The 112,717-nt window shown below is 62.7% G+C and carries 104 protein-coding genes, 2 tRNA genes and 1 pseudogene (2 of these 107 running past the window's edge); 57 read left to right on the forward strand and 50 right to left on the reverse strand.

Annotation, left to right across the window (positions count from 1 at the left end; translation table 11 throughout):
• Positions 1-1,101, forward strand: the 3' portion of a protein-coding gene (flhB, locus tag BTO32_RS01320; RefSeq protein WP_076722638.1) for a flagellar biosynthesis protein FlhB. The gene continues 36 nt to the left of window position 1, outside the view; the window shows 1,101 of its 1,137 coding nt (coding positions 37-1,137); the start codon falls outside the window, past its left edge; its stop codon occupies positions 1,099-1,101.
• A gap of 62 nt (positions 1,102-1,163) precedes the next feature.
• Here flhB and BTO32_RS01325 read toward each other — a convergent pair whose 3' ends face one another.
• Positions 1,164-2,420 carry a uracil-xanthine permease family protein gene (locus tag BTO32_RS01325; protein ID WP_076722639.1) on the reverse strand — a complete coding sequence of 419 codons (1,257 nt, stop codon included), beginning with the start codon at positions 2,418-2,420 and terminating at the stop codon, positions 1,164-1,166.
• A gap of 2 nt (positions 2,421-2,422) precedes the next feature.
• Positions 2,423-3,061: a uracil phosphoribosyltransferase gene (gene upp / locus BTO32_RS01330; RefSeq protein ID WP_076722640.1), complete on the reverse strand. Its 639-nt coding sequence runs from the start codon at positions 3,059-3,061 to the stop codon at positions 2,423-2,425.
• A gap of 244 nt (positions 3,062-3,305) precedes the next feature.
• Between upp and flhA the strand changes: the two genes are divergently transcribed.
• The 16 genes from flhA (at position 3,306) to BTO32_RS01410 (ending at position 20,963) form a co-directional block, all read left to right on the forward strand.
• Positions 3,306-5,486, forward strand: a complete 2,181-nt coding sequence (gene flhA, locus BTO32_RS01335) for a flagellar biosynthesis protein FlhA (protein WP_076722641.1) — start codon at positions 3,306-3,308, stop codon at positions 5,484-5,486.
• 59 nt (positions 5,487-5,545) lie between these two features.
• Positions 5,546-6,829, forward strand: a complete 1,284-nt coding sequence (gene flhF / locus BTO32_RS01340) for a flagellar biosynthesis GTPase FlhF (protein WP_076722642.1) — start codon at positions 5,546-5,548, stop codon at positions 6,827-6,829.
• Between the two features lie 100 nt (positions 6,830-6,929).
• Positions 6,930-7,736 carry a MinD/ParA family protein gene (locus BTO32_RS01345; protein ID WP_076722643.1) on the forward strand — a complete coding sequence of 269 codons (807 nt, stop codon included), beginning with the start codon at positions 6,930-6,932 and terminating at the stop codon, positions 7,734-7,736.
• Between the two features lie 38 nt (positions 7,737-7,774).
• Entirely contained in the window at positions 7,775-8,518 is a 744-nt protein-coding gene (locus tag BTO32_RS01350) for an RNA polymerase sigma factor FliA (protein WP_076722644.1), read from the forward strand.
• A 153-nt stretch (positions 8,519-8,671) separates the two neighbouring features.
• Positions 8,672-9,055, forward strand: a complete 384-nt coding sequence (cheY, locus tag BTO32_RS01355; protein WP_076722645.1) for a chemotaxis response regulator CheY — start codon at positions 8,672-8,674, stop codon at positions 9,053-9,055.
• Positions 9,056-9,075: 20 nt separating this feature from the next.
• On the forward strand, positions 9,076-9,861 hold the full coding sequence (locus BTO32_RS01360; protein WP_076722646.1) for a protein phosphatase CheZ: 786 nt from the start codon (positions 9,076-9,078) through the stop codon (positions 9,859-9,861).
• 16 nt (positions 9,862-9,877) lie between these two features.
• Positions 9,878-12,013, forward strand: coding sequence for a chemotaxis protein CheA (locus BTO32_RS01365; protein ID WP_076722647.1), 2,136 nt, complete (start codon positions 9,878-9,880; stop codon positions 12,011-12,013).
• Positions 12,014-12,048: 35 nt separating this feature from the next.
• Positions 12,049-13,203, forward strand: coding sequence for a protein-glutamate methylesterase/protein-glutamine glutaminase (locus BTO32_RS01370; protein ID WP_076722648.1), 1,155 nt, complete (start codon positions 12,049-12,051; stop codon positions 13,201-13,203).
• Entirely contained in the window at positions 13,203-13,943 is a 741-nt protein-coding gene (locus tag BTO32_RS01375; protein ID WP_076722649.1) for a flagellar motor protein, read from the forward strand. The genes BTO32_RS01370 and BTO32_RS01375 overlap by 1 nt, the downstream gene beginning before the upstream one ends.
• Before the next feature lie 19 nt (positions 13,944-13,962).
• On the forward strand, positions 13,963-14,745 hold the full coding sequence (motD, locus tag BTO32_RS01380; RefSeq protein ID WP_076722650.1) for a flagellar motor protein MotD: 783 nt from the start codon (positions 13,963-13,965) through the stop codon (positions 14,743-14,745).
• Positions 14,746-14,945: 200 nt separating this feature from the next.
• The gene (locus BTO32_RS01385) at positions 14,946-15,743 is read left to right on the forward strand and encodes a ParA family protein (protein WP_076722651.1); all 798 of its coding nucleotides are present in this window, start codon (positions 14,946-14,948) and stop codon (positions 15,741-15,743) included.
• The gene (locus BTO32_RS01390) at positions 15,736-16,485 is read left to right on the forward strand and encodes a chemotaxis protein CheW (RefSeq protein WP_076722652.1); all 750 of its coding nucleotides are present in this window, start codon (positions 15,736-15,738) and stop codon (positions 16,483-16,485) included. The genes BTO32_RS01385 and BTO32_RS01390 overlap by 8 nt, the downstream gene beginning before the upstream one ends.
• A 135-nt stretch (positions 16,486-16,620) precedes the next feature.
• Positions 16,621-17,109 (forward strand): chemotaxis protein CheW, encoded by a 489-nt coding sequence (locus tag BTO32_RS01395; protein ID WP_076722653.1) that lies wholly within the window; start codon positions 16,621-16,623, stop codon positions 17,107-17,109.
• A 65-nt stretch (positions 17,110-17,174) separates the two neighbouring features.
• The gene (locus BTO32_RS01400; RefSeq protein ID WP_076722973.1) at positions 17,175-17,567 is read left to right on the forward strand and encodes a DUF2802 domain-containing protein; all 393 of its coding nucleotides are present in this window, start codon (positions 17,175-17,177) and stop codon (positions 17,565-17,567) included.
• 25 nt (positions 17,568-17,592) lie between these two features.
• Positions 17,593-19,857, forward strand: a complete 2,265-nt coding sequence (locus tag BTO32_RS01405) for an ATPase, T2SS/T4P/T4SS family (protein WP_076722654.1) — start codon at positions 17,593-17,595, stop codon at positions 19,855-19,857.
• Positions 19,854-20,963, forward strand: coding sequence for an ATP-binding protein (locus BTO32_RS01410; RefSeq protein ID WP_076722655.1), 1,110 nt, complete (start codon positions 19,854-19,856; stop codon positions 20,961-20,963). Before BTO32_RS01405 ends, BTO32_RS01410 begins: the two co-directional genes overlap by 4 nt.
• Here the strand turns inward: BTO32_RS01410 and BTO32_RS01415 are convergent.
• Together BTO32_RS01415 and fliK are read right to left on the reverse strand one after the other, a co-directional pair.
• Entirely contained in the window at positions 20,949-21,266 is a 318-nt protein-coding gene (locus BTO32_RS01415) for an EscU/YscU/HrcU family type III secretion system export apparatus switch protein (protein WP_076722656.1), read from the reverse strand. The two genes, BTO32_RS01410 and BTO32_RS01415, sit on opposite strands and share 15 nt — an antisense overlap.
• Entirely contained in the window at positions 21,263-22,597 is a 1,335-nt protein-coding gene (gene fliK / locus BTO32_RS01420; RefSeq protein WP_084206737.1) for a flagellar hook-length control protein FliK, read from the reverse strand. Before fliK ends, BTO32_RS01415 begins: the two co-directional genes overlap by 4 nt.
• A 134-nt stretch (positions 22,598-22,731) precedes the next feature.
• Here fliK and ccmA point away from each other — a divergent pair, with 134 nt between their 5' ends.
• The 9 genes from ccmA to ccmI are packed head-to-tail and all read left to right on the forward strand — an operon-like array spanning position 22,732 to position 29,936.
• Positions 22,732-23,370, forward strand: a complete 639-nt coding sequence (gene ccmA, locus BTO32_RS01425) for a cytochrome c biogenesis heme-transporting ATPase CcmA (RefSeq protein WP_076722657.1) — start codon at positions 22,732-22,734, stop codon at positions 23,368-23,370.
• 46 nt (positions 23,371-23,416) lie between these two features.
• The gene (ccmB, locus tag BTO32_RS01430; protein WP_245820250.1) at positions 23,417-24,079 is read left to right on the forward strand and encodes a heme exporter protein CcmB; all 663 of its coding nucleotides are present in this window, start codon (positions 23,417-23,419) and stop codon (positions 24,077-24,079) included.
• A gap of 37 nt (positions 24,080-24,116) precedes the next feature.
• Positions 24,117-24,860, forward strand: a complete 744-nt coding sequence (locus BTO32_RS01435; protein ID WP_076722659.1) for a heme ABC transporter permease — start codon at positions 24,117-24,119, stop codon at positions 24,858-24,860.
• Positions 24,861-24,863: 3 nt separating this feature from the next.
• A complete protein-coding gene (gene ccmD / locus BTO32_RS01440) occupies positions 24,864-25,097 on the forward strand; it encodes a heme exporter protein CcmD (protein WP_076722660.1) in 234 nt (77 codons plus the stop codon).
• 14 nt (positions 25,098-25,111) lie between these two features.
• Positions 25,112-25,585: a cytochrome c maturation protein CcmE gene (gene ccmE, locus BTO32_RS01445; RefSeq protein ID WP_076722661.1), complete on the forward strand. Its 474-nt coding sequence runs from the start codon at positions 25,112-25,114 to the stop codon at positions 25,583-25,585.
• A gap of 27 nt (positions 25,586-25,612) precedes the next feature.
• Positions 25,613-27,604: a heme lyase CcmF/NrfE family subunit gene (locus BTO32_RS01450; protein WP_076722662.1), complete on the forward strand. Its 1,992-nt coding sequence runs from the start codon at positions 25,613-25,615 to the stop codon at positions 27,602-27,604.
• Positions 27,601-28,137, forward strand: coding sequence for a DsbE family thiol:disulfide interchange protein (locus tag BTO32_RS01455; protein WP_076722663.1), 537 nt, complete (start codon positions 27,601-27,603; stop codon positions 28,135-28,137). Before BTO32_RS01450 ends, BTO32_RS01455 begins: the two co-directional genes overlap by 4 nt.
• Positions 28,137-28,634, forward strand: a complete 498-nt coding sequence (locus BTO32_RS01460; protein ID WP_076722664.1) for a cytochrome c-type biogenesis protein — start codon at positions 28,137-28,139, stop codon at positions 28,632-28,634. The genes BTO32_RS01455 and BTO32_RS01460 overlap by 1 nt, the downstream gene beginning before the upstream one ends.
• 39 nt (positions 28,635-28,673) lie before the next feature.
• Positions 28,674-29,936: a c-type cytochrome biogenesis protein CcmI gene (gene ccmI, locus BTO32_RS01465; RefSeq protein ID WP_076722665.1), complete on the forward strand. Its 1,263-nt coding sequence runs from the start codon at positions 28,674-28,676 to the stop codon at positions 29,934-29,936.
• Positions 29,937-29,956: 20 nt separating this feature from the next.
• On the opposite strand, the gene BTO32_RS01470 is transcribed toward ccmI, so the two are convergent.
• From BTO32_RS01470 to BTO32_RS01495, 6 genes are read right to left on the reverse strand one after another with little or no spacing between them, the layout of a single operon-like run.
• Entirely contained in the window at positions 29,957-31,696 is a 1,740-nt protein-coding gene (locus BTO32_RS01470) for a BatD family protein (RefSeq protein ID WP_076722666.1), read from the reverse strand.
• On the reverse strand, positions 31,690-33,495 hold the full coding sequence (locus tag BTO32_RS01475) for a VWA domain-containing protein (protein WP_076722667.1): 1,806 nt from the start codon (positions 33,493-33,495) through the stop codon (positions 31,690-31,692). Before BTO32_RS01475 ends, BTO32_RS01470 begins: the two co-directional genes overlap by 7 nt.
• Positions 33,488-34,516, reverse strand: coding sequence for a vWA domain-containing protein (locus tag BTO32_RS01480; RefSeq protein ID WP_084206738.1), 1,029 nt, complete (start codon positions 34,514-34,516; stop codon positions 33,488-33,490). Before BTO32_RS01480 ends, BTO32_RS01475 begins: the two co-directional genes overlap by 8 nt.
• Positions 34,510-34,980, reverse strand: coding sequence for a DUF4381 domain-containing protein (locus BTO32_RS01485; RefSeq protein ID WP_076722668.1), 471 nt, complete (start codon positions 34,978-34,980; stop codon positions 34,510-34,512). The genes BTO32_RS01480 and BTO32_RS01485 overlap by 7 nt, the downstream gene beginning before the upstream one ends.
• A complete protein-coding gene (locus BTO32_RS01490; RefSeq protein WP_076722976.1) occupies positions 34,977-35,918 on the reverse strand; it encodes a DUF58 domain-containing protein in 942 nt (313 codons plus the stop codon). Before BTO32_RS01490 ends, BTO32_RS01485 begins: the two co-directional genes overlap by 4 nt.
• Before the next feature lie 33 nt (positions 35,919-35,951).
• Positions 35,952-36,914 carry an AAA family ATPase gene (locus BTO32_RS01495; RefSeq protein ID WP_076722669.1) on the reverse strand — a complete coding sequence of 321 codons (963 nt, stop codon included), beginning with the start codon at positions 36,912-36,914 and terminating at the stop codon, positions 35,952-35,954.
• A 164-nt stretch (positions 36,915-37,078) separates the two neighbouring features.
• On the opposite strand from BTO32_RS01495, the gene BTO32_RS01500 reads away from it, so the two are divergent.
• The 4 genes from BTO32_RS01500 (at position 37,079) to BTO32_RS01515 (ending at position 45,063) form a co-directional block, all read left to right on the forward strand.
• Positions 37,079-41,950 carry an NAD-glutamate dehydrogenase gene (locus tag BTO32_RS01500; protein WP_076722670.1) on the forward strand — a complete coding sequence of 1,624 codons (4,872 nt, stop codon included), beginning with the start codon at positions 37,079-37,081 and terminating at the stop codon, positions 41,948-41,950.
• Positions 41,951-42,016: 66 nt separating this feature from the next.
• Positions 42,017-42,697, forward strand: coding sequence for a carbonate dehydratase (gene can, locus BTO32_RS01505; protein WP_076722671.1), 681 nt, complete (start codon positions 42,017-42,019; stop codon positions 42,695-42,697).
• A 63-nt stretch (positions 42,698-42,760) separates the two neighbouring features.
• Positions 42,761-43,804 carry a methyltransferase gene (locus tag BTO32_RS01510; protein WP_076722672.1) on the forward strand — a complete coding sequence of 348 codons (1,044 nt, stop codon included), beginning with the start codon at positions 42,761-42,763 and terminating at the stop codon, positions 43,802-43,804.
• Between the two features lie 113 nt (positions 43,805-43,917).
• On the forward strand, positions 43,918-45,063 hold the full coding sequence (locus BTO32_RS01515) for a class I SAM-dependent methyltransferase (protein WP_076722673.1): 1,146 nt from the start codon (positions 43,918-43,920) through the stop codon (positions 45,061-45,063).
• On the opposite strand, the gene BTO32_RS01520 is transcribed toward BTO32_RS01515, so the two are convergent.
• Positions 45,012-45,656 carry a riboflavin synthase subunit alpha gene (locus BTO32_RS01520; RefSeq protein WP_076722674.1) on the reverse strand — a complete coding sequence of 215 codons (645 nt, stop codon included), beginning with the start codon at positions 45,654-45,656 and terminating at the stop codon, positions 45,012-45,014. The genes BTO32_RS01515 and BTO32_RS01520 overlap by 52 nt on opposite strands.
• Positions 45,657-45,828: 172 nt before the next feature.
• On the opposite strand from BTO32_RS01520, the gene BTO32_RS01525 reads away from it, so the two are divergent.
• From BTO32_RS01525 to BTO32_RS01545, 5 genes are read left to right on the forward strand one after another with little or no spacing between them, the layout of a single operon-like run.
• On the forward strand, positions 45,829-46,707 hold the full coding sequence (locus BTO32_RS01525; protein ID WP_076722675.1) for a hypothetical protein: 879 nt from the start codon (positions 45,829-45,831) through the stop codon (positions 46,705-46,707).
• A 60-nt stretch (positions 46,708-46,767) separates the two neighbouring features.
• A complete protein-coding gene (locus tag BTO32_RS01530; protein ID WP_076722676.1) occupies positions 46,768-47,445 on the forward strand; it encodes a TetR/AcrR family transcriptional regulator in 678 nt (225 codons plus the stop codon).
• Between the two features lie 60 nt (positions 47,446-47,505).
• On the forward strand, positions 47,506-48,042 hold the full coding sequence (locus tag BTO32_RS01535) for a L,D-transpeptidase (protein ID WP_076722677.1): 537 nt from the start codon (positions 47,506-47,508) through the stop codon (positions 48,040-48,042).
• Positions 48,035-49,216, forward strand: a complete 1,182-nt coding sequence (locus BTO32_RS01540) for a mechanosensitive ion channel family protein (protein WP_084206739.1) — start codon at positions 48,035-48,037, stop codon at positions 49,214-49,216. Before BTO32_RS01535 ends, BTO32_RS01540 begins: the two co-directional genes overlap by 8 nt.
• Before the next feature lies 1 nt (position 49,217).
• Positions 49,218-50,003 carry an S-methyl-5'-thioinosine phosphorylase gene (locus BTO32_RS01545; protein ID WP_076722678.1) on the forward strand — a complete coding sequence of 262 codons (786 nt, stop codon included), beginning with the start codon at positions 49,218-49,220 and terminating at the stop codon, positions 50,001-50,003.
• Here the strand turns inward: BTO32_RS01545 and BTO32_RS01550 are convergent.
• Positions 49,978-50,721: a CsiV family protein gene (locus tag BTO32_RS01550; RefSeq protein ID WP_245820232.1), complete on the reverse strand. Its 744-nt coding sequence runs from the start codon at positions 50,719-50,721 to the stop codon at positions 49,978-49,980. The two genes, BTO32_RS01545 and BTO32_RS01550, sit on opposite strands and share 26 nt — an antisense overlap.
• A gap of 30 nt (positions 50,722-50,751) precedes the next feature.
• Complete coding sequence (mfd, locus tag BTO32_RS01555) at positions 50,752-54,270, reverse strand: transcription-repair coupling factor (RefSeq protein WP_076722680.1); 3,519 nt, start codon at positions 54,268-54,270, stop codon at positions 50,752-50,754.
• 183 nt (positions 54,271-54,453) lie between these two features.
• Between mfd and BTO32_RS01560 the strand changes: the two genes are divergently transcribed.
• The 10 genes from BTO32_RS01560 to sthA all read left to right on the forward strand — a co-directional run bounded on the left by BTO32_RS01560 (position 54,454) and on the right by sthA (position 64,926).
• The gene (locus BTO32_RS01560; RefSeq protein WP_076722681.1) at positions 54,454-55,923 is read left to right on the forward strand and encodes a glyceraldehyde-3-phosphate dehydrogenase; all 1,470 of its coding nucleotides are present in this window, start codon (positions 54,454-54,456) and stop codon (positions 55,921-55,923) included.
• A gap of 333 nt (positions 55,924-56,256) precedes the next feature.
• Positions 56,257-57,603: a Na(+)-translocating NADH-quinone reductase subunit A gene (locus BTO32_RS01565; RefSeq protein WP_076722682.1), complete on the forward strand. Its 1,347-nt coding sequence runs from the start codon at positions 56,257-56,259 to the stop codon at positions 57,601-57,603.
• 4 nt (positions 57,604-57,607) lie between these two features.
• A complete protein-coding gene (locus BTO32_RS01570; protein WP_076722683.1) occupies positions 57,608-58,816 on the forward strand; it encodes an NADH:ubiquinone reductase (Na(+)-transporting) subunit B in 1,209 nt (402 codons plus the stop codon).
• Positions 58,809-59,612: a Na(+)-translocating NADH-quinone reductase subunit C gene (locus tag BTO32_RS01575; protein WP_076722684.1), complete on the forward strand. Its 804-nt coding sequence runs from the start codon at positions 58,809-58,811 to the stop codon at positions 59,610-59,612. Before BTO32_RS01570 ends, BTO32_RS01575 begins: the two co-directional genes overlap by 8 nt.
• 2 nt (positions 59,613-59,614) lie before the next feature.
• Complete coding sequence (locus BTO32_RS01580) at positions 59,615-60,280, forward strand: NADH:ubiquinone reductase (Na(+)-transporting) subunit D (protein WP_076722685.1); 666 nt, start codon at positions 59,615-59,617, stop codon at positions 60,278-60,280.
• Entirely contained in the window at positions 60,280-60,888 is a 609-nt protein-coding gene (gene nqrE, locus BTO32_RS01585) for an NADH:ubiquinone reductase (Na(+)-transporting) subunit E (protein ID WP_076722686.1), read from the forward strand. Before BTO32_RS01580 ends, nqrE begins: the two co-directional genes overlap by 1 nt.
• Before the next feature lie 37 nt (positions 60,889-60,925).
• Positions 60,926-62,152, forward strand: a complete 1,227-nt coding sequence (nqrF, locus tag BTO32_RS01590) for an NADH:ubiquinone reductase (Na(+)-transporting) subunit F (RefSeq protein ID WP_076722687.1) — start codon at positions 60,926-60,928, stop codon at positions 62,150-62,152.
• 9 nt (positions 62,153-62,161) lie between these two features.
• On the forward strand, positions 62,162-63,211 hold the full coding sequence (locus BTO32_RS01595) for an FAD:protein FMN transferase (RefSeq protein WP_076722688.1): 1,050 nt from the start codon (positions 62,162-62,164) through the stop codon (positions 63,209-63,211).
• A 12-nt stretch (positions 63,212-63,223) separates the two neighbouring features.
• Positions 63,224-63,472, forward strand: coding sequence for a (Na+)-NQR maturation NqrM (gene nqrM, locus BTO32_RS01600; RefSeq protein WP_076722689.1), 249 nt, complete (start codon positions 63,224-63,226; stop codon positions 63,470-63,472).
• Positions 63,473-63,534: 62 nt separating this feature from the next.
• A complete protein-coding gene (sthA, locus tag BTO32_RS01605) occupies positions 63,535-64,926 on the forward strand; it encodes a Si-specific NAD(P)(+) transhydrogenase (RefSeq protein ID WP_076722690.1) in 1,392 nt (463 codons plus the stop codon).
• A gap of 18 nt (positions 64,927-64,944) precedes the next feature.
• Here sthA and BTO32_RS01610 read toward each other — a convergent pair whose 3' ends face one another.
• The 5 genes from BTO32_RS01610 to dusA all read right to left on the reverse strand — a co-directional run bounded on the left by BTO32_RS01610 (position 64,945) and on the right by dusA (position 69,516).
• Positions 64,945-65,742, reverse strand: coding sequence for a glycerophosphodiester phosphodiesterase (locus BTO32_RS01610; RefSeq protein ID WP_076722691.1), 798 nt, complete (start codon positions 65,740-65,742; stop codon positions 64,945-64,947).
• The gene (locus BTO32_RS01615; protein WP_076722692.1) at positions 65,739-66,866 is read right to left on the reverse strand and encodes a 3-deoxy-7-phosphoheptulonate synthase; all 1,128 of its coding nucleotides are present in this window, start codon (positions 66,864-66,866) and stop codon (positions 65,739-65,741) included. The genes BTO32_RS01610 and BTO32_RS01615 overlap by 4 nt, the downstream gene beginning before the upstream one ends.
• A 19-nt stretch (positions 66,867-66,885) precedes the next feature.
• The gene (locus tag BTO32_RS01620) at positions 66,886-67,335 is read right to left on the reverse strand and encodes a tellurite resistance TerB family protein (RefSeq protein ID WP_076722693.1); all 450 of its coding nucleotides are present in this window, start codon (positions 67,333-67,335) and stop codon (positions 66,886-66,888) included.
• Positions 67,336-67,369: 34 nt separating this feature from the next.
• Entirely contained in the window at positions 67,370-68,338 is a 969-nt protein-coding gene (gene tal / locus BTO32_RS01625) for a transaldolase (protein ID WP_076722694.1), read from the reverse strand.
• 119 nt (positions 68,339-68,457) lie between these two features.
• Positions 68,458-69,516, reverse strand: a complete 1,059-nt coding sequence (dusA, locus tag BTO32_RS01630) for a tRNA dihydrouridine(20/20a) synthase DusA (RefSeq protein ID WP_076722695.1) — start codon at positions 69,514-69,516, stop codon at positions 68,458-68,460.
• Positions 69,517-69,974: 458 nt separating this feature from the next.
• Here dusA and BTO32_RS01635 point away from each other — a divergent pair.
• A pseudogene (locus BTO32_RS01635) lies at positions 69,975-70,689 on the forward strand (IS110 family transposase).
• 28 nt (positions 70,690-70,717) lie between these two features.
• On the opposite strand, the gene BTO32_RS01640 reads toward BTO32_RS01635, so the two are convergent.
• The 21 genes from BTO32_RS01640 to BTO32_RS01735 form a co-directional block, all read right to left on the reverse strand.
• Entirely contained in the window at positions 70,718-71,374 is a 657-nt protein-coding gene (locus BTO32_RS01640; protein WP_029655006.1) for a YkgJ family cysteine cluster protein, read from the reverse strand.
• A 108-nt stretch (positions 71,375-71,482) separates the two neighbouring features.
• Positions 71,483-72,097, reverse strand: a complete 615-nt coding sequence (locus BTO32_RS01645; RefSeq protein ID WP_139338998.1) for a leucine-rich repeat domain-containing protein — start codon at positions 72,095-72,097, stop codon at positions 71,483-71,485.
• A 469-nt stretch (positions 72,098-72,566) separates the two neighbouring features.
• On the reverse strand, positions 72,567-72,914 hold the full coding sequence (locus BTO32_RS01650) for a DUF3024 domain-containing protein (RefSeq protein ID WP_076722697.1): 348 nt from the start codon (positions 72,912-72,914) through the stop codon (positions 72,567-72,569).
• 98 nt (positions 72,915-73,012) lie between these two features.
• The gene (locus tag BTO32_RS01655; protein WP_076722698.1) at positions 73,013-73,570 is read right to left on the reverse strand and encodes a hypothetical protein; all 558 of its coding nucleotides are present in this window, start codon (positions 73,568-73,570) and stop codon (positions 73,013-73,015) included.
• Between the two features lie 121 nt (positions 73,571-73,691).
• Positions 73,692-74,048 carry a hypothetical protein gene (locus BTO32_RS17635; RefSeq protein WP_076722699.1) on the reverse strand — a complete coding sequence of 119 codons (357 nt, stop codon included), beginning with the start codon at positions 74,046-74,048 and terminating at the stop codon, positions 73,692-73,694.
• Positions 74,049-74,182: 134 nt separating this feature from the next.
• On the reverse strand, positions 74,183-74,632 hold the full coding sequence (locus tag BTO32_RS01665) for a DUF3592 domain-containing protein (RefSeq protein WP_076722700.1): 450 nt from the start codon (positions 74,630-74,632) through the stop codon (positions 74,183-74,185).
• 118 nt (positions 74,633-74,750) lie between these two features.
• Positions 74,751-75,161 carry a hypothetical protein gene (locus BTO32_RS01670; protein ID WP_076722701.1) on the reverse strand — a complete coding sequence of 137 codons (411 nt, stop codon included), beginning with the start codon at positions 75,159-75,161 and terminating at the stop codon, positions 74,751-74,753.
• A gap of 86 nt (positions 75,162-75,247) precedes the next feature.
• Positions 75,248-75,919 carry a hypothetical protein gene (locus tag BTO32_RS01675; RefSeq protein ID WP_076722702.1) on the reverse strand — a complete coding sequence of 224 codons (672 nt, stop codon included), beginning with the start codon at positions 75,917-75,919 and terminating at the stop codon, positions 75,248-75,250.
• Positions 75,920-76,056: 137 nt separating this feature from the next.
• Positions 76,057-76,407, reverse strand: coding sequence for a hypothetical protein (locus BTO32_RS01680; RefSeq protein ID WP_076722703.1), 351 nt, complete (start codon positions 76,405-76,407; stop codon positions 76,057-76,059).
• Between the two features lie 89 nt (positions 76,408-76,496).
• The gene (locus BTO32_RS01685) at positions 76,497-76,877 is read right to left on the reverse strand and encodes a hypothetical protein (protein ID WP_076722704.1); all 381 of its coding nucleotides are present in this window, start codon (positions 76,875-76,877) and stop codon (positions 76,497-76,499) included.
• 554 nt (positions 76,878-77,431) lie between these two features.
• The gene (locus tag BTO32_RS17645; RefSeq protein ID WP_139338999.1) at positions 77,432-78,001 is read right to left on the reverse strand and encodes a hypothetical protein; all 570 of its coding nucleotides are present in this window, start codon (positions 77,999-78,001) and stop codon (positions 77,432-77,434) included.
• A complete protein-coding gene (locus BTO32_RS01690; protein ID WP_076722705.1) occupies positions 77,988-78,281 on the reverse strand; it encodes a hypothetical protein in 294 nt (97 codons plus the stop codon). Before BTO32_RS01690 ends, BTO32_RS17645 begins: the two co-directional genes overlap by 14 nt.
• Before the next feature lie 79 nt (positions 78,282-78,360).
• Positions 78,361-78,588 carry a hypothetical protein gene (locus BTO32_RS01695; RefSeq protein WP_023008831.1) on the reverse strand — a complete coding sequence of 76 codons (228 nt, stop codon included), beginning with the start codon at positions 78,586-78,588 and terminating at the stop codon, positions 78,361-78,363.
• A 93-nt stretch (positions 78,589-78,681) separates the two neighbouring features.
• Positions 78,682-79,026, reverse strand: coding sequence for a hypothetical protein (locus BTO32_RS01700; protein ID WP_076722706.1), 345 nt, complete (start codon positions 79,024-79,026; stop codon positions 78,682-78,684).
• Positions 79,027-79,112: 86 nt separating this feature from the next.
• Entirely contained in the window at positions 79,113-79,979 is an 867-nt protein-coding gene (locus BTO32_RS01705) for a hypothetical protein (protein ID WP_076722707.1), read from the reverse strand.
• A gap of 113 nt (positions 79,980-80,092) precedes the next feature.
• Entirely contained in the window at positions 80,093-81,250 is a 1,158-nt protein-coding gene (locus BTO32_RS01710) for a hypothetical protein (RefSeq protein WP_076722708.1), read from the reverse strand.
• Positions 81,251-81,578: 328 nt separating this feature from the next.
• Entirely contained in the window at positions 81,579-82,868 is a 1,290-nt protein-coding gene (locus tag BTO32_RS01715; RefSeq protein WP_076722709.1) for a sensor histidine kinase, read from the reverse strand.
• On the reverse strand, positions 82,861-83,556 hold the full coding sequence (locus tag BTO32_RS01720) for a response regulator transcription factor (protein ID WP_076722710.1): 696 nt from the start codon (positions 83,554-83,556) through the stop codon (positions 82,861-82,863). Before BTO32_RS01720 ends, BTO32_RS01715 begins: the two co-directional genes overlap by 8 nt.
• On the reverse strand, positions 83,550-86,720 hold the full coding sequence (locus tag BTO32_RS01725) for an efflux RND transporter permease subunit (protein ID WP_076722711.1): 3,171 nt from the start codon (positions 86,718-86,720) through the stop codon (positions 83,550-83,552). The genes BTO32_RS01720 and BTO32_RS01725 overlap by 7 nt, the downstream gene beginning before the upstream one ends.
• A complete protein-coding gene (locus BTO32_RS01730; RefSeq protein WP_076722712.1) occupies positions 86,713-87,879 on the reverse strand; it encodes an efflux RND transporter periplasmic adaptor subunit in 1,167 nt (388 codons plus the stop codon). The genes BTO32_RS01725 and BTO32_RS01730 overlap by 8 nt, the downstream gene beginning before the upstream one ends.
• On the reverse strand, positions 87,876-89,249 hold the full coding sequence (locus tag BTO32_RS01735; RefSeq protein ID WP_076722713.1) for an efflux transporter outer membrane subunit: 1,374 nt from the start codon (positions 89,247-89,249) through the stop codon (positions 87,876-87,878). The genes BTO32_RS01730 and BTO32_RS01735 overlap by 4 nt, the downstream gene beginning before the upstream one ends.
• Before the next feature lie 180 nt (positions 89,250-89,429).
• Here BTO32_RS01735 and BTO32_RS01740 point away from each other — a divergent pair, with 180 nt between their 5' ends.
• Both BTO32_RS01740 and BTO32_RS01745 read left to right on the forward strand, forming a co-directional pair.
• Positions 89,430-90,200: an SDR family oxidoreductase gene (locus tag BTO32_RS01740; protein ID WP_217696993.1), complete on the forward strand. Its 771-nt coding sequence runs from the start codon at positions 89,430-89,432 to the stop codon at positions 90,198-90,200.
• Between the two features lie 104 nt (positions 90,201-90,304).
• Complete coding sequence (locus BTO32_RS01745) at positions 90,305-91,219, forward strand: AEC family transporter (protein ID WP_076722715.1); 915 nt, start codon at positions 90,305-90,307, stop codon at positions 91,217-91,219.
• Here the strand turns inward: BTO32_RS01745 and BTO32_RS01750 are convergent.
• Positions 91,196-92,218 carry a zinc ABC transporter substrate-binding protein gene (locus BTO32_RS01750; RefSeq protein ID WP_076722716.1) on the reverse strand — a complete coding sequence of 341 codons (1,023 nt, stop codon included), beginning with the start codon at positions 92,216-92,218 and terminating at the stop codon, positions 91,196-91,198. The two genes, BTO32_RS01745 and BTO32_RS01750, sit on opposite strands and share 24 nt — an antisense overlap.
• 147 nt (positions 92,219-92,365) lie before the next feature.
• Between BTO32_RS01750 and gltX the strand changes: the two genes are divergently transcribed.
• The 3 genes from gltX to BTO32_RS01765 all read left to right on the forward strand — a co-directional run bounded on the left by gltX (position 92,366) and on the right by BTO32_RS01765 (position 94,123).
• Positions 92,366-93,847 carry a glutamate--tRNA ligase gene (gene gltX, locus BTO32_RS01755; RefSeq protein WP_076722717.1) on the forward strand — a complete coding sequence of 494 codons (1,482 nt, stop codon included), beginning with the start codon at positions 92,366-92,368 and terminating at the stop codon, positions 93,845-93,847.
• Positions 93,848-93,964: 117 nt separating this feature from the next.
• Positions 93,965-94,040 (forward strand) — tRNA-Ala (locus BTO32_RS01760).
• 7 nt (positions 94,041-94,047) lie between these two features.
• Positions 94,048-94,123, forward strand: a tRNA-Glu gene (locus BTO32_RS01765).
• 119 nt (positions 94,124-94,242) lie between these two features.
• Here the strand turns inward: BTO32_RS01765 and BTO32_RS01770 are convergent.
• Positions 94,243-95,094, reverse strand: coding sequence for a 6-pyruvoyl trahydropterin synthase family protein (locus BTO32_RS01770; protein ID WP_076722718.1), 852 nt, complete (start codon positions 95,092-95,094; stop codon positions 94,243-94,245).
• Positions 95,095-95,231: 137 nt separating this feature from the next.
• On the opposite strand from BTO32_RS01770, the gene BTO32_RS01775 reads away from it, so the two are divergent.
• Positions 95,232-95,840, forward strand: a complete 609-nt coding sequence (locus tag BTO32_RS01775; RefSeq protein WP_076722719.1) for a nucleotidyltransferase family protein — start codon at positions 95,232-95,234, stop codon at positions 95,838-95,840.
• Here the strand turns inward: BTO32_RS01775 and BTO32_RS01780 are convergent.
• The 3 genes from BTO32_RS01780 to BTO32_RS01790 form a co-directional block, all read right to left on the reverse strand.
• On the reverse strand, positions 95,830-96,903 hold the full coding sequence (locus BTO32_RS01780; RefSeq protein WP_076722720.1) for a response regulator: 1,074 nt from the start codon (positions 96,901-96,903) through the stop codon (positions 95,830-95,832). The genes BTO32_RS01775 and BTO32_RS01780 overlap by 11 nt on opposite strands.
• Before the next feature lie 51 nt (positions 96,904-96,954).
• Positions 96,955-98,181 (reverse strand): PEGA domain-containing protein, encoded by a 1,227-nt coding sequence (locus BTO32_RS01785; RefSeq protein WP_076722721.1) that lies wholly within the window; start codon positions 98,179-98,181, stop codon positions 96,955-96,957.
• 116 nt (positions 98,182-98,297) lie between these two features.
• The gene (locus BTO32_RS01790; RefSeq protein WP_076722722.1) at positions 98,298-98,759 is read right to left on the reverse strand and encodes a hypothetical protein; all 462 of its coding nucleotides are present in this window, start codon (positions 98,757-98,759) and stop codon (positions 98,298-98,300) included.
• 100 nt (positions 98,760-98,859) lie between these two features.
• Here BTO32_RS01790 and BTO32_RS01795 point away from each other — a divergent pair, with 100 nt between their 5' ends.
• Positions 98,860-101,784, forward strand: a complete 2,925-nt coding sequence (locus tag BTO32_RS01795; RefSeq protein WP_076722723.1) for an insulinase family protein — start codon at positions 98,860-98,862, stop codon at positions 101,782-101,784.
• Positions 101,785-101,820: 36 nt separating this feature from the next.
• Here BTO32_RS01795 and ppsR read toward each other — a convergent pair whose 3' ends face one another.
• Positions 101,821-102,636, reverse strand: coding sequence for a posphoenolpyruvate synthetase regulatory kinase/phosphorylase PpsR (gene ppsR, locus BTO32_RS01800; RefSeq protein WP_076722724.1), 816 nt, complete (start codon positions 102,634-102,636; stop codon positions 101,821-101,823).
• Positions 102,637-102,813: 177 nt separating this feature from the next.
• Between ppsR and ppsA the strand changes: the two genes are divergently transcribed.
• Both ppsA and rraA read left to right on the forward strand, forming a co-directional pair.
• Positions 102,814-105,186: a phosphoenolpyruvate synthase gene (gene ppsA, locus BTO32_RS01805; RefSeq protein ID WP_076722725.1), complete on the forward strand. Its 2,373-nt coding sequence runs from the start codon at positions 102,814-102,816 to the stop codon at positions 105,184-105,186.
• Positions 105,187-105,218: 32 nt separating this feature from the next.
• A complete protein-coding gene (rraA, locus tag BTO32_RS01810) occupies positions 105,219-105,698 on the forward strand; it encodes a ribonuclease E activity regulator RraA (protein ID WP_076722726.1) in 480 nt (159 codons plus the stop codon).
• Between the two features lie 60 nt (positions 105,699-105,758).
• Here rraA and BTO32_RS01815 read toward each other — a convergent pair whose 3' ends face one another.
• The 3 genes from BTO32_RS01815 to BTO32_RS01825 form a co-directional block, all read right to left on the reverse strand.
• A complete protein-coding gene (locus tag BTO32_RS01815) occupies positions 105,759-106,049 on the reverse strand; it encodes a PilZ domain-containing protein (RefSeq protein WP_076722727.1) in 291 nt (96 codons plus the stop codon).
• Positions 106,050-106,052: 3 nt separating this feature from the next.
• Entirely contained in the window at positions 106,053-106,721 is a 669-nt protein-coding gene (locus tag BTO32_RS01820; RefSeq protein WP_076722728.1) for a TIGR04211 family SH3 domain-containing protein, read from the reverse strand.
• A gap of 119 nt (positions 106,722-106,840) precedes the next feature.
• On the reverse strand, positions 106,841-107,140 hold the full coding sequence (locus BTO32_RS01825; protein ID WP_076722729.1) for a YciI family protein: 300 nt from the start codon (positions 107,138-107,140) through the stop codon (positions 106,841-106,843).
• A 119-nt stretch (positions 107,141-107,259) separates the two neighbouring features.
• Between BTO32_RS01825 and BTO32_RS01830 the strand changes: the two genes are divergently transcribed.
• On the forward strand, positions 107,260-108,126 hold the full coding sequence (locus BTO32_RS01830) for a PHP domain-containing protein (RefSeq protein WP_076722730.1): 867 nt from the start codon (positions 107,260-107,262) through the stop codon (positions 108,124-108,126).
• 7 nt (positions 108,127-108,133) lie between these two features.
• Here BTO32_RS01830 and BTO32_RS01835 read toward each other — a convergent pair whose 3' ends face one another.
• Entirely contained in the window at positions 108,134-108,676 is a 543-nt protein-coding gene (locus tag BTO32_RS01835; protein ID WP_076722731.1) for a YecA/YgfB family protein, read from the reverse strand.
• Between the two features lie 2 nt (positions 108,677-108,678).
• Complete coding sequence (rne, locus tag BTO32_RS01840) at positions 108,679-111,816, reverse strand: ribonuclease E (protein ID WP_076722732.1); 3,138 nt, start codon at positions 111,814-111,816, stop codon at positions 108,679-108,681.
• Positions 111,817-112,424: 608 nt separating this feature from the next.
• On the opposite strand from rne, the gene rluC reads away from it, so the two are divergent.
• Positions 112,425-112,717, forward strand: the start of a protein-coding gene (gene rluC, locus BTO32_RS01845; protein WP_076722733.1) for a 23S rRNA pseudouridine(955/2504/2580) synthase RluC. 772 nt of this gene lie beyond the right edge of the window; the window shows 293 of its 1,065 coding nt (coding positions 1-293); its start codon is at positions 112,425-112,427; its stop codon lies off the right edge, out of view.

Here is a 112,717-nt window from a genome sequence, read left to right on the forward strand (position 1 = left end):
GAAGAGGCCACCCCCCGACGCCTGGAGAAGGCTCGGGAGGAAGGACAGACCGCCCGTTCCCGGGAGCTGGCCACCATGGCGGTGCTGCTGGCGGGCGCCGGCGGCCTGCTGATGTTTGGCAGCCACCTGGGGGCGGCGCTGGAGGCCATCATGCGCGACAGCTTCACACTGGAGCGCTCCGCCATCTTTGACACGCGGCACATGAGTCTCCAGTTACTGGCCTCGGCCCGGGAGGCCGCTCTGGCTCTGGCGCCGATTCTGCTTCTGCTGCTGGTGGCGGCGATCGCCGGCTCCGTCGCCCTCGGCGGATTGCTGTTCAGCGGCAAGGCCATCGAGCCGAAATTCAGCCGCCTGGATCCGATCAAGGGGCTGGGGCGGATGTTTTCGCTGCGCTCCCTGATCGAACTGGCCAAGGCCATCGCCAAAGTGGGCCTGGTGATGGCCGTGGCCCTGCTGATTCTGGACCTGCGCACCGAGGATCTGCTCAGTATCGCCGAGGAGCCGGTGTTGCCGGCGATGGCCCATGTCCTGTGGACCCTGGGCTGGAGTTTCTTTTTCCTGTCTGCTGCCACGGTGGTCATCGCCGCCATCGACGTGCCTTTCCAGATATACGATCACCGCAAGAAGCTGCGCATGACCAAGCAGGAGGTCAAGGACGAGTACAAGGACACCGAGGGCAAGCCCGAGGTCAAGGGCCGGATTCGCCAGTTGCAACGGGAAATGGCCCAGCGGCGGATGATGCAGGATGTTCCCACGGCGGACGTGGTCATCACCAACCCGACCCACTACGCCGTGGCCCTGAAATACGACCAGAAGACCATGGCGGCCCCGGTCGTGGTGGCCAAGGGTGCGGACGAAGTGGCTTTCAAGATCATGGAGATCGCCCGCGAGCACAAGGTGGAGATTCTGCGCACGCCGCCACTGACGCGGGCGGTTTACCACAACACCGAGCTGGGCGACGAGATTCCCGACGGCCTGTACATGGCCATTGCCCAGGTCCTGGCCTATGTGTTCCAGCTGCGCCAGTTCCGCAGGGGGCGGGCACCCAAGCCGGGTATGCCGGACTTCCCGATTCCGCCGGAGATGCGGCGTGACGTGTGATCGCGAGGGGCGGGGGAGGCTTCCCGCTCGCCCGGTCGGGCGGCGGGAAGCGGAGGGAGCGCTCAGTCCGTGGCCGGTTCGTTGACGCGCTTGCCCCAGGCTTCCTTGCTGCCGGGCAGAACCAGGTTCAGAACCACGGCAACCACCGCGCACAGGGCAATGCCTTCCAGCTGACCCAGCACCAGGTTGCCGATGCCGAACACCAGGGTGACACCGACGATGACGAGGTTACGGGACTGGGACAGGTCCACCTGGTTGCGGATCAGGGTATTCAGACCCACCACCGCGATGGAGCCGAACAGCAGGCACAGGATGCCGCCCATGACCGGTGCCGGAATGGTCTGCAGGGCTGCGCCGAACTTGCCGACAAAGGCCAGCACGATGGCCACGATGGCCGCCCACCACATGATCCTCGGGTTGAAATTGCGAGTCAGCATGACCGCGCCGGTCACCTCGGAGTAGGTGGTGTTGGGCGGTCCGCCCAGCATGGAGGCGGCGCTGGTGGCCAGGCCGTCGCCCAGAAGGGTGCGGTGCAGGCCCGGTTTTTCCAGGTAGTTCTTGCGGGTGACGTTGCCGATGGCGAGGATGTCGCCGATGTGCTCGATGGCCGGCGCGATGGCCACCGGCAGCATGAACAGCACGGCGCTCCAGCTGAATTCCGGCGTGACGAAGTTCGGTACCGCGAACCAGGGGGCCTCGGCGATCGGCGAGGTGTCGACAATGCCGAGAACGGCAGACAGGGCGTAGCCCACCAGCACCCCGAACATGATCGGAATCATGCGGAAGATGCCCTTGGCCCAGACCGCCACCACAATGGTGACCAGCAACGAGGTCATGGCCACCCAGATGGCGGTGTCGTAGGGCACCAGCACGGCGGAGCCGTCACCGGTCCGTCCGGAGGCCATGTGCACGGCGATGGGGGCCAGGCCAAGGCCGATGGTCATGATCACCGGCGCGATCACCACCGGTGGCAGCAGCCGGGAGATGAAACCGGTGCCACGCAGCTTGATGGCGGCGCTGAGCGCGACATACAGCAGCCCCGCGGCCATCAGTCCGCCCAGGGTTTCCTCCAGGCCGAATCGGGTCTTGGCGGCCAGTATGGGGGCGATGAAGGCAAAGGACGAGGCCAGGAAGATCGGAATCTGACCACCGGTCACCAGATGGAAAATCAGGGTGCCGATGCCGGCGGTGAACAGGGCAACGTTCGGGTCCAGGCCGGTGATCAGCGGCATCAACACCAGCGCGCCGAAGGCCACCAGCAGCATCTGCGAACCGGCGAGGGCCTGCTTCCAGACCGGGTCTTGAGCGTGGTCCTGCATGGTCAAACGTCCTTCTGCTTGGTGCCGAAGATCTTGTCGCCGGCATCCCCCAGACCCGGCAGGATGTAGCCTTTCTCGTTCAGGCGCTCGTCAATGGACGCGGTGTAGATGGACACATCGGGATGCTTCTCCAGCACCCGCTGGATGCCCTCGGGCGCCGCCACCAGGACCAGCGCCCGGATTTCAGTGCTGCCGGCGCGCTTGAGCAGGTCGATGGTGGAAATCATCGAGCCGCCGGTGGCCAGCATCGGGTCCACGATCAGCGCCATGCGCTGATCCAGCTCGCCCACCAGTTTTTCCAGGTAGGTGTTGGCTTCGAGGGTTTCCTCGTCACGGATCTGGCCCACCACGCTGACCCGGGCTACCGGAATCAGGCTCAGCACGCCGTCCAGCATGCCCAGGCCGGCCCGGAGGATGGGAACGATGGTCACCTTCTTGCCCTGAATCTGCTCCACCGTGACCGGGCCCGCCCAGCCCTCGATGGTTTTCTCTTGCAGGTTGAAATCCTTGGTGGCTTCGTAGGTCAGCAGCGCGCCAACTTCCTGTGCCAGCTCACGAAAGTTCTTGGTGCTGATATCGGCCCGACGCATCAGGCCAAGTTTGTGGCGGATCAGGGGGTGTCGTACCTCGTGGATTGGCATGGGGTCACCTGTGTGTCTGGGGTTAGGATTTTGGAATACGGATACGGCGTTGCGGCGGTTCGCGCGCAAATGGCGCAAGGATACCGTATCTCGGCGGACGCGTCAGGCGTTTGTCCGGGAAAAACCGCGCCCCTGGGTAAGGAGTGGTACGGATCTTGCCACAACTCCCCCAGACGACGCGCGAGTGTCGGAATTTCGTCCCCCGAACGCCAGCAGGCGCAGCCAGTCGGAGTCGTAACCCGTGATGGACAGAGCTTTGGTCCTCAACAACGTCAAATCCCTGACGCGTGGCAACCTGGGCATTCCCCTGTTGCTGATGGGACTGCTGGGCATGATGATTCTGCCCGTGCCCGCGTTCCTGCTGGACGTGTTCTTTACCTTCAACATCACCCTGTCCATCGTGATCCTGCTGGTGTGCGTATACGCCATGCGACCGATGGAGTTCGCCGCCTTCCCGACGGTGCTGCTGGTGGCCACGCTGCTGCGCCTGGCGCTGAACGTCGCCTCGACCCGGATCGTCCTGCTCAATGGCCACGAGGGTGGCGATGCCGCCGGCAAGGTCATCGAGTCGTTCGGCGCGGTACTGATCGGTGGCAACTACGCCGTTGGCCTGGTGGTGTTCGCGATTCTGATGATCATCAACTTCCTGGTGGTCACCAAGGGGGCCGGCCGGGTATCCGAGGTCAGCGCCCGCTTTACCCTCGATGCCATGCCCGGCAAGCAGATGGCGATTGACGCCGATCTCAACGCCGGCCTGATCAACCAGGAAGAAGCCAAACAGCGTCGCGGCGAGATCGCCCAGGAGGCCGACTTCTACGGGTCCATGGACGGTGCCTCGAAATTCGTCAAGGGCGACGCGGTGGCGGGTCTGCTGATTCTGGTGATCAACATTGTCGGCGGTGTCGCCATCGGCATGTTGCAGCACGACCTGGATTTCGGTTTGGCGATGCAGCGCTACGCCTTGCTCACCATCGGCGACGGCCTGGTGGCTCAGATTCCGTCGCTGCTGTTGTCCACCTCGGCCGCGATCATGGTGACCCGGGCGACCTCCAGCCAGGACATGGGGCATCAGATCATCCAGCAGATGTTCAGCGCTCCCAAGGCCCTGGCCATCGCCGCCGCCATCCTGGTGCTGCTTGGTCTGATCCCGGGCATGCCCCATCTGGCGTTCCTGGGCCTGGGCGCCATCGCCGGAGCCGCTGCCTGGTACATCTGGCGGCGGGAACGACAGACGGTGGAAGAGGAGGGGAGTTTTCCCGGTCGCGGCGGTCGCGGTGCCGGGGTGGCCCGGGGGCCGGGACGCGACCTGCCCGGTGGCGCCGGTGGCACCGAGGCGCCCCAGCCGCTGCCGGGTCCGGCGGAAACCAAGGAGTTGGGCTGGGATGATGTCGCCACCGTGGACATCGTCGGTCTGGAGGTGGGCTATCGCCTGATTCCCCTGGTGGACAAGTCCCAGGGCGGTCAGTTGCTGAGCCGGATCAAGGGCGTGCGCAAGAAGCTGTCCCAGGATCTGGGCTTCCTGATGCCCTCCGTGCACATTCGGGACAACCTGGACCTGATGCCGAACGTGTACCGTATCACGCTGATGGGCGTGACCATCGCCGAGGCTGAGATTCACCCGGACCGGGAATTGGCCATCGATCCGGGCCAGGTGTTCGGCAAGATCGAGGGCATTGAGGGCAAGGACCCGGCGTTTGGCCTGGACGCCTGCTGGATCGAGCCGGACCGGAAGGATCAGGCCCAGTCCCTGGGCTACACGGTGGTGGATGCCAGCACCGTGGTGGCGACCCACCTCAATCAGATCCTGCAGAAGCACGCTCATGAGCTGATCGGCCACGAAGAGGCCCAGAAGTGGCTGGATCAACTGGAAAAAATTTCGCCCAAGCTGGCGGAGGAGTTGGTGCCGACGACGGTGTCGATCAGCGTCCTGCTGAAGGTGCTGCAGAACCTGCTGCGGGAAGAAGTGCCGATCCGCGATATGCGTTCGATCGCCGAGGCCATCGTCAATGTTCACCCCCGGAGTCAGGACCCGAAAGTGCTGACCGCGGCCGCCCGGCTCGCGCTGAAGCGGATGATCGTGCAGAGCCTGTGTGGCAACGATCCGGAAATACCGGTCATTACCCTGGATCCGGAGTTGGAACAGATCTTGCTGAAGTCCGTTCAGCAGAGTCAACAATCCGGCGCTCAGGACGACATCGGCATGGTGCTGGAGCCGAACATGGTGGAGAAGCTGCAGCGCTCACTGCAGGACAGCGTGCAGCGTCAGGAAATGCTCGGCAAGCCGGCGATCCTGCTGGTGTCGGCGCCGCTGCGCCCGGTGCTGGCCCGGTTCGCCAGTTACGGTGTCGAGCGGCTGCATGTGCTGTCCTATCAGGAGATTCCGGACAACAAACAGGTCACCATCGTGGCGTCCGTGGGGCAATAACTTGCCGCCGGACATCAGGGCGACGGGCGCGGGGCCCGTCGCGGGGAGGATGAATCAGCATGAAAGTGAAACGGTTTTTCGCCCGGACCATGGCCGAGGCGCTGAAGCAGGTCAGCCAGGACATGGGGCCGGATGCCGTGATCCTGTCCAACCGCCGGGTGGACGGCGGCGTCGAAATCGTGACGGCCCTGGACTACGACGAGAACATGGCGCGGCAGCGGCTGGGAGAAAAAGCCGACGAAGCGACCAGCGGCGCGCGCCTTGCGGAACTGCAGGCGGAGCAGCACCGGCGCCTGGAGGACGAACTCCAGCGTTCCCGCGAGCGCATCCGGGAGATCCGCGAACAACGGAGCCAACCGGCCGAGACCATGGCGCTGGACGATCTCGGCCTGGCCCGTGCCATGGCCGACGAACCGGCGCCGGTGGCCTCGGCTCCGGCCGGTGACTACTCCCGGGAGCTGGCGCGGATGCGCGAGGAAATCAGCTCCCTGCGTGAACTGGTGCGCGGCCAGCAGCCGGACGCCGCCCCACGGCCGGGGCTGGGCGCGGTTCAACAGCGTCTGGCGGAGCGGCTGCAGGAGTTCGGGCTGGGTGCCGAGCTGGCGGCGACACTGTCACGCCGGCACAAGGCCGGACGCCTGGAGGACGGTTGGAAGCAGGCGCTGAAAATGCTGGCTGCCGGTGTCCGGACATCCCGTCAGGAGTGGCTGGACCAGGGGGGCGTCTACGCGCTGGTCGGGCCTACCGGTTCTGGCAAGACCACCACCATCGGCAAACTGGCGGCGCGCTACGTGCTGCGCCATGGTCCGGATGCCCTGGCGCTGGTGACCACCGACCGCTATCGCGTGGCCGCCCACGAGCAGCTGTTCGTGTTTGGGCGTATCCTGAACGTGCCGGTCCGGGTGGTGGACGAAAGCCACAGCCTGGACGATATACTGGACGAACTGTCCGACCGCCACTTGGTGCTGATCGACACCGCCGGTCTGACGCCCTCCGACCGCGGCTGTCAGGAACAGCTGGCGGAACTGGCCCGCAGCCGGCACGGCGTGCGCACGCACTTGGTGGTGTCCGCGACCAGCCAGCCGCGTATCATGAAATCTGTCTGGCATTGCTATAAGATGGCAAGCCTCGCGGGGTGCGTCGTGACCAAGGTCGACGAGGCCCTGACCCTGGGCGAATCCCTGGGGTTCGTGATGGAAACGGGGTTGCCCGTGGCCTATTACACCAACGGTCAGAAAATACCCGAGGACCTGCACCACGCGGAACCGGCTCCCCTGGTGCGTCTGGCCGTCGAGCGTCTGAAACGGCTTCAGCCGCAGCGGACGGTGGCGGAAGGGGCATAAGCCCCTGGCCATGGGCCGGTGGTGTTGTGCCTGCGTGAGTCTGGCGTCGTATCAATAACAAGGGCCCGTGGCAGAAACTGGGCAAGAGACTGGAAAGAGTATGAGCAAAGCGCATCCGGTTCAGGTCATCGCCGTTTCCGGTGGCAAGGGTGGGGTCGGCAAGAGCAACATCTCCGTGAACCTGGGGATTGCCCTGGCCCAGAAAGGGCGCCGGGTTGTTCTGCTGGACGCGGATCTCGGGCTGGCCAACATCGACGTCCTGCTTGGCATCACCGCCAACCGCAATCTGCAGGATGTGCTGGCCGGCGAGTGCGACATCCGGGATGTCCTGGTGGAGGGGCCCGGCGGCATCAAGATTGTGCCGGCGTCCTCCGGCACCCAGAGAATGACGCAGCTCAGTCCGATGGAGCACGCCGGACTGATCAATGCGTTCAGTGAACTTGGCGACCAGATCGACGTGCTCATCGTCGACACCGCCGCCGGTATCTCCGAATCCGTCGTCAGCTTCCTCCGGGCGTCCCAGGAACTGCTGCTGGTGGTGTGCGACGAGCCCACCTCAATCACCGATGCCTACGCCCTGATCAAACTTATGAACCGCGACTACGGCGTGACCCGCTTTCGCATCCTCGCCAACCAGGTACGCAGCGAGCAGGAAGGGCGGCACCTTTATGAGAAACTGACGCGCGTCACCGAGCGCTTTCTGGATGTGGCACTACAATACGTGGGTATGGTGCCGTACGATGAGGCGGTTAAAAAGGCGGTGCAGCGGCAGCGGGCGGTACTGGACGCCTATCCGCGTGCCAAGGCCTCGCTGGCCATCAAGGCGATTGCGGACAAGGTCGACAGCTGGCCGTTACCGTCCACGCCCCGTGGTCACCTGGAGTTCTTTGTGGAGCGGCTCGTCTAGGCCAGAGTCGGGAACCAGCCAACGACAACACCGGACGCATGACATTGGCGAAGCACCTGGGAATGTATCACCAAGCCGGAGCCTCGGGCCCGTCACGGCTGGTTGAGGAACACGCGCCGCTGGTCAAGAAAATCGCTCTCCACCTCATGGCCCGTCTGCCGGCCTCGGTTCAGTTGGAAGACCTGATGCAGGCCGGCATGATCGGCCTGCTGGAGGCCGCGCAACGCTACAGCTCCACCAAGGGCGCCACCTTCGAAACCTACGCCGGCATCCGTATTCGCGGCGCGATGGTCGATGAAATCCGCAAGGGCGACTGGGTGCCCCGTTCCGTGCACCGCAACTCGCGCCGGATCGCCCAGGCCATCAAGGCAGTGGAGGATCGGGAAGGGCGGGAGGCCCAGGACTGGGAAGTGGCCGAGGAACTGGGCATGGCGCTGCCGGACTACCACTCGGCCCTGTCCGACGCCAGCAGCGGCCGACTTTTTAGCCTGGATGAGCTCAAAGAATCCGGCGAGCTGCCGATAGAGGAATCAGAGAGCAGCGACAATCCATTGGACGGGTTGTCTTCGGAGGCATTTCGCCGCAGCCTGGCGCAGGCCATCGACGCGCTGCCGGAACGTGAAAAGCTGGTATTGAGCCTTTACTACCAGGAAGAATTGAACCTGAAGGAAATCGGGGCCGTGCTCGGGGTCAGTGAAAGCCGGGTCAGCCAGATCCACAGCCAGGCGGCGCTCCGGTTGCGGGGGCGTCTGACGGACTGGCGGGATGCGGAGGATGCCTGAATCCGTCGCTGCCCATTTTCAGTGTGTAGCTTTTGGTAACCGGCGCTTTACAACCGGTCCAAACGCCTGACAATAGACGGCAAAAGCCAAGGCTTGCCAGAGTTTCGGTGCTCAGGCCAAATGTATTCCGGGTGTTAGTTACTGGAGGTCCCATTGGACAAGAACATGAAAATCCTCATTGTGGACGACTTTTCCACAATGCGACGGATCATCAAGAACCTGCTGCGCGATCTCGGCTTCAGCAACACCGACGAAGCGGATGACGGGAATACCGCGTTACCGATGCTCAAGAGCGGGAAGTACGACTTCCTGATCACCGACTGGAACATGCCGGGCATGTCGGGATTTGACCTGCTCAAGGCCGTTCGCGCCGATGAGAACCTGAAAAACCTGCCGGTGTTGATGGTGACAGCGGAGGCCAAGCGGGACCAGATCGTCGCGGCGGCGCAGGCCGGGGTCAACGGCTATGTGGTCAAGCCCTTCACGGCCGCGGTCCTCAAGGAAAAGATCGAGAAAATCTTCGAACGCATTCAGTAACCAGAGGTCGGATGGCTCTCATGAGCGATAGCAAGAAGAACCATCAGGGGCTCGATCCGGACGTGACCGAAAAGCTCCAGCGCCAGGCGGCGGAACTGGCCGAAAGCGTCAACGCCGGCGACTATGGCCGGGCCATGTCCCTGATCAACGACCTGAGTGAGGTCAAGGATCAGAGCCTGTACCGGGAGGTGGGGCGCCTGACCCGCAGCTTGCACGAGGCCATCCGCAACTTCCAGATCGATCCCCGCAACGCCGAGCAGAAAGAAGCCCTCTCCAAGATGACCGACGCCTCCGACCGGCTGGAGTACGTCGTGCAGATGACCGCCCAGGCCGCCAACCGGACCATGGACCTGGTTGAGGAAAGCATGCCGATGGCGCATGCCATGCGGGACGAGGCGGCGGCGCTGCGACAGGAGTGGCAGCGACTGCGTCGTCGGGAGATGCAGCCGGACGAGTTCCGGGACCTGTACGCCCGCATCGATACCTTCTTCTCCAAGCTGACCGGCGACGCCGACACCCTGTATGGCAATCTGTCGGAAATCTTGCTGGCCCAGGACTTCCAGGACTTGACCGGCCAGGTGATTCAGAAGGTCACCACGCTGGTCAAGGAAGTGGAGGAACACCTGCTGAGCTTGGTGGTCATGGCCAGTCATGTCGACCAGCTGACCGGCACGGTGCATCAGCTCGACGACAAGTCGGTGTCGGCGGAGGAAGGTGTGGGCCCGCAAATCCGCACGGAAGAGCGTGACGATGTTGTGTCCGGGCAGGACGATGTCGATGACCTGCTGTCCAGTCTCGGTTTCTGAGCAAAGAGGGTAATCCATGGCGTTAGATGCCGACGAAGAGATCCTCCAGGACTTCCTGGTTGAGGCTGGAGAAATTCTCGAAAAGCTGTCCGAGCAGCTGGTGGACCTGGAGCAGCATCCGGACGACAGTGACCTGCTCAACGCCATCTTTCGCGGCTTCCACACCGTCAAGGGCGGTGCCGGATTCCTGCAGCTGGAAGCGCTTGTCAACTGCTGCCATGCCGCCGAGAACGTGTTCGACACCCTGCGCAACCACAAGCGGCAGGTGGACGCCGAGTTGATGGACGTGGTGCTGGAGGCCCTCGATCAAGTCAACGCTATGTTCGAGCAGGTACGTAACCACGAGGAACCCACGCCGGCTCCGGACCATTTGATCGTCGCGTTGGACGCGCTGGCCCAGCCGGCGGAAGCCGGCGCGGCACCAACCGCCGCGCCGCCCGCCAGCCCCGCTCCGGAGGTGCCGGCCGCAGTGCCAGTGCCGGAAAGCCAGGACGGTGGCGACATCACCGACGATGAATTCGAGCAGCTGCTGGATGCCCTGACCGAGGGTGAGGCGGGCGCAGCCGGGGCCGACAACGGCTCGCCGCCGGAGGCGTCCGACACCGCGGCCGGCGGCGATGAAATCACCGATGACGAATTCGAGGCGCTGCTGGACCAGCTGCATGGCAAAGGGCGTTTCTCCGGCGACGTGGTCACCAAGACCGGCGGCGGTGCGCCCGCTTCCGGTTCCGTCGGGGAGGGTTCCGGAACCCCGCCCGCCGGGGGTGACGACCTCATTACCGACGACGAGTTCGAAAAACTGCTGGATGAGCTGCACGGCAAGGGCGGCAGTCCCTCCGGGATCGCTTCCGGGCCGGCGTCACCCTCCGGAGCGGTTTCGCCCAAGCAGGAGCCTCCGGCGAAACCCGCCGCCACGCCCAGAGTGGAAAAAACGGAACCGGCCAAGGCCAGTACCCGGCCAGCGGCGCCGACGCGGGAGTCGGCCCCGGTGGCCGAGACTACGGTCCGGGTCGATACCAAGCGCCTGGATGACATCATGAATATGGTGGGCGAGCTGGTGCTGGTTCGTAACCGCTTGCAGCGCCTGGGCGCCGACAGCGACGATGAACAGATGCACAAAGCCGTCGCCAACCTCGACGTGGTGACCACCGACCTGCAGGCGGCGGTCATGCAGACCCGGATGCAGCCGATCAAGAAGGTCTTCGGCCGTTTCCCCCGAGTGGTGCGCGACCTGGCCCGCAACCTTAACAAGGAAGTCAACCTGGTCATGCACGGTGAGGACACCGATCTGGACAAAAACCTGGTCGAGGCCCTGTCCGATCCGCTGGTGCACTTGGTGCGGAACTCGGTGGACCACGGCATCGAGCCGCCGGATGTCCGGGAGAAGGCGGGCAAGCCGCGGATGGGCACGGTGACCCTGTCGGCGGAGCAGGAAGGGGACCACATCCTGCTGGCCATCGAGGATGACGGCGCCGGCATGGACCCGAACCGGCTGCGTCAGAAAGCGGTGGAAAAGGGGCTGTACGACCAGGATGCCGCCGACCGCCTGACCGATCAGGAGTGTTTCAATCTGATCTTCGCCGCCGGCTTTTCCACCAAGGAACAGATTTCCGACGTGTCCGGCCGGGGTGTGGGCATGGACGTGGTGAAAACCAAGATCGGCCAGCTGAACGGTCAGATCAGCATCGTCTCCGAGCAAGGCAAGGGCACCAAGATCCTGATCAAGGTGCCGTTGACCCTGGCGATCATGCCGACGCTGATGATCATGCTGGGCGACCAGTCCTTCGCGCTGCCGCTGGTCAACGTGGTGGAGATTTTCCACCTCGACCTCACCAAGACCAACATTGTCGACGGCCGCGAATGCATTGTCGTGCGCGACAAGGTTTTCCCGCTGTTCCACATCAAACGCTGGCTGGTGAAGGGCGCTGCTGCCCAGGATACCCCGGACAACGCCCATGTGGTGATCGTCGCCATGGGAACCAAGCAGGTCGGTTTTGTGGTGGACCAGCTGGTCGGGCAGGAAGAAGTGGTCATCAAGCCGCTCGGCCGCGCGCTTCAGGGCACGCCGGGCATGGCCGGCGCCACCATTACCGGTGACGGCCGTATCGCACTGATCATTGATGTCCCCAGCCTGCTGCAGCACTACGGCTGACCGGTACCGGTGGGGATCGCGCTAGGAGAGCAAGGATGACCGTTTCCGTCCTGATCGTGGACGATTCAGGGTTCTTCCGCAAACGGCTGACCGAAATACTGACCGGCTCCGGGCAGATCCGGGTGGCCGGGGTGGCGTCCAATGGGCGTGAGGGCGTGGAAATGGCCGAACGGCTGCGCCCGGATGTGATCACCATGGATTATGAAATGCCGGTGATGGATGGCATCACCGCCGTTCGCGAAATCATGCGCCGGCAGCCCACACCGGTGCTGATGTTTTCCTCGCTGACCTATGAGGGTGCCCGCGTCACCCTGGACGCCCTGGAAGCCGGTGCGGTGGATTTCCTGCCCAAGAATTTCGAGGAGATCGCCCGGGATTCCAGCCAGCTCCAGACCATTCTGATCCAGCGGGTACTGGATGTTGCCCGCAGCCGGCCCGGTGCCCGGGCCACGGCGCCCGCACCGTCGTCGGAGCGCGGCCGCACGGTACCGGCCAGGCCTGCGCCCCCCCGTGCCGCCTCGGCCTCGCTCCGGAGCCGGCAACCGGCGGCGCCGGATTCCCGGCCGGAAACTGTGGCCCGGGAGGGGGAGCCCCGCCGCCGGGGCCACGGCCCGGCCAAACACTACAGCGTCGTCGCCATCGGCACCTCCACCGGTGGCCCGGTGGCTCTGCAGAAGGTGCTGTCCGCCCTGCCGGCCACCTTCCCTGCGCCGATTGTGCTGGTGCAGCACATGCCGGCCAGCTTCACGCCGGCGTTTGCGGAACGGCTGAACAAACTGTGCCAGATCCAGGTCCGGCAGGCGGAGGATGGCGACCTGCTTCGTCCGGGGCTGGCGTTGCTGGCGCCGGGAGGCAAGCAGATGCTGGTGGAGAACCGGGGCGGCCAAGCCCGTATCCGCATTCTGCCCGGGGATGAGCGTCTCAACTACAAGCCCTGTGTCGACGTGACCTTTGGCTCGCTGGCGCGGAGCTTCCCCGGCAAGACTCTGGGCGTGATCCTGACCGGCATGGGCGCAGACGGCAAGGAAGGCTGTCGGATGATGAAGCAGACGGGGTCCGACGTCTGGTCCCAGGACGAGAAGTCATCGGTGATCTACGGCATGCCCATGGCGGTGGCCAAGGCCGGTCTCAGTGACGAGGTGTTGTCGCTGGATGAGATCGGCCCGCGTCTGGTGGAAGGGGTCTGCTAGTGGATATCCTCAGCCTGCTGGGCATCGTCCTGGCATTCGCGGCCATTCTTGGCGGCAACCTGCTCGAGGGCGGCGCCCTGGGGTCGCTGTTCAACGGCCCCGCAGCGGTGATCGTGATCGGCGGAACCCTGGCAGCCACGATCCTCCAGACCTCCTGGCCGGTGCTCAAACGGGCATGCTCCCAGGCCCGGTGGGTGTTCCTGCCACCGTATGTCAGTCTCGAGGATGGCATTGGCAAGGTGGTGGACTGGAGCGTCAAGGCGCGTAAGCAGGGACTGCTGGGCCTGGAAGGGCTGGCGGACCGGGAACAGGAGCCGTTTGCCCGCAAGGGCCTGCAACTGCTGGTGGACGGCGCCGAGCCGGAAACCCTGCGCAATGTGTTGGAAGTGGACTTGCAAAACCGGGAGCAACGGGACCTCGAGTCTGCCAAGGTGTTCGAATCCATGGGCGGGTATGCGCCGACCATCGGCATCATTGGTGCCGTGATGGGTCTGATCCAGGTGATGACCAATCTGGAAGATCCCCAGTCCCTGGGGGGAGGCATCGCCACCGCGTTTGTGGCCACCATCTACGGCGTGGCCCTGGCGAACCTGCTGTTCTTTCCGGTGGCCAACAAGTTGCGGGGCATCGTCCGCGAGCGCACCCGCTACGAGGACATGATGATCGATGGCCTGATCGCCATCGCGGAAGGGGAAAACCCAAAATCCATCGAGCTGCGGCTGCGGGGATTCCTGCAGTAACTCACCACGGGCCTTTCCTATGCGGCGTCGCAGGCAATCCCACGAAGACTTGCATAACCGGGAACGGTGGCTGATTTCCTACGCGGACTTCATTACCCTGCTGTTCGCTTTCTTCGTGGTCATGTACTCGGTTTCGTCCATCAATGAAGGCAAGTATAAGGTTCTGTCGGAGACCATGAGCGGGGTGTTCAACGCGCCCCAGCGCTCGTTCCAGCCGGTGGAGGTGGGCGACCAGCCGCGCCGCGCCGACAGTGCTCCGGCGGATCAGGTGATTCCGCCGCCGGTGGCCGAGGCCCCCCGCCATCCCGACATGGACGAGCAGGGGCGGGTGGAGGCGTTGCGGGCGATGTCGGACAGGCTGGCGCTGGAATTCGATGCGTTGATCCATCAGGGCGTGGTGTCCCTGGAAACCTCCGACCAGTGGCTGGAGCTCAATCTGCCGGACAGCCTGCTGTTCAGCAGCGGTGACGCCGAGCCCCACTACGATGCCTTCGAAGTGGTGGCAAAGATCGCCCGCGTGCTCCGGGGGCACGACAACGCCATCAAGGTGGAAGGGTTCACCGACAATCAGCCCATCAAAACGCCCCGATTCCCCTCGAACTGGGAACTGTCGGCGGCCCGTGCCGCGGCTCTGGTCCGGATGCTGGTCCGCGAGGGTATCGAGCCGGAGCGGATGGCGGCGGTGGGCTATGGCCAGTACCAGCCGGTCGCGCGCAACGACACCGAAGAGGGGCGACGGCGTAACCGGCGTGTGGTCCTGCTGATTTCCCGGGATGCCAGCATCCGGGGTACCATGCGTTGAGCTGGGCCCGTTCCCTGGGGTCTGTCAACGGCGGCTGGCATGAATTCTGTATCTGTTCCCCGTTCTGATCGAGTTGTGGCAAATCCTTGCCGGAACCTTGTGTTGTCCGCTGTTCAAGTTGCATGGGTGGCGGCCGATAATACCCTTGAACGACGAGACCGGGAGCGGGGCCGTTCCGGAGCGAATGTGGAGGCACGTACGTGCGAATCTGGGCAGTAGCCAATCAGAAGGGTGGGGTCGGCAAGACCACCACCGTGGTCACCCTGGGCGGACTCCTGGCCGAGCGGGGCAAACGCGTACTGGTGGTGGATCTGGACCCCCACGGCTCCCTGACAAGCTGGTTTGGCCTGGATCCGGATACCGTCCAGCGCAGTGTTTTCGGCCTGTTCCAGAATCAGGGACGGGTACCGGAGGGCCTGCCGGCGAGCTTGGTCACCGAGACCGGCTGTCCGGGGCTGTCGCTGATGCCCGCCAGCACCGCACTGGCAACGCTGGAGCGCCGGCTGGTGGGCGCCGAGGGCATGGGGCTGATCATTTCTCGGGCGTTGGCCCAGCTCTGGGACGACTTCGATTATGTGATTCTGGACAACACCCCGTCCTTGGGGGTGCTGATGGTTAACGCCCTGGCCGCGGCCCAGCACTTGGTGATTCCGGTGCAGACGGAGTTTCTTGCCATCAAGGGGCTTGAACGAATGCTGCATACCTTGCAGATGATCATGCGGTCCCAGAAGAACGCCCTGCCGTACACCATTGTGCCGACGCTGTTTGACCGCAGGACCCAGGCTTCCGTCAAGAGCCTCAACCTGCTGCGCAAGACATACGGCGACAGCCTCTGGCGCTTTGCCATCCCGGTCGACACCAAGTTCCGGGATGCCAGCCAGGCGGGGGTGGTGCCGTCGGCCCTGGATACCCAGACCCACGGCGTGCGGGCCTATACGCATCTGCTCAACGATTTGCTGGCGCACTCCGAAATCCCGAGGGAGCGGCGTCATGGTTGACGACGGAAAATTGACAGCGTTGGTGGACCCGGCCGAAGCCATCGCCAGTTATCTGGATGAACTGCTCCACAGCGCCACCGATGCCGCCCGGCAGGAAGACACCCGGAGCGAGCCGGATCCGGTGACGCCGGTGGCGGAGGAGCCTGCGCCACCGGTATCGGCCCCGGTAGTGGCTCCGGCGCCTGTGGCGGCTCCTGAACCGGTGCTCGAGGCTGCCCCTGCGCCACCGGCTCCGGAGACGCTGTCGGACGCCGGGACTCCGGCCCCGCCGACCCGGCCGGACTGGTCACAGCAGCCGTTCGAGTGCCTGCTGTTTACCGTGGCCGGGTTGCAGCTGGCGGTTCCCCTGGTACTGCTCGGCGCCATCCATCGCATCGAGGAAGAGATCCGGGCCATTCCCGGCAGCCCGCGTTGGTACATGGGGATCCGGCCGGACACGGAGCACAACCTACGGGTGGTGGACACCGCTGAATGGATCATGGCGGGTCGGGTGCCGGCCAATGCCCGGGACAACTACCGGTTTGTCATCCGCCTGGATGACAGTGACTGGGGACTGGCTTGCGACGAGGTCGCCCAGTCCTTCACGCTGCGCCCGGAGCAGGTGCGCTGGCGTTCCGCCCGCAGCAAGCGGCCCTGGCTCGCGGGCACGGTGATCGATCACATGTGCGCGCTGATTGACGTGCGCACCATGGCGGACCTGCTCGCCAGGGCGGAACGGGAGCACCACCTGGATCTGGAGTGACGGTAGCGAACCGTTACCGACTGAAACCGTGCAGGTCTGGCACGGTTTGTGCCCTACATATAGCATGTGGGCACTGATGATGTTTTTTTGACGATCAGGTTGCCCGCCGGGCAGCCACAGAGGAGACAGAGCGCTATGGCATCCCCGAGCGGACAGCAGAATCAGGCCCAGGATGATCAGGTACTGCAGTACGTGACGTTCAAACTGGATGACGAGACCTATGGCATCAACGTCATGCAGATTCAGGAAGTCCTGCGTTACACCGAGATTGCCCCGGTACCGGGTGCCCCGGACTACGTCCTTGGCATCATCAACCTGCGGGGCAACGTGGTCACGGTCATCGACACCCGCCGCCGGTTTGGCCTGGCGGACGCGGAAGTGACCGACGCCACCCGTATCGTGGTGATGGAGTCCGCGAACCAGGTGATGGGTATCCTGGTGGACTCCGTGGCCGAGGTTGTGTACCTGAAAAGCAGCGAAATCGAGACGGCACCCAACGTGGGGAACGAGGAAAGCGCCAAGTTCATCCAGGGTGTCTGCAACAAGAACGGCGAACTCATCATTCTGGTTGAGTTCGACAAGATGCTGACCGAAGACGAGTGGGCGGAAATCGCAGCACTGTAGGCCCAGGGTAGGGCAGACAGGCGACGGACGCCCCGGGAACCAACATCACAGGGGAGATGTCCGTCATGACTCCAGAGCTTTCCGCCATACTTCCGTGGTTGTGCACCGTGGCCGCCATCGTGCTTCTGGTGATCCAGGGCATCGTTCAGGGGCGTCGGATCCGGGCCCTGCGCACGTCCCTCAAGGAACGCTGTGACGCCCTCGGGCGGGAGGTGCATGCCACCACCAGCGGCAGCCTGGGGGTGGGCCAGCGCTTGGTGCAGTGCGAGCGGCAGCTGCATGAGCTGAAAACCGTCATTGAGGAAATGCGCCAGAACGATCCGCTGCGGGTTTCCTACGATGAAGCGGCCCGCTTGGTTGATCTGGGCGCAGATATCGACGATCTTATGAACACGTGCGGAATTTCCCGTCCCGAGGCGGAACTGGTGTCAGCATTACGAAAACGCCAGGTCGCCTGACCTGTCGTTCTAACGGAAGTGCTGGATGAAAAGAGTATACCCGAGGGCCCAGGCGGCCCTCCGTGCTGTCTCCCGCCATGAATTCGTCGCCGGCTCCGATCTTGCCCCCTCCATCACCGGCCACTCCATCCCCCGCGAGGAAACCGTCCGGCATCTGCTGTCCCTGATGCCGGAAATCGAACCCGACCAACGCCTGGTTCATGTCGGCGGTGGTTCGGGCTATCTAACCGCCGTGCTGGCCGAGCTGGCGCATACCGTGGTGTATGTTGAGCGCAACCCCGTGGTGGCCGAGGCGGCGAAGGCCCGCTTTGCCCGACTGGGCATGCACAACATCGAGGTCATGACGGTGGATGCGGAGGCCGGGTTGCCGGCCCTCGAGGGCGACCTGGTGTTGTGTACCACCTTCCTGAAGAACCTTAAGGGGCTGTTGCCGGCCCTGCGGGACCGGGGCCGGCTGGTGTGCCTGGAAGGCCGTGCCGGGCCGGTTCCCAGCCTGGCCATGTTCGAGAACCGCGGCGGGACGCTGGCGCGCAGCCAGACTCTGGGGTGGGTGGATTTCAACCGCAACGCCGAGCAGATCCTGATCGACCTGGGGCTGGTGGACGACACTCTGCTGTCGGCGGCCCGGGCGGAAGCCGCCCAGACCAATGCCCGGGTGCTGGACGTGGTCCGGAAGCGGCTCAACCTGGAGGAGGTCGGGTTGTACCAGGACCTGGCCAGGCAGCGCGGCATGGTGTTCCGGGAGGCGGACGAGGTCCTGACCGGCCTGCAGCCGGGTCTGTTCCGGCGTTTTTCGAGAACCTTCCTGGACTTGTCCCGGCTGATTCCGATCACCGAGGTAAACGGGCGGATCACCGTGATTACCGACGACCCCGATGCCCGCACCGACCAGCTGGAGCGGCTGACACCCAATTCCACCATTGAGTGCGTGCTGGTGACGCCGACGGATTTTCGGCGCATTTGGTCGGCGCTGGACCTGACCGCTCAGGGCAAGCAGTTTGTCGAGGACCACGCGGACCCGGTGACCGCGCCGGCCGCCCAGGCGAGTCTGGGCGACAAATCCGATTCCCGGCAGGTGGCGCCGTATCTGGTGTCCGTGTACGAGGCCATTCTGCTGGATGCGGTCAGCGAGAAAGCCAGTGATATTCATATCGAGCAGTACGGTGAGCGGGTCCGGGTTCGGCTGCGGGTTGATGGCGAACTGCACGACCTGTCCCGCTACCAGTTGACGCCCCGTGAGCTGCGGGGGGTGATCAACGTCATCAAACTGCGGGCGGAACTGAACATCGCCGAGCATCGCCTGCCCCAAGGCGGCCGATCCCAACTGAAACTGGGGGACGCGCTCTACGACCTGCGGATACAGACTCAGCCCTCGCTGCACGGCGAACACGTGGTGATCCGCCTGCTGCCCCAGACCGGCCGGGCCATGACCATCGCCGAGCTGGGCATGTCGAAGGCCATTGGCGCCCGTTACCAGCGGCTGCTGGACAACCCCGCGGGTTTGGTTCTGGTGGTGGGCCCTACCGGCTCCGGCAAGTCCACCACGCTCTATGCCGGCCTGCAGACCCTGGCGGACGACGGCCGTCGCAAGGTCATCACCGTCGAAGACCCCATCGAGTACTCCATCGACAACATTCAGCAGACTCGGGTCCGGGCAGACATCGGGTTTGGGTTCGCTGATGCCATGCGGGCCTTCGTCCGCGAAGATCCGGATGTCATCCTGGTGGGTGAGATCCGGGACCAGGAAACCGCGCTGGAGGCAATCCGGGCCTCCCAGACCGGCCATGTGGTGTTGTCGACCCTGCACTGCAACGATGCCGTGGATTCCCTCCAGCGGTTGTATGACCTGGGGGTTCACCCCAACTCCATCGCCGGCGAGCTGCTGGCGGTGATCGCCCAGCGCCTGGCCAAGCGCATCTGCCTGCACTGCCGGCAGCCGGCGGAACCGGAGCCGGGTATCCTCGCCGAGCTGTTTCCGGACGGCGCGCCCGCCAATTTTCGCTGCTACGAGGGGCAGGGGTGCGAGCATTGCAACGGCCGTGGCACCCAGGGCCGGGTGGCGATCGTGGAGTACATGGAGGTGAACTCCGACATCCGCAACGCCATTTCCAGCCAGCCGCCGATCGGGGAGTTGCGCTGGCGCGCCCTGGACGCGGGCCTGGTGACCATGCGCGACAGCGCGCTGGACCACGTCATTGAAGGGGTGATTCCCCTGTCCGAACTGCCCCGTATCCTGCCGAGGGAGCGCATGGCGCCGGAAGTCCGTGGTGGACGCAGGAGGTCCGAATGAGCCCGAAACAAGCAAAGATGTCGGTGGCCGGGGTCCAGCGGGCACCGGCCGAGGTGGCCTATGCCCACGAGTTGGCGGCGCTGGCCGATCTGGACATGGGGCCGGTGCCGCCGGGATGGCGGCTGTCCCCCCGGGCGGTGGAAACCTTCGTCATGGGTGACGACGCCCTGGGCATCGAGCGCAAGTTCGTGGCCGACCGGGCCATGGTGGTCCGGATCATCATTTCCCTGTGCACCAGCCGGGGCTGTCTGCTGGTGGGGGAACCCGGCACCGCCAAGTCCTGGTTGTCGGAACTGCTGGCCGCCGCGATTTCCGGTGTCTCCACGCTGACGCTTCAGGGCGGCGCGGTCGGTAGCGTGGACCAGTTGCTGTACGGCTGGAACGAGGCCATTCTCAAGCGCCAGGGCCCCTGTCGCGAAGCACTGATGCCCAGCCCGTTGCTGCGCGGCATGATGGAAGGCCGGCTGGTGCGGTTCGAGGAAATCGCTCGCTGCCCCCAGGCATTGCAGGACGCGCTGTTATCGGTGCTGTCGGATCGGGTGGTGGTGATACCGGAGCTGGCCGGGGACGAGGGGGTGATCCTGGCCCGCCACGGCTTCAACGTCATCGCCACGTCCAACAGTATCGACGAGGGGGTGCACGCCATGAGTGCGGCGCTCAAGCGGCGCATGGATTTCGAGGAGATCCGGCCGATCCGCCAGGTTGACGATGAAATCGACGTAGTGCTGAGGGAAGTGCGGCGAGCCAATGCGGCGGCCGGGGTGACCGTGGCGCCGGATCCGGCGGTGATTGAGGTACTGGTGACCCTGTTTCACGAGCTGCGTAATGGCCAGACATTGGACGGCCGCAGCACCGATCGCCTCGCCGGTTCGGCGCTGTCGACGGCCGAAGCGGTGGCGGTCGCCCATGCCGCCAGCCTGAATGCCTGGTACTACGGTGGCGGCGCCATGACCGTGGAGCACCTGATGCATCATGTGATCGGCTCGGCCCTCAAGGACCAGCCGGAGGATCGCCGGCGCCTGCGCCATTATTTCGAGACCGCAGTGGCCCAGCGTACCGGGGAACACTGGCGGCAGGTCTGGGCGTTGCGGTCACTGATTGTCTGAGGCGCCCGGGTTGGGGGCGCGGACATCGTCGGGGGTACGGCCCTGGATGTGAAAGGCGAACGCCAGAATCTCGGCGATGACCCGGTACAGGGTTTCCGGCACTTCCTCGTTCAGGGCCAATTGCGCCAGTACCCCGGCCAGCTCCGCGTTCTCGTACAGGGGCACATGGTGTGCCCGGGCCAGGCGGATGATCTCCTCCGCCAGTTCCCGGGTCCCGGAGGCGGCAATGGTCGGGGCACGTTTGCCATCGTATTTCAGGGCCACCGCGGCGGCTGGCCGGGTGCGGTTCGGACCGTCGTTCATGCGCGGGTATCCACCAATCTGTGTTCAATACGGGTTTCCGGATGACGCGGGCGACCCTGTCGGGTCTCGAGTTCAGCCACCTCCAGACCCAGGTCGGCCAGGCTGCGCCTCAGCAGGGGGAGCTCCCGGTTGACCTGACGCAGGGTTGAGGGCTTTTCCGCCCACACCCGTGCACTCACCGAACCGGTACGCAGGGCCACCTCGAACTGCAGGGCACCGGCCCGATCCAGCTCCATCGCCAGGGTAACCCGCCACTCACCGGCACTGACCCGCTGCCGGCGCCGCCTTTCCCCCTGTTCACCCTCATATTCCAGCCTCAGCTGCGCCACCCTGGGTTCCTGCTGGGCATTCAGCCATGGCAGCTCCAGCAGCAGGGTCAGGGCGGGGCCGCCGCCGGTTTCTGCGCCGGCACGGGTCGCCAGTACCTGGCTGTGCAGCTGGTTGCTGGTGATGCGGTTGAGCATGCCGGCCAGCAGGCGCAGGGCCTGGCCGACCGTCAGGGGCTCGGTGTCGGGGCGGGCGGACGACAGGGCGGCGTTCTGGGGAAAGCTCAGGGGCGCCTGCAACAGCTCCGGACTGGTCATCGGGGTGAGGCGGTTGAACGTGTCCGGCGGCTGGCCCTGTTCGGTCAGCAGGGCGGTCGCCACCTGGGCCAGGGCCAGTTTCAGGTCTGTGGGGGGCGGTGTTCCGGAGCGGAGCAGGCGGGATTCGGCGAACAGTCCGCTGTCCTGCAGCCATTGCCGGATCTGGGCCACGACGTCATCGTTCCGCCCGGCGCCGGGGTGCACCTCGCCGGCCCGGGGCAGGGCGGCCAACACCTGCGCCAGCGCAGTCCGGGCTGCTTCGGGTAGGGGCTGCATGGACTGGGCCGAGGGCAGCTGGCCGGGGACGGCCTGGGCCTTGAGTCCCTGGCTCAGAGACCGGGCCAGCAGGGCCAGGCCCTCGCCCAGATTGTGCTGCCATGGCAACCGCTGGATCAGAGCCCGGGCCAGGGTGGGGCCGGCCGTGTCCGCCAGTTTGCCCAGCAGCTGCAGCTCGTTGCCGCTGCGCAGTACCCGGATCCAGTCACCCGGGGTCAGTTCGGTCTGGCCGACGGCGGCCTGCACCCGCAGCGTTTGACCACGGATATCCAGCCGCAGTTCCGCCGGCGCCTGGCCCTGGCGCGACACCTCGGCCACGCGTGCCAGGACCGTCTCGCGATGGCCGATCCGCAGCTGGTCCAGAATCCGGGCGCCGTCGACCTCGGCCGTGCGACGGGCTTCCGCCGGACGGGAGGTGACACCGGGCAGCGGAGGCACGCCGGTGTTGCCGGGAGGCTTCGTCGTTGTCATGGCCCAAATTGACCCCAAGCAAGAGTAATCCGGAAATGCTTTCGTTATAATACGCGCCGCCGGCGACTTCCGCCGTTTTCGTCATGAATACACCCGGTGCCGCGCGACGCGCACCGCCTGGATTCGGGGCCCTGATGTCTGAGCCGTTACTACAGGCCGTCCATTTGCAGTGTGAACGCGACAGGCGGGTTCTGTTCCGCGATCTTTCGTTTTCCATACTGCCCGGTACGGTGACGCGTGTCGAGGGGCCCAACGGCTCGGGCAAGACCACGCTGCTGCGTATCCTGGCGGGGCTGAACGATGCTTGGAGCGGCGAGCTCTACTGGTGTGGCGAGCCTCGGGACCGGCAACGGGAAAGCTTCCTAAGGAACACCTTGTATCTGGGGCACCGCCCCGGCATCAAACCGCTGCTGACGCCGCTGGAAAACCTGCGCGCCCTGACCGCCGGTCGCCGGCCGTTGCCGGACCGGGTACTGCGTCAGGCGCTGGAGGGTACCGGTCTGGCGGCTTTTCAGGATGTTCCCTGCCGCAATCTGTCGGCGGGCCAGCAGCGTCGTGTGGCCCTGGCACGGTTGCTGATCGCCGACGAACCGCTGTGGCTGCTGGACGAGGTATTCACCGCCATCGACGTGCACGGGGTCGACGCGCTCGAGGCGCTGCTGCTGCAGCGGGCAGCCGAGGGCGGGGCGGTGGTGGTGACCACGCACCATGATCTGCGGCTGCCGGGCATGCACCGGATTCCGCTGGGGCAGGAGGAGGCGGGTGATGACTGAGCACCGCCGGCGACTGGCCAGCTCGGACGTGGGCCTGCTGGCCGCCATGAAGGCCGTTTTCCTGAGGGATCTGCGGGTGGCGTTCCGGCAGCGGCAGGATTTGGTCAATCCCCTGCTGTTTTTCGTGATGGTCGTGACGCTGTTCCCGCTCGGGGTGAGCCCGGAAGTGTCATTCCTACGGGAGGCCGGAGCCGGTATCCTGTGGGTGGCGGCCCTGCTGTCGGTGCTTTTGTCTCTGGACCACCTGTTCCGGCACGACTATGACGACGGCACCCTGGAACAGCTGGTGCTCCAGCCGCAGCCTCTGTTCCTGCTGGTGCTGGCCAAGACGCTGGCGCACTGGATGCTTACCGGACTGCCGCTGGTGCTGCTGGCACCGGTGCTGGGGGTGATGGTGCACCAGCCGGGGAACTCCATTGCGGTTTTGTGTCTAACGCTGCTGATCGGCACGCCGGCACTGAGTCTGATCGGCGCCATCGGTGCGGCCCTGACCCTGGGACTGCGGTCCGCCGGGGTGTTGCTGTCGCTGCTGATCATCCCGCTGTACATTCCGGTTCTGATCTTCGGCACCGGGACGGTGGCCGCGGCTGCGGAAGGGGCGCCGGTCGGTGGCCACCTGGCATTGATGGCGGCGTTCCTGGTGCTGGCGCTGACGCTGGCACCGTTCGCGGCGGCCTCGGCGTTGCGGATCAGCCTGTCAAACAGCTAGCGAGAGAAACAGAGTTCGAACGAACGGGTACCAATCGATGTGGCAATTTTTTCACAAGCTGGGGTCGCCGAAATGGTTTTACGGCATCGCGACCCGCCTGATGCCTTGGCTGCTGGCCGCCGGCGCGCTGCTGCTGTTGTCGGGCGTGGTGTGGGGGCTGGCATTCGCGCCCAAGGATTACCTTCAGGGTAACAGCTATCGCATCATCTACATTCACGTGCCGGCGGCGTTTCTGGCCCAGTCCGCGTACATCATGATGGCTGTCGCCGCGGTGGTCACCCTGGTCTGGCGCATGAAGCTGGCGGATGTGTTCGTGAAGGCGGTGGCGCCGGTGGGGCTCTGGCTGACCTTTCTGGCCCTGTTCACCGGCGCAGTCTGGGGCAAGCCCACCTGGGGCACCTGGTGGGTCTGGGACGCGCGTCTGACCTCCATGCTGATCCTGCTGTTCCTGTACGGCGGCGTCATCGCCCTCGGCCGCGCCATCAGCGACGAAAAATCGGCGGCCCGGGCGACTGCGGTGCTGGTTCTGGTCGGTGTGGTGAACATCCCGATCATCAAGTACTCGGTGGAATGGTGGAATACCCTGCACCAGCCCGCCACCTTCAAGCTGACGGAAAAGCCGTCGATGCCGCCGGAGATGTGGGTGCCGCTGCTGCTTTCGGTTCTGGGTCTGTACCTGATCTTCGGCTGGCTGGCCTGCATCCGCATGCAGTCCGAGATCCTGATCCGGGAGTCCCGGACCCGCTGGGTTCGTGAATTGGTGATGGCGGGGAGGAACTAATTCATGGCATTCGAGTCACTGTCTGCATTCATTGCCATGGAAGGCCACGGTCCCTATGTGTGGACCTGTTACGCCGTCTTCTTCCTGTGTCTGGTGGCGCTGATGCTCCAGTCGCTGCGCCGGCGCCGGGCGCTTCTGGACGAGTATCGCCGCGCCCTGGCGCAGCGGGACCGGGCCGCGCGGGACAACGCGCGGACGGCGGCCACCTTTACCCGAGTTGACGTACCCCAAGATTGAACAGCAGGTAACCCATGCATCCGATCCGTAAGAAACGGCTGACCATCGTTCTGGTTCTGCTCGTCGGCATCAGCCTGGCGGTGGGCCTGATCACCTACGCGCTGCGCCAGAACATCAACCTGTTTTACGACCCGACCCAGATCGCTTCGGGCGAGGCGCCCCTGGATGCCCGCATCCGGGCCGGTGGCATGGTCGAGGAGGGCTCGGTCATCCGTGACCCGAACAGCCTCAAGGTGGAATTCCGGATTACCGACTTCAACCGGTCGGTGCCGGTAGAGTACACCGGCATCCTGCCGGACCTGTTCGCGGAAGGGCAGGGGGTGGTCGCCATGGGACGGCTGACGCCGGAAGGCCGCTTCGTCGCGGACCAGGTGCTGGCCAAGCACGACGAGAACTACATGCCGCCGGAAGTGGCGGAGGCGCTGGAGAAATCCTCCGGCGGGCAGCACAAGGCCGGCGGCATGGCGTCGCCCGTCGTCACCCAATAAATTCCGTAGCCTTGACAGGGGATACTGATGTTTCCGGAACTCGGACAGATCGCACTGATCATCGCGCTGTTGCTGGCAGTGCTCCTTTCCGTCGTACCCCTGGTCGGTTCGCTGACCGGGCGGGATAACCTGCAGGCATTTGCCCGGCCCCTGGCCTCGGGCCTGTTCGTGTTCATCGGCTTGGCGTTCGCGCTGCTGACCCATGCTTTCCTGACCGATGACTTCTCGGTAGCCTACGTCGCCAACAACAGCAACAGCCTGTTGCCCTGGTACTTCAAGTTCAGCGCCGTCTGGGGCGGACACGAGGGGTCGCTGTTGCTGTGGATTCTGATGCTGTCGACCTGGACCCTGGCGGTGGCCATTTTCAGCCGGCGCCTGCCGTCGGTGATGATCTCCCAGGTGCTGTCGGTTCTGGGCATGGTGGCGGTGGGCTTTCTGCTGTTCATCATCGTCACCTCCAACCCCTTTGACCGCCTGCTGCCGAACGTGCCGGTCGATGGCGCCGATCTCAACCCGCTGCTGCAGGACGTGGGTCTGATCATGCATCCGCCGATGCTGTACATGGGCTATGTCGGCTTTTCCGTGGCCTTCGCCTTTGCCATCGCGGCACTGATCAACGGTCGCCTGGATGCCGCCTGGGCGCGCTGGTCCCGGCCCTGGACCACCGTGGCCTGGGCCTTCCTGTCCGTTGGCATTGCCCTGGGGAGCTGGTGGGCCTACTACGAGCTGGGCTGGGGCGGCTGGTGGTTCTGGGACCCGGTGGAAAACGCGTCCCTGATGCCCTGGCTGTCTGGCACCGCGCTGATGCACTCGCTGGCGGTGACGGAAAAACGCGGCGTGTTCAAGAGCTGGACGGTGCTGCTGGCCATTGTCACCTTTGCCCTGAGCCTGCTGGGAACATTCCTGGTTCGCTCCGGTGTGCTGACGTCGGTGCACGCGTTCGCCTCCGATCCGGAGCGGGGAACGTTCCTGCTGATGCTGCTGGCGGTGACGGTGTTTGCGAGCCTTGCCCTGTATGCCTTCCGGGCTCCGGTGGTGCATGTTCGTTCCCGGTATGGCGCCCTGTCGCGGGAGGTCTTCCTCCTGCTCAACAACATTTTGCTGGTGGCGGCGACGCTGCTGGTGGCGATTGGCACCCTGTACCCGCTGGTCCTGGACTATCTGGAACTGGGCAAACTGTCCATCGGCGAACCCTTCTTCAACCTGACCTTCAGCCCGCTGGCGGTGGCGACCGGTCTGCTGCTGGGGGCCGGCATCTTCTCCCGCTGGAAAAAGACCGACGGCGGCTGGCTCGGGCGCACGCTGCTCTGGCCCCTGGCCATCAGCGTCGTGGTGAGTGCCGCGGTCATGGTCGGTTACGGTGGCTTCCGGCCCTGGGCCTTTGCCGGTGTGTTCACCGCGTCCTGGGTGGCGGTGGCCACCGGCTGGGACCTGTGGCTCAAGTCCGCGTCCCGGCAGGGTCGGGTGGCGGGCTTGCGGCGCCTGTCCCGCAGTTACTGGGGCATGGTGCTGGGGCACCTGGGCCTGGCGATGACCATCGCCGGCGCCACTGTGGTGTCCAACTATGGTATCGAGCGTGACGTGCGCATGATGCCGGGGGATGTCGCCAGCGTCGGGGACTACCAGTTCGTATTCACCGACATCGGCGAGCGCCAAGGCCCGAATTTCACCGCCCAGTATGCCGGTTTCGATGTGCTGCTGGACGGTGACAAAATCGCCGAGCTGCACCCGGAGAAACGTCAGTACCGGGTCGGCATGAGCGTGATGACCGAGGCAGACATCGACGCCGGTCTGTTCCGGGACCTCTTCGTGGCGATCGGCGAACGCCTGTCCGAGGACGCCTGGGCGATCCGTCTCCAGTACAAGCCGCTGGTGCGCTGGTTGTGGCTTGGCGCCCTGGTGATGGCCATCGGCGGCTTCCTGGCCATCGCCGATCGCCGCTACCGGATTCGCGAGACCGCCCGGGAGCCCCGGCCGGTGGCGGATGCGCCCAAGGGCGGTGCGGAGGTGTTGTCATGAAGCGCCTGCTGCTGTTCCTGCCGCTGCTGGTGGCCGCCATCCTTGGCGTGGTGCTGTTCGCCGGCATTGGTCGTGATCCGACCCGCCTGGAGTCGGCCCTGATCGGCAAGCCGGTACCGGAGTTCAAGCTGGAGGACCTGCACGATCCCGGGCGTCAGTGGGACCGCAGCCTGTTTCTGGGGCAGGTGTCCTTGCTCAATGTCTGGGGCACCTGGTGCCCGTCCTGCCGGGATGAACACCCCGACCTGATGCGCCTGGCCCGCGAGCACGGTGTACGCATCATCGGCATGAACTACAAGGATCAGCGGGTGGACGCCCTGGACTGGCTGCGTCGGCTGGGGGATCCCTACCAGGTGAGCCTGTATGACCCGAAAGGCACCCTGGGGTTTGATCTGGGCGTGTACGGCGCGCCGGAAACCTTCGTCATCGACGCCAACGGCATCGTTCGCTACCGCCATGTCGGCGAGATCAACGAAAAGGTCTGGCAGGACATCCTGCGGCCGGTGGTTGAACAGGCCCGGGGGAACGGCTGATGGTGCGGAAACTGAGACTGCTGCTGCTCGTACTGCTGGTTGGTGCGGTTCCGGCCTGGGCGGACGTGGCCGATGTCTACGACTTCGACAGCCGGGCCCAGGAGGTCCGGTTCCAGAATCTGCTGGCGGAACTGCGTTGTCCCAAGTGCCAGAACCAGAACATCGCCGACTCCCATGCGCCGATCTCGCAGGACATGCGGGATGAAGTGTACCGGATGATGAAGGCGGGTGCTTCCGACGAGGAGATCGTCGATGCCCTGGTCGCCCGTTTCGGTGAGTTTGTCCGCTACAAGCCGAAGCTGGACAGCCGTACCTTCCTGCTGTGGTTCACCCCCGCGATCGCGGTGTTTGGCGGCCTGTTGGTGGTCGCCGGCGTGGTCATCCGCTCACGGCGCCGGGATCGTTCGGAACCGCCGTTGAGCCCGGAGGAACGGGCCCGTGCCGAGCGGATCCTGGCCGGTGCCGACAGCGGCGGACCGGCACCGCGTGAAGACTGATTCCATTTCATCCATGTTCAAGCCTGCGACACCGTTTCCATGACTAACACCTTCTGGATAGCCGCCACCGGCCTGATTCTCCTGGCCCTTGCGTTCATTCTCTACCCCGTCCTGTTCCATCGCCCGGAGGCCCGGGCCCGGGCCGACCTGCGGAACCAGAATCTGCTGGCCTACCGTACCCGGATGAAGGAGCTGGAGCAGGAACGTGACGCCGGCATTCTGGACGAGGAGAACTATCAGCTGCTGAAGGAGGAGCTCGCCGGCGCCCTGCTGGACGACGTCGCCGAGACCGACGAGCCGGCGGCGCGGCCTCCTCGGGCTCCCGGTCGCCGCAGTGCCATGGCGGTGGCCCTGGTGTCCATTCTGCTGCTGCCCGCGGGCGTTTTCCTGCTGTATCAGAAGTGGGGGGCCATGGATCGGGTCGAGCAGTTCCTGACCATGCAGGAAATGCAACGCTCCGGCGCCGCCCGGGAGGCACGCATGGCGGAGCTGGTGGAGGAACTGAGGGCCAAGCTCGAAGCCAGTCCGGACAATCCCGAGGGTTGGGCGATGCTGGGGCAGAGTTACATGCGCCTTGAGCGGTACACCGACGCGGCCTGGGCTTTCCGGCAGCTGGCCGACAGCGTGGCGGGAGACGACAACGCCCGGGCCGTGGCCCTGGGGCTGGCGGCCCAGGCGCTGTTCTTCGACAGCCGTGGCGACATGACCGAGGACGTGACCCGTACCATCGAACAGGCGCGCGCCCTGAACCCGGACGAGGTGAACTCGTTGGGTTTGCTGGGGATCCACGCCTTCGGCCGAGAGGACTACCGGGAGGCGATCCGGTACTGGCAGCGGATCGTGGAGGTGGCACCCGACCATCCGCAGATCGCGTCAATCCGCGGGGGCATCGAGGAAGCCTATCGACGCCTGGGCGAGACGCCCCCTGCGGAACCCGCCGCCGGTCCCGGGGTTACGGTACAACTGTCCCTCGCCGACGGCCTCGCCGGCCAGATACCGCCGGACACCACCCTGTTCGTGTTCGCGCGTGAAGCCGGCAATCCGTCCGGTCCCCCCCTGGCGGTGGCCCGCCTGAGCGCAGGTGACCTGCCGGCCACGGTGCGTCTGGACGACCGCATGGCAATGTCGCCGCAGCTGGCCATCTCCAAAGTCCGTCAGGTGATGGTCACCGCGCGCCTGAGCCGTTCCGGCGAGGTCACCGCCAGTGCCGGCGACTGGCAGGGCCAGCTGGCGGCGCCGGTGGCCGTCAGTGACGACGGCGACCCGGTGTCCCTGGTGATCGACCGTCAGCTGACCAACTGATACGGACGCCCGGCACCCGCTCACGGCGACAGATTGTCCGGGTAGAGCGGGGGCAGGGCGGTGTCGTTGCCGTTGGTCGGTGCCGGTCGCTGGCGCCGTGCCCGTTCCAGGGCGGCCAGCAGCGCCCGGTGGTCGTAGGCGTGGCCGTCAGGTTGGGCTCCGAAGCGGGCCTGTTCCAGGCGCGCCAGTTCCGCGGCCAAGCTGTGGTCGCCGAGGAAGGCCGCGACATCGTCAACGGTCCGGAAACGCTGGCCCGGATAGCGTGCGCGCATCCAGCGCAGCAACAGTCGCGGCGTGTCCGGCGAGGCCGCCCTCGCGGCCAGAATGAGTTGATCGTACCGGGCCCGTTCGGAACCGTCGGCATCCCGCTCACCCCGGCTTTCGGCCGGCGCTCCCCGTCCCCGCTGCCACCACCATCCAGCGACACTCAGGCCCCAGCCGGCGGCCAGGATCAGGCTAACCCAGAACCAGGGATTGCGGTCGGCTCCAGGTGCATCGGTGACCGCCGGGCCGGTCGCCGGTTCGGCGGCGGGCTCCGGTTTCGGGGGGCTGGCCTGGGGCGTGGCGGGGGCCGGCTCCGGGCTGCTGGCGGAGCCGATCACCGACAGCGTGCGTGCATCCAGCACCGCCACTTTCTCGCTGTCGGTGTCGGTGTCCCACCAGGGAATCCGGATTTCCGGCAGGGTCATGTCGCCGGCCTGGACGGGCACCAGAGCGATGGTCTGGCGCAGGCGGCCCTGCAACCCATCCTGGCCGACCTCGGTGTCCCGCTCTGGCTGGTCGGGGTAGGCACGCAGGCCCGGGGGTACCTGGTCCGGCAACGGCGGCAGGGTTTCCGCCGGCAGTCCGTCGGCCCGAAGCACCAGGGTGCGGGTCAGGTTGTCCCCGGCATGCACCTGGGGAGTGGCCGGCAGCCCGCTTTCCTCCAGGGTCAGGTTGCGGGCCGGCAGCCAGGTGTCACCGGAAAAGCTGTCCGGCACCGGCTTGACCGGTATGGGGAAAAACTCCTCGCTGTCCCGGAGGAAACGCAAGGCCCCTTCGGGCGTGCGTGCCTGGCCCTCGAAGCGAATGGGGGGCAGCTCCAGTTCGCCGGGCTTCTGCGGGAACACGGCATAGCGCCGTTCCACCACCCGATAGCGAATGCCGTCCCGGTACCGGGTGTATTCCCGCTGCTTGCCCAGCGCCTCGACCACCGCATCGGGGTGCTCCGGCTCCGAGAGCTCACCGCGAATCAGGTTTCCCGTGAAGAACAGTTTGACGGTGAGCACCAGCTGTTCCTGGACGTACACCTCGGCTTTGTCCGCCGACAGTTCAATGAAACTGTCCCTCGGCCGGGCGCCCTGGTCTGCCGGCGCCCCCGGCACCACCTCGATATCGATGGCCTTGGACGTGGTGCCCTTGAAGGTCAGGGGCGGAATGGTCAGGGTGCCGGTGCGGGTGGGGGCCAGCTGGTAGGTCCAGGTGATTTCCCCCACCATGTCGCCGTTGATGGTCTGGATGCTGTAACGCTGGTTGCGGGCGAGGATCTCGAAGTCCGGTTCGACCTTTTCAATGTCGGGGGAGGGCAAGTCCGAAAGGTTGAAATCGAACAGATTGCCCAGGTTGATGTCGATTTTCATGCGGCCCTTGACGGTGAGGGTCAGCACTTCCCCTTCGTACAGCCGGGTCCGGTCCGGCTCGACGCGCAGTTCGTCGGCCTGGACGGCAGAGGCCAGCACCAGCCACAGGAGGGCCAGGAGGGTGACGGTCCGTTTTACCATGGTGTATCGCCTTCGTCCGGAGGTGTCTGACGTTCCTGATACTGTTGCAGAAATTTGCGGCGCAGCAGACCGCCCGGGTTGTCCGGAATCCGGCGCAGCCACTGTTCCTGCGCCTGACTCAGAGGTACGGTCGACAGCTCGTCCGGTGCCTCGGCTCCGTCCTCCCGGCCCTCGCCGGGTTGCTGCTCATGGCCGGTGTCCGGTTCGGGGGGCGGCGGGGGCTCTGCCGTTTCCTGGGAGGGCTGGGGGGCCTGCCCGGCGTTGTCACGGGACGGCTCTGGGGCGCCGTTGGGGGGCGTATGGCCCGGAGTGGGGCCGGCGTTGCGGTCCGATTGGCTGTCCTGCCCCTGACGGTCGGGCGAGGACTGGCCGTGTTCTCGATCATCGCCCGGGTTCGGCGTTTGCCCCTGGCCTTGGCCCTGCTGCGACGGCTGGCGGCGTTGGCGCAGCAACTGTTCCACCAGCGCCCGGTTGTACCGGGCGTCCTCCATTTCGGGGTCCTGCGCCAGCGCCGAGTCGTAGGCCTTGATGGCGTCCTCGAGCCGGCCGGCCTGGGCCAGGGCATTGCCCCGGTTGTAGTCGGCATCCGGCCCCTGAAGGGTACCGAACAGCTGTGCCGCCTGATCGTAGCGGCCGGCCCGGTACAGCGCGGTGGCTTTCCATTCCGGCTGCGTCAGTTCCCGGGCGGCCTGTGCTGGGTCCTGCTCGATCAGCGCCGGCGCACGCTGGTCGTCCCGAAGCCAGAGGCTGTCCCAGCTGGCGGCCTGGGCCGGCTGGGGCGCCAGGGGAAGCATCAGCATCAGGGCGCCGGCGAGCATGCCCCGGCGCCACCCCAGCAACAGCAGGGGCGCGGCCAGCCACAGCAGCCAGTAGCCGTCGTCCTGCCAACGCGCCACCGTCAGATCGTTGGCGTCTTGCCAGTTGTTGCCGTCGGCGGCGCGCAGGGCCAGGGCCTGGATGTCGCCATCGTCCAGGGTGAGGGCATGGCTGTGGCCGCCGTTGTCGCGGGCCAGCCTGGCCAGCCCGGGGGCATCGGCCCGGGTCATGACGATGTTGCCGTTGTCCCGGATGAAGCCCCGCTTGGCGAGGGGAATGGGGCCGCCCTGTTCGGTCCCGACCACCAGGGTGTCCAGGGGGTAGCGCCCGTCCTGCAGCTGGTCGTGAATGGCGGCGCGGTACCGCTCGTTGACCCCGTCGCTGATGAGCAGAATTCGGCCCGGCCCCGGGGCTCCCTGGGCGAGCAGGGCCCTGGCCTGAGCCACCGCGAGGTCGGCCCGGTTGCCCTGGGCCGGCATGATCACCGGGTCGAGCACGGCGAGCATAGCTTCGATGGTGCGGGCGTCGTCGGTCAGTGGGGTCACCACGTGGCTGTCGGCGGCGTAGACCACCAAGGCGTTGAGGCTGCCCGCCCGGGCATCCAGGATGTCCCGGATTTTGCGCTTGGCCTGGGTCAGACGGTCCGGTTCCACGTCTGTCGCCAGCATCGACAGGGACAGGTCGAGCACGATCACCAGGCTGTCGCCCGGGTGTTTCAGGGGCGTGGGGGCCTCGCGCCAGGCGGGGCCGGCCAGGGCCAGACTGAGGCTGATCCAGGCGATGGCCGGAAGCACCCGCCGGGCGACCGGGTGCCGGCTGGCCGGGTCGTCCCGGCTCCGTACCAGGGGGGTGAGCAGGTGCTGGGGAATCCAGCGGGACCAGCCGCTGTCGCCGATGCCGCCGTGCCGCAGGGCCCACAGCAGCAGCGGGAGCAGGAACAGCAACAACAGCCAGGCCGGGCGCAGGAAGTGGAGATCAGTCATCGCGGGCCTCCTCCTGCCGGTGGCCGGCGCTTGGCATGCGCCGGAGTTCGAGGCGGCGCAGCAGCAGCCCGAGCGCGCCGGCCAGGGCCGCCAGACCCGCCGGCCAGTGGAACAGCTCGGTGACCGGCCGGAAGTACTTGCCCTCCAGTTCGATGGTCTCCAGCTGGTCGATGCTGTCATAGATCTGTTCCAGCTCCGGCAGGCTGCGGGCGCGGAAATACTGGCCGCCGGTGCTTTCTGCCATGCGCGTGAGCAGGGCTTCGTCGAGATCCCGGGACGGGTTGACCCGGCGGGAACCGAGCAGACCACGCTGGAGCATGCTTTCGGCGCCGATGCCGATGGTATAGAGCCGGACGCCGGCGGCCTTGGCGATTTCGATGGCTTTGTCCGGACGGATCTCGCCAGCGGTGTTGGCGCCGTCGGTGAGGAGGATGGCCACCCGCTGGCCCTGGGGCCGCTCCCGCAAGCGCTTCACTGCCAGGCCGACGGCGTCGCCGATGGCGGTGGCGCGTCCGGCCATGCCGAGGCCGGCTTCCTGAAGCAGGGTCCGGACCGTTTCCAGGTCGAACGTCAGCGGTGCCTGGACGTAGGGTTCGGTGCCAAACAGGATCAGCCCCAGGCGATCGCCCTGGCGCCGGGAGATGAAGTCGTTCAGGACGTACTTGACCGCCTGCAGGCGGTTGATGGCACGGCCCTGGATGATCATGTCCCGTTCATCCATGGAGGGAGAAATGTCCACCACCAGCATCAGGTCGCGGCCGGTGACCGGCAACTGCACTTCCTCGCCCACGTGCTGGGGCCGGGCCAGGGCCAGCACCAGTAACAGCCAGAGCAGGTACAGCAGCCCCTGCTGCCAGCGTGGGCTGGCGGAGCCCCGGGGGGACACGCCGGGCAGACCGGACAGCCAGTGACCGGTCGGGAGGTGGGGCGCTGGCACCGGCGGCCGGGCGGGACGCAGTCGCTGCAGTACCGGTGGCAGCAGCGCCAGCACCAGCAGCCAGGGGTAGGCGAACGTCAGCACCGCTGACCTCCCAGCCACAGGCGGGCGAAGTCGAGGGCTTGGGCCGGGTCGGTATCGGTGCTGGGGCGCCAGGTGGCCCGCACCAGTCCTGCCACCACTGGCCGGGCGGCGATGCGGTCGCGGGGGGCGGTGGCCAGTAGGAAATCGATCCAGGCCTCGCCGCTCAAGGACTCGGGGTGCTGTTCCGGGTGACAGGTCCGGGCCACCCGTTTGAGCAGGGCGTTCAGCTCGGCGAACCAGGCCGGGGAGGCCTCGGCCCGGTCCTGCAGCTGTGCCAGCAGCCGTTCGGCGTCGCGGCGCCAACGGTTGCGGCGACGGCGTCGGCGCCACCAGAGCACCAGGGCGGCCAGCAGGGCCAGGGTCATGGCCGCCAACAGCCACCAGCCCGGCGCCGGTGGCCAGAAACCCCCGCTGGCCGGCAGGTGGATGTCCTTCAGTTGGCTCAGGGGATCGTCCGGTGTCATCCGATCCGTCCTCCCGGTCCAAGCAGCGGGCGCAGGGCACCGGCGGGCTCGTCGCCGGTGGCCAGGTTGGCATGGGCCACGCCGGAGGTGCGGAAGCAACTGGCCAGCCGGGCTTCGTGGGCCTCCACCTTGGCCTGCCAGGCCCGCTGGAAGCTTGGATTGCCGGCGTCAAACCAGAGTGGCCCTGTCGCGGTGGCCACCGCGTAGCGCCCCCGCTCCGGCAACCGCCGCTCCAGCGGATCTTGAATCCTCAGCGCCGTGACCGGGTTGTGGCGGGCCAACGAGCCCAGCAGGCGCGGGGTGTCTTCGGTCAGGCCGAGGAAGTCGCTGAGGATAACGATGCGGTTGCCGGTATGGGCCACCCGGCGGGCTTCGATCAGGGCCTGATTCAAGCCGGCTGTGTCCGCGGGTGTGTCGGGGTCGGGTGGGTCGTCGGGGGTGTACTGCCGGTCGGCCAGGGCGTCAAGCAGACGCAGTACGGCGTTCTTGCGCCGGGCCGGGCGCAGTACCGACAACCGTTGGCCATTGAATACGATGCCGCCGACCTGATCTCCGGCCCAGAATGCCAGCCAAGCCAGGATGGCGGCGGCCTGGGCACAGCGGACCTGTTTGTAGGCTCCGGTGCTGGCGAAAAACAGGGTCGGTCCCAGGTCGCAGAGCAGCAGCACCGGACGCTCCCGTTCCTCATCGTAGAGTTTGGTGTGGGGGGCCTGGCGGCGGGCGGTTACTCGCCAGTCGATGCTGCGGATGTCATCCCCCGGCTGGTATTGCCGGACCTCGGAGAACACCATGCCCCGGCCTTTCTGGGGGGATTTTCGCAATCCGGCCTGGCGGCTGCGGGCGGAGCGGGCGGTGGGCAGTTGCAGGGCGCGGGCGTCCGCCTGCAGCCGGATCAGGTCCGGCAGCGGGGCGTGGATTGCGGAGTGGCTGGCGGTCATCTCGCTGGTGGTAACCTCCCGGAGCATGGGGAATCAGGCGGTGACGGGCACAAGGTCCAGAAGCCGGCTGATCAGGGCGTCCGGCGTTATACCCTCGGCTTCCGCTTCGAAGGTCAGCAGGAGCCGGTGCCGGAGCACGTCGTAGGCCATGGCCCTGACGTCCTCGGGGCTGACGTAGTCACGGCCATCGAGCCAGGCATGGGCCCGGGCGCAACGGTCCAGGGCAATGGTGCCGCGGGGACTGGCGCCGAAGGCGATCCAGCGGGCCAGTTCGGGGTCCAGGATGGCGGCGTCCCGGGTCGCCAGAACCAGAGCCAGGAGGTACTGTTCCACCGGCTCCGCCATGTACAGGTCCGCGACTTCGGCCCGGGCCTGGAACACCGTCTCTGCGCGAATTCTCAAGTCGGCTTTCGGCAGTCCCTGACGGTAATCGTTACGGGCCAGGTGTAGGATGGCCTTCTCCGCTTCGGCCGAGGGGTAGTCGATCAGCACATGCATCAGGAAGCGATCGAGCTGGGCCTCGGGCAGAGGGTAGGTGCCTTCCTGTTCAATCGGGTTCTGGGTCGCCATGACCATGAACAAACGATCCAGCGGGAAGGTTTTCATGCCCACGCTGACCTGGCGTTCCGCCATGGCTTCCAGCAGCGCCGACTGCACTTTCGCCGGAGCGCGGTTGATTTCATCGGCCAGCACGAGGTTATGAAAAATGGGCCCTTTCTGGAACTCGAAGTGTCCGGTCTCGGCCCGGTAAATCTCGCTGCCGGTGACATCGGACGGCAACAGGTCAGGCGTGAACTGGATGCGGTGAAAGTCGCCCTCGCGATGGTCGGCCAGGGCCTTGATGGCTGTGGTCTTGGCCAGCCCGGGGGCGCCTTCCACCAGCAGGTGCCCATCGGCCAGCAGGGCGATCAGCAACCGATCCACCAGCGTTTCCTGACCGATAATCCGTTTGGCTAACTGAGTCCTTAACTCACCGAACGTATGCTGTAGTGACATTGGGCGTGGCCGCTCCCTGTTGATCCGATGTCCCGTCGGGGAAACGTATTGTTCATAAGTAGTTGCCGCAGTTTTCGCATGTAAACGGCAAAAATCAAGCGTTTGGCTATGCTTATGTGACGATGCGTCGATTACGTTTATTTCACACTGACCAGAGGTAGTTCATGAACGCGCTGACTGTGGCCAGCAAGGAACAGTTCTTCCAGCAGCTCGCGGATGCATTTGCCGAAAAAATCGCCAAAACCGAGGCAAAGAAAATCAGTGAGTTCGCGAAACAGCATTACGCCCACATTCCCCTCGAAGAGTTGGTGAGTCGACGATTCTCGGATACCTATGGCGCCATCCTGGCGGCCTGGCAATTCCTGCAGAAGCGCACCGCGGACGAGACGCCGGTTTCCGTGTTCAACCCGGACCTGGAAAGTGACGGCTGGCAGTCCACCCACACCGTGATCTTCATCCTGCATCCGAACATGCCGTTCCTGATCGATTCCCTGCGGATCGCGATCAACCAGCGGGAAATCGGCACCCACTCCATCCAGCATTCGATCCTGCGGGTGGAACGGGATCCGAACGGCAAGCTCAAGCGGCTTTTTTCGACCAAGAAAAGCAGCTCCAGTTCCCAGTTCGAGGCTTTCATCGTGCTGGAGATCGATCGCCACAGTGATCCCGAGGACCTGAAAGCGCTGGAGCAGGCTCTGCAGAACGTGCTGCACGAGGTTCGGATTGCCGTGTCCGACTTTCCCCGGGTCACCGGCAAGGTCAACGAGTGCATCGCCGAGCTGGACACCACCACCGCCGGCATCAGCGAGGAGGATAAGGACGAGGCCAGGGCCTTCCTGAAGTGGCTGGTGGAAGATCATTTCACCTTCCTGGGGTATGACGAATACGACTTCGCCCCCGACAAGGACGGCTTGGTGGTGCGCCGGGTACCGAATTCCGAGCTGGGTATCCTGAGGGTCAATAACGAGCGGCCGGAAAAGGTCCGCCTGAGCGAGCTGCCGCGGACCCGCCAGGAGATGACCCGGGGCAACGATATCTTCATCTTTGCCAAGTCGGCGCAGCGTTCCCGCGTGCACCGGCCAGCCTACCCGGACTACATTGCGGTCAAGAAATTCAATGACCAGGGCGAGGTGATCGGCGAACGCCGGTTCCTGGGCCTGTACACCGCCCGGGTTTACAACGAACGGCCGGACGAGATCCCGTTGTTGCGCCGCAAGTTCGAGACGGTGATGCAGCGCTCCGGTTTCCTGCGCGATGACTACGCCGGCAAGGAGCTGGAACAGATCCTCACCCTGTACCCCAGGGACGAGCTGTTCCAGATCGAAACCGACGAGCTGCTGCGGGTAGCCAAGAGCATTCTCTACATTCAGGAGCGCCGCCGCATCGAGCTGTTCATGCGCGAGGACGTGTATGGTCAGTTTGTCACCTGCTTGGCATTCTTCCCCCGTGACATCTACAACACCGAGCTGCGCCTGAAGGTGGAACGGGTACTGCTGGAGTATCTGGGGGCCGAGGATATCGAGTTCGTCACCCACTTCTCCGAGTCGGTCTTGGCCCGGGTCCAGTTCACCATCCGGGTACCGCAGGTGGAGAACCGGCAGCTGCCGATCGCCGAGATTCGCGAGAAGGTCATCGAGCTGGCGCAGTCCTGGCGCGACGGCCTCTACGACGCGCTCAGCGAGTGCTATGGCGAGGAACGGGGCAATGAGTTCTACCGGCTGTGGGCGGGCGGTTTCCCCGCCAGCTATACCGACATGTTCTCACCGCGCCGGGCAGCGATCGACCTGGATCACATCGCCTCGGCCGCTGACAACGACGACCTGGCGATGAGCTTCTACCGGGCGTTGGAAGAAGACGAGAGCACCTTGCACTTCAAGCTGTTCTATCCGGACGAGCCGCTGCCGCTGTCCGACGTCATGCCGATTTTCGACAACCTCGGCTTCCGGGTACTGGGCGAGCACCCGTTCGAGGTGCTGGATCGCCATGGCAAGTCCGTGTGGATACACGATTTCACCCTGCAGGCCCATTCTGGTGACGTGGTGGACATCCACCGCATCCGGCCGATCTTCGAGGACCTGTTCCGCAAGGTCTGGTACGGCGAGGCGGAGAACGACGCCTTCAACCGCCTGCTGCTCTCCTCCTACATGAGCTGGCGGGAAATTGCGTTGCTCCGGGCTTATGCGCGCTATATGCGCCAGATCCGTTTCTCCAACAGCCAGACCTTTATTTCCAACACCTTGGTCAACCATGTGCACCTGACCCGGCTGCTGCTGGACTTCTTCGACACCCGGTTCAATCCGGACCGGCACCAGAGTCACGCCAAGAGCGAGGCGGCCCAGCAGAAGCTGCTGCTGGAGTTCAACGCCGGCCTGGACGAGGTGGACAACCTCAGCGAGGACCGGGTTCTGCGCCTGTACATGGAGCTGATGCAGGCGACCCTGCGCACCAACTACTACCAGCTGGACGCCGAGGGCCAGCCCAAGCCTTACATCAGCGTCAAGTTCGATCCTTCCCGGATTCCAGACATGCCGCTGCCGCTGCCGATGTTCGAGATTTTCGTTTACTCACCCCGGGTGGAAGGGGTGCATCTGCGGGGTGGCAAGGTGGCCCGGGGTGGCCTGCGCTGGTCCGACCGCTTTGAGGACTACCGCACCGAAATCCTGGGGCTGGTGAAGGCGCAGCAGGTCAAGAACGCGGTGATCGTGCCGGTGGGCGCCAAGGGTGGCTTTGTGGCCAAGCAGCTGCCCGACCCGTCCGACCGCGAGGCCTTCCAGGCCGAGGGCATCGAGGCCTACAAAACCTTCATCCGGGGCCTGCTGGACGTGACCGATAACCTGGTGGATGCCGGTATCCAGCCGCCCCAGTGGGTGGTGCGCTACGACGAAGATGATCACTACCTGGTGGTTGCGGCGGACAAGGGCACGGCCACCTTCTCCGACATCGCCAACGGCATCGCCGAGGAATACGGTTTCTGGATGGGCGATGCCTTCGCCTCCGGGGGCAGCAACGGTTACGACCACAAGAAGATGGGCATCACCGCCCGGGGCGCCTGGGTGTCCGTGGAGCGCCACTTCCGGGAGATGGGTATCAATCCGGCGGTGGATGAATTCACCGCCATCGGCATTGGCGATATGAGCGGCGACGTGTTCGGTAACGGCATGCTCTGTTCCGAGAAGACCAAGCTGGTGGCCGCCTTCAATCACATGCACATCTTCGTCGATCCGGATCCGGATCCCGAGGTGAGCTACCGGGAGCGTAAGCGGCTGTTCGAGCTGCCGCGATCCGCGTGGACGGACTACAACCCGAAACTGATTTCCAAGGGGGGCGGGGTGTTCAGCCGCAGCGCCAAGTCCATCCCGGTCAGCCCCGAGATGAAGAAGCTGCTGGACATCAAGGCCGATCGCGTACCACCGAACATGCTGATCAGCCATATCCTCCGAGCCCGGGTCGACCTGCTCTGGGTGGGGGGGATTGGAACCTACGTCAAGGCCAGCACCGAGTCCCACGGTGACGTTGGCGACAAGGCTAACGACGGCCTGCGCATCAATGGCCGGGAATTGCGCTGCAAGGTGGTGGCCGAGGGCGGCAACCTGGGGCTCACCCAGCTGGGCCGCATCGAGTATGCCCTCAAGGGGGGGCGGCTGAACACCGACTTCATCGACAACTCCGGTGGTGTGGACTGCTCCGACCATGAAGTCAACATGAAGATCCTGCTCAACCGGGCCGTGGCGCTGGGGGATCTGACCGCCAAGCAGCGCAACCTGATGCTGGAGGAAATGACCGACGACGTGGCGGCACTGGTGCTGAAAAACAACTATCGCCAGACCCAGGCGATCAGCATCGCCAGTGAGGATACCGCCTCGCGCCTGGAGGAATACCGGCGCCTGATGAATACCCTCGAAAGCCAGGGCAAGCTGAACCGGGCCCTGGAATTCCTGCCGGATGACGAGACCCTGTCCGAGCGCAAGCTGGCGAACAAGGGCCTGACCCGGCCGGAACTGTCGGTACTGATCTCCTACGTCAAGGCGGATCTGAAGCAGACCCTCATCGACAGTAAGTTGCCGGACGAGCCGCTGCTGGCCGGTGAGATGTACAAGGTGTTCCCGCGGGCCCTGACCCAGAAGTTCAGTAAGGAGCTGGGCGAGCACCAGCTGCGCCGCGAGATCATCGCGACCCAGATCGCCAACGACATGGTGAATCACATGGGGATCACCTTCGTCGAACGCATGAGCCAGTCCACCGGCGCCGACGCAGCGTCCATCGCCCTGGCCTGGATCATCGCCCGGGACGTATTCCGGATCGACAACTGGTGGGACCGGATCGAAGCCCTGGACTTCCACGTGTCGGCCAAGCTGCAGATGGAGCTGATGCAGGACCTGATGCGCCTGATGCGCCGGACCGTGCGCTGGTTGCTGCGCAACCGCCGCGCCGAGCTGAACATTCAGGGGCACATGGAACGCTTTGCCGACAGCGTCTGGGCCATCACCGCCGGCCTGCCCGACTATCTGGGCGACCAGGCGCGGCAAACCTGGGAAGCCCGGCATCAGGAGCTGGTGGACGCCGGCCTGCCGAACGAACTGGCGTCGGTGCTGGCCGGAACCAATTACCTGTACTCCTCGCTGGGTATCATCGAGGCCCGGGAAGCCACCGGCATGCCGCTCAAGACAGTGGCCAACCTGTACTTCGAGCTGGGTGACCGCCTGGATCTGAGCTGGTTCGCCGACGCCATTGCCCAGCTGCAGCCTGGGTCCCACTGGCAGGCATTGGCTCGGGAGAGTTTCCGGGAGGACCTGGACTGGCAGCAGCGGGCTCTGACCACCGGCGTGTTGCGGCTGGCGGAATCGCCGGAGGACGTGCCCCGGTGCGTGGAAAACTGGTTGCAGGGCCACGAGGCCATGATCAACCGCTGGAACGCCATGCTGGCGGAACTCAAGGGCGCGCGCGAGCCGGAGTATGCCATGTTCTCGGTGGCGCTGCGGGAGCTGCTGGACCTGGCCCAGAGCACCCAGCACCAGAGTGCGCCCGAGACCAGCTAGGTATTGCGTTGCGGCCCGGGTTCACGTTCAATGCGTGGCTCGAGTCTACTACGGGAGAGAAAATTCATGGGGCAGCTGGACCACCTTCTGGACAAGAACCGGGCCTGGGCCAACGGCATCAAGTCGGTCGACCCCAAGTTCTTCGACCGCCTGTCCAACCAGCAGGCGCCGGAGTACCTCTGGATCGGCTGTGCTGACAGCCGGGTTCCGGCCAACCAGATAGTCGACCTGCTGCCCGGTGAGTTGTTCGTCCACCGCAACGTGGCGAACGTGGTGGTGCACACGGACTTCAACTGTCTGTCGGTCCTCCAGTTCGCCATTGAGGTGCTCAAGGTCAAGCACGTTATGGTGGTGGGGCATTATGGCTGCGGCGGTGTCCGGGCGGCGTTGCAGAACCAGGGGTTTGGCTTGATCAGCCACTGGTTGCGCCACGTTCAGGATGTCCGTGACCGTTACCAGGACGTGCTGGACGCCATTCCCAACGAGCAGGACCGGGTGGACCGGCTGTGCGAGCTGAATGTGATCGAGCAGGTCAGCCATGTCTGCCAGAACAACATCGTCCAGGAGGCTTGGCGCCGTGGCCAGCCGCTGACCGTGCATGGTTTCGTGTACGATGTCGCGGACGGCCTGCTCCGGGACATGGGCCTGTCGATTTCCAGCAAGGAAGAAAAGGAGCAGATCCGGCGCAACGCCGTGGACGAGCTCGTATTGCGGCCGGTGCGCTCCGGACGCCAGAAAGTTGTTTGACCCCGGAGCCGGTGCCTGAGCGCCGGCTCGTTCCATCCGTTTGACCCGTCGGTTTTTTCTGCCATGTCCGTACTTCCCAATTCCCACGAGGTGTTGTTGCGCCACGTCGGTCGCCTGCGTGGCCAGGTGGCGTTGCTGGGTGTCCAGGATCCGGCCCTGCTGTCCAGGCTGGCGGTCACCGGGCTGGCCATGACCGAGCACGCCGGCGTCCATCGGAGCCTTTCCGGCGCCGCCGGCTGGCGCGCTGCCTTTGGCTACGACGACCCGACCTTGCAGGCAGCCCGTTACGACAGCCTGGTGGTGTTTTTGCCCAAGGCCCGTGCTGAGCTGGAGCTGCGCCTGGCCCTGGCCTTCTGGCTGGCCAGGGCCGGCGCCGAGGTCCTGCTGGTGGGGGAGAAGAAAGAGGGCATCGCCGGTGCCGTCAAACACTTCCGGGCCCGGGCACCGTCTGCGGTCAAGGTCGACAGTGCCCGCCACTGCCAGGTATGGAGTGCGCAGGTGGCCGTGCCCCTTGCGGCCTTTGACCTGGCCGACTGGCTGAGCTGGACGCCGCTGGCGTACCGGGGCGTGTCGCTGAACATCGCCGGATTGCCGGGGGTGTTCAGCCTGGGTGAACTGGATGACGGCACGGCGCTGCTGCTGGACTCGTTTGCCGAGCGGCCCCTGGTGGCGCCCCGGGTGCTGGACTTCGCCTGTGGTGCCGGGGTGATCGGTGCCTGGTTGCAGGCCTCGGCCCGGGCCGAGGGCCGGGAGGTTCCGGTGGATGGCGTCGATGTCCAGGCCCAGGCGGTTCGCTGTGCCCGGGAAACCTACGCCCGCAACGGCGGTCAGGGCACCATCCTGGCGTCCGACGGCCTGTCCGGGGTGTCGGGGCGCTGGCCGGCCGTGGTCAGCAACCCCCCCTTCCATTCTGGTGTGAAAACCGATACCTCCATGACCGAACGTTTCCTGGCCCAGGTGTCCGAGCACCTGCAACCGGGCGGCGAACTGCGGCTGGTGGCCAACAGTTTCCTGCCCTATGAGACCCTGATGGCCCGCCATGTAGGGCCGGTGGAGCGGCTGGCCGGGGACCGCCGGTTTACGGTTTACCGGGCTGTCCGGACATAAAAAAAGCCCCTGGGGTACGGGGCAAGGGGTAATGGGCGTGAACACCCCATACTCTAGGGTGAATTTCTAGAGTAATCAGCCTAAAAATCGTCAGTTTCCAGATGGAATCTCGAATGATCGAAACGAGCAACGATAGCCTGCCAACCCCCGAGGGGGTGCTGGCTCTGGTCCGGCCTGGTGGGGCGCGGGGGCTGAGGGCCTGGGATGCCGCCGATGCGTTGTTGCTGGACACCGCCCATGATTATCTTCGGGAGCAGCCGGATGCGCGGGTGCTGGTGGTGGACGATGCTTTCGGAGCCTTGGGGCTGGGCTTGGCCCGCGCCCGCCCGGACCTGGTGGCCGACAACGCCACCCTGGCGTCGGCCCTGCGCGCGAATCGGGCCCGCAATCCCGGATGCCCGCCGGTGGCCGCACCGAGTGACTGGCGGGCGCCGCCTTCGGGGCCATACGACTTGGTGCTGCTGAGGATTCCCCGGCAGGCGGACTACCTGGGCTGGCTGCTGCGCTGGCTCAACGGTGTGCTGGCGGCACAGGGCCGGTTGCTGGCCGGTGGTATGATCAAGCACCTGCCCGACCGCAGCGTGGCGCTGTTCGCCGAAGCGGTCCGGACTGACACGGTGCTGCCGGCGCGCAAGAAGGCCAGGGTGGTGGTTTGTCGCCGGGGCGAGGCTCGTCTGGCGGACTGGCCGGATACCTGGAAAGGCTATCGGCTCGACGACGGCCTGACGTTCGAGGGATTGCCGGCGGTATTTTCCCGTGACCGGCTGGACCAGGGTACCCGTCGGTTGTTGCCCTGGGTGGCCCGGGCGGTGGCCGCGCTGCCCCCGCAGGCGCGGATGCTGGATCTGGCCTGTGGCAATGGCATTCTGGGGATTTCCGCGTTGGTCCGGCGTCCGGACCTGATGGCGACCTTTGTGGATGTATCCAGCCAGGCCCTGATGAGTGCTGGCCATAACCTGGCCCGGGCCTGCCCCGGGGTTGATGCCGCTTTCCTGCACCAGGACGGCTTGGCGGGGTCGGAAGGGCCGTTCGAGCTGATCCTGCTCAACCCGCCGTTCCATGACGGCGGCGCGGTGGGGGACCACATCGCCTTGCGGCTGCTCCGCCAGGCGGCGCAACGGCTGGCGCCCGGGGGCCGCCTGCTGTTGGTGGGCAACCGGCACCTGGGCTATCACCGGAGCCTGCGCCGGTGGTTCAGCCGGGTCCGTCAGCTGGACGCGGACCCCAAATTCGTGGTGTTCGAGGCTGGGCGGTCGTAGCCGAGGCGGGCCAGGGTATCGACGATGGCCTGGGTCTGGCTGTCGATCTCAATATTGACCCGGTCGCCCACCTGGGCCTCGCCGAAGGTGGTCGCCCTCAAGGTTTCCGGAATCAGGTGCACGTTGAAGCGGTTGTCGCGTACCTCGCCAATGGTCAGGCTGGCGCCGTTGACCGCCACGAAGCCCTTCGGAAAGAGGTAGCGACTCCAGCCCTCCGGCAGTTCGAACCAGACCGTGACGTTGTTTTCCGGCCGTTCGATCGCCACCACGGTGGCGGTGGTGTGGATGTGACCGGACAGCAGGTGGCCGCCGATCTCGTCACCGATACGGGCGGCCCGCTCGAAGTTCACCCGGTCTCCGGGCGCCAGCTGGCCGAGGATGGTCCGGTTCAGGGTTTCCTGCATGGCATCGAAATACAGGGTGGCGCCTTCCTGCCGGGTCACCGTCAGGCAGGTCCCGTTGATAGCGACGGAGGCGCCGATGGCAACGTCCCGGGTCTGGTGCTCGGGAAGCCGGATCGCCAGTGTATTGAGCCCCGGACGAACGGTGACCGCCTCCACGGTCGCGATCCCTTGGACAATGCCTGTAAACATAACCTGACCTCACTGCGGGTGAATCCTGGCGCCTTGCCGGAAAGACCGAAGGATAGCGGTCCGGCCCCGGGCTTGCCAAGTGTCCGGCGGCCGGGCTCAAGGATTGGGCATGTTCGCCGATACCCGAAACAGATACATTGATAGACTCCATGCGCAATAGGTTGAGAGCCTGATGGCGGAACACACTTCATCGTCCCAGGATCGGGACGCCAGCCGTGAGCCGGTGCTGCGTCCGGGGCGTGCCGCTGATCCTCTGCCGCAACCCCGGGACGGGGAGGCGGCGGCTCCGGTGACCGTCGCCGATGACGGCGCACCCGGGACGACCGCGGATGCGGCGTCCGCCGACTCCCCGGCGGAGCACGAGGCGGAAGGACACGGGCACGAAGGGGACGCAGGCCAGGTCGCCCAGGCCAGCGCCGCCGCCCGGCAGCGGCGCCTGCGCTTGCTGCTGCGTCAGTGCGACCGGGTGCTGCTGATGGACTTCAACCTGCTCGCCATGAACGACTGGCCGGACAACTTTACCCTGGCCGCCGCCCGCCGTCGTCGCGATCTCTGGCTGACCGGGGCGTTGGCGGCGGCGGCGGTGTTCCTGAGCGGCCTGACCGGGTTTGTGCCGGCCTGGCTCGCCGGTGGGGGCTTCGGGGCCTTCGTGATCATCCTGCTGCTGGGACTGCCGGCCATCCGTCGGGTCTACACCTCCCGTCCGTCCTATCTCGATCTGCTGCTCCGGCGCCATCGGCTGCTGGCCGATGCCCGCCGTCACGCCGCTCACCTGGAAGGCAAGGAGGGGCTGGTCTGGCAATGTGTGGGCATGGCGGAGTACAACCCGGCGCTGAAAAACCCGCGGTTCAGCGGGCTGGTGCGGTTATCCGAGCAGCGAGCGCTGCCGCGCAGCCTGACCCGCCGGGAGCATGTGCGCTTGTACCTGATCTTCCTGCTGGAGGCGGAGAAAGCCTATGCCAAGGTGCAACAGGCATTTTTCGAGGGTAATCAGCAGGCCATCGATCGGGGTTGGGAGCAGGTGGCGGCGGAGCCGGAGCCCCGCGCTTGACATCATCGTGCTTCAAACGTATGTTTCAAACAGACGTTTGCTAGAGGCGGTGACAACAACATGGCGCAATCTGATACCGTTGACCGGATCCTGGACGCAGCCGAAGAGCTGTTTGCCGAACGCGGCTTTTCCGAAACTTCCCTCCGAATGATTACCAGCAAGGCTAAAGTAAATCTGGCGGCCGTCAATTACCATTTTGGCTCAAAGAACGCGCTGATCCATGCGGTGTTCGCCCGTTTCCTGACGCCATTTTCCGCGACCCTGGAAAAGGCCTTCGATGAACTCGAGGAGCGTTGCGGTGACCAGCCGCCGACTCTGAACCAGACCCTGTGGGCCCTGACGGAAAGCGCCGTACGCATGCCCCAGCGCAACGAAAAGGGGATCTCCATTTTCATGCGTCTGTTGGGGTTGGCCTACACCCAGTCCCAGGGTCACCTGCGCAAGTTCCTGGAGCAGGAATACAGCGAGCCGTTCAGCCGCTTCATGCGGCTGCTTAAGGCGGCTACACCGCAACTGTCCGCTGTGGACCGTTACTGGCGCATCCAGTTCATGCTGGGGGCCACCGCCTTCACCATGTCCAGCTCCGACGCCCTGCGGGACATCCTGCAGAACAAGACCGGGGTGGAAACCTCGGTGCAGGAGATCGCCGCCCGCTTGGTGCCCTTCCTGGCGGCGGGCATGCAGGCCGAGGACACCCTGCTGGTATCGCCGGCGGGCAGCAAGGTCCCGGTTGCCTGAGCCCGCCGCCCTCGGTTAGGCTTCCGGTCTGGATTCACCCGGACACGGAGCCCGGCCATCTTGAGCCTACCGACGTCACCCGCTGTTGATCATCTGCGCATTTCCATCGCCGACCAGACCCTTCTCGTGATGGCGGACGGGGAGCGGGTGCTTGCCCGCTACCCGGTGTCCACGGCACGCAACGGGGTGGGGGAGCGTGACGGCAGCGGCTGCACGCCCAGGGGGCGCCACTATATCCGCGCCATGATCGGCGCCGGCATGCCCGAGGGTGCGGTGTTTCGCGCCCGGCGTCCCACGGGAGAGGTGTTCTCCAGCGTGCTGGCACGCCAATACCCGGAACGAGACTGGATTCTCAGCCGGATTCTGTGGCTGTGTGGCTTGGAGTCGGGGAAAAACCGGGGGCGCGGGGTCGATACTTTCCGCCGCTTCATATACATTCACGGCACGCCGGAGAGCGAGCCCATGGGCGTGCCCAAGTCCCATGGCTGCATTCGCATGCGCAACCGGGATGTGATCGAACTGTTCGAGCGGGTCCGTCCCGGTTTGCCGGTCGTGATTTCTGAGTCATCCATAACGGTCGGGAAAGTCGATGATTGACACACTGCTGGCGACCTTCAACCGGTGGGTCGAGGGGTTCGGCCTGATGTCCCAGGGCTGGCGCGTGGGGGTGATCGTGTTCATCCTGGTGTTCGGTACCGCCACCGTCGCCTATATCGCCAGCCACGTCATCCGGTTGCTGGAAGCCCGTTTCGAGAAGACCCGCAATCTCTGGGACGATGCCTTGCTGCACGCCGCCCGCCGGCCGGTGGTGGCGTTTGTCTGGCTGCAGGGGGTGTACTGGGCCGCGGAGGTGGCGCATCACTATTCCGGCGCGGAGATCTTCAAGGTCAACGAGACGGCGCTGGAGCTCGGTTTCATCTGGGTGCTGGTGTGGGCTCTGCTGCGCCTGATCAAGCAAGCGGAAAAGATCCTGTCGTCGCCGCTGAAGATGCAGAAACCGATGGACTACACCACCGTCAACGCGGTGAGCAAGTTGTCCAAGGCCGTGGTGATCATCACGGCGGTTCTGATCGCCATGCAAAGCCTCGGTTACAGTATTTCGGGCGTGCTCGCCTTCGGCGGCGTCGGCGGCATCGCGGTGGGGTTTGCGGCCAAGGATCTGCTGGCCAACTTCTTCGGCGGCATGATCGTGCACCTGGACCGGCCGTTCAAGGTGGGGGACTGGATCCGCTCCCCGGACCGCACCATCGAGGGTACGGTGGAGCACATCGGTTGGCGGGTCACCACCATCCGGACCTTCGACCAGCGCCCCCTCTATGTGCCCAATGCGGCCTTCACCACCATTGCCGTCGAGAACCCCTCGCGCATGACCAACCGGCGAATCTACGAAACCATCGGCGTGCGATACGCGGACGTGAAGCAGATGCCCGAGATCGTGGCGGATATCCGTGCCATGCTGGAGCATCACGAGGAGATCGACACCCGGCGGACGCTGATCGTGAACTTCGTGGCGTTCAACGCGTCGTCGCTGGACATCATGGTATACACCTTCACCAAGACCACGGACTGGGTACGCTTTCATGAAATCAAACAGGATGTCCTGCTGAAGATCAGCGACATCATCGAACAGCACGGTGCTGAGGTGGCCTTCCCGACGCGGACCCTGCACCTGCCCGACGGCGTCCGCCTGGTGGCCGGGACAGGGCAGACTGCCGATGTCGGCGATCCCGGCGGCAAGGACACCCGACCCGAACATTCCGAGGAAACGTAAGATGGCGGCATCATCCATTCAGCCGGTCGGTATCATTGGCGGTACCGGCCTGACCACCCTGGCCGGACTGCGGATCGAGGGGGAGTCGGCGGTCACCACCGAGTGGGGCGAACCCTCCGCGCCTCTGGTCCGGGGTACCCTGGACCGTCAGCCGGTGATTTTTCTGGCCCGTCACGGCAACCCCCACCGGATTCCGCCGCACCAGGTAAACTATCGGGCCAATCTGATGGCCCTGTACCAGGCCGGGGTGCGAACGGTGGTGGGCGTCAATGCCGTGGGCGGCATTCACCCGGACATGGGGCCGGCCCATGTGGTGATTCCGGACCAGATCATCGATTACACCTGGGGGCGGGCCTGCACCTTCTTTGAGGGGGAACTGGATTCGGTGACCCACATTGATTTCACCTATCCCTACGACCGCGAGGCCCGTGAGCTGCTGATCGAAGCGGCCCGGGCGGAATCGATTGGATTCTCGGGTTTTGGCGTCTACGGCGCGACCCAGGGGCCGCGGCTGGAGACGGCGGCGGAAATTCGCCGGATGGAGCGGGACGGTTGTGATCTGGTGGGCATGACCGGTATGCCGGAGGCCGTGCTCGCGGCTGAACTGGGAATGCGTTATGCCTGCCTGGGACTGGTGGTGAACTGGGCGGCCGGCAAGACCGACCACATCATCACCATGGACGAGATCGAGGCGGCCATCGAGCAGGGGATGTCCGGCGTCAAGCGGGTTCTGGCGCGCTCGGTGGCCTCCCTGGGGGCGCTCAGTCCTCTGCCCCGACCCGCTTGAAGAACACCAGCACGCCGATGGTGGGGGAATCCAGCAGGTGGATTTCCTCGCTCCGCATCCGGCGGGTTTCCCGAATCCAGGTGACCAGTTCCAGCGGCGTACGGGCGGGTGCGGCCTGCTCGCCCGGCAGCATCGGATCCTCGCCGGTGGCCATCGGCGTTTCTTCCGGCCCGGCCACCGGCATGGGTGTGGATACCGGGGCGGCCCGCCAGTGGTTGAGTTCGGCGGAAACATGCAGGTAGCGCTGGCGGCGGATGGTGAGGGTGCCTTCGATTTCCCGCTGTCCGGCGCCGGCGATCCAGTCGCCCAGAGCAACCCTGAGGGGCGGGCCTTCATAGTCCGGAGGGAACGACTGATACCAGCCCGCCGTCATCAGGACCCGGTAGCGTCCGCTCCGTTCCAGACGCTGGGCTGCCGTCTTCAGGTACAGATCCTGTTCCGGAGCCAGGTTCAGCGTGGTGGTGACCTCTCCCTGTTCGGATACCGCCCAGAGGGTATCTCCCGGAGGCGTGGTGGGCGCGATCTCCCGGCCTGCCATCCGTTCATCAAGGGTCTCCGGGTCGACAATGCGTTCGAAAATGACAAATTCCGCCCGGTAGTAGTCATCGGGCACGGCTTGCGCCGACTGGGCCGAGGCGTTCCCCGCCGGGAACACAAGGGCCACCAGGACAAGGGCACAGGTGGCCAGGGCGCGCAGGCTGTGAGCGGTTGGTTGCAACGGAGAGTCTCCCTGGGTCATGTTCCAATCTCAGGCACCGGCGTTCGCAGGTGCCGGCGACAGTTCGTCAAGCATGCGTGAAATGCCGTCGAGTTTACCACTGGCGGAACTGTCCTTCAGCCGGAAACGGAAACTGTTGGCGCCTTCGAGTCGGTACTGATCGGGCGCGGATTGCACTTTTTTAACCAGGATCAGCGGATCCACCGGCGTCGAGCCGCCGAACTCGAAACGGGTCCATTCCTTGCCAGCGTCCACTTTGACGATGCCCAGCGCTTCGGCCTTGAGCCGGAGCTCGGTCTGACGGATCAGATTCCTGGCGGGTTCGGGCAGCAGACCGAAGCGATCGATCATTTCCACCTGAAGTTCTTTTAATGCTTCGGCATCGCTGACGCTGGCGATGCGCTTGTACAGCATCAGGCGGTTGTGCACATCCGGCAGGTAGTCCTCGGGGATCAGCGCGGGGATCCGCAGGTTCATTTCGGTGCCGTGACTCAGGGGCAGGTCGGCGTTGGGGGTGCGGCCCTCACGGATCGCCTTCACCGCCTCGTCCAGCAGCTGCATGTAGAGGGTGAAACCGATACTTTCGATCTGCCCGCTCTGCTCTTCGCCCAGCAGTTCGCCGGCACCGCGGATTTCCAAGTCGTGGGTGGCCAGCATGAAGCCGGCGCCGAGATCCTGGGCTTCCGCGATGGCGTCCAGCCGCTTCCGGGCGTCGGCGCTGAGGCTGCGTGGCGGGGGCGTCAGCAGGTAGGCATAGGCTTGGTGATGGGAACGTCCAACGCGGCCCCGCAGCTGGTGCAGCTGGGCCAGGCCGAACTTGTCCGCCCGCTCAATGATGATGGTGTTGGCGCTGGGGATGTCGATGCCGGTCTCGATGATGGTGGTGCACACCAGCACATTGAAGCGCTTGTGGTAAAAGTCCGACATGATCTGCTCCAGCTGGCGTTCGCGCATCTGGCCATGGGCGACCCCGACGCGCGCCTCCGGAATCAACCGGCGCAGGTCCTCGGCGGCCTTCTCGATGGTGGCCACGTCGTTGTGTAGGTAGTACACCTGGCCGCCGCGCAGGATCTCCCTCAGGATGGCTTCTTTGATCATGGCCTCGTCGCGCTGGCGCACGAAGGTTTTTACCGACAGGCGCCGGGCCGGCGGGGTGGCAATGATGGACAGGTCCCTCAGGTGGCCCATGGCCATGTTCAGGGTGCGTGGAATCGGGGTGGCGGTGAGGGTCAGCATGTCCACCTCCGCCCGCAGGGCCTTCAGTTTTTCTTTCTGCTGCACGCCGAAGCGGTGTTCTTCGTCGATGATGACCAGTCCCAGGTTCTTGAACCGGACGTCGCCCTGCAGCAGCTTGTGGGTTCCGATGACGATGTCGGCCTGGCCGCTTTCAACGGCCTCCAGGGCCTTGCTGGTCTGGCCGGCGGTGCGGAAACGGCTGAGCAGCTCCACCCGCACCGGGGTGTCGGCGAAACGGTCCCGGAAGGATTCATAGTGCTGCTGGGCCAGCAGAGTGGTGGGCACCAGCACGGCCACTTGCTTGCCGGACCAAGTGGCCAGGAAGGCAGCGCGCATGGCCACTTCGGTCTTGCCGAAGCCGACATCGCCGCAGACCAGGCGGTCCATTGGCCGTTCGCTGGTCATGTCCTCGAACACCGCCTGGATGGCCGCCTCCTGATCCGGGGTTTCCTCGAACGGGAAGCCGGCGGCGAAGGCACGGTACGCCTCTTTCGGGTCCTCAAACTGGAAGCCCTTGCGGGCTTCCCGGCGGGCGTAAATGTCCAGCAGCTCCGCCGCGGTGTCGCGGATCTTTTCCAGGGCCTTCTGCTTGGTATTGCTCCAGCGGTCGGTGCCGAGCTTGTGCAGGGGCGCGTTGTCGACGTCCGCGCCGGTGTACCGGGAAATCAGGTGCAGGCTGGACACGGGGACGTACAACTTGGCGCCGCCGGCATACTCCAGTGTCAGAAACTCGTTGGCGTCGCCGTCGACGGTCAGGGTTTCCAGTCCCAGATAGCGGCCCACCCCGTGGTCGATGTGTACCACCGGCGCACCGACGCGCAGCTCCGACAGGTCGCGGTAGCCGGCGTCGTTCACTTCGGTGGGTTTTTCCCGGCGCCGGCGTTGCAGCACCCGTTCGCCGAACAGCGCCGTTTCCGTCACCAGTGCCAGCCGGTGTGTCGGCAGTACCAGCCCTTGTTCCAGGGGCGCGATGGTGATGCCCAGTCGGCAGCTGTCCTGGTGCAGGAATCCGTGCCAGTCCGCGACAGTGGCCGCGGCCAGGCCATACGCCTTCAGATCCTGCAGCAGCGCCTCGCGGCGCCCCGAGGATTCGGCGCCGATCAGGACCCGGCCGCCGAACTCCTGCAGGAAGTTCCGGAGCCGGCCGGCAGGGTCCGCCGCACGTCCGTCCATGGCGACGTTCGGCAGGGGCTGGGTGTCGCAGTTATGGCTGCCGGCGCCGTCCGCCGGCGCGCTGCTTGGGGTGACTCGTGGGTAGGCCTTGAGGTGGCCGAACAGCTCGTCCGGCAGCAGGAACAGCTCGGCCGGCGGCAGGATCGGCCGTAGCCGGTCGTGCCGTCGTTCCTCGTAGCGGCTTCGGGTTTCCGCATCGAACTGTGCCACGGCTTCGTTCAACCCCTCGGCGGTGAACACCAGTGTGTTCCGGGGCAGGTAGTCGAACAGGGTGGCGGTTTCGTCGAAGAACAGCGGCAGGTAATACTCGATGCCCGGCGGCGTGATGGCGTGGCTGACGTCCTGATAGACCGGGGCATCCTTGTCGGCGTTGGGGAAGTGTTCGAACCAGCGGTTGCGGAAACCGGAGCGGGCCTCCTTGTGCCAGGGGAACTCATAGGCCGGCAGCAGCTCAATGCGCTCGATCTGGTCGATGGACCGCTGGGTTTCCGGATCGAAGGTGCGTAGGGTTTCGATTTCGTCGTCGAACAGGTCAATCCGGTAGGGCCGTTCGGCCCCCATCGGGAAGATATCGAGGATTGCGCCCCGGACGGCGTACTCGCCATGCTCGTAGACGTTGTCGGTATGCCGGTAACCGGCCGCCTCCAGCTGCTGGCGCCAAGTGTCGATGTGTAGGGCCTGGCCCACCTCCAGGATCAGGGTGTTGCCCTGGAGGTAACTGACCGGCGGCAGCCGGTGCATTAGGGTCCGTGCCGGCACCACCAGCAAGCCATGGCGGGTCGCCGGCAGCCGGTGCAGGGTACGGATGCGTCGGGAGGTGATGTCCTGGTGCGGTGAGAACAGGTCGTAGGGCAGGGTTTCCCAGTCTGGCAGCGACAGCAATTCCGGGCCGTTGTCGGTACGACCGTCGCTGTCTTGGGGCAGGCCGAGAAAGAACCGAAGCGACTGCTCCAGGCGCATGGCGTCTTCGGTACTGCGGGTGATCACCAGCGTCAGGCCATCGTGGGCCCGGGCGCTTTCGCAGATGGCCAGGGCATCGCTGCTGCCGTGCAGTTGTCCCCAGCGACGGTGGTCGGCCGGGCGCGTGGGGGCGGCCGGGGCGATCAGGGGCGTGGTGGACGATGACGGGCCTGCGCTCATGACGGTTCTTCGGCTCCTGCTGGTTGGCTGTCGGTCGTGGACAAGCGGCGTATTCTAGCGTCCGGGGGTGGCGGTGTCATGGCGGCCGAGCACGGGCCGCTCGCATTTGCCGTGGGCTACGATAAATTGGATAATGTGCGCCCAAAATTTTTACCACCGCTATTCACAGCAGAGGTTGCAACCGTGAGTCACGATCAGATCAATCAGTACCTGTCTAACTGGACGGAGAGGGAGTCCACCGCGGAAGCCATGATTCCGCTGATCGGCCGTCTGTACCGCAAGAACAACGTGGTTACCTCCGTGTATGGGCGCGCCATCATCAACCAGTCGGTGATCGACATCATTCGTGCTCACCGGTTCGTGCGTCAGGTCGAGGACAAGGAGCTGTCCGTCCATGACACTCTGCCGATCCTGGAAGCGATGGACAAGCTCGAGCTGGGCCGCGCCCACATCGACATTGGTAAGCTCGCGGTCAAGTACAAGGCTGAGGGCGGTGATCTGGTCGAGTTCCTCAAGCGCGAGATCGGTCCGGTGGTGGGTCAGTACGCGGCCCAGTCCGAGGCGAATTCGCACCAGCACACCAAGGACGTGGTGCTGTACGGCTTCGGCCGGATCGGTCGACTCCTGGCCCGCATCCTGATCGAGAAGGCCGGCGGCGGTAACAACCTGCGCCTGCGTGCCATCGTGGTGCGCAAGGGGGGCGCGGAGAACGACCTGGAGAAGCGTGCCAGCCTGTTGCGGCGTGATTCCGTGCATGGTCCGTTCGACGGCACCATTACCGTTGACCAGGAAGGTTCCGCACTGATCGCCAACGGCAACTACATCAAGGTGATTTACTCCGACGGTCCGGATCAGGTCGATTACACCCAGTACGGCATCGACAACGCGATCGTGATCGACAACACCGGCAAATGGCGGGATGAGGAAGGGCTGGGTCTGCACCTGAAGTCCAAGGGGGTCAGCCGCGTTATTCTGACTGCGCCGGGCAAGGGCAACATCAAGAACATTGTGTATGGTATCAACAATGACACCATCACCGATGACGACAAGATCCTGTCCGCGGCGTCCTGTACCACCAATGCCATCACGCCGGTGCTGAAGGCCATCAACGACGAGTACGGTATCGAGGACGGTCACGTCGAGACGGTGCACTCCTACACCAACGACCAGAACCTGATCGACAACTACCACAAGGGCAGTCGCCGGGGGCGCAGCGCGCCGCTGAACATGGTGATCACCGAGACCGGCGCCGCCAAGGCGGTGGCCAAGGCGCTGCCGGAGCTGAAAGGCAAGCTGACCGGCAACGCCATCCGAGTGCCGACGCCGAACGTGTCCATGGCGATTCTGAACCTGAACCTGCGCAAGGACGTGACCGCCGATGAGGTGAACGACTACCTGCGGGATATGGCGCTGCACTCCGAGCTGCAAAAGCAGATCGACTTTGTGAACTCGCCGGAGGTGGTGTCTTCCGACTTCGTGGGTTCCCGGCACGCCGGTATCGTGGACGCTCAGGCCACCATTGCCAACGGCAAGCGCCTGGTGCTGTACGTCTGGTACGACAACGAGTTTGGTTACAGTGCGCAGGTGATTCGCTGCGTCAACCAGATGGCGGGCGTGACCTATCCGATTTTCCCGAAACGGGCCCGCGACTGATCGCCGCCCCGGATAGGGCGGGAGGATCCGAAAACCCCCGGTGGCCGTCGCCACCGGGGGTTTTTTATGGTCCCGGCCGTGCGGGATCGCCGGGAAAGGCGTTTCCTTTCTGGTGGAAATAGGTTTCCTTAATCTCTATAATTGGCGCGATTTTGGGTATGTCTGGCACCCCGTTTCTCATCATTTCCTGCGTCGAACGTTGGCTGGCCGCTTGCGCGGAGGCGTTCGTACCATAAGGTGCAACCATTGCGGTGCATTCCGGCTAGGAAACCTGGGCCGCAGGGGCTGGGCGTGACAAATCCACAATAGTTTCTGATGATTGGATGAGGCTAAATGATCAAAATCAAGAAAGGCCTGGATCTTCCCATCAGCGGCGCTCCCGAACAGACCATTACTGACGGCAAACCCGTTCGCCATGTGGCGTTGATCGGCTTTGACTACAACGGCATGAAGCCGACGATGGCTGTGAAAGAGGGGGACCGTGTCAAGCGCGGGTCGCTGCTGTTCACGGACAAGAAGACCGAAGGCGTTCGCTACACATCCCCCGCCGCGGGCGTGGTCAAGGAAATCAATCGAGGAGAGCGCCGTGTGTTCCAGTCCGTCGTCATCGAGATCGATGGTGATGAGGCGGAAACCTACGCTCGCTATGACGAGGCCGACCTGGCCGGGCTGGAGCGCCAGCAGGTGGTCGATAACCTGGTCGAGTCCGGCTTGTGGACGGCGTTCCGGACCCGTCCTTACAGTAAAGTACCGGCGATTGACACCACTCCGCATTCCATTTTCGTGTCGGTCATGGACACCAACCCGCTGGCCGCGGATCCGACCGTCATCATCGCTGAAAATGCCAAGGCCTTCGAGAATGGCCTGACGCTCATCGCCAAACTCACCAACGGCAAGGTGTTCGTCACCGGCAAGCCCGACGCCGGCGTATCCGTGCCCAAGGCGGACAACATCGAGGTCCATCACTTCGACGGCGTGCATCCGGCGGGCAACGTGGGTACCCACATTCACTATCTGGATCCCGTGTCGGCCACCAAGACGGTCTGGTCCATCAACTATCAGGACGTGATCGACATCGGCAAGCTGTTCGTGACCGGCGAAGTGCCGGTGGAACGGATTGTTGCCATCGGCGGTCCCAAGGCACTGAAACCCCGCCTGGTCCGCACCCGTCTTGGCGCCAGCCTGCCGGAGCTGCTGGACGGCGAAGTCGCTACCGACTGCGATGTCCGCATCATTTCCGGATCGGTGTTCGGTGGGCGGCGTGGCGAAGGGCCTTGTGCCTACCTGGGGCGTTTTGCCAATCAGGTGTCGGTGCTGGAAGAGGGCACCAAGCGCGAGTTCATGGGCTGGCTGTCGCCGGGTACCGACAAGTTCTCGGTGCTCAACATTTATCTGTCCCGGCTGATGGGGCGCAAGCAATTCGACTTCACCACCACCACCAACGGCAGTGAGCGGGCCATGGTGCCGGTGGGTGTGTACGAAGACGTCATGCCCCTGGACATCCTGCCGACGCAGCTGCTGCGCGCGCTGATCGTGGGTGACACCGAAATGGCACAGAAGCTGGGCGTTCTGGAGCTGGACGAAGAGGACCTGGCGTTGTGCACCTTCGTGTGCCCCGGCAAATATGAATACGGTCCGATTCTCCGCGAGAACCTGACCCGAATCGAGATCGAGGGCTAATACGATGGCAATCCGACAGTTTCTCGATGGCATCGAGCATCACTTCGAGAAGGGTGGCAAGTACGAGCGCTGGTACGCGCTGTACGAGGCCATCGACACCATTTTCTACACACCTGGCAAGGTAACCTCCACCACGGCCCACGTGCGCGACGGCGTCGACCTCAAACGCATCATGATCACCGTGTGGCTGTGCACCTTCCCGGCGATGTTCTTCGGCATGTGGAACATCGGCTACCAGGCCAACAGCTTCCTGGCCGCGAATCCGGACGCCATGGTGGCGGACGGTGGTCTGCGTCAGGCCTTTATCGAAGCCCTCGCGGTGACCGGTGCCGGCGCCGGCCTCTGGGACAACTTCGTGTATGGCATGGCCTACTTCGTGCCGATCTACTTCGTGACCTTCGTGGTGGGCGGTTTCTGGGAAGTGCTGTTCGCCACGGTTCGCCGGCACGAAGTTAACGAAGGCTTCTTCGTTACCTCGGTGCTGTTCGCGCTGATCTGCCCGCCGACCATCCCGCTTTGGCAGGTGGCTCTGGGCATTACCTTCGGGGTTGTGATCGGCAAGGAAGTGTTCGGTGGTACCGGCAAGAACTTCCTGAACCCAGCCCTGACCGGTCGTGCCTTCCTGTACTTCGCCTATCCGGCGCAGATTTCCGGTGACACGGTATGGACCGCCGTGGATGGCTTCAGTGGCGCCACCGCCCTGAGCTGGGCCGCCTCCGGTGGCGTGCAGGCGCTGCAGGACCAGATTGGCTGGATGAATGCCTTCCTGGGTACCATCCAGGGGTCCATCGGCGAGACCTCCACCCTGGCCATCCTGATCGGTGGCATCATCCTGCTGGTCATGAAGATTGCCTCCTACCGCATTGTCGGCGGTGTCATGATTGGCATGATCGGTATGTCCCTGCTACTCAACCTGGTCGGCTCCGACACCAACCCGATGTTCGAAGTGCCGGCGCACTGGCACCTGGTGATTGGCGGCTTTGCCTTCGGCATGATGTTCATGGCAACGGATCCGGTGTCCGCGTCCATGACCAACACCGGACGCTGGTGCTTCGGTATCCTGGTCGGTGTGATGACGGTACTGATCCGTGTCGTCAACCCCGCCTTCCCGGAAGGCATCATGCTGGCGATTCTGTTCGCCAACCTGTTCGCGCCGCTGATCGACCACTTCGTGGTTCAGGCCAACATCAAACGGAGGCTTGCTCGTGGCTAAAGCAAAAGAAACCGTCTCCAGAACCCTGATCGTCGCGCTGGTGCTGAGCATCGTGTTCTCCGTCGTGGTATCCACGGCGGCGGTCATGCTGAAACCGGCGCAGGTGAAAAACCAGAGCCTGGACATAAAGACCAACATTCTCTCCGCTGCGGGCATGCTGCCGGCGGGGGCCAGCGCCGAGCAGATCGAGGAGCTGTTCTCCAGGTTTGATGTTCGTCTCGTGGACCTTGATACTGGGGAGTACGTCGAGCCGTCGGCGGTGGGTGTCGAGGATCCGATGAAGTTCGACATGTACAAAGCGGCCTCGGATCCGAAGCTGTCCACCAGCATCCCGGCATCCGAGGACGTAGCGGGCATCAAGCGGCGCCCGAACATTGCCAAGGTCTACACCCTGACCGAAAACGGCAAGCTCAAGCGGGTGGTGCTGCCGGTGCACGGTTACGGCCTGTGGTCCACCCTGTACGGCTTCATTTCGCTGGAAGGTGACCTGAACACCATCGAGGGCCTGGGGTTCTATTCCCACGCCGAAACGCCGGGGTTGGGCGGCGAAGTGGACAACCCCCGCTGGAAGCAACAGTGGGTGGGCAAGAAAGTCTACGAGGACGACATGACCAAGCCGCAGATTCGTCTGGTCAAGGGCGGTGTGGATGCCAACGCGCCCGACAAGGAGCACAAGGTGGATGCCCTGTCCGGGGCCACCCTGACCAGCCGCGGTGTCGAGCATCTGATCAACTACTGGCTGGGTGAACGTGGGTACGCGACGTTCCTCCAGAAACTTCGTCAAGGGGAGGTCTGATCATGGCAGACACATCAGCCAAACAGGTTCTCTTTGAACCGATTTTCAACAACAACCCCATCGGCCTGCAGATCCTGGGGATCTGCTCCGCCCTGGCGGTCACCACCAGCCTGAACGTGACCATCGTCATGTGCCTGTCGGTGACCGCGGTTACGGCGTTCTCGAGCTTGGCCGTCTCCCTGGTCCGTACCCAGATTCCCGCCAGCATCCGGATCATCGTGCAGATGACCATCATCGCCTCGCTGGTGATCGTGGTGGACCAGTTGCTCAAGGCCTACGCCTATGAAATTTCCAAGCAGCTGTCGGTGTTCGTTGGTCTGATCATCACCAACTGCATCGTTATGGGCCGGGCCGAAGGCTTCGCCATGAAGAACGGCCCCGTGCTGAGCTTCCTGGACGGCATCGGCAACGGCCTCGGCTATTCCGCCATGCTGCTGTTCGTGGCTTTCTTCCGGGAACTGCTGGGGGCCGGCTCGCTGTTCGGCTTCTCCCTGCTGCCGACCGTCAACGAGGGTGGCTGGTACGTCCCGAACGGTCTGCTGCTGCTGCCGCCGAGTGCGTTCTTCATCATCGGCCTGGCGATCTGGGGGCTGCGTTCCTGGAAGCCGGAGCAGGTGGAGGCTCCCGAGTACAAACTGTCTCGCCATAAAGCCAAGGAGGCCTTCTGATGGAGCACTATATCAGTCTGGCCATCAAGGCCATCTTCGTTGAAAACATGGCGCTCGCATTCTTCTTGGGGATGTGCACCTTCTTGGCCATCTCCAAGAAGATCGAGGCCGCCATTGGCCTGGGTATCGCCGTGGTTGTGGTGCTGACCGTCACGGTTCCGGTCAACAACCTGCTGTACAACGGCATCCTGCGCGAGGGCGCCCTGGCCTGGGCGGGTCTGCCCAATGTCGACCTGAGCTTCCTCGGGCTGCTGACCTACATCGGCGTGATCGCGGCGATCGTTCAGATCATGGAAATGGTTCTGGACAAGTACATCCCGTCGCTCTATGCCGCGCTGGGTGTGTTCCTGCCGCTGATTACGGTGAACTGCGCCATCATGGGGGCTTCCCTGTTCATGGTGGAGCGGGACTACACCTTCGGTGAGAGCATCGTGTACGGCTTTGGCGCCGGTCTGGGCTGGGCCCTGGCGATCGTGGCGCTGGCCGGGATCCGCGAAAAGCTCAAGTACAGCGATGTTCCCGAGGGTCTGCGGGGCCTGGGCATCACCTTCATCACGGTCGGTCTGATGTCGCTGGGCTTCATGTCCTTCTCCGGCATCTCCCTGTAACGCACCCGGTGATTCGGTTCAACGAAAAGGCGAGACCATGAATACAGAAATCATTCTCGGCGTGGTCATGTTCACCGTGATCGTTCTGGCGCTGGTCGCGATCATTCTCGCGGCCCGTTCCAGGCTGGTAAGCACCGGTGATGTGACCATCGAAATCAATGACGACCCCGAGCACACCATCAAGACGGCCGCCGGTGGCAAGCTGCTGGGGACCCTAGCCAACAATGGCATTTTCCTGTCGTCCGCCTGTGGCGGCGGCGGTACCTGCGCGCAGTGCAAGTGCAAGGTGCTGGAAGGCGGCGGTGCCATGCTGCCCACGGAAAAGACCCACTTCACCAACCGCGAGGAGCGGGAGGGCTGGCGCCTGTCCTGCCAGGTGCCGGTGAAGCAGGACATGAAAATCGAGGTTCCCGAGGAGTTCTTCGGCGTCAAGAAGTGGGAGTGCGAGGTCATCTCCAACCACAACGTCGCCACCTTCATCAAGGAACTGGTGCTGAAACTGCCGGAAGGCGAGGAAGTGGACTTCCGTGCCGGCGGCTATGTCCAGCTGGAATGTCCTCCCTATGAAATCGAGTTCAAGGATTTCGACATCGAGGAGAAATTCCGCGAGGACTGGGACAAGCACAACCTGTGGCGCTACAAGGCGGTCAACAAAGAGCCGACCGTGCGCGCCTACTCGATGGCCAACTATCCCGAAGAGCGGGGCCTGCTCAAGTTCAACATCCGGATCGCGACGCCGCCGCCCGGAACCGACTATCCGCCCGGTGTCATGTCGTCCTACGTGTTCAACCTGAAGCCTGGCGACAAGGTGACCGTGATGGGGCCGTTCGGCGAGTTCTTCGCCAAGGACACCGACGCCGAGATGGTCTTCATCGGCGGCGGGGCCGGTATGGCGCCGATGCGGTCTCACATCTTCGACCAGCTCAAGCGCATCAAGACCAAGCGCAAGATCAGCTTCTGGTACGGTGCCCGGAGTGTCCGCGAGATGTTCTACGTGGAGGACTTCAACCAGCTGGCCGAAGAGAACGAGAACTTCGAATGGCACGTGGCGTTGTCCGATCCGCTGCCCACGGATAACTGGGACGGTCCGGTCGGTTTCATCCACAATGTGCTGTATGAAAACTACCTGAAGGACCATCCCGCACCGGAAGACTGCGAGTTCTACATGTGTGGGCCGCCCATCATGAACGCTTCGGTCATCAAGATGCTGAAGGATCTTGGTGTCGAGGACGAAAACATCATGCTGGACGACTTCGGGGGCTGATCGAAACCGATGACATCCCGCATGCCACAACCCGTCAGGGTGGTCCTGGCCAGCGTCTTCGTGACGCTGGCCCTGGCGGCCCTGGCGGGTTGTTCGTTTGAACCTGAAGAAAAAGTCTGGGAGATCTCCGGCGCGGTCTTTGGCACCACGTACCACATCAACGTGGTGCTGGCGGGGGACGAATCACGTCTCGAGCCCCTGGCCGAGGGGATCGAGCAGGCACTGGAAACCGTGGATGCGGCCATGTCCACCTGGCGCGAGGATTCCGAGCTGTCCCGCCTCAATCGGCTCGAGGACCAGTCCCGGTGGGTGAGCGTGTCCGAGCCGCTGTACGAGGTGCTGGCCAAGGCTCAGGAGGTCTCGCGCCTGACCGATGGAGCATTCGACGTGACCATCGGCCCGGTAGTAAACCTCTGGGGCTTCGGGCCGGAGGCCCGGCCCGAGCATGTACCCGACGAGGCGGAACTGGCCACGATGCTGGCGCGCACCGGCTACGAGAAACTGGAGTTGCGGGCGGATCCGCCGGCGGTCCGGGCGAATCCGGCCCAGTACATCGACCTGTCGGCCATCGCCAAGGGCTATGGCGTCGATGTGGTGGCCCGCTATCTCGACGGTGAAGGTGTGGCCGCCTACTTGGTGGAAATCGGTGGTGAGGTCCGGGTACGCGGGCGCAAGCCCAACGGTGACGCCTGGCGTTTGGCCATCGAACAGCCGGTGTCGGAAAGCCGCCAGGTGAACCGGGTGGTTGCGTTGACCGGAAAGGCCATGGCAACCTCCGGGGACTATCGTAACTATTACGAATCGGACGGGCACCGGTATTCCCATACCATTGATCCGGCGACCGGTCGGCCCATCACCCACAATCTGGCGTCGGTCACGGTGATCGCCGACGACTGCATGACGGCGGATGCCCTGGCCACCGGCTTTGATGTGATGGGGTATGAAAAAGCGGCTGCCCTGGCAACCCGGGAGAACATTCCGGCGTATTTCATTGTCAGAACGAAAGACGGGTTTGAGACGCACCAGACACCGGCGTTTTCATCCTATTCGGTTCAATAAAGGAGGGGCATCATGGGAACCTTTCTCCTGGCTCTGTTGATTGTCATCCTGGTGGTCGCTGGCATGGCCATCGGGGTTATGTTCGGGCGCAAGCCGATCAGTGGCACCTGTGGCGGTATCGGTGCCCTGGGCATCAGCGCCAGCTGTGAAATCTGTGGCGGCGATACCCGAAAGTGTAAGGAAGAGAACGAGCGGCGGGAGCACGAGGAGCGCGTCGCCGATGATCTGGCGTACGACGCCACCAAGACCGGTCGCCACTGAGCCAGTGTCGGTCATTGAGCACAAGCGTATTTTCACGACGTAGATAGGGAGTCACTGCGCGCATGGCAGAACATCATTACGACGTCGTCGTTATCGGCGCGGGTCCGGCCGGCGAGGGGGCGGCGATGAATGCGACGAAGCACGGCAAGCGGGTCGCGATCATCGAGGACAAGCCCACGGTGGGCGGCAACTGCACCCACTGGGGCACGATTCCGTCCAAGGCGCTGCGCCATTCCGTAAAACAGATCATCACTTTCAACACCAATCAGATGTTCCGGGACATCGGCGAGCCGCGTTGGTTTTCCTTTCCACGGGTGTTGCAGAACGCCCAGAAGGTGATCGGCAAGCAGGTCAAGCTGCGCACCCAGTTCTACGCCCGCAACCGGGTGGATCTGATCAACGGCCGGGCGGCTTTTCTGGATGCGCATCGCCTGGAAATCCGGGGCAACAAGTCGGTCGAGACCCTGCACTTCAAGCAGGCCATCATTGCCACCGGTTCCCGTCCCTACCTGCCGCCCGACGTCGATTTCCGCCATCACCGCATCTACAATTCCGATACCATCCTGAAACTGTCCCACACCCCCCGAACCCTGATCATTTACGGGGCCGGTGTGATCGGGTGCGAATATGCGTCCATCTTTGCCGGCCTGGGTGTCAAGGTGGACCTGATCAACCCCGGCAGCCGTCTGCTGTCGTTCCTCGACGATGAAATTTCCGATGCCCTGAGCTATCACCTGCGCAACAACGGGGTGCTGGTACGCCACAACGAGCAGTACGAGTCGGTGGTGGGGGATGACCATGGCGTGGTGCTGTCCCTGCAGTCCGGTAAAAAAATCCGAGCCGACGCCTTCCTCTGGTGCAATGGCCGCACCGGGAACACCGACAACCTGGGACTGGAGAACATCGGCCTGGTGCCGAACGGCCGGGGCCAGCTGGCGGTGGACGAACACTACCGGACCGAGGTGGAGCACATCTATGCGGTTGGCGATGTGATCGGCTGGCCGAGCCTCGCCAGCGCCGCCTACGACCAGGGCCGGTCGGCCTCGTCGGACATCGTCAAGGATGAATACTTCCGGTTTGTCTCGGACGTGCCGACCGGGATCTACACCATTCCGGAAATCAGCTCGGTGGGTAAGACCGAGCGTGAGCTGACGGAAGCGAAGGTGCCTTATGAAGTGGGCCAGGCGTTCTTCAAAGACTTGGCCCGGGCCCAGATCACCGGTGAAGCGGTGGGTATGCTGAAGATCCTGTTCCACCGGGAAACCCGCCAGATTCTGGGCATCCACTGTTTTGGCGACCAGGCAGCGGAGATCGTCCATATCGGCCAGGCGATCATGAATCAGGAAGGGGAGGCCAACTCCCTGAATTACTTCATCAACACCACCTTCAATTACCCCACTATGGCCGAGGCCTACCGGGTGGCGGCTCTGAACGGCCTGAACCGGATCTTCTGATCCGGGGGCGTCCGGGGCTCAGGCCCGGGCGCTGTCCGGCTCCAGGCCGCTGGGGTTTTCCCGCCCTTGCATCGGCAGGTTAAGCAGGGCGCGGGCCCGGTTGTCGAAAAACATCCGGCTGCTGGTCGGGTAATCGGTGATGATACTGTCCACACCCATGGCTTCCAGCTGCAGCATGTCGTGGATCCGGTTCACGGTCCAGGTGGAGACGTGCATGTTCCGTCGGTGAGCCGTTTCCACCATCTCCGGACTGACGATTTTCCAGTTGACGCAGAAGTACTCACAGCCGAGACGGATCGCCGTGTTCAGAGGGTTGGGAAACCGGCGCTCGGCCACCAGGCCGATCCGGATGTTGCGGTCGCGGCGCCGGATCTCCTTGAGAAACCAGGGGTCGGCTGAGGTGACGGCCGCCTGGCGGTACAGGTGACGGCGCTGGATGATCTCGGTCAGGCGGTTGCACAGGATGTTGAGGCGCTGGCGGTTGTCCTTCTTGACCTCCAGCTGCAGGTGCTCCAAATCACTGAACAGGTCGAGTAGGGATTCCAGGGTCGGAATGCCCGTCTTGGTGGGCCAGGAACTGGTGTTTCGGCGCGCATCCATGTCCGCCAGCTCCTCGGTGGTGAACTTCCGAACGCCCCCCTTGGAACTGGTGGTCCGGTCCACCGTCAGGTCGTGCACCAGCACCGGCACGCCTTCCTTGGACAGCACCAGATCCAGTTCGAAATGTCGGATGCCATGGCGATAGGCATGAATGAAGCCCGGCAGGGTATTTTCGGGGGCTTCGCCCTTGGCGCCCCGGTGTCCGTAGACGATCATGGGGATTCAGCGTCCTTGATGCGTTGATACAGGGCCTGGCGCTGCTTCCAGGTGTCGTGGCACAGTCGGATGTCTTCCAGGTAGGCCGGCAGTTCGTGCATCAGCAGGGCCTGGGGACCATCGACCAGTGCCTTTTCCGGTTTCGGGTGGAAATCCACCAGCACCATGTTGGCGCCGGCGATCACCCCCTGGGCGGTGGCGTGCATGACGTCCAGTATGCCATCGGGAGCCTGGTCGCGGCTGCCCACGGAGTGGGACGGATCAATGCACACCGGCATCCGGGTGAGGCGTTTGACGGTAGGGACATGAGCGAAATCCACCATGTTCCGGTGCGGCTGGCCGGCCTCGGTTTTCATGCCCCGCAGGCAGAACACAACATGGGCATTGCCCTCGCTGGCCAGGTATTCGGCGGCGTTCAGGGACTCGTTGAGGGTGATCCCGAAGCCCCGCTTGAGCAGTACCGGATAGGTATTCTGCCGGCCGATCGCCTTCAACAGCTCGAAGTTTTGGGTGTTGCGGGTGCCCACCTGCAGCATGACCCCGGTGGGGCGGCCCAGTTTTTCCAGGCAGGTGTCGATTTCCTCAATGTGGCTTTCATGGGTGATCTCCATGGCGATCACCTTGATGCCATGCTTGCCGGCCTTCTCGAACACCCAGGGCAGGCAGCCCTTGCCATGGCCCTGGAAGGAGTAGGGGTTGGTGCGGGGCTTGTAGGCGCCCATGCGGGTGCAGACCTGGCCGTTGTCTTCCAGGGCCTGCATGAGGATTTCCACGTGCTCGGGGACATCCACCGCGCACAGGCCGGCAAAGACGTTGAGATTGTCCTGGCTGAATTCGACCCCGTTGTAGGTGAAACCGCTCAGGCGGCGGTCGTCCCTGTGCCGGCCCAGGATCCGGTAGTCGTCGGAGATGCGGATGGCCCGCTCCACCGCCGGCAGGGCTTCGATTTCCTCCTTGTCCAGCGATTTGGTGTCCCCCAGCAGATAGATTTCCGTGAGCCGCTGACGGGCCCCCTGAACCTCGTGCACCCGAACCGAAACCCCCGGCAGGTTTTCCAGATACTCCAGGGTCTGACGGTAGGCGTCGCTGTCCAGCGCGGTGTTGGGGTGAAGAATGGCTAGCATGATGTCTCCTTGGGGCTGCCTATCCGCTCTGGGCCTCGGCCCGGTGCCGTGCCTGCATGTATTCGCGGTGATTAAGATGCAGCAGGTCCGCGATGCGGCGAATAAGGTGTTCTTCGTACTTGTCGATGCGGCCGTCCGCGAAGGCGACCCGCCAGATGTTTTCCAGCAGTGTCTGCTTTGCGGCCTGGTCCAGGTGGTCGTTGATCTGTCCGGTGAACTGGTACAGAGAGGTGGCGTCGCTGGCATGGGCGAGGGCGTCGCTCAGGATCTCCTCGGCCTCCTCCGGGCCGATTCCGTGGGTCCGGGCCGCGCACTCGACGATGGTGGCAAGTTCGGCCTCGTCTTCGTCGTTGTCCACCCTGGACAGCTGCACCATCAGGGCGGTGGCGGCCACCGCGAGCTGGTGTGCATCGGGTTGAGTCGGCGACTCGCCGTCGCCGGCGAACCACTTTTTCAGGCGTTCGATCATGGCGTGGTGTTGCTCCCGTCGATTCGTGTGGGGGTCAGCCGCCGACCCGGGCCAGTTCCCGGACCTGATGTTCGAGGGTTACCTGGTCCGCGGCAAAGCGGCGAATGCCCTCCGCCAGCTTCTCGGTTGCCATGGCGTCTTCGTTCAACGCCCAGCGGAACGCGCGTTCATCGAGTCCGGCCAGAGTGTCCTCGGTGCGGGCGGCATCCGGGGACAGGCGCCGGGGCAGCTCGCCGTGGTCGTCCCGAAGCGCCTGCAGCAGGGCGGGGCTGATGGTGAGTTTATCGCAGCCGGCCAGCATTTCGATTTCACCGGTGTTGCGGAAACTGGCGCCCATCACCACGGTATCGAACCCCCGGGCCTTGTAGTAGTTGTAGATACGGGTGACCGACACCACGCCAGGGTCTTCCTCGGCGGGGATACTGGTGCGGCCGCTGTTGGCCAAGTGCCAGTCCAGAATTCGGCCGACGAAGGGCGAGATCAGGAAGGCGCCGGCCTCGGCACAGGCGACGGCCTGGATGAACGAGAACAGCAGGGTCAGGTTGCAGCGAATGCCTTCCTTTTCCAGTTGCTCGGCGGCACGGATACCTTCCCAGGTCGCGGCCACCTTGATCAGGACCCGGCCGGTATCAACGCCGAGGCGGTCATAGAACCCGACCAGTCGACGGGCCCGGTCGATTGTGGCCCGGGTATCGAATGACAGGCGGGCATCCACTTCGGTGGAGACCAGTCCGGGCACCAGTCCCAGGATTTCCCGGCCGGCCAGTACCGCCAGCAGGTCCGTAGCGATGGCCAACTGCTCGGCATCGGAGCCGCCCATGCGACGGGCTTCCGTTACGGCCTGGTCCAGCATCGGTCGGTAGGCTTCCGAGGCGGCCGCTTTCAGCAGCAGGGAGGGGTTGGTGGTGGCGTCCTCAGGCCGCCACTGGGCAATGGCATCCAGATCGCCGGTGTCGGCGACCACGGTGGTCATGGTCTTGAGTTGTTCCAGTTTGTTGCTCATGCGTCCTGTCTTCCCCTTGCGCGTCTGAATCGGTCGGGCAGGCCCATCTCCCGGGCGGTCGTGCATTCCCTACAATAGCGGGCCGGTCTGACAGGAACAAGACAGCCGTGGGGCCGGTGTCAGGCCGAGATCGGCGCCCTGGTGCCATCCGTGTGGACCTTGGCCAGGGCGGTTTCCAGGGTGGCCAGGCCGGCGCCGGGGCGGTGTGCGTGCTCGCTCAGGTGCCGGCGGAACTGGCGGCCGCCGGGCACTCCGTGGAATAGGCCCAGCAGGTGTCGGGTCATGTGGTTCAGGGGAACGCCCCGGGCAAGCTCCGCCTCAATGAAGGGAAACATGGCCCGAAGGGCGTCCTGGCGGCTGGCCATCGGTGCCGGATCGTCAAACAGCTCCGGATCAACGCTGGCCAGCAACCAAGGGTTCTGGTATGCCTCGCGTCCGACCATGACACCGTCGGTGTGATGCAGGTGCTCGTGGCACTCGGCAAGGCTCCGGATGCCGCCGTTGATGACGATTTCCAGGTGGGGGTAGCGTGCCTTCAGACGATATACCCAGTCGTACTTGAGCGGCGGAATCTCCCGGTTCTCCTTGGGACTCAGACCTTCCAGAATGGCGATGCGGGCATGTACGATGAAGGTCCGGCAACCCGCGGCGGCGACCGTTTCCATGAATTCACACAAGGCGTCCCAAGAGTCCCGGCCGTTGATGCCGATGCGGTGCTTGACGGTGACCGGCAGATCGGTGGACTCGCGCATGGCCGCAACGCATTCCGCTACCCGGCCCGGGTGCGCCATCAGGCAGGCACCGATCAGGTTATTCTGGACCCGGTCGCTGGGGCAGCCCACGTTCAGGTTGACCTCATCATAGCCGTGCTGCTCGGCAAGACGGGCACAGTAGGCCAGTTCTTTCGGATCGCTGCCGCCCAGCTGCAGTGCCAGCGGATGTTCGGATGGGTGATAGCGGAGGAAGCGACCGGCATCGCCGTGAATCAGTGCGCCGGTGGTGACCATTTCCGTATACAGCAGTGCCCGCCGGCTCAGGATCCGGGCGAGGTAGCGGAAGTGGGGCGTGGTCCAGTCCATCATCGGGGCCACGCAGAAGCGGCGGGAGGGCTCCGAGCCAGGTTTTACGCCGCTTCTCGCGGAATTTCCTGTCTTTTCTGCGTCACGGTTGTCGATCATTTATTGCCCGTTTTACCCATTTTTACTATTGGTGCTACAAAAATCCTACAGGAAAGGGCGTGTAGCACCGTGGCCTCAATCATTGCCCGTACCCGTGCAGACCTACGCATCAAACTGAAGGGGAGAATAGTCTATCAGGAAAGCCGAACCTATGACCGTAAGGCTTTGGCGAAAGGTTGGGCAGTCCGTTGCGCGTTGGAGCTCCAGGAACGCGGTGTAGTGGTTCAATGATCCCGGAACAACCTCGATGGCCTTGTATGGATAATTTCTTCCGTGTTTGGGTAAATTGAGGCCCACCCCCAGTGGCCGCTGGGGGCCTTCATGCAGCAGCTCGATTGAGCGACGGCTCTTCTTTCGAGAGACCGATAACAAGTGCGTAGCGCTGCATGACTCTCAAGCGATAACTCGAACAGTCATCGGGGCCTCGAGCCCGTATAGCAAGGCAGAGTCAGCTTATTATGAAAAACTCGGAAATCCAAATCCCAGTCAATGTCGGTGTCGATGTCGGTAAAGCCAATCTGGACATCGCCCTTCACCCCTCCGGTCAGTTCTATACCATTCCAAATACCAAAGCTCACATTCGGCGCCTCGTCCAAATCCTCAAAAACTACGAGATCGAGCGCATCGTTGTTGAAGCATCCGGTCGGTATGAACACGCTCTGGTTCAAGCCTGCCACCAAGTCGGTCTGCCAATCATTGTCGTCAATCCCATCAGCGTTCGACGTTACGCTCAGGCCATTGGCGTGCTCGCCAAAACCGACCGAATTGATGCCCAGGTCATCGCGCAGTATGCCGCCACACTGAATCATGACCAGCGTGCCTGGTGTCGGAAAGGTCCTTGCCTACACCTTCCTGAGTGAACTTCCGGAACTCGGTTCGTCGAACCGCAAGGAGATCGCTGCACTCGTTGGCGTAGCCCCGATCAACCGGGACAGCGGCAAGCTCAATGGCAAACGAAGAATACGAGGTGGCCGCCACAGAGTCCGCACCGTGATGTTCATGGCTATGCTCTCATCCATTCAGTGCAACCCGGTGTTCAAACGCTTTTATGAACACCTGAAATCTCAGGGAAAGATCCCCAAAGTCGCCCTCATCGCCTGCATGAGAAAGATGATTGTGGTGCTCAATACCATGATCAAAAACCAAGAGCCATGGCGGGAGAAAGTGGCCTAATTTATGGAATTGACACCACAGTCACTTGTTAGAGCATGATGCGCTCGGGCAGCAAGTCAAAAACCTGATCACCAGCCGCCCATCGAGCCTCAATACTAGGATCTTCCAGAGCCTTAAGTACCCCTTGCGAGAGCTCAACGGGATGCATGACGACACCTTTTTTCTTGTAAGTCTGGATGACTTCATTTGCCAAAACGTTTTCCGCGTTGCGAAGCTCTGCATCCTGAATCGCTGCTTTATTCTTTACGCAAGCAGACACGCTGCCAGAAAAGTACGCTCTGCATTTATGAGGTCGGACCGAATAGATTTCACATCCCCCAGCATCAGATAAAAAGGGGCAAGGATTCTCGTAATTTTTAAATTCTCTGCCAGCGGCGTAGCTCGCAGCTTCTTTCAAACTTTGGACGAATTTACTTCGTGTCTCTGACTCCAGACCTTGCAGATGTTTAGCAATGCGAAATACCTCCGGGGGAAGTGCCTCGACCCGCAATGAACAGCAATGGCTACAGCCCTTTTTACACTCAAACATTGGGGGATTTGGATCGCTCAGCCTAGCAGTAGCGAGCTCATCGGTAGCCTTATGGAACTTCGCTATGTTGTGCGCCAGAGCTTGTGGGGCCGGTGATCGCCGCAAGCTGCCACCGATGATCTTTTTATGCTTCTCAATAATTTTTCGCGAGTCCATCTGCCGACTTCAACTCCTTGGAAAAATGTGCTCTAACGCGAAAGGTAACGGGCCGCTTTGGAGCAGAGCCAAGGGCGGCGCGTAAAAGCGGTCCCGTTGACCGCCTGGTTATGCTTTAAGCCTCGTACAGGCTTCGATTTCGAGCTTTTGAAGATGCGGACAGCCATTCGCCTCCTCCACTGAAGCCAATTTGGGGCAGTTGTACAGATCAAGAACCTCCAGGTTCTTGAGGCTCTCGATCCCGGACAAACTCTCTATCTTTCTTGAAGTCAGATACAGACTTCGCAGCAACGAAAGGCCCGCACATGGGGTTAGGTCTATGTGTGGGTAATTTTGGATGTTTAGCTTTTCAAGCGTAGCTACTTCCAACAGCGATTGGAGCCCCTTTGTCCAAGTAACCATCGCCACCCGCAACCTACTGAAGCCAGAAAAATCTATCTTCCGGGTCGAACGAAACTGAAGTCCCAAAACTTCCAGGTGCGGCAAATCGCCAACAGCCTGAACTCCCTTTGCATCCCAACAGTAGATCTCAAGACTCTTCAGGAACCAGAGTGAACTAAGGAATGAGAGGTCTTCACCTTTAAACCCATAGTAATCGCTAAGGCGCAGAGCGCATATTCCATGCTGCTGCATGTAGGATGCCACTGACGGATCCCAATCTCCTTTTAAGATAAGAACCTCACCGATCCCATGTTCATCTTGGCGGATCTCAAATTCAGTCACGCGCTAGACCTTCATGCATAACGCTGCGAGCAGCGGCGCGTATTTTGCGTCCGCTGCCTTGCCTGGTTAAGTGGCGACACACCAACACAACTACTGGCACGGTGTGAGCCTGCGAACCAGACTGAATTTATGGCACCCGCAAGAACGCAGACTTTGCAGCTACCCCCAACTTGGATTGTGGCCGCCCGCAACGAACGGGAAAGCCCAGCCACAACCACCTTACCCAACAATGGCACCACGAACGAAGCTGCCGGATATGTGGCCCGGCACGGAACCTGATGCTGAAGCGCCAACTACTGGCACTGATTTATGAACTGCCTCTGTGCTTCGATAAATAGAAAAAGCAGAGCCATTTAACGCCAATATTAAGCGGCCGACTTGGCGGAGCACCGCGTAGACAAGGCGGTCCGGTGGAGGCCCGCTAGGGCCGGAACGTACTTGAATGACTGGTTATGTGGATTGCACCGAGTTAGCCAAAAAAGCACGCACTTTCGTCTTTACCAACCAACTCCAAAAATTTCTCGACCGAGTCAACCTCCGGCTGTGGCGGGTATGCATGCCACTTTAAATCACGACGCTGCCAATATACTTTCCAAACTTTTTGAGTTTTGACATACGTAGCTTTTGCGGCGGGCAGCTCCATTTTCTCTTCAGGCGAACGCCACTTTGGCCTGATTTCATATATCTCAAGACTTTGCCCCGATATCCGAAAGGCAAGATCTAGCTCATTTCTGATGTGAGCAGGAGGACGATGCTTCTCCATAAAAGCTTTCGCCGCCTTTTCCACTCGTTTGCGTTCTAGATCATTGAACGCCATCTACATCTTCTCCTTTACCCACATAACGCCCGCAGCATGCGCGGCTTTGGAGTGGAGGCGAAGCCGCAGTGGAAAAAACGTCGCTGTGCCTGCGATTGTTATGCCTTGACCCCAAAGCCTAGCCCCTTCATCAACCATTTCGTCGTACGATTGTCCAATGAATCAGCTCTACCCTTGAAGCCCTTCATGTTCCCGAAGGGTTTAAATCCTGCGATGCCACTGACTTCATTATTCAGTAGTTCCGCGTATTCCAAGACATCAGCAATAGCCTCGCGAATCTCGTTATCAGGAACCGACTTACCGTGAATGACTCGATCCCTAGTTTTCTCTGCTTCCTCCATTTTTTCAATTGTTTCCTTACTGAGCGGAGAACCAAAAACGTTTTTGAATATATCCTTGAACCCATCACGGGTTAAGTGCTGGTAGTTCATGACACGAGAAACAAACTCCCGTTTTCCGCGGTGAATCTTGACCACACCGCCATACAGAGTTCTGTTTTGAGCCTGCTCACATCTGAGGAAAACGTATGCGAGCGGTATGTCATAGGGAAACTCATTACCAACCAAATTGGGGAGGTGCGAGAAGTAATCCTTCACTTCCTGAGCTCGCTCCTCATAGAACTTATTCAATGCGATGTATGTGGGAATTCTAGCCATGAACTTCCTTAGGCATAACGCCGCAAATAACCGGGCGCAAATGGAGCGTAGCGGAATTTGCGTCCGAGTTAATTTGCCTTGTTAGCAATATTACTGACTGTGTTGGGGTATGTGATTCGGGCTAATCATCGTCATCTACACCCCGGTACTTTTTATCTTCTTCAATTTCTTCAAGATCGTCTTCTGACAATTCTCTTTCTGATAAAGGAATAATAATGTTTGCTTGTTCGAGTACGGCCTCAACTTGATCCTCAAATTTATCGTCTACATCACTCAATGGTGAATTGAGAAATTCAGGAGACAATTCATCTTTTAAACCAAGGTGGTCATCGTGTTGAACATAAACCTCATCAGTGTTCCCTAAGTCAATCAAATCATCAACAAGTTCTCCCACAGTTTCATATTCTGTATCTGGATTGAAAGGACCTCCATCGCCTAGCACTTGTGCGACATGCTCTAGATCATCAAATTTCTTCATTGATTTCTACCTCCTCTGCAACATGAGTTGCTTTATTTCTGGATTGCTAACGCTTGCAGCATGCGCGCCTACGGAATGGAGCCGAAGGCACAATGTAGTAGGCGTCGCCGTGCCTGCACTGGTTATGCCTAAATTTAAAATATGTAGTTACTAAATGCTATACCACCGACGCAAACAATTCCCAATGTCATTGTGATAAAAAAATGTACATCATTATTGCCAGGCTCGATCACTGACTGCTCTGGATTATTAGGGTTATAGTAAACTTTAACCACTCTCCCATTACGATAATTATTCAGTAATTCTTCTGCGTGTGCCTTATTGCCAGCCGATTCATTTAGTGAAAAATTAATGCGAGTAGAGGTATAGTTTTTGCCGCTAACCTTATATCGGTATTTAATGTTTGGAATATGCCCGTTAACACCAGATGGATTTGCATAGTATTCTGACTTACCTGAAATTATTAAACCATCTGTCACGGGCCGTCCTTTGCTTTTAATGCCGAAGTAATAACGCCAAAAACCTAAAAAAATTATCACTAGCAAAACCAAACGAGCAACCCATATTATAATTAATCCTTCCATGTTGACGACTCTTTAAAGGGCATAACGCCAATATTCAGCGGCGGCCTTTACGGAGCGAAGCGGAGAAAAGGCCGTCCGGTGGAGGCCCAGCAGGGCCGGAACGAACTGGAATGACTGGTTAGGAGTGGCGTAACTGATCAATGAAATGCTCCCTCATACGGTACATCGGACAGTTTCCAGGGGTTATGTCATCGATGTACCCCAGTTCCTCCAAATACCGGATAGCGGCCCCGATATCGCTATGAACATCTGTATGATACTCAAAGCAAGGCTCGTTCCGACTCACTGTTGTCCGGCTGCTTTTAACGAAGAACTCTCTCACGTTTTGAAACTCCGGATTCTTCGCGTCTTCTTTCATTTCCTCAATGATAGCCGGGAATCGATTTTCAATTTCGGCCCATTGCCTGCGCTGCGCAGAGGAAGCCTCTTTACTTCTTCGTCTATCTGTGTACTTGGCTGCCATGTACTGGCCTGCAGCGCCAGTAAACGTGCCGACGACGAAGCCAACAGCCGAAGCAAATAAGTCCATCTAGCTCCTCCTAACGCCGCCAGCGTGCGCGGCTTTGTAGTGAAGGCGAGGCCGCAACGAAAAAGGCGTCGCCGTGCCTGGATTTGTTAGAGATTCGCACCTCCGGTGTTCGGCCCATTGGTATTTACCATGAGTAGATAGGCCCGAGACAGGACAGCAACAGCCAATATCGTTCCAATAGCAGAAGCTATTATAGATAACACAGCCATTTCCGGCCCCAGAAGTGAAAGTCCTCTAGGACCGTAAGTGGCTGCAATAGCAACCATCGTAGTGAGCGTGATTGTGATTTGATAGCCGCGAGTAATCTTCCAAGATTCGTTGAAAAATACGCCACCCTCAACTGCCACTCCCGGCAAGGCCAGTGACAGACGCCCCATAAGCCAACTGGTCCCAATAAGGCATAAAACCCACCCAACTCCCGGGATGAAAAGCAAAGGCAAGAAAGGAATCGCCAAAAAGCTTAGGAAAAAAGCATGGAGAAAGAATGAAGCCTCTCGTTTGGATAACTTGGTTATTCCCCACTGCGGCACGGCGTTCTTCCCTAAAATCAACACCCTATGAACAACAACAGCAAGCACCGCCTGAACAATCCCACCAAAAATAATTAGTAGCAATTCAGAAAGAGGGCTTAGTTCAAAAGAAAACAATACGCTGATTAGAATAATGACGGAAAACGGGAGAGCCAACGCTTTCGAGAGGGGGCCAATGTTCCAAAGTACGTCCTTGATTGCGCCACCGAGAATAAATGCTAATTTCACAAAACTTCCTTACTTTGTGTCGATCTTATTTTGAGGCCAGCCGGCGTAGGAATTTCTAACGCCGAGGTAACCGGCGCCGGAGCGCTAGCGGAGGGCACCAAAAGCGCCACGCTTTTGGCGTCCGGTTGACCGCCTGGTTATGGCCTCGCATGCTTAGTCACCGTATGAATTACAAATTTTCCGCAAACCAAGCAAATGACGAGCATTAGTAAAATTTGGATGGGGAGGTTCGCGGCGAAATACCACCAGTACTGGTCAGATACCTCTTCCTTAGCTGCGACCAAGCGGTCCAAAAATTCCGGAGAGCGCCTCAATGCATTGCCCTCTTCTTGGGAAAGATCTGATATGGACCTGCCATCTAACGCTAATTCAATAGCCTCTTTATTAACGTGCTCTGTCAGTGCTCGCCCATAACTTCCGCCTGCGGCGCTGACAAACACTGCCAAAATTAGGCTGGCAAAAATGGACAGATAAACCTTCTTCTTCACTCGACTTCCTTGTGGTCATAACGCCTTGGGTAAGCTGCCGGTACGGAGCGCAGCGTAGTACCGGTCAGCTTCACCCACTGGTTAGCAGTTTACTCGATCCAAAATCCGGCAATCTGGTTTTGCCCCATAGCCATCTTTATGAGGCTATCGGACTCTGAACTTGAAGACACCACCTTCCATAGATGAACCTTGAACCCTTCCTGATTGAGAACCCCCAAATACTCAGATTGGTATCCACCTTTGAATCTTGAGGATAGAGACCTTGAAAGGGTTTCGAACTGCTCTGCACTGATGGCTTTCCGAAAATTTGAATCAGTATGTTCCAGAAATTGCTGATAATCGTTTGAAGCAATAGCACCAATTTGTGAATGGAACAAAACCTCGATCGATGGCTTGGCTTTAGTATCTGCAAGCAGCAATGATGAAAAGACTGAAAACAAAATCAGTGCCGTGAACGCGAACCTATTCAAAACTTGGAATCTCCTTTTCCTCCCTGCTAACGCCAAGCTTAGCGGCGCCCTTGTAATGGAGGCGAAGCCGCAATGAAAAGGGCGTCCGGCGGCCATCGGCCGCGTACTACAGCGACTGGTTAGCTAAGGGTAACTGTGAAACCCGATACCTGGCAACCAACAAGACGGCATGCTCCACGGCCCTTGCACCGAAAACCCCCGATGCACTGTGATTGAAAACACCCCAATGATGCGGGGCGAACCTGAACTTCAGAGTAGCAGATCCAAACCGGATTTTTGGCGGACTGCCCTGCAAGGCGAGCTCCGACTTTATACCAACACCGAAATCAGATTGAGCTGCCAATCTGACCATGGATTCCGACGGCCTTCGCGGGCCACCAATCTTGCCGGTTTTACTACCCATTTGCGGCCAAGGCCCGATGGCACCCAGCCACCAAAAATGAACAAGGCACTACCAGCTAACGCCTGCATAAACGGCGGCTTTTACGCAGCGAAGCGGAGAAAAAGCCGTCCGGTGTAGGCCCTTCAGGGCCGGAACGAATTTAATGCACTTGTTAGCCTTTTCCTGACTTCTGCGCACACGCTAGAAGTGACTGACGGATATTCTTTTCCGGGCGTAACGTAGTCGTTCCGCCGTTGGACGTGTGTACTTGGACCCGCCAGGTAAAAACTGCAAAGCGTGAAACTGAAAATTGTTCCGCCATATCTACGAGCCACTTCTTATCTTCACCAAGTGGCACATTCCAGTTTCCCGTCTCTCCGTCTGACAGAGCTTTGGGAATGCCGTGGCCATACTGGTCCTGCATGAATGTGATGATGCCGTGCTTTTTCCAGCGCCAGATACCAAAGGTAAAACCAATGTTCGTGATAACAGTGGGACGCTGCGAAACGTTTGTAACTGATACTGAAAACACGTCGACCTTTGGTTGGCCGGGGCCGACTATGATGCGTTCGCCACAATATCCTTGCAGCCTAATCCGACGGGCAGATAAGGCAACATAAAGTGCAACGACAGCAGCCGACAAAGAGCCAATCCCCGAAACCCAGTCAGCTACAGAACCCCATTGAATTCCTGCCACAAACTCTCCCTTGCGATGGCTAACGCCGTTATTAAGTTTGTTCATGATCGACGCCCAACGCTTGAGCCTCACTTTCATATTTTTGGAGCGCTGAGCGTAGTTGACTAGAGTATGTCTCGGTGTGATGGATGTACCACACCACAATGGTGAATAAGGCAAAGAAAGCCAACGCACAAGCGAAATATTCCTGCTGAACAATACCGTATAGGGCAAGCACCAAAACCGGTAGTAAGTACGGAAGGAAAGCAGTGATAGCGTGCCTGAAGCCACCCTTTTCCGTAAGGAGCCGCGCGACGATGGCTTTTTCTTCCGTGGATAAATTCACCGTTTCTCCTTCAACTTAACGCGGAGCGAAGCGGCGGCTGAAAGCCGTCCGTCTTACGCGGTTTGTTATGTGCTGGAGTTCAGAACTCATCTCGGAGTCGATCCCTACGCTGCGCAATGAACTCTTCGTAGCTGATGTCTTGAGCTTGATGCAGCGTCTTCTCAAAAATACAGCACAAATTCCAAAGAGCCCTTTGCTCAGCCTGATCTGCAATAGAGAGCCGATCTGTATCACTAAACCTGCGGACAAACTCGAAAAGCACCCAAGCTTCGTCCTCTGTGAGCTTAATCTCGATTTCGTCGCTCATGGATACTCCTACACATAACGCCAGCCATAAGCGGCGCCCTGACAAGGGCGTCCGGTGGAGGGCCATCGGCCCGGAACAGACTTAATGGCCTTGTTATACGTTTTGATACTTTGAGAGAATTCGGCGGCAAGCATCCGAAACCTCCGTTCTGTAGGAGCTAATAATTTCCCGCAACTCATCATCGGATTTTTCTAACATGGTGGCAGAACATAGCGGGCGAACCCTCTTTGTTGGCAAATGATCCGTATCAGATGCAATCACGCCAAAAACATGAAACTCCGTCTCCCAAACTTCGCCGACAAGACGATTACCAATGGAATTCAGCTCCAGCACGTTTTCTAAGTAGTCTGCGTCAGACTCAAGCAATGAACCCGCCAGCTCAATCGCTTTTGAGGCATACCGCTTCAACTCAGATTCATTGGTAAAAATTCTGTCCATGATTTACGTATAACGCCTGGGCTCAGTGGCCGATTTGGAGGCGCACCGCGCCGGAAAAGCGGTCCGCTGCAGCCCCTGGTTAGCCACTAAACACCTAAATCCCGCTGTGGCACGAAACAGTCTAAGACATGGTATGCGATTGCCTCACCATGCATTCGCTTATGATCAATGATGGGGCGCACCGTAAAGTTTACGCCTTCCACATCCACAACCTTTTGCATTTTTGTTCTAATACCATCATCCCAAGTTACCGGAAATTTCTCACCGCCAGAAACGATCGTGCCTCGGTGGGCGGAGAAGGCGACCATATCCAATCTGCCAGTAACTCGGATTGTGGCAGCGAGCTCTTCCTTATTTTGCCCTAAAATAACTCGATCATCTGGAGACAGGCGCATTTCATCGTCTCTAGCGGAAAACTGCGCATACTCTATTGCCTTTCCATCGATTCCGGAAACCAGTCTATCCGTCGGGTATTTGGTAACTTGAGCCGCCCAAAGAATTTTGGGGTCGTTGATTCTGATGTCTCCATTTTCTGCATTGGCGATAATATTCCCGGAACCAATATTGAAGTTATTATTAATGGTGATATTAATTGGCAAGCCTTTATCTATTAACTCAGCAACCTGCTTCCGAAGGGTGATCGCTTCGCCAAACAGCTTGGTAATACTCCCTGCAAGCTGGTAACCGCCATCTGCAGCCAAGGCTCCGATAATTTCTTTGTGCGTGAAAACGAAATCTATGAGGAATTCAATCGAGCCAGATTTTATTCTAGTTTGGTAGTCAATTTGGCTTTTGATTGCTGGAGTGAGCTGTCGGCGGCCGAGCTGTACGGCTATCAATCTGTCAGTGATTGAGCGGTAGCTAGAGATTAGGAGCTCCATTGATCTGAGATCATATATTCCGTCTTCGAACGCTGCACCCTTTGCATAGAGTCTCAGATCATGGCCTTCCATAAGTTTGACCTCTCCTTTTTATTTTTGGCTAACGCCAGCAATAAACGGCGCCCTGACAAGGGCGTCCGGTGGAGGCCCGTTGGGCCGAAACGAATTTAATTGCCTTGTTATATTTATTTGTAAACCGGCCTAAAATCAACCATGTGTTCAGGGAGCAGGACGCCTAACCTACCATTCTTTTTGTTAAATCCAAGCTGCCTTCTTCCCACTGTAAGCGCGACTTCCGATCTAACTTCAGGATTAAGCTTACTCATAATGTATTTTATAAAATTGGTAACCGCATCGTGATCCTTGTATATGCCTTTGAACCCCACCGAATCTAATGACACGCCGATTGATCTATCCCAGAAGTCTTGATACTCCAAGAAAATTGGGACTTTACCTCTAAAGTAAACATCCCCTATTGCAAGCTTATTTACTTCTACATTTCCATGCAAAAGATCATTTCGCTCATTCATTAGTGAATGAAAATCTCCACATTCCTTGGAAGAATAGTCGATATGCTCTTCAAACCCAACGCAATTAATATGCAATGACTGAACTCGCACATCTATCGGTTGCCGGAGCACATTCTGAAATAATCTGTCGTTATTCTTTATATCTTTTTTACAAAGCATGAACAATATTAAGTTAACAAATGACTCCCCGAGAACGGGCAGCATAGAGCGCAGACCAAAAACCAAACCAACCGCGAAGCTATATTTTTCAGCAACTGCCCCCCATCGCTCTTGATATAAAACCATATCGTCCGCTGATTTTGGTTGAGGAACTTTATCCTCTTCGGGATTAATATTTAACTCATTGAGCCTTTTAAAGTGCTGGTCAACTGCGGAAAAAATTCTATGATAAGGGTTAACAAATTGCGTCCATTTCTCTAGGTCTTTTCTTAACTCAGATATCTGCCGCCCATAGTTTCCAATATCTGACTTTATTTGGGTTATGAAATTCTCTAATGTTAATGCCTTGCCTTTAAAGTCACCGATCAGGTGAACCTCAGTACGAAAATTGTGTCCTTGTACAAGAGTCAGACCGTACTCTCCAGCTAGAGCCCATTCCCAATGGATTAGGTTGTCAGAATCATCAGACCTAAAAAAGTTCTGCATACCATTCGGCTGTCCATACTTGGCATAGAGATAGCAGTATAGATCTATTGGTTTGATCTCATTGGTAAATTCCCATACCTCACCACCCTTTGGAAGTTTCTCGCCAAGTAGTATTTTGGCGAGACAAGAGGGATGTAAGGCGTCGAGCCTTAAGAAGTAATCTTCCATAAAACGCCATTCTCAGAAAAAATATAACAGCAGTTAGGCAGAACGCTTCGATATTGCGCAACTTTGACTGCGTCATGATTACGCAATTTCATGGCACGAGCGTCCGCCAATGTCTCAATTCATTCATCAGCCTAGCCGATGTCAAGGCGCTTCGCCATGGAATCATTTGACATCCACAATTTACTCTTACGATAACACTGTATAAATATCCAGTTGCCGGGGAGGCCCCATGGACGGGACGTCGCTTCGCCTGTGGGAGCCGGTGCGCACTACCATTCGTTTCAACCACTGGGTGCTACCTGTATTGCCCCGGCTACTGCGGACACTGCTAATAAGAGGCGGGGCAAACCTCCACTTCGGCCTGGTAGACGCCATCCCGCAGCGCATGATGATAGCGCCAGCCGAGACGTTGGCTGAGCTGTTCGGTCAGTTCCAGGCCCAGGCCGTAGCCGGTCTGTTGCTGGAGGTCGGAGTCGTCCGGATTTTCCAGGCCCACCGGGTTACGGATGACGATGCGGGCGCCGTGCTGTTCGATGCGCACGCTGTCATGCCAGCAGTGTTGATAGGCGTTGCGTATGAGGTTACCGAGAACAATACGGGCCGGGATCAGGGGAAGGGCGCAGGTGAACGGGCTGGTGACGATTCGGGTGCGGACTGGCTTGCCGGTCAGCAGATAGGCCATTTCGTCGGCCAGTTCGCGCACCAGCCGGGCCAGATCGACGTCCTGAGCTTGCAGAGGTTCGTCCGGCTGATGGTTCAGCCACAGCAGGGTTTCGGTGAGATGCTGCATGGTCAGGCTGGCACGGTCGATGCGATCCAGAATGGCTTGCTGTGCCTCGTCGGTGGCCTGGCGCGCGGTCAGTTTGCGTTGCAGCTCGACGTTGGAGCGGATGGTGCTGATGGGGGTGCGCAGCTCGTGGCTGGCATGACGCAGGAACCGGCGCTCTCGTTCCAGCGCGGCCTGCACGGAGGACAGGCTGGTGCGAATCAGTTCTGCCAGCTCGTTCAGCTCCGGGTAGGCGAAGTCCGGTACCGGCTGGGCCAGCTTGTCGCGGTCCAGGGCATGGGTCCAGGCGCGCAGGGCCGCCATGGGGCGGGACACGTGGCGCAACAGCAGCCAGCTGATCAGGGCGATAAACCCCAGCACCACCAGGCTGACGGTAAGCATGAACTGCCGGTTCTGCCGTACCGTGGCGTGGACGACGGTGGACTTCACCGGTGGCGTCAGTTCCCGGGCGATGTACAAAGGCCCTTCCTGGGTGTCGTAACGCATCAGGAACACCATGCGCTCGGGGCGGCGGAACCCGCCGCCGTCCGAGGCCTTGTACAGGAGGGCGGGCTCCGTTGGTGGCTGCGCGAAGGACTGGCGCACGTAGTCTGGCATGCGCTGCCAGTCCGCCGCCAGATAGAAGCCGCTGAACTCCTGGCCCTGGCGCTGTTGTTCGGGGCCGACCAAGCGCAGGAAGGTGCGCGCGGTTTTTTCCATGTTGGCGGCCATGGAGGCGTCCAGTCCGCGGATGAAGTAGTCCTTGGAGATCATGGAGTAGGCTGCCATCAGCACCAGTCCGAGGGAGAGGAAGGACGCGACCAGCAAGCCTTTCAGGCTGATCCTAGGCATCGTGACCGTCTCCGTCGTCGGGTTTTTCCCGCAGTGCGAAGCCGGCGCCGTTGATGGTGTGCAGTAAGGGCGCCGGGAAGGGGCCGTCGATGGCCTTGCGCAGGTTGAAGATATGCACCTTGAGGCTGTTGCTGTCTGGGTGCTCGTCCCCCCAGACCGCGTCCATCAGGGCCTCCCGGGCGACCGGTGCGGGCGAGGCGCGCAGCAGCTGCTCCAGTAGCTGCCAGCCGGTGGGGGAGAGTCGGATTGGTTGGCCGGCGCGGGTCACGGTATGGTCGCTCAGGTTCATTTCCAGATCGCCGCAGCAGAGTCTGCGGACCTGGCCACTGCGGCGGCGCGACAATGCCTGAACCCGCGCCACCAGCTCCTGCAGCTCAAACGGTTTGACCAGGTAGTCGTCGCTGCCGGCCTGGAAGCCTTCCAGTTTGTCGTTAAGCTGATCCCGGGCGGTCAGCATCAGCACCGGCGTGTCGTCGCCCTGTTCGCGCAGTTTCTGGCACAGGGTCAGGCCGTCCATGCGAGGCAGGTTGATGTCCAGCAACAGCACGTCGTAGTGATGGTTCCGGCTCAGGTTGAGTCCGGCCACGCCGTTGCTGGCGTGGTCGCAGAGCATGCCTTCCAGCTCCAGGTACTGGATCAGCGTGTGCGCCAGGTCGAGGTCGTCCTCAACGAGCAGCAGTTTCAGCATGGGTCGGTGTCGCCTTGTTGGCTCCCTGACAGGAGGCGTTGTTTCAGCTTTCCTATACCTTCGGTGACATCGTGCTGGATGGCAACCAGGACCGGGATCAGGATCAGGGTGATGAGGGTGGCGAACATGATGCCGTAGCCCAGGGCCACCGCCGCCGGGATCAGGAACTGCGCCTGGGTCGAGGTTTCCGACAGCAGCGGCGCCAGGCCCGCGAAGGTGGTCAGGGAGGTCAGCAGGACGGCACGCAGGCGGCTGCGGCAGGCCTGGCTGATCGCTTCCAGTTGGTGGTCGGCATCCGGTTTCAGGTCGTTGTAGCGGGACACCAACAACAGGCTGTCGTTCACCACCACGCCGCTGAGCGCGATGATGCCGTTGAACGACAGGATGCTCATGGGCAGATCGTTGAGCCAGTGGCCGAGGATGGCGCCGACCACACCGAACGGAATGGCGGTCATGATTAGCACCGGCTGGATGTAGGACTTCAGGGGCACCGCCAGCAGCAGGTAGATCACCAGCATGGCGGAGATGAACACGGAGACCATCGAGGACTGGGTTTCCTCCTGTTGTTCGGCTTCGCCGCTGAAGCGGATATCCAGCCCCGGGTACTGGCGCTTGAGCCGGGGGACCAGTGTCTGGCGGAGGCTGGCCACCAGCTCGGTGGAGGAGAGCATCTCTTTGTCTACGTCCGCCGACAGGTAGAGGGCGCGTTTGCCGTCGATTCGGGTGATGGTGTCGCGGGCGAATCCATACTCGACGGTGGCGACGGAAGACAGCGGCAGCACCGTCCCGTCGTCGGTGCGGATGCGGGCCCTCAGGACGTCGACGGGATTCTGACGCGCCTGTTCCGGGTAGCGGACCTTCACCTCGATTTCGTCATTGTTGCGCTGGAAGCGTTGCACCACTTGTCCCTGGAACGCCTGTAGCACCTGTTCCGCCAGCATGTCCGTGGTCAGCCCCAGGGCCTTGCCCTGGGCATTCAGTTTCAGGAACAGCTGGGGCTGGCTGGCCTGGAGGTTGTCCTCGATGCCGCTGACCGCCGGAATCCGTTGCAGTTCCGCTTTCAGTTCGGCACCGGCGGCGGCCAGCAGTTCGTCGTCGTTGGCACGCAGTTCCACCCGCAGGGCGTCGACCATGTCGGGGCGGCTGGCGATGCTCAGAGTTTTCACGCCCGCAGGCAGGCCGGCCCGTTCCTTCCAGAGGCGGGTGAAGGTGGCCAGGTCGTAGGGGGCGTCCGGGGTGAGTTCGACGGTGATTTTGCCGGACTGGTCGGCCTCCGACAGCACCTGAAGGTTACCGATGCCGGTGTCCGCCCCGGTGGCCCCGGACCGGGCTGCCAGCTCCCGGTCGATGTCCCGGGCGGTGGCCTCCAGCGCCCGCAGCGCCGCATGGGTCTGGCCGTAGCTGGCATCGGTGTGCATGGTGACCTGCGCCCGCACATTGTCACCGGGAATGTCCGGAAAGAAGCTCAGGCGCACCGCTCCGGTGAACGGCATGGCCAGAACCAGCACCAGCAGGGCGACAAAGGCGATGGCCACGGCATAGCGGTAGGCCAGGGCCAGCTCGATGGCCGGTTTGTAAAGTCGATCGTTGAACCACTGCAGGCCGGCATCGGCGCCGTGCTGGACCCGCTGCCACAGGCGCAGCAGCGGGTGGCCGCCGGTCCGCTTGCGGGTGTTCAGGTGCGCCAAGTGAGCGGGCAGGATCAGTTTGGATTCCACCACCGACAGCAGCAGGCAGATGGTCACGATGGCGGCGAACTGAGCGTACAGTTGGCCCAGCCGGCCGCTGATGTTGGACAGGGCAAAGAACGCCACCACCGTGGTGAACACACCGAACAGGGTCGGTACCGCCACCCGCAGGGTTCCCTTGATGGTGTTACGCAGGGTGTCGCCTTCTTCGCTGCGCACTGTGTACACGCTTTCGCCGATCACCACGGCGTCGTCCACCACGATACCCAGTGCCATGATAAAACCGAACGTGGTGAACTCGTTCAGAGACAACCCGGCGAAGTCATCGCCCATGAAATAAAGGGTTCCGAAGAAAATGAACGGCAGCCCCATGGCTACCCAGAAGGCGACGGTGAGATTCAGAAACAGCGCCAGCAGCACGAACACCATCAGGATGCCGGCGATGGCGTTGCTGACCAGCAGTTGCAAGCGTTCGTTGATGAACTGGCTGCGGTCGTACCAGCTGGTCAGCTCCACGCCCCGGGGCAGGCGGCCATCGGCGTGCCACTCGGCCACCACCGCTTTGGCGGCTTCCACGGTGCGGGTGATGTCGTCCTGGCCGGTGGTGATGACTTGCAGGGCAACGCTGTTGTCGCCATTGAAGCGGGACAGCACGGCGGTATCGTCGGCGTACGTGTCCCGGATGCTGGCCACGTCGCCGAGGGTCAGCGATACACCGTCGGCGGTGGTCAGCAACGGGAGGGCGGCGAATTCCTCTTTCAGGTACGCCTGCTGGGAGGCCTTCAGCTGAAGGTAGATCTGCCGGTTTTTGAGCACCGCGGTCATGGTATTGGACGAACCCTGATTGATGGCGTTTTCCACGTCCGTCAGAGACAGGCCGTAGGCCTGCAGCCGCCCTTCGTCGACTTCGATGGCCATCATCGGATCAATCCAGCCGGATTCACTGACCCGGCTGATGTCCGGATCCGCGAGCAGGTCCGACTTGAGCTCCTCGGCCAGCATCTGCAGGGTGTGGCGGTCGGCGTCGCCGTGCAGCTGCAGCCACAGCGAGTGCTCCTCGCGTTCCGCTTTTTCGATCACCGGTTTCTTGGCGTCCGCCGGAAAGGTGGAGATGGCGTCCACCTTGGCCTTGACGTCCCGCAGCAGCACGTCGAGGTCGTAGTCGCTCTGCTTCTCCACGGTGACGGTGACGCCGCTGGCGGTGGAGGCGCTGGTGATGCTCTTGATGCCGGTGACGTTCTCCAGCTGTTCCTCGATCTTGATGGCCAGGCCTTCCTCCGATTGCCGGGCGGAACCGCTGGTGTACGACACCGAGATGGTCAGGCTGTCCGGTTCCATGCTTGGGAAGGCTTCCTTGCGCAGACTGCCGGCCTGAAACACGCCCAGGGCAATCACCAGAAGCATCAGCAGGTTGGCGGCGACCGGGTTGCGGGCGAACCAGGGAATGATGCCCCGGTTCCAGTCCTGTTCATTCATCCTGGGCCTCCACCGGATGTACGGCCATGCCCGGGACGTAGCTGCTGAGCGGGTGGGTCAGCACCTGGACCGTCTGCTGCCGGAGCGATTCGGGCGGCTGGATATAGAGGGCCTGGGCATCACTGGCCACGGGTTCCGCGGCGAAGGTGGCCAGGGCTCCGTCCGCCACGTACCAGATTTCCCCCCGCTGGCTCAGGGCGGACGGTGGCAGGCGCCAGAGATCGGTCAGCTCGCGCCCGGGGATCTCGGCCCGGACGAAAGTCCCCGGCGCCAGGGGCGGGGTGTGGGCCAGCGGCTGATCGACGGCGGCCACCAAGGCGCGCTGGCGGTTGCTGTCGTCCAGGTGCCGTTCCGCGCGGCGGACGTACCCCTGCCAGCGTTCACCGGTTTCCACCGAGATCAGGGTGACCGGCCAGTCGCCGGCTTCCAGAGTCGGCAGGTCCGGCAGCTTGGCCCAGTCACGCTGGGACAACGGCAGGGCGATCTCCACCCGGTCCGTGCTGTACAGTTGCGCCACCTCGCCACCGGCTTGCAGGTAGCTGCCGGGCGATACGCTTCGCTCCACGACCAGGGCATCGAAGGGGGCCTGGATCCGGGTTCGGTCCAGGTCCTGGCGGGCGGCGGTCACCGCCGCTTCCGCTTCCGCCACGGCGGCCCGGGCCAGGGCCAGTTGCGGTTCGTGCAGCACCAGCGGCGAGTCCGGCTCGCCCTCCATGCCGGAGGTTCGCCATTCCGCCTGGGCCTGGGCGGCTTCCCGCTCGGCTTCCAGCAGATCCAGCCGGGCACTGGCCAATTCCTTTTCCGCACTGGCCAGGGTTGCCCGGTAGTCGGTGTCCTCGAGCTGAACCAGCACGCTGCCCCGGCGTACCTGTTGGCCGGCTTCGAGGCTGTCCGCCAGACGGGCGACCCGTCCGGCGACCTGGGTGGTGAGGCTGAGCCGATAGTGGGCGTCGGCGCTGCCGAATGCCTCCAGGGTCGGGGCGTAGCGGCCGGTCGTCACCTGCACGACGGCGACATCGGCGGCGAGGGTGGTTTCCTGTCGGGCCGGCATCGGACGGTTGGCCTGTTCGGCAATTTTCCGGCCGTTGTACAGCAAAACCAGCAACAGCAGGGCGATCGCCGCCAGTACGGCGAGCCACTTGGCATGGCGTTTCATCATAGCGAGCCGTTCTCCTTGGTGCCGAGGCCCAGGGCAAGCCCCAGGCCGATGCGGTTGTCCAGGCGTTGGTAGGTGAGGTCGTCCAGTTGTGCTTGCAGGTCATAGAGCTGCTGTTGCACCTCCAGCAGGTCCAGTAGGCTGACCAGGCCGGTGCGGTATTTCTGGCGATACTGATCCAGCGTGCGCCGGGCGCTGGCCAGGGCCTCCTGAAGGTGGTCCTGTTGCCGGGCCAGGCTGGTCTCCTGGTCGATGGCGTCTTCCACTTCCTGTACCGCCGTCAACAGCGTTTCCCGGAAGGCCTGGTAACGTTGGGCGGTGGTGAGCTCGGCGGCCTGGGCGGCGGCTCTCAGTTCACCGCCCCGGAACAGGGGGGCGCTCAGCTGCCCGAGCAGTGACCAGACCGGATCCCGGAGCAGGGCATCGGACAGGGACGGCCCACCGTCGGTCAGGGCCGCTTCGAGCCGGAGCGTGGGCAGCATGTCCTTGTAGGCCACCTGGGTACGGAAACCGGCGGCTTCGATGGCGAGATAGGCCGCTTTCAGGTCGGGGCGCCGTTGCAGGGTCTGTTCTGGCAGATCGGTCAGGGGCAACAGCACGTCGGGGTAATCCGAGGCAACCAGGGTGCGGCCCTCGGGGCGACCCAGTAACACGTTCATCGCGCGCTGCTGCTGGCGCAGGGCGGCGCGGGCCGAGGCCAGGGTGGCACGGGCCTTGGCGGCGGAGGTCCGGGCGGTGTCCAGGTCTTCCAGGGTGCCGAGTCCGGCCCGGTAACGTTGGAGGATCAGCTGTTCGTTCCGGTCCAGTACCGCCACCCGCTCTGTTTCGATGGCCAGGGTATGCTGCAGGTTAGTCAGCTTTAGCCAGCCCTGCATCACCTCGGCCACCAGAGTATCCCGGGCGGCCTGATAAAGAGCGAGCTGTTCGGCCACATCCCGGGCTTCGGCGCGGGTATCGTCCGCCAGCCTGGCCCACAGGTCCAGTTCCCAGCTGACGGATACCGAGCCGGTGTAGTCGGTCCCGCTGTCGTCCTCGCGGCTGGCGCTCAGGCCGGCGTCCGCTTCGGGCCATTGTGCGGCCCGAGTCTGACGGTATTCGGCCTGCAGGATTTTCAGGGACAGCAAGGTCTGTTGCAGATCGGGGTTGGCCGCCCGCGCTTCCCGGATCAGCGTGTCCAGCTCCGGGGCCTGGACCAGGTCGTCCAGGTAACCGGCGGGGCGGGCGCCATCCAGTGCCGACCAATGGTCGAGGCTGTGCCGGTCGGCATCGGCGCGGGCGGTATAGTCGGAGCCGTCCGGTATCGTGCTGCAGGCGGCCAGGGCCAGGCTGCACAGGAGCATGGGCAGGATCAGTCGCTTGGATGCTTGGGGCATGCAGTTATGGTTCCGTAACGGGGCGTGAGCCGGCGAAGCTCGGGCGTTTCCGTCATGCTAGCGCCGGGGTGGTTAACGGGGGGTTAAGGTCCGGCGAGGCCAGACGTGCACAAACACGGTGGCTCGGCGGGGCTCTGGTATAGAATGAAGAGACAACAACAAGGCAGAGGAGAGGCCGCCGTGTCCAACAACATCTTCATCACCGGCGCCGGTGCCGGTATCGGCCGGGAAACAGCCCGCCTGTTCGCGGCCCGGGGCTGGTCGGTGGGTGCCGCCGACCGGGACGAAGCCGCTCTGGCTGGGTTGCGGTCGGAGCTGCCGGACGGCGCCTGCCAGACCTATCCGCTGGATGTGACGGACGGACCTTCGGTGGCGGCGGCCTTGGCTGATTTCGCCGGCCAGTTCGAGGGCCGGCTCCAGGTTCTGCACAACAACGCCGGCATTTTGCACGTGGGGCCGTTTGAGACCCTGGATCTGGCCGCGCACCGGGCGACGGTGGAAGTCAACGTCATCGGTGCCATGACGGTCCTGCACGCGGCCTTTGCCTACCTGAAAGACACCCCGGGTGCGGTGGTGGTCAACATGAGCTCCGCCTCGGCCATCTATGGCATTCCCGATTTCGCGTCCTATTCCGCCAGTAAGCATGCGGTGCGAGCCCTGACCGAAGCCCTGGACATCGAATGGGAACCGTACGACATCCGTGTCTGTGATCTGATGCCGCCGTTCGTCAACACCAGCATGGTCCAGGCCAATACCGGCGGTTCCCCGCTGTTCGAGCGGCTGGGTATCCGCTTGGGTCCGGAACAGGTGGCGGAACAAGTCTGGGCGCAGGTGCAGGAACCCAGGCTGCACCGCCCCATCACCGGCCAGTTTCGGGCCCTCTGGTCGGTGGCACGTTCGGCGCCCAGCAGTGTGACCCGGTCGGTTATCAAGCGTCTGCGCTCCGTCTGAACGCTCGGGCAGACGCCCGGCCGGGCCTCTGCTATCCTCGGGGGCTTGCGATTGGCGCGTTGCGGGGGCGTCCTGTCCCTGTGGCCCTGTCAGGAGTTGAGTCCATGCCGGTGATGGTTCAGGCGCTGGTGCCTGTGTTTGTACTGATTATGCTGGGGCATGTGCTGAGGCGCTGGGATTTTCCCGGAGGGGATTTCTGGCCCCAGGCCGAGCGTTTTACCTATTACGTCCTGTTCCCCGCGATGCTGGTGTTCAAGTTGGGACAGGCCCGCTTGCCGCCGTCCGCCTATGGCGATATTGCCCTGCTGATTGTCGCCATGCTGCTGGCCATGACGTTGCTGCTGGCGGCGGTGCAATGGTTCTGGCGCTGGCGCGGGCCGGTGTTTTCGTCGGTGTATCAGGGCGCGATCCGCTTCAATTCCTACGTTGGCCTGGCCGCCGGAGGCATGCTGCTGGGGGACGACGGCCTGTCCCTGACCGCCATCGCGGTGGCGGTGATGGTGCCGCTGCTGAACCTGCTGTGCATCCTGATGTTTTCGTTGGTGGTGAGCCAGGATGGGGTGCGGCTGGCTCCGGTGCTCAGGGCCATCGTCACCAACCCGCTGATCGTCGGATCGGTGATCGGCGTGCTCTGGAGCTATTTCCAGGTTGGATTCCATCCGCTGCTGGCGGGGATTCTCTCGCCGTTGAGCAATCTCGCTCTGCCCATGGGGTTGATGACGGTGGGCGCTGGCTTGCAGCTGAAGGCGCTGCGTGGCGCGTCGGCACCGTTTCTGGTGGCCACGGGCCTGAAGCTGCTGGTGTTTCCCGTGCTGGTGGTGGCGCTGGCCGGGGGGTTGGGGCTGGAGGGGTTGCTGGTCAAGGTGGCGGTGCTGTTGGCGGCCTTGCCCACCGCCACCTCGGCCTATATTCTGGCGCGCCAACTGGGGGGCGACGCCCCCCTGATGGCTGGCATCATCAGTGGCCAGACCCTGTTGGCCATGGTTTCCATTCCGTTAATGCTGAGCCTGCTCTGGTAGGCACTGCATCACCGCGTCGGCAATCGACTGCTGGAACGCCAGATAGCCGTCGGGCGTGGCGGGGATGTCGATGGCCAGCGGATCCCAGGTGCTGAAGGTGAGGTCCAGCCCTTCGGTAATGCTCAGCCACCACTGCCGGTTGAACTGGGGCTCGGTCAGCAGGCAGGGGTGGTTGGCCTTGGCCAGTTTTTCCTGAACCTCCTGTACGTGCCGGGCGCCGGGCGACAATTCCGGATTCAGCGTCAGGATGCCCGCCAGATGCAGTCCGTAGTGTTCCGCGAACCGGGTGAGGGCGCTGTGATAGGCAAACAGGCTGATGTCCTTTGCCGGTTCCAGCTGTTCACGAATGGCCTGTTCCTTGGCGGTCAGGGCCGCCTCGAACGCGTCGAGGTTACGGTCCAGCTCGGCTTTGTCCATCTTGTCCAGTCCGGCCAGAACGTCGCGGATCTGGTGGGCCATTTTCAGGGCCTGGGCCGGGTCTACCCAAAGGTGGGGATCGGGACCGTCGCCATGGTCGTGATGGTGGTCATGGTCATGGTCGTGCTCCGATGCGTGTGCATCCTCGTCATGGTCATGATCGTGGTCGTGGTCATGATCGTGGTCGTCGTCCGCGTGTGCGTCCTCGTCATGGTCGGCGTGGTCGTGGTGAGGATGCCCGGCGCCAGGCTCGGTGTTCAGGGCGTGGCTGCGGTCCCGGAAGTCGCTGCCCGCGAGCAGCCGTTCCAGGAAGGTTTCCATGTCCGGGCCGATCCAAAAGATGGCGTCGGCCTCGGACAGCGCGCGCCGCTGGGAGGGACGCAGGGTGTATGTGTGGGGACTGGCTCCGGGCGGCACCAGCGTGGTGACCTGAACGTCCTCCGGGGCGACGGCGCGTACCAGCAGTTCCAGCGGTTTGATGGAGGTGACCACCTGAACCTCGGCCTGGCTGGCCTGGCTGGCCAGCAGGAACGGTGCCGCCAGGGCCAGTGCCAGGTGGCGGCGAATATGGGATAGGGACATCGGCGAGTTCCTGAAAGAATCATGAATGGAACGTTATAATATAACTAATTTTGAGCGGTCGCCAAGTTGCCCGGATCATGCGAAACGGTGGGGGCGCCGCTATAATGGCGGCCGTATCAAAGGCCACCGACATTTCAGGAAGGTTTCATGACAGTACGAACCCGAATTGCCCCTTCGCCCACCGGCGATCCCCACGTGGGGACTGCCTATGTGGCCCTGTTTAACCTCTGTTTCGCCCGTCAGCACGGCGGTCAGTTCATCCTGCGGATCGAGGATACCGATCAGGCACGCAGTACCGCCGAATCGGAGCGGGACATTCTCAAGGCGTTGCGTTGGCTGGGGCTGAACTGGGACGAGGGCCCCGATGTGGGTGGGCCCCACGGTCCTTATCGCCAGTCCGAGCGTAAGCACATCTACCGACAGTACGCCGAGGACTTGGTCACCGCGGGGCATGCCTTCTATTGTTTCCGCACTCCGGAGGAATTGGAGGCGATTCGGGAGGAGCGCCGTGCCAAGGGCCTGAATCCGGGAATCAAGGGGGACCTGGAGCTACCCGAGGCGGAGGTCAAGCGCCGTCTCGATGCGGGCGAGCCCTATGTCATCCGGATGAAGGTGCCGGATGAGGGCGTCTGCGTCATCGAGGACATGCTCCGGGGCACCATCGAGATCGACTGGGCCCAGGTGGACTGCCAGATCCTGCTCAAGTCCGACGGCATGCCGACCTATCACCTGGCCAACGTGGTGGATGACCATCTGATGGGCATCACCCATGTGCTGCGGGGCGAGGAGTGGATCAACTCGGCGCCCAAGCACAAGCTGCTTTACCAGTATTTCGGCTGGGACATGCCCAAGCTGTGTCACCTGCCGCTGCTGCGCAACCCGGACAAGAGCAAGCTGTCCAAGCGTAAGAACCCCACCAGCATCAACTTCTACGAGCGGATGGGCTTTCTGCCGGAGGCCGTGACCAACTATCTCGGTCGTATGGGCTGGTCCATGCCGGATGAGCGGGAGAAATTCTCCCTGGACGAGATGATCGAGAACTTCGACATTCAGCGAGTGTCGTTGGGCGGGCCGGTATTCGATGTCGAGAAGCTGCGCTGGCTCAATGGCCAGTGGCTGCGCGAGGAGCTGTCCGATCAGCAGTTCATGGAGCGCATGCGCCAGTGGTGGTTCAACGAAGACCGGCTCCAGGCCCTGGTGCCGCACGTCAAGGGCCGGGCGGAAGTGTTTACGGACGTGGCGCCCATGGCCCAGTTCATGTTTTCCGGCATGTTGGACCTGAAGCCCGAGGATTTTCAGCACAACAAACTGGATGAAGGCCAGATCAAGCGGGTGCTCCAGTTCACCCTCTGGAAGCTGGAAGCACAGCGGCACTGGAGCCGGGAAACCCTCTTCGCGGATATCCGGAGCCTGGCCAAGGCCATGGACCTGAAGATGGGGGATTTCATGTTCGCCATTTTCGTGGCCATTGCCGGCACCCCGAATTCCTGGTCGGTCATGGATTCCATGGCGCTGCTGGGGCCGGACATGACCCGCTCTCGGTTGCGTCATGCGCTTGGCGTGCTGGGCGGGTTTTCCAAGAAAGAAACCAAGAAAGTGGAGAAAGAGTACGCCGCTTTGTCCGTTTAATCATCAACTTGGCGATGCAGTGACCATTTTGGACAGGGACGTCCAAAAAACTGAAAAAAAGTGAAAATAAAGTGTTGACGCCCCGGGGTCGGATCCTTAATATACGCAGCCGTTGACGGGGCCATAGCTCAGCTGGGAGAGCGCAACACTGGCAGTGTTGAGGTCAGCGGTTCGATCCCGCTTGGCTCCACCAATTTCTAGTCCCCTTCGTCTAGTGGCCTAGGACTCCGCCCTTTCACGGCGGCAACAGGGGTTCGAACCCCCTAGGGGACGCCAATTTGGCGTGTCGGCTCAAGCACCGGCACGCCAGCAAAAAAACCGCCTTCGGGCGGTTTTTTTGTGCCTGTTGTCTGGGTACAAAAAAGCCCGGGAAAGCCCGGGCGTCGCGTTTACTCTCAGCGCTCGGCGATGGCGCCCTTGCCAACCCCCTCGTAGGCTTTTACCCGGATCCGGTCGTTCGGAAACTCGCCTTTCAAGGTATCGGCGATGTGGGCAGCGATCAGCTCCACGGTGGTGTCCGTGTCCAGCAGGTAGACCCGCTCTTCCGGCAGGGTCAGTGCAAACTCCCCCTGATTGGCTTCGTATTCGAAGGTGACGTACGGCGTCCCGGTGCTGTCGACATGACGGCGGACCACGTCTTCCTCGGAGCCGATGTAGATGTCCTGCCAGCGCGTGGCCCAGCGGCGTTCCAGCTCCCGGTCCCGGTGGCCGTTGCGGTCGATGCGGATTGGGGAACGGTGGCCATGGGCAATGCGTTGGCAGTTGCCCAGATGCTTCTTCAGACCATGGACGTAGTGGTAGTAGGCTCCCTCGATGACGTCTTCCCGCAGGTCGATCGTCACTGATGTGACGTTGGCCGGTAGCACGTCGCGCAGCTCCTGTTCCAGCAGGCGCGCGACGGCGGAGGGCACCACGTGTTCGGCGGACAGCCAGACGACGGCCTCGTCCGGGGACCGGTGCACGATCCGGCGACCGTCGGCCAGGATCCAGGAGAAGGTATCCGGGCTCTCCTCGGACCAGGACAGGCCCGGGTAGCCCCGGGGAATGACCAGGCGATGGTCCACCCGCTCATCGATGACCCGTTTAATGGTCCGCTTGACGTTGGAGAAGTCGAACACCATGCCCTGTTCGTCAAGCTCGCCGCCCAGCACCACGTCCACGATCCAGCTCTCGCCCACCAGGCCCCGGCGGGCGTCGAGGTAGGCAAAGTCAATCACGGTGAGGTTGTCGACAAAGAGGTGGTCCATCGGGAGTCCGGGGGGTAAGGTTGAGTGATGGGGCGGATTCTAGCAAAAATCCGGTGTTCCGGCAGGGGATCGTGAGGCTCCTTTCCGCACGCGCGCTCCGCCGCTTGGATCCTGACGTCACAAGGGGGCGCCTGACCATGTCATCGAAGTCGCGGCCAGGCCGTGTTGAGTTTCCCGTGCTGCTGTTGGCCGCGGGTGCGTCCCGCCGAATGGGTCGGGCCAAGGCGCTGCTGCCGTTACCCGGAGGCGGCACACTGCTGGAGCGGGCCCTGGCACAGGCCCGGCAGCTGAGCCCTGAGGTCCGGGTGGTGGCCGGTGCCAGGTATCCGCTGATCCGCTTTCGCTGCCGGCGCCAGCCGGCCCGGTGGCTGTTCTGCGAGCGCTGGCCTGAGGGCCTGTCGGCGTCCCTGCAGGCCGGGCTCGACAGCCTGGGCCCGAATACCCGTGGGGTGTTTGTGCTGGTGCTGGACCAGCCGCTGCTGGAGTTCCGGGCGCTGGCGGCGATGGCACGGCTGGCCCGGGCCGAACCGCGCCAGCCGCTGGCGGCGGACTATGGTGGCCGCCCGGGCGTGCCGGCGTACCTGCCGCGTGAACTCTGGCCGGCGATCCGGGGTTTGACCGGAGATCGTGGCGCCGGGCAGCTGCTGGCCGAGGCCGGCGCCACCCGCCTGCCACTTGCCGGTGTGCGGGACGACGTCGATACACCGGCGGACTGGTCCCGGGTGTGCGCCCGCCTCAGCCGCTGAATACGCCGCTCAGCCAGACAATCCCGAGGCTGAACACCGACAGGCTGATGGCCAGGCCGACGGTGTAGAACCGGGCGCTGGCCGCGCGTTGCCGTGCCACGAACAGGTCAATGGTGCGCTGGGCGATGTCCTCGGCGGTTTCCCTGGAAATATCATGTGCCTGCTGTATGGCTTCCGATTGCAGGGTTTGCCAGAACTCGGTGTCGATGGTTTGCACCGCGGTGATGTGGTCCTTCAGCTCCGCCATGTGCTCGCGGGTGAAGCCGGATTGCCGGGCCAGTGCCTGCTTCAGGTTGGCCAGTTCCTGGCTCAGGTTCAGATTGATCTCGGCGGCGATGTCGTCGCGCAGCCCCTGGGTCCGCGCCTCCAGGCGCCGGGCCATGTCGTCCAGCCGTTCGGAAAGTTGGGCTTCCTGCTGGCTGCGGGTATCCTCCAGTGCCCGTTTGAGGTGGTCGAACTGTTCGTCGAACAGGTCGCTCAGCAGCTCGTGGAGTCGGTTATTGATGTGGGTTTTCACCGCCGAGCGGGCAATCTGTTCGATCAGCTCGCTGGTCAGGGGCAGGGCGGGGCTGTCGCCCTGGCCGTTGGTGGTGGGAGCCGCGTTAGGGCCGTTCCGGGGCGCGTCCGGGGCGGTCGTACCCTGACCGGCCGCGGGTGCCGGCGCGGGCTTGGCCAGGTTGCCGGCCGCCACGTCGCTGGCCAGCTGCTCCAGAACCAGGTTCAGGCCCTCCGTGTGGGGCGGCTTGGTGAGAATGTTGTAAACCCCGAAATTCCGGGCCTCCTCCACGAAAGTGGGGGACTTTTTCGAAGTGCACATGATGATCGGGATGTCGGCGGTCTCCGGGTTACCCTTGATGGCCTTGGTGGCCTCCACGCCGTTCATGCCCGGCATCAGGTGATCCATGAAGATTACGTCCGGCCGTTGGTGGCGGCGGAGGAAATCCAGGGCCTCCTCCGCCGATCCCGCCATGTTCACCTGCATGTCCCGGCTTTCCAGCAGTTTGCTCAGGGCAAACCGGGCGACCTTGGAGTCATCTACCAGCAGAGCGTTCTTGATTGCCATGTCACTTCCTCAAGCGGTTGCTGCCATCATGCGTGGTTTCGTGGCGCTGACTTACCAGCCTTCCAGCGGCGGGCACTGGGTGGCCCGGTAACTCTTGTCCCGGTAACACACGCCCGGCTCGGTGGTGCGTGCGGTGAAAATCTCGCCCGCCGCCGTGGTCAGGCGGACCTGGCCGTAGGGCTTGCCATGGCGAAAGGTGGCTTCGATGGAACTGCCGTTGGGGTTGCTGAGCCGTCCCGTGCCGTGGAATTCGCCGTCGATGTACTGGCCTTCGTATTTCTTGCCGTCGGCAAAGACTTCCGTGCCGGCACCGTGATAGGCACCGTTGGAGAACTCGCCGTCGTAGGTGTGGCCGTCCGGATAGGTGAGCACGCCCCGGCCATGAAATCGGCCATTGCGAAAACCTCCGACGTAGAGCGTGCCGTCCACCCGAGTGAGGGAGCCGGGACCGTTCAGCTCGCCCGCGGCCCACAGACCGTTGCGGATCTCGCCGTTTGTCAGGGTCAGGGTGCCCTTGCCGTGGAACCGGTCATCCTGAAACTGGCCGGTGTACTCGGCCCCGTCCGCGCCCCGCCATAGGCCCTCGCCACTGCGCTTGCCCCGGACCCAGTCGCCCTCGTACCGACTGCCGTCCGGAAACCAGGCCGTGCCGCGGCCATGGAAGGCGCCGTCCACGAACTGGCCTTGGTAGCGCAGGCCGGTGTCGCCCTGGTAGGTGCCGTCGCCGGTGCGGATGCCCCCGATCCAGGTGCCGTTGCGGAAGTCGACGGTGGTCAGGGCCACCAGCCGGCCGACCAGGGTGGTTTCATCCCCGGCCCGCAGTTGCACCTGCCGGTGCCAGGGCTGGAAGCCGGGTTTGCGGATGACAATGTCGTAGCGGCCGGGCTCAAGGTCCAGATCCAGGCGGGTGGCGCCATAGTCCCGCCCGTTAATGGTGACCGAGTCCCCCAAGACATTGGAGCGGATCACCAGGGTGGCGGTGGTCGGTTTGGGCACCGGGGACGGCAGCGCCTCCGGTGGTGGTGGCTCGGAAGGGCCAGCGTCGAGCTCGGTTCTGGCCGGTGTCTGCTTGTCCCCGGCCACGGCGGGGGGCGCCGCCGCCGGCCAAGGTTCCCGCGCTGCGCTGGGTGGGGCGGGCGGGCTGGCCACGGGTGTGTGGGCTGGAGGCTGGGACATGGGCGTGGGGATCAGGGTCTGGCGCACCGAGGCGAAGCCCGCGGTGACCAGGAGCATCAGTGCCAGTGCATTGAAAAACAGCAGCGGCCTGAAATCGACCATGGTGGAGGAACCTCTTGATCCTGGCTAAGCGAATCCCGATGTGTTCCTCATATTAACCAGCGTTTGCAACGGTATGTAACAGAAAGTCAGCGAACTTATCCAGAATGCCGGGCAAATCACACTTTGTCCGGAAGCCTGTCATGGTTGAGCTGTTCCCACGCTTTCATGTACACATCGGCCTCGTATTCGTAGGGCGAGCGGAACGGCGTGAGAACGAAATCAAACACCAGGAAGAAGAAACCAACGGATGCCCAGGCGATGAGCAGGCTGCTCTGGGTGTTGGCCTGGACTTCGGGGTTGGAGCCAACGAAGGCTTCCAGCAGCGGAATCAGCTCCGAGGCCAGGACCACCGGGTTGAAGCTGGTCATGACGAACGGAATCCAGAAGGCGAGCAGGACCGGAAAGAAACCGAACGACCAGAGCAGGCGCCGTGCCAGGTACGCAGCCAGGGCCCGCCAATACCGCTGGCGGATTTCCGGTACCTTGCGAATCTGGTCCAGATAGCGGCGGCGCTCCTCCCAGTAGGCGGCCACTTCCGGAGCGTCGACGGCTGGGAGGCTGTTTTCGGTATCGGTCATGGGGGTGGGGCTGCCTTTATGTCTGCGGGACTGTGCATGATAATCGATTCGACGTGTTACCCTACAAGTCTCCATTTGTGTTAACGACAGGATAGATTGAATGGCTGCTGTGAGCGAGAACCCTACCCATCCGGCCTTCGAGAAGCTTCGCAGTCACCGGATCGGCACCCTCAACCTGGAAATCGAGGAATACCGCCACAAGCGAACCGGTGCCCGTCACCTGCACTTGGCGGCGGACAATGACGAGAACGTGTTCTTCGTGGCCCTGAGGACTTTCCCGATGGACTCCACCGGGGTCGCCCATATCCTGGAGCACACGGCCCTGTGCGGCAGCGAGAAGTACCCGGTCCGGGACCCGTTTTTCATGATGATCCGCCGGTCCCTGAACACCTTTATGAATGCGTTTACCAGCAGCGACTGGACGGCGTATCCGTTCGCCAGCATGAACCGCAAGGACTTCGACAACCTGTTGCAGGTGTATCTGGACTCGGTGTTTTTCTCCCGGCTTGACCCGCTGGACTTCGCCCAGGAAGGGCATCGCCTGGAGTTCGAGAAGCCGGACGACCCGAGCACCGACCTGGTGTACCGGGGCGTGGTCTACAACGAGATGAAGGGAGCCATGAGCTCGCCCACCTCCCAGCTCTGGCAGAACCTCACCAGCCACCTGTTCCCGACCACCACCTACCACTACAACAGCGGCGGTGAACCGGACCACATCGTGGACCTGAGCTATGACGAGCTGCTGCGCTTCTATCGACATCATTACCATCCCAGCAACGCCATTTTTGCCACCTATGGCAATATTCCGGCCCACGAGCACCACGAACGGTTCGAGGCGCTGGCCCTCAAGCGCTTCGACCGTCAGGAAGTCGAGCTGCCGGTACGGGATGAAAAGCGCATGTTTGCGCCGATCCGGGTGGAACAGGCGTACCCGGTCAGCGAGGGCGAGGGGACGGAGAACAAGACCCACATCGTCATGGGCTGGCTGCTGGGACACAGCTTCGACCTGTTCGAGAACATGGAGGCTCAGCTGCTGTCGGCGGTGTTGCTGGAAAACAGCGCGTCGCCGTTGATGCGGGCACTGGAATCCACGGACCTGGGACAGGCGCCGTCGCCGATGTGTGGCCTGGAGGACTCCAACCGGGAAATGACCTTCGTGTGTGGCATCGAAGGCAGCGAGCCGGAGCATGCCCGGGCACTCGAGGCGCTGGTGGAGTCCACGCTGCGCCGGGTGGCGGAGGAGGGTGTCAGCGAGGAGCGGCTGGAGGCAATCCTGCATCAGTTGGAGCTGCATCAGCGGGAAATCTCCGGGGACCACTTCCCCTATGGCCTGCAACTGATCATGAGTGCCATCGGACCGATGGTACACGGCGGCGACCCGGTCGCCCTGCTTGATCTGGAACCGGTGCTGGCCACCTTGCGCGAGAAAATCCGGAACCCGGACTATATCCCCAATCTGATCCGCGGCAAGCTGCTGGACAACCCGCACCGGGTCACCCTTACCCTGCGTCCGGACGAACAGCTGGAAAGCCGGCGCCAGAAAGCCATCCGTGACGCCCTGGCCCGTCGCAAGCAGTCGTTGACGGAGTCGGATGCCCAGGCGCTGGTGGCTCAGGCCAAGGCCCTGGAAGAGCGCCAGCTGCGCAAGGACGACGCGTCCATCCTGCCCAAGGTGGACCTGTCCGACGTGCCCCTGCAGATGCCGGAGCCCGAGTACCGTTACGATGGCGATATCGCCGCCACCCTCTATGCCCGAGGGACCAATGGCCTGGTTTACCAACAGGTGGTGGTGCCGGTTCCGGCCCTGAGCCGGGACGAGCTGTTGCTGTTGCCGTACTACACCACCCTGATTCCTGAGGTGGGGTGCGGCGACCGGGACTACCTGCAGATGCAGGACCGTATTTCCGCGGAGTCGGGCGGCATCAGCGCGGCCTTCAGCGCCAAGGGGCGGGTTGATGATGTTCAGGACCTGTCCGGTTATCTGGTGTTCAGCGGCAAGGCGCTGGCCCGCAACCGGGACAAGCTGACCCGGTTGTTGCGGGACGTATATACCGGCGCCCGTTTCGACGAGAAAGACCGGGTCCGGGAAATCATCGCCCAGATCCGGGCCCGCCGTGTGCAGGCGGTGACCGGCAGTGGTCATGCCCTGGCCATGGGCGCGGCGTCCCAGGGACTGAGCGCCGGCGCCTGGCTCTCCTATCAGCTGGGTGGACTGGAAGCGATCCGGGGAACCAAGCAGCTGGATGCGTCGCTGAACGATGCCGGCGCACTGGAAGCGTTCTGCGGCCGGCTGGCTGCACTGCACGACAAGATCACGCGTCAGTCCCGGCAATTCCTGGTGATTGGCGAGGAGGAGCACCTCGACGCCATGGTGGATGACCTCAAGTCCTGCTGGTCGGCGTCGTCTTCCCAGGATGGGGACCCCTGGCGCCTGGAACCGGTCAGCTACACCACCCGCGAGGCCTGGCTCACGACCACGCAGGTGAACTTCTGCGCCAAGGCCTACCCCACCGTTCCGGTGGAGCATCCGGATGCGGCGGCGCTGACCGTTCTGGGGGTGTTCCTGCGCAACGGTTATCTGCACCGGGCCATCCGCGAGAAGGGGGGCGCTTACGGTGGCGGCGCCGGTCAGGACAGTGTGAATGGGGTGTTCCGCTTCTTCTCCTACCGTGATCCCCGCTTGGGGGATACCCTGGAGGACTTTGATCAGGCTCTGGCCTGGCTGCAGGAAACACCCCATGAATACCAAGCGCTGGAGGAGGCGATTCTGGGTGTAATCGGCCAGCTGGACCGGCCCCGCTCACCCGCCGGTGCCGCTCGCCATGCTTTCCATAACCGCCTGTTCGGGCGGACCCCGGAACAGCGGGCGAGGTTCCGGGAACGGGTCCTGGCCACCCGTCTTGACGACCTGCGCCGTGTTGCGGACACCTGGTTGTCGCCGGACAGCGCCAGCCTGGCGGTGGTCACCAGTGCCGACAATCGGGGTCTGGTCGAAGCCCTGGGGATGAGCGTCCGGGAGCTGTAACCCGGACCGGAGCGGCCCTTAGCGGGCCGCTCCGGGTCAGCGGTGGCGCTTGAGCCCGGTGGCCACCATGATGCGGGTCGAGATTTCCTCGATCGAGTAGGCGGTGGTGTTGAGGTAGGGAATGCGCTCCCTCCGGTACATCAGCTCGATTTCCTCGATTTCATGCATGCACTGCTGGATTGACGAGTAACGTGAGTTGGGACGCCGCTCATTCCGGATGGTGGCCAGCCGTTCCGGGTCGATGGTCAGACCGAACAGCTTCTCCTTGTGCGGTTTCAGGGCCTTGGGCATGCGTTGGTCGGCCAGGTCGTCCTCGGTGATTGGGTAGTTGGCGGCCTTGATGCCATACTGAAGCGCAAGGTACAGGCAGGTGGGCGTCTTACCGCTTCGGGAAGCCCCGATCAGGATCAGGTCCGCCTCGTTGTAGTGCCGGGTACGGGCGCCATCGTCGTTGTCGAGGGCGAAGTTGACGGCGTTGATCCGCCGCTCATAGCTGCCTTCGTTGTTGATGGCGTGGCTTTTGCCCACGGTGTATGAGGAGGAGGATCGAAGCTCCTGTTCCAGCGGGTTGAGGAAGGTGCCGAAGATGTCCACCATGAAGCCGTCGGCGCGCCCGATGATCTCCCGGATGTGGCTGTCGACGATGGTGTCGAACACCAGGGGACGCTCGCCGTCGGTTTCCGCCGCCTTGTTGATGCGCTTGACCATCTCCAGGGCTTTTTCCTCGCTGTCGATGTAGGGTATGGTCACCCGCTCGAATTCGATCTTCTCGAACTGGGCCAGCAGGGCGTGGCCAAGGGCTTCGGCCGTCAGGCCCGTGCCATCGGAAATGAAGAAGGCAGTGCGTCTCATGATGTGGTATCCGGTTTCGTTGCTGGCAGGGATGGCAAGGTCCCTAGGTAATTTCCGCAGGTTACAGTATCATACACGCCAAGTTCGAGACCCCGCAGTGGATATTGCCTGCATTGGCCACTGAATGCCGCTGGCCCGGTTTTGCTCTTAGCTACACAGACTCAAGGGAGACGTGCTTTGGAAGATTACATCATTTGGTTTGATCACCTCGGAATGTCGGATGTCGACCGGGTCGGTGGCAAGAACGCCTCCCTCGGCGAAATGATCAGTAATCTCGCCAACGCAGGTGTTACCGTTCCGGGTGGGTTCGCCACCACGGCTCACGCCTACCGGGAATTCCTGGCCACCGACGGTCTCAAGGACCGCATTGACGAAGCCCTTGATAAGCTGGATGTCAACGACGTCAACGAGTTGGCCCGGGTCGGCGCGCAGATCCGCCAGTGGATCATCGACACGGACTTCCCCCAGGCCCTGGACGAGGCCCTGGCACAGGCGTTCACCCAGCTGCAGGATGGCAACGAGCAGATGGCCGTAGCGGTGCGCTCATCGGCCACGGCCGAGGACCTGCCGGATGCGTCCTTCGCCGGCCAACAGGAAACCTTCCTGAACGTGGTGGGGTTGCCCCAGGTTCGCCGTTCGGTGAAGGAGGTGTTCGCCTCCCTGTTCAATGACCGGGCCATTTCCTACCGCGTGCATCACGGCTTTGATCACAAACTGGTGGCCCTGTCGGCCGGCATCCAGAAAATGGTGCGCAGTGAAACGGCGGCCAGCGGCGTCATGTTTACCCTGGATACCGAGTCCGGATTCCGGGATGTGGTTTTCGTCACCGCGTCCTACGGGCTTGGCGAAACCGTGGTTCAGGGCGCGGTCAACCCGGATGAGTTCTACGTTCACAAGCCGACCCTGGAGGCCGGCCGGCCGGCGGTGCTGCGCCGTAACCTGGGCAGCAAGGCCATCAAGATGGTCTACCATTCCAACCCGGGCGAGGGCGAGTTCGTGGAAACCGTAAAGGTGGCCCCGGAAGATCGCAACCGCTTCTCCATCACCGATGCCGAGGTGGAGGAACTGGCGCGCCAGGCAATGATCATCGAGAAACACTACGGCCGTCCGATGGACATCGAATGGGCCAAGGACGGGGACGACGGGCGGATCTACATTGTTCAGGCCCGGCCCGAGACCGTGAAGAGCCGCGCCGCCGCCAACGTGATGGAGCGCTACCTGCTCAAGGAAACCGGCAAGGTGCTGGTGGAAGGGCGCAGCATCGGTCACAAGATTGGCAGCGGCCCGGTCAAGATCATCACCAGCATCAACGAAATGGATCGGGTTCAGCCCGGCGACGTGCTGGTGACCGACATGACCGACCCGGATTGGGAGCCGGTCATGAAACGCGCCTCCGCCATCGTGACCGATCGTGGCGGACGCACCTGTCACGCCGCCATCATTGCCCGTGAACTGGGCATTCCGGCTGTGGTCGGTTGTGGCGATGCCACCGAAGTGCTGCAGGACGGCCAGCAGGTCACCGTATCCTGCGCCGAAGGGGATACCGGCCTGATCTATGAGGGGGCGCTGGATTTCGAACTGCGTGAGAACACCGTCGACTCCATGCCAGCGATCCCGTTCAAGATCATGATGAACGTGGGCAACCCGGACCGTGCCTTCGACTTCCAGGCGCTGCCCAACGAAGGGGTGGGGCTGGCCCGGCTGGAGTTCATCATCAACCGCATGATCGGCGTGCATCCCAAGGCCCTGCTGAATTTCGACAGCCTGCCCCGGGACATCAAGCAGACGGTGGAGAAACGCATCGCCGGCTACCCCTCGCCGGTGGAGTTCTACGTGGAGAAGCTGGTGGAGGGCATCGCCACCCTGGCGGCCGCGTTCGCGCCGAAGAAGGTGATCGTGCGCCTCTCCGACTTTAAGTCCAACGAATACGCCAACTTGATCGGCGGCACCCTGTACGAGCCGGATGAAGAGAACCCGATGCTCGGTTTCCGGGGCGCGTCCCGCTACATCTCCGACACCTTCCGGGACTGCTTCGAACTGGAGTGTCGTGCCCTGAAGAAAGTACGCAATGAGATGGGGCTGACCAACGTGGAAGTCATGGTGCCCTTCGTCCGGACGGTGGGTGAAGCAGAGCAGGTGGTGGAACTGCTGGCGGAAAACGGCCTCAAGCGGGGCGAGAACGGTCTGCGGGTGATCATGATGTGCGAACTGCCAGCCAACGCGCTGCTGGCGGATCAGTTCCTGCAGCACTTTGACGGGTTCTCCATCGGCTCCAATGACCTGACCCAGCTGACCCTGGGGCTGGACCGGGATTCCGGCATCATCGCGCATCTGTTCGACGAACGGAACGACGCGGTCAAGGCGTTGCTGTCCAATGCCATCCAGGCATGCAAAAAGGCCGGTAAGTACATCGGTATCTGCGGTCAGGGCCCGTCGGATCATCCCGACTTGGCCAAGTGGCTGATGGACCAGGGCATCGATTCCGTTTCCCTGAACCCGGATTCGGTGCTGGATACCTGGTTCTTCCTGGCGGATGAAAAAATCGACTGATCCACTATCCGGATATAGAGGAGAGCAACGACGTGACAGACATCATAACGCCGGACCTGTGCGATGAATTCCCCGATGTCCAGGTGGTGGCACCAGGGTTCCGCAACTTCGGAGGTATCCGAGCCTTTGGCGGTGAGATCGTGACCGTCAAGTGTTTCGAGGACAATTCCGTGGTGAAGGAGCAGGTGGGCCTGCCGGGCAATGGCCGAGTGATGGTCGTCGACGGTGGCGGCTCCATGCGCAACGCCCTGCTGGGTGACATGCTTGCGGAGAAAGCCGCAGCCAACGGCTGGGCCGGGTTGATCATTTACGGCTGCATCCGCGACGTGGATGAGATCGGCCGGACCCACCTAGGCGTCCAGGCCCTGGGAACCGTGCCCCGGAAAACCGAAAAGCGGGGCATCGGTGACCTGAATGTGCCAGTGACCTTTCACGGGGTGACCTTTCACCCGGGTCACTACGTCTACGCGGATAACAACGGCATCATCGTATCCGAGAAGCCGCTGGTGTAACCGGCGCGCGCATCACATCGAAAGCAAAAAGGCGGCCTCCGTGGGCCGCCTTTTTGCTGTTCAGCGAGTGACTTCGGTGATATTCAGTCCCACCAGGTAACCATCGCCCTCGGCCTGGCAGCGAACCACTTCGCAGACCGCTTCCAGCGGTGGAAAGGGCTCGCCGGCGGACCTCAGTACGGTCACCAGCTCAGCACCGACCGCCACAGCCCGGTCCAGGTATACCTGCATGCCCGCGGCGCTGAGATCACGGCAGGTGCCGGTGAGTGTTTCGCCCTCGGTGGTGGTGATCTCGATGGGCGAATCCACCTGCATACGGTAGAAGTCGCGTTTTTCCGAATAGTCCCTCATGGCTCACGCCCAATTGTCGGTTTTCCGGGTGGGTTTCAGCAGCGGGATGACCAGCGCCAGCAGGACTCCGGCAAAGACCAGACCCGCGCCGAGTAGCATGAAATCATACTCCTTGCTGGCTTCCAGGCGCTCGTTTTCCGCTGTCAGCACTTCCAGGTCGTTCCTCAGTTTCTGGTTCTCCGAGGCCAGTTCCCGGTTCCGCTTGTCCAGGTTGATGGCGTCGGCGGCGATGCTCTTGATCCGTTGCAGCTCCTCCTGCAGCGATTCCGAACGGTCCGCCAGGGACGATTCTGAACTCTTCAGGGCGTTTCGTTCCTCGGTCACCTGGGACAGTTGTTCCTTGAGGCGGCTCAGTTCGGCACGGGCCTGTTCCAGTTCTCGGTTGGCGGCCTTGAGGCGGTCTTCCGCAATGGGGGTGTTGCTCAAGTACTGACTGGCGACCCAGCCCTCAGTCCCTTTCGGGGTCCGCACCCGGGTGTAGTTTTCGCCAACTTCCAGAACCTCCAGGGGGGTACCACTGGGCAGGGCGTTTTCGATGATGCGATACTGGGTTCCGGCACCGGAGCGCACCGGCAGGTAAAGTTTGTCATCCACCCAGACTGTCCGGGCCTGGGCGCTGGCCAGGGAAGAGGCGACAAGTAGAAGGCATAGAATCAGGCGAAAAGGCGTCACGAAAGTCGTTCCCGATGATTGACGTTAACAGCTCACGATGGAATGAAAACGCAATTTTGTCATAGCTGGACCGGGGTTCAAGCCACGGCCCATTACAAAAAACTCATCCAGGGCGCCGCTTACGGCAGCACCGGCTTGAACGGTTTGACCGTGACCTTTTGGTACACGCCCGCCGCCACGTAGGGGTCGGCATCGGCCCAGGACTGGGCGGCGTCGAGGGAGTCGAACTCGGCAATCACCAAGCTGCCGGTGAAGCCGGCCTCGCCGGGTTCCGGGGTGTCGATGGCCGGGTGCGGGCCGGCGACCAGCAGACGTCCCTCGGCCTTGAGCACCTGCAGGCGTTCAAGGTGTGCCGGCCGGGCCTGCTGGCGCAGAGGCAGGCTGTTGTCGACGTCTTCACTGATGATGGCGTAATACATGGACTCCTCCAAACTGGGTAACCAGGGCCCGATGTCCCCGGGGAATACAGGCGATGCCCTGGCTGGTAAACTGGCGGGCCGGACCCTGACACCGCACGCAACCAGGATATCGATTTCCAGTGACTATACCGCAAGCTACCCGTTCCTGCATTGATCTGCACTGCCACAGTACCGCATCCGACGGGGCACTGACCCCGGCCGCCCTGGTGGCCCGGGCAGCCGAGCGGGGTGTGACCCACCTGGCGCTGACCGACCACGATACGCTGGCGGGGCTGGCAGAGGCCCACCGGGCGGCGATGTCCGCCGGCATCACCTTGGTGCCGGGGATCGAATTGTCCTGCCTATGGAAAGGCCGGACCATTCACGTTGTCGGTCTGGATTTCGATCCGGACGATCCGGGTTTCCGGGCACGGGTCGCCCGCCAAGTGGACAATCGCCGGGCGCGTGCGGCGATGATCGCTGAGCGGCTGGCACGTCTGGGAGTGAGCGACCTGTTGGACCGAGCCACCGAGGCGGCGAGGGGGGAGGTGCCGGGGCGCCCCCATTTCGCCCAGGCGTTGGTGGCGGCAGGTGTGGTGCGTGATGCCGCCCAGGCGTTCAAGCGTTATCTTGGAGCTGGCAAGCCGGGGGATGTCCGGGCCTGCTGGCCGGAGCTGCCGGAGGTGGTGTCCTGGATCGTCGATGCCGGTGGCATTGCCGTGCTGGCGCATCCCCGTAAATACCAACTCACCGCCACCAAGCTACGGGAGCTGACCGAGGCGTTTCGTCGAGCGGGCGGACAGGCCTTGGAAGTGTCGACCTCCGGGCAGTCCAGTGGCGATCTGGGTTTCCTGGCGGAATTGTGCCGGCGTCATGGCATGTGGGGGTCCCAGGGCAGTGACTTCCACTTTCCCGGGGCGGCGTGGTGTGAACTCGGGAAGATCATGAAAATGCCAGACGGCGTTGAGCCCGTCTGGCACCATTTCCGAGAGCCCGTCCGTTGCTGAGCCCCGGTTACTCCGGGGCGTGATACAACAGGTACAGGTCGGTCAGTGAGTCCGGGATGGCTTCCGCCATCTGCCGGGACAGGGACTCGCTCTGGCGGACTTTCTGGAAATCCTCGTCCTCGAACAGTCCGGAGAGGGTCATCATGGGGACCATCAGGTCCGCCGTTTCCTCCTCGCTGGCGGCTTCCAGCCACTGCTCTTCGTACTCCAGAAAAGTTTCCACGAAGCCCGCGCACCAGTTTTCCAGTGCGTTCATCGGGTCGTCGTCTTCCGGCTCCGGCAGTTCCAGCGACTGCCCCATGTCCAGGGCATGAGTGAGGTCGCGGGCCAGCTGACGAACGCAGCGCTCGAAGCTCTCGGGCACCCCGCCTTCCGGCAGGGTGTCGAGGCCGGTGGCGAGCTGGAAAATCTCGCCAGGGCTCAGCGTAACCGGACCAACCACGCTGGCGCAGACCACCCCGTGCAGACCGAAGAAGTCCAGGGCATGATCACCCCAGGGCTCGGCGAACAGGATGTCTTCGAGCGCGGCAATGTCGGAATTCGATAGCATGGTCAATGGCTCCCGGCCTTCATGGCTTCCTCGGCCGCGCGTTGGCGCCGCCGGACCTCTCTCGGGTCATTATAGGCACGGCCCGGTGTGACCGGCAGGTCCATTTCCGGCTTGCCGCTGTCGCCGATGAAAATCCGGGGACTATCGCCGTCTTTCGGCTCCGTTCCCGACTCCGATTCCGGGGCGGCCGGCTCGGGCTGCGGCTCGGCGGCCTCGCCGGTGTCCCCGGGTTCCGTTTCGGGGGCGCGTTCAGCCGCCACGGAGGCTTCGGCAGTCTCGGTCGGCTGTGCCGGATCGGCCGTGACCTGAGGCTCCGGTTGTGGCGCCGGTTCTGGTTTGGGCTCGGCTTCCTGACCCGTGACCAGCGGCTGGGGTTGCGGTGTTTCGGCACCCCCTTCCGGCTGTTCGGGTTCGGAGCGGGTTTCCGGAGCCGCAGCTTCGCGACCGGCCTCAGGTGCATCCCCGCCGGCCTCAGGTGTCGGCTCACGACGGGCGTCAGTGTCGCTGGCCTCTTTGCCGGGTTCGGACTCCGCCGGTTCCGGTTTGCTCTCGGGTTTGGCTTTGGCGGCGCGATCGGACTTGGACCGGGCGGGCCGGCGGCTGGTTTTTTTCGGTTTTTCCGGGGCTGCCGGTTCCGGGGTATCGCCGGTCCCGGCCTCCTCCGTAGCCGTCGCAGGTTCCGGCTTGGCCGGGGCGTCGGCGTCAGCCGGTGTGGCCGGAACCGCGTCCGGTGCCGATGCCTGAGTCTCGGCCTGGACCGATTCAAGGTTGTCGGCTTTCCGGTCATCCGGGGCCGCCTTGTCGTCGCGCTTGGCCGGCTTTTCTTCCGCTTTGCGGGCGGCTTCCTGGGCCGTTTCCGGTTGCGTGTCCTTCAGGTGCTTCTCGCTCCGTTCCGCCTTGCGTTCGGCGGGGGTGGAAGCGGGCGCCTCTGCCGGAGAGCCATCCCGGTTGCGTTGCCGGCGTGGTTTGCGACGTTTGTCGTCGGTGCTCGCCTTGTCTTTCTCGGCGGAAGCGCCTTTTGGCGTTTCGCCCTTGCTGGTTTCGGTGGCCTTCGGGGCGGCAGGCTTCACCTCGCGCGGTGACGTTTCCTTCGACTCCCGGTTGTCTTTCTGGTCCCGCTGCTGGGCGCGGTTGCGTCCCTGATTCCGGCCCTTGTTGTCCCGGCGACCGTCGCTGCCCTTGTCGCCACCGTTGTCGGTGCGATTGGCGCTGTTGCGCGAATCGTCGGCGCGGCTGCGGCCCCGGCCCTGGGGGTCCTCGGTTCGGCCGCCCTGGCGGCGGTCGTTGCCGCTGCGGTTGCCGCCGTTGCGCGGTTCATCCCGGGCAACGCGGGTCTTGCGGCGGTCCTGGCGCCCCCGGTTGCGGCGGTCTTCCAGCGACGCCGCCTTGGACTGCGGGCCGGCTTGGTCGCCGGACGCGTCATCGGCACCAAAGAAGCTGGCGATCTTACGACCGAGCCGGCGGAACAGCCCCTCTTCCTCGGCCGATGGGGCTTCTTCAGCGGGTTTGGCGGCCGGTGTCGGTGCCGGAGCGCGAGGCCGGATGGCCTTCACTGCGGCCTGTTCACGCACCGGTTTTTCGGCGTTTGGCACCTCGTAGGCGTCGTCCTCGCGCACCGTGTATTCTTGGGCGACCTGGTGGCTGGAAATGTGCTCCGGAGCCGACTCGTCCTCACGAATCCGGATGACTTCAAAGTGCGGCGTTTCCATGTGGGGAACCGGCACCACCACGATGCTCACCTTCTGGCGGGCTTCGATATCGGCCAGCTGGCGACGCTTTTCGTTGAGCAGGAAGGTGGCCACGGAAACGGGGACGATGGCCCGAACCTCGCCGGTCTTCTCCTTGGAGGATTCCTCGTAGATCAGGCGCATGATGCTCAGCGCCAGGGATTCGATGCTGCGGATGGTGCCCTGGCCCTCGCAGCGCGGACAGACTTCGCTGCGGGTCTCGCCAAGGGACGGGCGCAGGCGCTGGCGCGACATCTCCAGCAGACCGAAGCGGGAGATCTTGCCAACCTGGACCCGGGCGCGGTCCAGCTCCAGCGCCTCCCGGATCTTCTGTTCGACTTCCCGTTGGTGCTTGGCCGGTGTCATGTCGATGAAGTCGATGACGATCAGGCCCCCCATGTCCCGCAGGCGCAGTTGCCGGGCGATTTCCTCGGCGGCTTCCAGGTTGGTCTGCAGGGCGGTTTCCTCGATGTCCTGGCCCTTGGTCGCGCGGGAGGAGTTGATGTCGATGGCGACCAGCGCCTCGGTCGGGTCGATCACGATGGAGCCGCCGGAGGGCAGCTTCACTTCGCGCTGGAAGGCGGTCTCAATCTGACCTTCGATCTGGTAACGGCTGAACAGCGGGATTTCATCCTTGTACAGCTTGATCTTGTTTTCGAACGTGGGCATGACGGCGCGGACGAAGCTGAGGACGTCCTCGTACACGCTCTCGGAGTCGATCAGTACCTCGCCGATGTCCTGGCGCAGGTAGTCCCGGACCGCGCGGATGATGACGTTGCTTTCCTGGTGGATCAGGAAGGGGGCCTTCCGCTCAGCGGCGGCCTGGGTGATGGCTTCCCAGAACTGGACCAGGTAGTCGAGGTCCCACTGCAGTTCTTCGGAGGTGCGGCCGATGCCGGCAGTCCGGACGATGATGCCCATGGACTTGGGCACCTGAACGTTGTTCATGGCTTCCTTGAGCTGGGCCCGGTCTTCGCCTTCAATCCGGCGGGAGATGCCACCGGCGCGGGGGTTGTTCGGCATCAGCACCAGGTAACGCCCTGCCAGGGAGATGAAGGTCGTCAGGGCCGCGCCCTTGTTGCCGCGCTCTTCCTTGTCCACCTGCACGATGACTTCCTGGCCTTCGGAGATCACATCCTTGATGTTGATCTTGCCCTCGATCTGGCCGGGGGATTTCTTGAAGTATTCCTTGGAGATTTCCTTCAGCGGGAGGAAACCGTGGCGTTCGGCGCCAAAATCGACGAAGGCCGCTTCGAGGCTGGGTTCAACCCGGGTGATGCGGCCTTTGTAGATGTTGGCTTTCTTCTGTTCGCGGGAGCTGGATTCGATGTCCAGGTCGAAAAGACGTTGTCCGTCTACCAGGGCGACGCGCAACTCTTCAGGGTGAGTTGCATTGATCAGCATGCGTTTCATGGAAAGAAAAGGTTCCTGTCGTTGGGTTTTGACAGAAAACCGGGAGGGGTTCGCATCTGCGAAGCTGGATGTGCGTGCCGCGGGCTGCATTACAGCAGTGTCAGCCGGCGGCCAGACCCAATCAGACCCTTATGGGGTGCGATTCTGCTGGTTCAGTACCACCGCTGACGGCCCGTCTGCCGGTAGGCAGGGGGAGGACGTGTAAGGTGAGTGTCTGTTGGCGCATGTTATCCGTTTTCAGGTTCACACAGGTGCCTGGGTCTCACGTCGTATTGTAAGCTGGACGGCCCGGCCCTGCGTGGCAACGATTCTTCGCGATGTCGCCCGTCGGTTTTCCGTACGGTTTCGTCAATTCTCCCGGGGCTTCGGCGGCCGATCGTGGCCTGCGTGGAAGCACGGTTCCGGAAGCGTTTCTTCGGCCGTTCCCCGCTTCTCGGGGCAGCGGCGTTCAAACTCTCACAGTGTCTCGGTATACTTCTGCCGCTCCGGCTTCTGGCTGGAGATAAGTCAGGCCGTAGACAAACGGCAGAGCACGCCGGAATATAGCAGCAATGCGGCTGCCGTTCAATCCTGTAACACGAACACGGCGAAGCCGGTCAAGGAGTTTCATGTCTCGCAAGCCCGCCAGCAAACGTCAGCGAAACGCATCCGCAGCGCCGTCATCGCCCTCCAGGCGTGCCGAAGGTCCGGTGGCCGCCACGACGGGTTCCGGGGGCGCCCGCCCGTCGGTTCAGTGGGTGATGGTGACCGAGGATCAGGCCGACCAGCGGCTGGACAATTTCTTGATGGCGCGGCTTCGGGGCGTGCCCCGGAGCACCGTTTACCGTATCGTGCGCAAGGGTGAGGTCCGGGTAAATCGGGGGCGGGCCCGGCCCGATACCCGGCTGCGGGCCGGGGATGA

Source organism: Marinobacter lutaoensis (assembly GCF_001981305.1).
GTDB lineage: Bacteria > Pseudomonadota > Gammaproteobacteria > Pseudomonadales > Oleiphilaceae > Marinobacter > Marinobacter lutaoensis.

What these genes read in the sequence shown, in the direction of transcription:
- sthA (WP_076722690.1), top strand. Translation starts at nt 63,535, where the DNA reads ATGGCAGAACATCATTACGACGTCGTCGTTATCGGCGCGGGTCCGGCC.
- BTO32_RS01495 (WP_076722669.1), bottom strand. Translation starts at nt 36,914, where the DNA reads ATGTCACTACAGCATACGTTCGGTGAGTTAAGGACTCAGTTAGCCAAA.
- BTO32_RS01775 (WP_076722719.1), top strand. Translation starts at nt 95,232, where the DNA reads ATGTCATCGAAGTCGCGGCCAGGCCGTGTTGAGTTTCCCGTGCTGCTG.
- BTO32_RS01540 (WP_084206739.1), top strand. Translation starts at nt 48,035, where the DNA reads ATGATTGACACACTGCTGGCGACCTTCAACCGGTGGGTCGAGGGGTTC.
- BTO32_RS01515 (WP_076722673.1), top strand. Translation starts at nt 43,918, where the DNA reads ATGATCGAAACGAGCAACGATAGCCTGCCAACCCCCGAGGGGGTGCTG.
- BTO32_RS01370 (WP_076722648.1), top strand. Translation starts at nt 12,049, where the DNA reads ATGACCGTTTCCGTCCTGATCGTGGACGATTCAGGGTTCTTCCGCAAA.
- gltX (WP_076722717.1), top strand. Translation starts at nt 92,366, where the DNA reads ATGACAGTACGAACCCGAATTGCCCCTTCGCCCACCGGCGATCCCCAC.
- BTO32_RS01735 (WP_076722713.1), bottom strand. Translation starts at nt 89,249, where the DNA reads ATGCCCCAAGCATCCAAGCGACTGATCCTGCCCATGCTCCTGTGCAGC.
- BTO32_RS01360 (WP_076722646.1), top strand. Translation starts at nt 9,076, where the DNA reads ATGAGCGATAGCAAGAAGAACCATCAGGGGCTCGATCCGGACGTGACC.
- upp (WP_076722640.1), bottom strand. Translation starts at nt 3,061, where the DNA reads ATGCCAATCCACGAGGTACGACACCCCCTGATCCGCCACAAACTTGGC.
- BTO32_RS01520 (WP_076722674.1), bottom strand. Translation starts at nt 45,656, where the DNA reads ATGTTTACAGGCATTGTCCAAGGGATCGCGACCGTGGAGGCGGTCACC.
- BTO32_RS01485 (WP_076722668.1), bottom strand. Translation starts at nt 34,980, where the DNA reads ATGACACCGGACGATCCCCTGAGCCAACTGAAGGACATCCACCTGCCG.
- BTO32_RS01595 (WP_076722688.1), top strand. Translation starts at nt 62,162, where the DNA reads ATGACATCCCGCATGCCACAACCCGTCAGGGTGGTCCTGGCCAGCGTC.
- BTO32_RS01655 (WP_076722698.1), bottom strand. Translation starts at nt 73,570, where the DNA reads ATGGCTAGAATTCCCACATACATCGCATTGAATAAGTTCTATGAGGAG.
- BTO32_RS01470 (WP_076722666.1), bottom strand. Translation starts at nt 31,696, where the DNA reads ATGGTAAAACGGACCGTCACCCTCCTGGCCCTCCTGTGGCTGGTGCTG.
- flhF (WP_076722642.1), top strand. Translation starts at nt 5,546, where the DNA reads ATGAAAGTGAAACGGTTTTTCGCCCGGACCATGGCCGAGGCGCTGAAG.
- BTO32_RS01790 (WP_076722722.1), bottom strand. Translation starts at nt 98,759, where the DNA reads ATGACCGATACCGAAAACAGCCTCCCAGCCGTCGACGCTCCGGAAGTG.
- BTO32_RS01650 (WP_076722697.1), bottom strand. Translation starts at nt 72,914, where the DNA reads ATGGCGTTCAATGATCTAGAACGCAAACGAGTGGAAAAGGCGGCGAAA.
- BTO32_RS01640 (WP_029655006.1), bottom strand. Translation starts at nt 71,374, where the DNA reads ATGGACTCGCGAAAAATTATTGAGAAGCATAAAAAGATCATCGGTGGC.
- BTO32_RS17635 (WP_076722699.1), bottom strand. Translation starts at nt 74,048, where the DNA reads ATGAAGAAATTTGATGATCTAGAGCATGTCGCACAAGTGCTAGGCGAT.
- BTO32_RS01700 (WP_076722706.1), bottom strand. Translation starts at nt 79,026, where the DNA reads ATGGACAGAATTTTTACCAATGAATCTGAGTTGAAGCGGTATGCCTCA.
- BTO32_RS01815 (WP_076722727.1), bottom strand. Translation starts at nt 106,049, where the DNA reads ATGAGGGACTATTCGGAAAAACGCGACTTCTACCGTATGCAGGTGGAT.
- BTO32_RS01750 (WP_076722716.1), bottom strand. Translation starts at nt 92,218, where the DNA reads ATGTCCCTATCCCATATTCGCCGCCACCTGGCACTGGCCCTGGCGGCA.
- BTO32_RS01705 (WP_076722707.1), bottom strand. Translation starts at nt 79,979, where the DNA reads ATGGAAGGCCATGATCTGAGACTCTATGCAAAGGGTGCAGCGTTCGAA.
- BTO32_RS01410 (WP_076722655.1), top strand. Translation starts at nt 19,854, where the DNA reads ATGAGCCCGAAACAAGCAAAGATGTCGGTGGCCGGGGTCCAGCGGGCA.
- BTO32_RS01665 (WP_076722700.1), bottom strand. Translation starts at nt 74,632, where the DNA reads ATGGAAGGATTAATTATAATATGGGTTGCTCGTTTGGTTTTGCTAGTG.
- BTO32_RS01785 (WP_076722721.1), bottom strand. Translation starts at nt 98,181, where the DNA reads ATGGTCGATTTCAGGCCGCTGCTGTTTTTCAATGCACTGGCACTGATG.
- nqrF (WP_076722687.1), top strand. Translation starts at nt 60,926, where the DNA reads ATGAATACAGAAATCATTCTCGGCGTGGTCATGTTCACCGTGATCGTT.
- BTO32_RS01450 (WP_076722662.1), top strand. Translation starts at nt 25,613, where the DNA reads ATGTTTCCGGAACTCGGACAGATCGCACTGATCATCGCGCTGTTGCTG.
- BTO32_RS01530 (WP_076722676.1), top strand. Translation starts at nt 46,768, where the DNA reads ATGGCGCAATCTGATACCGTTGACCGGATCCTGGACGCAGCCGAAGAG.
- BTO32_RS01455 (WP_076722663.1), top strand. Translation starts at nt 27,601, where the DNA reads ATGAAGCGCCTGCTGCTGTTCCTGCCGCTGCTGGTGGCCGCCATCCTT.
- motD (WP_076722650.1), top strand. Translation starts at nt 13,963, where the DNA reads ATGCGGCGTCGCAGGCAATCCCACGAAGACTTGCATAACCGGGAACGG.
- ccmI (WP_076722665.1), top strand. Translation starts at nt 28,674, where the DNA reads ATGACTAACACCTTCTGGATAGCCGCCACCGGCCTGATTCTCCTGGCC.
- BTO32_RS01720 (WP_076722710.1), bottom strand. Translation starts at nt 83,556, where the DNA reads ATGCTGAAACTGCTGCTCGTTGAGGACGACCTCGACCTGGCGCACACG.
- fliK (WP_084206737.1), bottom strand. Translation starts at nt 22,597, where the DNA reads ATGACAACGACGAAGCCTCCCGGCAACACCGGCGTGCCTCCGCTGCCC.
- BTO32_RS01710 (WP_076722708.1), bottom strand. Translation starts at nt 81,250, where the DNA reads ATGGAAGATTACTTCTTAAGGCTCGACGCCTTACATCCCTCTTGTCTC.
- BTO32_RS01825 (WP_076722729.1), bottom strand. Translation starts at nt 107,140, where the DNA reads ATGTATTACGCCATCATCAGTGAAGACGTCGACAACAGCCTGCCTCTG.
- BTO32_RS01405 (WP_076722654.1), top strand. Translation starts at nt 17,593, where the DNA reads ATGAAAAGAGTATACCCGAGGGCCCAGGCGGCCCTCCGTGCTGTCTCC.
- BTO32_RS01510 (WP_076722672.1), top strand. Translation starts at nt 42,761, where the DNA reads ATGTCCGTACTTCCCAATTCCCACGAGGTGTTGTTGCGCCACGTCGGT.
- ccmA (WP_076722657.1), top strand. Translation starts at nt 22,732, where the DNA reads ATGTCTGAGCCGTTACTACAGGCCGTCCATTTGCAGTGTGAACGCGAC.
- BTO32_RS01350 (WP_076722644.1), top strand. Translation starts at nt 7,775, where the DNA reads ATGACATTGGCGAAGCACCTGGGAATGTATCACCAAGCCGGAGCCTCG.
- BTO32_RS01670 (WP_076722701.1), bottom strand. Translation starts at nt 75,161, where the DNA reads ATGGACTTATTTGCTTCGGCTGTTGGCTTCGTCGTCGGCACGTTTACT.
- tal (WP_076722694.1), bottom strand. Translation starts at nt 68,338, where the DNA reads ATGAGCAACAAACTGGAACAACTCAAGACCATGACCACCGTGGTCGCC.
- ccmE (WP_076722661.1), top strand. Translation starts at nt 25,112, where the DNA reads ATGCATCCGATCCGTAAGAAACGGCTGACCATCGTTCTGGTTCTGCTC.
- nqrM (WP_076722689.1), top strand. Translation starts at nt 63,224, where the DNA reads ATGGGAACCTTTCTCCTGGCTCTGTTGATTGTCATCCTGGTGGTCGCT.
- BTO32_RS01620 (WP_076722693.1), bottom strand. Translation starts at nt 67,335, where the DNA reads ATGATCGAACGCCTGAAAAAGTGGTTCGCCGGCGACGGCGAGTCGCCG.
- dusA (WP_076722695.1), bottom strand. Translation starts at nt 69,516, where the DNA reads ATGATCGACAACCGTGACGCAGAAAAGACAGGAAATTCCGCGAGAAGC.
- BTO32_RS01615 (WP_076722692.1), bottom strand. Translation starts at nt 66,866, where the DNA reads ATGCTAGCCATTCTTCACCCCAACACCGCGCTGGACAGCGACGCCTAC.
- BTO32_RS01580 (WP_076722685.1), top strand. Translation starts at nt 59,615, where the DNA reads ATGGCAGACACATCAGCCAAACAGGTTCTCTTTGAACCGATTTTCAAC.
- flhA (WP_076722641.1), top strand. Translation starts at nt 3,306, where the DNA reads ATGGACAGAGCTTTGGTCCTCAACAACGTCAAATCCCTGACGCGTGGC.
- BTO32_RS01545 (WP_076722678.1), top strand. Translation starts at nt 49,218, where the DNA reads ATGGCGGCATCATCCATTCAGCCGGTCGGTATCATTGGCGGTACCGGC.
- mfd (WP_076722680.1), bottom strand. Translation starts at nt 54,270, where the DNA reads ATGAGCGCAGGCCCGTCATCGTCCACCACGCCCCTGATCGCCCCGGCC.
- nqrE (WP_076722686.1), top strand. Translation starts at nt 60,280, where the DNA reads ATGGAGCACTATATCAGTCTGGCCATCAAGGCCATCTTCGTTGAAAAC.
- BTO32_RS17645 (WP_139338999.1), bottom strand. Translation starts at nt 78,001, where the DNA reads ATGAACAAACTTAATAACGGCGTTAGCCATCGCAAGGGAGAGTTTGTG.
- BTO32_RS01415 (WP_076722656.1), bottom strand. Translation starts at nt 21,266, where the DNA reads ATGAACGACGGTCCGAACCGCACCCGGCCAGCCGCCGCGGTGGCCCTG.
- BTO32_RS01475 (WP_076722667.1), bottom strand. Translation starts at nt 33,495, where the DNA reads ATGACTGATCTCCACTTCCTGCGCCCGGCCTGGCTGTTGTTGCTGTTC.
- ppsR (WP_076722724.1), bottom strand. Translation starts at nt 102,636, where the DNA reads ATGAGACGCACTGCCTTCTTCATTTCCGATGGCACGGGCCTGACGGCC.
- BTO32_RS01730 (WP_076722712.1), bottom strand. Translation starts at nt 87,879, where the DNA reads ATGATGAAACGCCATGCCAAGTGGCTCGCCGTACTGGCGGCGATCGCC.
- BTO32_RS01570 (WP_076722683.1), top strand. Translation starts at nt 57,608, where the DNA reads ATGGCAATCCGACAGTTTCTCGATGGCATCGAGCATCACTTCGAGAAG.
- BTO32_RS01610 (WP_076722691.1), bottom strand. Translation starts at nt 65,742, where the DNA reads ATGATCGTCTACGGACACCGGGGCGCCAAGGGCGAAGCCCCCGAAAAT.
- BTO32_RS01490 (WP_076722976.1), bottom strand. Translation starts at nt 35,918, where the DNA reads ATGACCGCCAGCCACTCCGCAATCCACGCCCCGCTGCCGGACCTGATC.
- ccmD (WP_076722660.1), top strand. Translation starts at nt 24,864, where the DNA reads ATGGCATTCGAGTCACTGTCTGCATTCATTGCCATGGAAGGCCACGGT.
- BTO32_RS01325 (WP_076722639.1), bottom strand. Translation starts at nt 2,420, where the DNA reads ATGCAGGACCACGCTCAAGACCCGGTCTGGAAGCAGGCCCTCGCCGGT.
- BTO32_RS01745 (WP_076722715.1), top strand. Translation starts at nt 90,305, where the DNA reads ATGCCGGTGATGGTTCAGGCGCTGGTGCCTGTGTTTGTACTGATTATG.
- BTO32_RS01395 (WP_076722653.1), top strand. Translation starts at nt 16,621, where the DNA reads ATGGCATCCCCGAGCGGACAGCAGAATCAGGCCCAGGATGATCAGGTA.
- BTO32_RS01500 (WP_076722670.1), top strand. Translation starts at nt 37,079, where the DNA reads ATGAACGCGCTGACTGTGGCCAGCAAGGAACAGTTCTTCCAGCAGCTC.
- BTO32_RS01795 (WP_076722723.1), top strand. Translation starts at nt 98,860, where the DNA reads ATGGCTGCTGTGAGCGAGAACCCTACCCATCCGGCCTTCGAGAAGCTT.
- BTO32_RS01345 (WP_076722643.1), top strand. Translation starts at nt 6,930, where the DNA reads ATGAGCAAAGCGCATCCGGTTCAGGTCATCGCCGTTTCCGGTGGCAAG.
- BTO32_RS01780 (WP_076722720.1), bottom strand. Translation starts at nt 96,903, where the DNA reads ATGGCAATCAAGAACGCTCTGCTGGTAGATGACTCCAAGGTCGCCCGG.
- BTO32_RS01525 (WP_076722675.1), top strand. Translation starts at nt 45,829, where the DNA reads ATGGCGGAACACACTTCATCGTCCCAGGATCGGGACGCCAGCCGTGAG.
- BTO32_RS01460 (WP_076722664.1), top strand. Translation starts at nt 28,137, where the DNA reads ATGGTGCGGAAACTGAGACTGCTGCTGCTCGTACTGCTGGTTGGTGCG.
- BTO32_RS01390 (WP_076722652.1), top strand. Translation starts at nt 15,736, where the DNA reads ATGGTTGACGACGGAAAATTGACAGCGTTGGTGGACCCGGCCGAAGCC.
- BTO32_RS01835 (WP_076722731.1), bottom strand. Translation starts at nt 108,676, where the DNA reads ATGCTATCGAATTCCGACATTGCCGCGCTCGAAGACATCCTGTTCGCC.
- can (WP_076722671.1), top strand. Translation starts at nt 42,017, where the DNA reads ATGGGGCAGCTGGACCACCTTCTGGACAAGAACCGGGCCTGGGCCAAC.
- BTO32_RS01565 (WP_076722682.1), top strand. Translation starts at nt 56,257, where the DNA reads ATGATCAAAATCAAGAAAGGCCTGGATCTTCCCATCAGCGGCGCTCCC.
- BTO32_RS01400 (WP_076722973.1), top strand. Translation starts at nt 17,175, where the DNA reads ATGACTCCAGAGCTTTCCGCCATACTTCCGTGGTTGTGCACCGTGGCC.
- ccmB (WP_245820250.1), top strand. Translation starts at nt 23,417, where the DNA reads ATGAAGGCCGTTTTCCTGAGGGATCTGCGGGTGGCGTTCCGGCAGCGG.
- BTO32_RS01365 (WP_076722647.1), top strand. Translation starts at nt 9,878, where the DNA reads ATGGCGTTAGATGCCGACGAAGAGATCCTCCAGGACTTCCTGGTTGAG.
- BTO32_RS01715 (WP_076722709.1), bottom strand. Translation starts at nt 82,868, where the DNA reads ATGCCTAGGATCAGCCTGAAAGGCTTGCTGGTCGCGTCCTTCCTCTCC.
- BTO32_RS01435 (WP_076722659.1), top strand. Translation starts at nt 24,117, where the DNA reads ATGTGGCAATTTTTTCACAAGCTGGGGTCGCCGAAATGGTTTTACGGC.
- BTO32_RS01695 (WP_023008831.1), bottom strand. Translation starts at nt 78,588, where the DNA reads ATGAGCGACGAAATCGAGATTAAGCTCACAGAGGACGAAGCTTGGGTG.
- BTO32_RS01725 (WP_076722711.1), bottom strand. Translation starts at nt 86,720, where the DNA reads ATGAATGAACAGGACTGGAACCGGGGCATCATTCCCTGGTTCGCCCGC.
- rne (WP_076722732.1), bottom strand. Translation starts at nt 111,816, where the DNA reads ATGAAACGCATGCTGATCAATGCAACTCACCCTGAAGAGTTGCGCGTC.
- BTO32_RS01770 (WP_076722718.1), bottom strand. Translation starts at nt 95,094, where the DNA reads ATGGACCACCTCTTTGTCGACAACCTCACCGTGATTGACTTTGCCTAC.